This is a genomic window from Thioalkalivibrio sp. AKL17 (genome assembly GCF_000377885.1).
GTDB classification, from domain to species: domain Bacteria; phylum Pseudomonadota; class Gammaproteobacteria; order Ectothiorhodospirales; family Ectothiorhodospiraceae; genus Thioalkalivibrio; species Thioalkalivibrio halophilus.
Map to the genome: position 1 here is coordinate 168,401 of NZ_KB898768.1, position 113,042 is coordinate 281,442.

The window sequence follows — 113,042 nt, forward strand, 5'->3', positions numbered from 1 at the left end:
CCCGGGGGACCGGCCGGCCATCTGTCCGATGCCGAACTGCAACGCCTCGAGGGGGCCCTCACCGCGCACCCGGAACGTCCGGCCCTGATCGCCGTGCATCATCCGGTGGTACCGGTGGGCAGCCCGTGGATGGACGGCATGGGCCTGACCAATGCCGACGCGCTGTTCGCCGTGCTGGACCACCACCCGCAGGTGCGGGCCTGCGTGTTCGGCCACGCGCACCAGATGGTCGACACCTTTCATGGCGACGTCCGCCTGCTCGGCTGCCCCGCCACCTGCGTGCAGTTCCGCCCCGGGGCCACGGAATATCAGCTCGACGATGATCCGGACACCGGGCGCCCGGGTTACCGCGTGCTCGAACTCTATCCCGACGGCCGCCTGGACACGCGGGTCGAGCGGCTGCCTGCGCCGCCCGCCTGAGGGCCGCATGAGCGCGTCTTCGGTGCCGGAGGATACCCGCGCCGCCGCCCTGCAGGCCTGGCTGGCGCAGCGCCCCGGGTGCTTCGAGGGGCTGCAACTGCTGCGCGCGGATGCCAGCTTCCGCCGTTATTTCCGCGCGCGACGCGACGGTGAGCCGGTGGTCATCATGGATGCCCCGCCGGAACGCGAACCGGTGGCCCCGTTCCTGCGCATCGCCCGTCTGCTGGAGGCCCTGGGCCAGCGTCCGCCGCGCATCCATGACGAGGACCCGGACGCGGGGTTCCTGGTGCTGGAGGACCTCGGCGACCGCACGTTCACCCGGGCACTGGCCGAGGGCGAGGACGAGAAGGCCCTGTACCAGCGGGCCATCGACCGGCTGGCCGACCTGCACCGGGCCTGGCCACAGCGGCCTGCGGAGGCCACACCCGCGCTGCCCGCCTACGACACCCCGCGCCTGCTGGACGAGGCGCGCCTGTTTATCGACTGGTATGTCCCGGAACAACAGGGCCATCCGCCGACGGAGGCCGCCCGCGGCGCCTGGGAAACGGCCTGGACGCAGACCCTGGACGCCCTGCCGCACCTGGAGCCCACGCTGGTGCTGCGCGACTTTCACGTGGACAACCTGATGATCCCGCCGGAAGGCACGGGCTGCGCGCTGCTGGACTTCCAGGACGCGGTGCTCGGGAGCCCGGCCTACGACGTGGTGTCGCTGCTGGAGGATGCGCGGCGCGACGTTTCACCCGCGGTCGCGCGGGAGGCCCTCGCGCGCTACCTGCAGGCCACCGGGTGGCCCGATGAGGCCTTTCGGGTGCATTACCGGGTGCTCGGGGTCCAGCGCGCGATCAAGATCCTCGGCATCTTCACCCGCCTGCACCGGCGTGACGGCAAGCCCGACTACCGCCGCCACGAACCGCGCCTGCAGACGCTGGTGCGGCGCGGACTGGCGCACCCGGACCTGCAGCCCGTGGCGCAGTGGTTTCGGCGGCATCTCCCCGGCGATCCCGCGACTCCCGAACCCGCGCCGGAGGCACGCGCATGAAACGGGCCATGATCCTCGCCGCCGGGCGCGGCGAACGCATGCGCCCGCTGACCGACGAACGCCCCAAGCCCCTGCTGGAGGCCGGCGGCAAACCACTGATCGTCTGGACCCTGGAACGCCTGGCCCGCGCGGGGTTTGGCGAGGTCATCATCAACACCGCCCACCTGGGTGAGCAGATCCCCCGGCGGCTGGGCGACGGTTCGGCCTTCGGGCTGAAGATCCGCTATTCGCCGGAACCCGCCGGCCCCCTGGAAACCGCCGGCGGCATCCGCCAGGCCCTGCCCCTGCTGGGCCCCGAAGCCTTCCTGGTGATCAACGGCGACATCTGGTGCGATCACCCGCTCGTACCCCCTTCGCGGCTGCCCGGGGCCATCGAAGAACACGATGCCCCACTGGCCCATCTGGTGCTGGTGGACAACCCGCCGCAGCATCCCGACGGGGACTTCGCCCTGGGCGCAGACGGCCGCGTCACCACCGACACCGGCCCGGGTCGCCTGACCTTCAGCGGCATTGGCTGGTATCACCCGGCCCTGTTCGCGTCGCTGGAACCGGGCTGCCGCCCGCTGGGGCCGGTGCTGCGCGAGGCGATCGCGCAGCACCGGGTGAGCGGCGAACACTACACCGGAGACTGGCGGGACATCGGCACGCCGCAGCGCCTCGCGGCGCTGGACCGCGATCTCGCGACGACGGATCAGGGCTTGATGTAGGTGAACCCCTGACGCTGCAGGCGGTAGAGCTCAGTGATGCCGCTGCCCACGACCTCCTCGCGAATCACGTCGTGCAGGTCGCCACGCTCCAGCCCGCGGACCTCCATGGAACGCCGACTGACCAGGAACCTGAAGCCCTGCAACCGCAGGGTGTCGATGCGGATGGCGGTGGCGGTGTCCATGGACTCCGCCTCCAGCAGCCGCACCCCCTCGCCGTGCAGAACGATGCGCACGTCGGCCGCGTCGCGCTCCGACTCGGCCAGATGCTCCTTGAGGTAGCGCAGGACATTGGAGAAATGAGCCCGGTCAGCAGAATCCAGGTGGTAGACCACACGTGCGACCGGGGTATCGCCGTCACTTCCCGCCCCGGCTGCCGGGCCGGCCGACAGAAGGGCCGCAAGCAGCAGGAGCGGGCCTGCCCACCATGCGGAACGCCGGATCGGCGCAAGCGCTCGTGAAGGAATCACTCCACGCTCCCGCCACCCCGGCTCAGACCTTGATATAGATCCAGCCTTCCGCCTGGCGGCGGGCTGCCTCGGCCACGCCCGAGTCGATGCGCTCGGCCTGCGGCAGGATATCGATCCGCGGCTTGCCCTCCTCGCGCGCCAGACGCCCCAGGGTTTCGCTGCAGGCGGTGAAACGCAGACCGGAGTGTTCCCGGCTCAGTGTCGCCACGCGATCCGGGAACGGGGCCCGATCGGCACGCAGCATGTTCATGGCCTTGTTGTGCACCACCACCTGAACGTTGAGGTTCCGGCCATCGCGCGCGGCCTCGTCGAACATCGCCTCGATGTCGTCCAGCAGCTCTTCCATCGCGACCCGGTCGGCGTCATTGACATGCAGAAGGATCTGATCGGTCTCGCTGGCTGCATGGACCGGCTGCGGTGCGGCGGCTCCGCCCGCGGATTCGGCTTCCGCCATCTCCGTGAACAGGGCGCTGACGGTGTCGTCGAGCTCGGGCACCCCCTGGCCTTCGGACGCCGTCGCATGGGCTGCGGAGCCGGTCCCGGCCCCGTCCACGAACCAGCCGGCGTCACGGGTCACCTCGTAACCGGCCACCGAGCCCAGCACCAGGGCCACGACACCGGCGGCCACCGATGAGAACCAGCCGGTACGCCGGGGACCACCCCTCGGCGAGCGGAGCAATCCCGCACCACCGGAGCGGCCGCCGGCACCGCCGTGGTCATCCTCCCCGCTACGGTAATCCCGGGCCGGCGGTTCCACGTCCTCGTACGCCATCGCCACCAGCTCCTTGAGCTGGTGCATGTCACAGACCTCACGGCTCAGGTGCTCGCTGGAGGCGATCGCCTGCAGGGTCTGCAGCCGGTCCTCCGGAGAGAATTCGCCATCGACGAAGGCGTTGAGAATCTCTTCGCTCGGACGGTCCTGCGCCTTGAGTCGGTCTTCAGCCATTCTGGCTCCTTACTACCCTGAGTTGCGGCCCCTCTTCAGCGGGTTCCGCGGCGGATTCCGTCGCCGCAGCGTCCTGCGGGGCCTGCTGCTGTTCCAGCAGCTGCTTTTTCAGTTGTGCCCGGGCGCGGCTGAGGCGGCTCATCACGGTGCCGATCGGGACGTCCAGCACTTCGGAGACCTCGGCATAGGCAAAGCCCTCCAGATCGACCAGCGACACCACCTGCCGGTGATCGCTGCTGAGCCGGGCCATCGCCTGGTGCACGTCCGCCACCCGGCGGTTGCGCTCGGTCTGCTGCTCCGGGCAGTCCTCGCAGGCCAGCTCCATGTTGTCGACGTCCACCGTGTCCTTCTGCCGCCGTCCCCAGTCGCGGTAGCAGTTGGTCATGATGCGGAACACCCAGGACTTCAGGGCATTCTCGTCCTGCAACGACTTCAGCCGGGTGAGGGCCTTCATCATGGCCTCCTGCACCAGATCGTCGGCCAGCGCGGCGTCGTGACACCAGGCATAGGCCATGCGGTACATCTGCGGCCGCAGGTCGCAAACCTGCTGGCGCAGCCGCCTTTGCGCGAACCAGGTCGCCATTGTTCTGTCTCCTCACATCCTGCAGGCCGTCTGTGCGGCCCTGCTTGTTCTTGTACCCTGTAGGACGCGGTCCCCGGGGGCGCTATTCCCGGTCCCGGACCGGGTTGCCGCGCGCACGCGACACACTTCTGCAGTCAAGGATACGCAATGCCCTTCGATCCGCAACAGCTCGAGGCCTCGTTCGCCTTTGACCCGGACACCACAACGGACCTGCGCGAGCGCTGGGCGCAACTGATGACCGACGCGGTGTGGGCCGACCTCAAGACCGGCACCATCGGCGCGGTGCCACGCCTGCGCAAGCGCCTGCTGGAGCTGGGCGAGAACCTGCGCTCCCTGCTGTCCGATCGCGCCTGGATCCCGCACGAGCGCGAACGGGTAAAAGGGGCGATGGCCGCCAGCCTCAACCTGCGCGACAGCCTCAACCAGACCGACCGCGCCGCGAAACTGCTCAACGGCGGCGAGGACTTCGAGCGCTTCGAGGCCGACTACCTGGCCTTCCGCAAGGCGCTGCTGGCGTTCATCGAACACCACGAACAGCTCTGGGGAGACCTGCTGGAATCCCTCTACGACGACAGCCCGGACGCGGAAGAGGACTGATCAAGTGGGCGAGGAGATCGGGTCCGAGTGCTTCACCCCGGAGGATCGCGAGCGATTCCGTCAGGCCCTCGACCGCGAGACCGATCTGCTGCTCGCCTGGCTGGACACCCACCGCGATACCCCACGGGGCCCGACCACCCTGGGCTTCGAAATCGAGGCCTGGCTGTGCGACGCCGAGGGCCGGGCGCTGGCGGAGAACGATGCCTTCCTGGAGGCGATGGACAGCCCGCTGGTGTCACGCGAGCTGGCACGCTTCAACGTGGAACTGAACACCAGCGTGTTCACCGCCGGGCCCGGCAGTTTCACCGCGATCCTGCAGGAATTGCGCGACACGGTGAAGCGCGCGGCGCGAGCGGCGGCGCGCTTCGACGGGGGCGTACTGATGGCCGGCAGTCTGGCCACCCTGCCCCCGGAAGCGCTGGGACTGCACCACATGTCGCCCCAGGCACGCTTTCGTGCACTGAACGAAGCGGTGCTGGAGAACCGCGCCCGACGTCCGCTGCACGTCGACATCCGCGGCCGCGAACACCTTCAGCACGACCACGACGACGTGATGCTGGAGTCGCTCGCGACCTCCTTCCAGATACACATCGGCAGCGCCCCCGGCGAAGCGCATCGCAGCCTGAACGCCGCCATGGTGGCCAGCGCGCCGGTACTCGCGGCGGCGGGCAACACGCCCTATCTGTTCGGGCACGACCTGTGGGAGGAAAGCCGCATCCCCCTGTTCGAGCAGGCGGTGGAAAGCGGCGGCTTCGCCGACTCGGCCCGGGGGCCGATCCGTCGGGTGACCTTCGGCAGCGGCTATCTTCATGACTCGGTCGGCGAGCTGTTCCGCGAGAATCGGGATCATTTCCCGGTCATGCTGCCAGTCGACCTGCACCACCCGCCGGAGGATCTCGCCCATCTCGCGCTGCACAACGGCACCATCTGGCGCTGGAACCGGCCGATCGTCGGCACCGATGCCGGGGGCCGGCATCACCTGCGCGTGGAGTTTCGCTGCCTGCCCGCCGGCCCCTCGCTGATCGACATGCTGGCCAACGCCGCCTTCGCCCTGGGCCTGATCGAATGGCTGCGCGATGCCCCCGGGGACGGCACCGCCGGCACCCCGTTCGCCGAGGCCCGCGACAACTTCTATCATGCCGCCCGCGAAGGCCTGCACGCCCGGCTGCGCTGGGGCCATGCGGACCCGCTTCCGGCACCGCGCCTGATCCGGCACCAGCTGCTGCCACGGGCCGCCGAAGGCCTGGAGAACCTGGAGATCGACCCCGGCGAGCGCGACGCACTGCTGGGCATCATCGCCGCGCGCGTGGACAGTGGCCAGACCGGAAGCGCCTGGCAGCGTCGCTGGGTCGCGCAACACGGACGCGACTGGGCCGGACTCGTCCGCGCCTATCGCGGCTGGCAGAACACCGGCGCCCCGGTACATACCTGGGGCCTGTAACCCGAGATACCGAACCATGCCGCAAGACCGACCCGCGATCCGCGAATATTTCGAGCTGCCCGACGGCTTTCTCGACGCCACGCCACGCACCCTGAGCCAGATCGTGCCGGAGCCGGCTCTGATCCACCTGGCCGGCCGGCGCGAACCGGCCGTAGCCGTGGTGCTCCTGCTGCACGGCAATGAACCGGTGGGTCTGCATGCCATCCAGCAGCTGCTGCGCCACTACACCCACCGCGAGCTGCCGCGCGCGCTGACCCTGGTGATCGGCAACCCGCAGGCCGCCGCGCTGGACCAGCGTCACCTCGACCAGCAGCCGGACTTCAACCGGATCTGGCCGGGCACCGAACAACCGGGGTCACCCGAGGCGGAGGTCTTCGACCGACTGGTGACCCGGCTGCGCGAGCGGGGGCTGTTCGCGGCCATCGACCTGCACAACAACACCGGGCGCAATCCGCACTATGCCTGCATCAATCGCCCCGACCCGGCGTTCATGCAGCTCGCCGCCCTGTTCGGACGTACGGTGGTCTACTTCACCCGCCCGCGCGGCGTCGCCTCCATGGCCCTGGCGGAGCTGGCCCCGTCGGTCACCCTGGAATGCGGGCATCCGGACGATACCGCCGGGGTGCAGCACGCCTTCGAGATGGTGGATGCGGTGCTGCACCTGAGCGCCTTCCCCGGCCACCCGCCGGAGCGCGACGCGATCGACATCTACCACACGGTGGCGCGCGTGCGGCTGCGTCCGGGGATGCGGGCGAGCACCGGAACGGATGGGGACATCCGCCTGGAACCCGATCTGGACCGGCTCAACTTCCAGATGTTGCCGGCCGGTTCCTGTCTGGTGCGGCGCCGGCCGGAAGTGGACGACCCGCTGGTGGTTACCTCGGAGGACGGTGCCGAGGTGACCGGTCTGTATCTCGAAACCCGGGGGGAAGAAATTCGCCTGCGGCGCGACGCGATGCCATCGATGCTGACGCTCGACAGCCGGGTCATCACCCAGGACTGCCTGTGCTATCTGATGGAGCCCATGGACATGGAGGCGCTCGCCGCAACCGCCGGCTGAGGGAGCAGCGCCCGCGCGCGACAATCAGGCGTCGCGATCGATCCGCTCGACGATCTGGGCGGGGCGGTCACCCTTGCGGTAGTTCGAAAGATCCGCAGTGGTCTCGGCAAAGGCCTTTTCGCGGGCCTCTTCGGTCTCGTACCAGCGACAGGCCTCCCAGTCGGGACCCAGCAGATGCGGCATGCGGAAGGTCGCGTCCTCGGGCATGCGAATGCGAATACCGTAACGTTTCATGGTTCAGGCCTGCGCGGGTAGTGGAATCAGCGGCGCCAAGTGTAGCCATCCCCCGGAATCGCGGCAATATCGGCCCGTGCGCGGCCGCCCCAGCTTCAGAAACGTCCCGTCACCACCCGGTTGCGCCCCTCCTCCTTGGCCCGATAAAGGGCCTGGTCGGCCCGCAGCAGCAGACGCTGCCGCGTATCCCCCGGCTTCCAGGCCGTGACACCAAAGCTCAGAGTGACCGGCCCGATGCCCTCCCCCGGTCCGGTCTCACGATGCGCGAACGCCTCACGCAGTCGTTCGGCCAGGGCCGCTGCCTCGTGCAGATCGGTCTGCGGCAGCAACAGAACGAATTCCTCGCCGCCCCAGCGGGCCGCCCGATCGGGCCGGCGCAGCTGTGCCATCAGCTCCCGGGTCACCTCGATCAGCACGCGATCACCCGCCTCATGGCCATGGGTGTCGTTCACGGCCTTGAAATGATCGATATCGCAAAGGACCAGCGCAAAACTGTTGCCGTAGCGCTGGGCCCGCTCGATCTCCTCGTCCAGGAATGCCTCGAACTTCAGCCGGTTGTACAGCCCCGTGAGATGGTCATGCGTCGCCTGGCGTTCCAGCTCGCGGGCCTTGGCCGAGACCTCGTCCAGCGCCACCTCCAGCGCGCGGGTACGCTCCGCCACCCGCCCCTCCAGACGATCACGCTCCCGGCGCAACGGCGCCAGCCCCATGCGCTCGATGGAATACCACAGGATCAGTGCGAACAGCAGGACACCGAAGCCTCCCCACATCGTCAGGGAGACGCGCAGGTTGTCCACCGCAGAACGCACGTCGGGAGTCACCACCTCCATCCGCAGCAGGACGGACCGATCACGCCCGTACTCCACCCGCTCCTCGAGATGGAAGCGGGGCACCCCGGGCTCGGGCGACGGCCCGCCGTAGTCCAGCCAGGTGTAGTTGCCGTTCCCGCTCTCGACCACCAGTCGATGGACGTCAGGACGCCCCTCGGCATAATTACGGAGGAAACGCTCCAGCACGGAATAGTCGCCGCGCGCCAGGCTCTCCCGCGCGAACCCGCCGATCACTTCCAGCTCCGACTGCCCGGCTTTTCCAGCCTGCCGCTCCAGCAGCACCCTCTGCTCATTGAGCACCAGCATAAGCCCCATCAAAGTAAAGAGGCTCAGGACCAGCAGTAACACCAGAGGCAGGCGCCAGATTCGCAGCCGGTTGCGGAATCCGCGGCCGGGAACCTGCGGCGCGTTCACCGTGTCACCTCCAGCATTTCCCGCAGTCCGCGATATTCTTCCGCCGTGCCGGGGACGAACTCCGCCACATTGCCACCCAGCGCCGCGAACACCGCAGGGCCGTCCGCATGTCCGGACAGGCCGATCAGGATCGCGCTCCATTGCTCCCGGCGTTCGGCATCAAGCCCCCGACGGGCCACAAAGGGATGCCGTGGCACCGCGGGCGTGTACGCGAGCGCCCGCAGCCCGCGCCCTTCGAAACGTTCGAACATTTCCTCGCGCATGGCCGCCACGTCCGCATCACCGAGGAGCACAGCCGAGGCCGTATCGAAATGGTTGCCGAAGAACTGCTTCTGCCCGAGATCGTCCGCGGCCACGCCCGCCCGCTCCAGCAGGGCCATGGGCATGCGATACCCCATGGTCGAATCCACGTCGACAAAGGCTACCGAATGCCCCGCGACCTGCGCCAGGGTCTCGATTGCATGATCCTCACGCACCACCAGCACGCCACGGAAACTCGCCCCGCTGCCCAGCACCTCGCGCGCCAGCACCGGGTGTTCCCCGTGGGTTTCCCACAGGCGCACGAACCCCGCCGGCCCGATGTAGGCCAGATCGACATCCCCGTCCCCGACCGCCCGCACATGGGCACCATAGGAATTCGCCACATGCAGCTCGAAGGCCTCCCCGGTCTCGGCGGACAGGTGATCCACCAGCGGCCGGAACCGCTCCATCACTTCGGTGGTCGCGACGAAGGGATGTACGCCCAGCCGCCAGGGTGCGTCCTCTCCTGTCTCCGCCCCGGCGGCCGTGGCCAGTCCGAGCAAAAGAGGCAGGAGCCACCCGCGCCGCGGACGGACACGCCACCTCATTCCCGACCCCGTCTCACCGTCCCGCACGCACCCCTCCCCGCGTGGCAAACGCGCCAAAGATCATGCCGCAATCGCTTCCGCTCATTCTGCACGCCACCGGCTGTCCGTACCCTGACCCGGAGCAGCCCCTCGTCACCAACCCGGTTCGCCGAGCAATCCGGGGGGGGGGTTAGCGCCTCCCGTCCGGGCTTCCCGCCTTCCAGTCCAGGTAACCTCTGATCAATGTACACGTTCGCGTTGGCAGCCCGGGTTTTCTGACACCACCCGCGAGGGGTAACGCGGACCAACTCCAGCAGGAAAACTGACGGCCGAGTGGCAGACGCAAGTTCCGGGAGAGAGGACAGGAAAAGAAGGGGGAGGAGACGGCACAGTCCCTGCAGGCCCCCGCAAGCCACGGCGGGGACCAGGCAGGAGCCTGAATGTCGGAGCGGATGTGGGCACGGGGCTGGTGCATACCGTGAAGGGGACGGCGGCGAACGTCTCGGACGTGTCGCAGGTGCCGGACCTGCTCCACGGCGAGGAAGACAGCCTGCATGGCGATGCCGGCTACATCGGTGCGGAGAAGCGGCTGGATGGGCATCGCCCCGAGACCCACATCGCGCGCAAGCGTGGCACCGTGCGCGCAATGCCGGAAGGCCCGGCGCGCGAACGCGTGCGCGCCGCCGAACGGCACAAAACCTGCGGACTGCGGACGCTAAGCCACGGGCGATCAGGGTGCGACGAGTGCCAGGCGTCTCTGGAGCTCGGCGGCATTGTCGGAGGCAATCCTGCGAAACGTGGAGCTGACGCGGGTGTCATCCGCCACGGTTTGCCAGTAAGCGATGGCGGTGTGGCAGGCGGCGACCCACACGCCATGTTCACGGGGTAATGGCATGGCGGGATCGAATGTCACTCGCGGGAGTTCGCCCCCCGGAAGCGGCGCGTACGCCATCGGGAGCATATCGTAGACCGGGCACAGGATGAGCCGGCCTTCCTCCGGGCGAAAGGCGAGGTTGCCCGGGTGCATGTCGCTATTGGAGATCAGCCGGCCGAACCAGGTGATGTGACGGATGGCTGTAACAGCTTCCGCTGCCAGCAGACGCTTGTCGGCGAGCCCCTGGGCCAGGCTGTCCCATGCCGAAGGCGTATGGCCGAGCAAGACCGCGTTCACGGTCTCCAGCGTCACCACCGGGCTGCGGCCGAACAAGCCGTGGCGATCGAAGCGCTCGACTTCCAGAAACGTTCGGCCCTGATGCTGAAGGATGCGGCCGGGAGGGGTTTGCACGCCGGGGAGCGCGGAGGCCGCCTGGAGTGCCAAATGCTCCGCCACCAACAGATCGGACCAGCGCTGCACGGTCGTGGAATCATCGGCACCGGAGAATTTCACGATGACATGCGGCGTGTTGCTGTCCTGCAGATCCCGTAGGGCGGTGAACTTCGGGAATTCACCCGCAGCGCTGGAGCCCGCAAGGCCCAGCGAGACGGCCTCCTCCGCCGCCTTCACGTACATGCGTTCGATATCGTCCGCCTTGAGGATTGCAGGCGGGTCCAGGCGGGCCTTCTGCCAGACCTGGAACGCGGCATCGCCGACAATCAGGTTGCCCGGGAGATCGGACCCCACGCGACTCAGAACCCACAGGATATCGTCGTCACTCCAGGTATCGGGATTGGGCGACACCGCAAGGGTGTCCTGGAAGCGATGTGCCAGCTGGCGTCCGAGATAGCCCTGGGGGCGTATGTCGTACAGAGGATATGGCAGCCCGTCCCACCACCCATCGAGGGTCTGGTCATCATCCTCCAGAGGCCAATCCGAGCCATCGAAATCAGCATGACAGCCCTGCGGCTGGATGACCGAGAGTTCCGTGAGCTCGTGCGGCTGGCCGGCCTCGTCAATCGCACGGATGGGGAGGGGCGAGAGATCGCCTCGCAGGGCTTGGCGCAGAGCGTAGCGAGTGCGCCGGGCCCGGCCGGCGGACAGAACGGGCTCAGTCGTCTCCTGCAGCAGGCGGTGCAGGGTGGGAACCGACAGCCCCAGTTCGCGGGCAAGATCAGCCGCGCGCGCCGGGGCGAATTTCGCAAGCGCCAGGCCGAGCTGCTGGTGCGCCGCTTGTCGCTTGCTCCTCATCCGAACCCGCCCAATTGAAATGATTATTGAGAAGATACTAACTCATTAAGGGTTTGATATATATAGCTTAAAAAGCCCGCCGAAGCATGTACTGAAACAATCCCATGGCCGAAGCGAGCCCTGGCCAGGAGGGGTCCCGACCTGCCGCGTTAGATCAACGATCGGGCATGCCGAGAATGGCCGCGACCACCCGCTCCTCCGCAGAGCTTTGAAGCGGGAGGCTGGCAAACGCCTCCAGTACCTCGGGGCCAAGCTCCGACTCCGCCTCAATGAGCTCCTTGCGCAGATCCCGCAGGCGAAGGAACCCCCGGCGCTGCTGGGTCAGGCGGCGATACCAGTAGGGACGGATGAGCTCCAGCCAGCGATTGGCAAGCGCCTCCCAATCCGGTTCTCCGCCCGTCAGCGTTTCCGGCTTGCGCTCCAGTAGATTGCGCAGAGCGAGATAGGCGTCAAGGCGCGCTTGCTCCCTCTGGCGGGCGGCCTCCTCGCAAAATCCATTGAGGACCCTGGTCATCTCTTGCAGGGCGCGTTGCTTGCGCAGTGGTAACTGCGCCCGTTCGGCCTCCGGGAGGCGCTCGGAAAAATGTGCCAGCCATCTTGCGGCTGGCTCGTCCATTTCACCATTGGGCGGATCCGGCGCCAGTCGCTCGCGCAGCGCCGCCGCCACCTTGTCCAACGAGGTCGTTGCCTCGGCATCCGGGCCCGAGAAGAAGAACCAGCGCGGCGCCCGGTCCGCACTGCCGGCCAGACAGAAGAAGGCCCAGATGGCGTCGCTGGCCACTACGCTGACCCTTGAGAGCACCCGCACCGAGCGCTCCCGGTAATACTCGTAAATATCCGGTTCGACCAGGGCACCCGAACCTTCCACCAGCCCACGCACTGCGGCGAAGGCATCATGCGGTTCCGCTTCCTCGATCGAACGCGCCGTACGCTCGTATTCGCGGATCAGGGTGTCGGCATCAACGCTTTCCCGGGACTGCTGCTGCAGGTCTTCCGGCAACGGGAGATTGGTCCCGAGGAGTTCGGTCACCGCACCGACTCGATCCAGGAATCGAGCATCGGCATTGAGGGCGAACTCCTCGGCATCCCGGGGCCACCAGACTTCGACCTCGGCATGGGGGCTGTCGAGACGATCGACGCGTCCAGTTCGCTGTTCGGCCACGCGTATCACCGAGGGCATGTCGAGATGAACCAGCGCTGAGGCCGCCTGCAGATTCACCCCTTCGGACAGGCTGTCCGAACACAGCGCCACACCGGTCTGCTCGTCGCCACCCGGCCGAAACGCACGGAGTACCGCCTGGCGGCTTCGCTCATCGCTGCCCGTAGCCTGCCAGATCTCGACGCCCGGCAGCCGCTCTTCGAGCTGGACGCTCAAGGCCGCACGCGAAGATCGCAGGGCCGCCATGACCCGGTAGCGGACCAGCTTGTGAGCCCCGAGCAGCAGGTTGTCGCGATACTGGTCCTCGGTGAGTCCCTGCTGCCTTTGTACGGCGCTCAGTTCCAGGACCGCCGGAACCTGGACCACGCCGAAGAGCTGATCGAGAAGCTCCCGGATCCGACCGGCGCGTTCACGGTCGGCAGCCGGTTCGTTCAGGGAATAGCTGTACGAGCGGTGCTCCGGATAGCGGCAGGGCCGGCCCGTGTGATCCCGATAGGCCCCGGGCGCGCGATCAATCAGCGCATTGAACATGCGCTTGGTACGGCGAATGGTGAATGTCCGGATTTCATCGCGCAGCTGGGCGGCCTCGTCCTCGCCCAGACCGTGCCAGCGACCGGGACGATTGACCCGTTCCAGGGCCTTCAGCGTGCTCGACTGCAGGTTGTCGGCACCGAGCAGATCCGCAATCCGGACCAGGTCATCGACATTCCGGTTGATCGGCGTAGCGGTGAACAGCAGAACGTCATCGGCAAGGTGATTGGTAAACAGCCGCCGTGTCCTGCGCGAGCGGCGATTGTGGAAATTGTGGCACTCGTCCACGGCCAGCAGGCGCGCCCGCCTCAGGGCATCATCCAGCTGCCATGCCTTGCGGCTGCCGTGACTGAGAAGGCCAACCGAAAAGACATCCAGCGCGGTGTCGGCCCGGGAGGCCTCCCGCTCCCACTCCTCCACGACGGTCGAGGGTGCAATCATGACCGAGCGGGGCATCCCGCCCACCCCCTGGATCCGCGCCTGCTGCGCCCGCAGAAGATGCGCACCCATGCGCGTCTTGCCCGACCCCGTCGCATCCGCAATCAGCACCGCTCCCTGACGGTCCAGCAGATACAGCGCCTGTGCGATCCCTTGGCGCTGGGCCGGCCACAGCGCACGGAAAGCCTCGCGGTCGACCTGCTGCAGAAAACCCTTCGCCCAGTCACCCTCCAGCAGCTCCCCGCAGGCGCGGGCCAGCGCATCGCGCCACCCGACGACATGCAGCAGACGCTCGAGCAGCGCCAGCAACGCATCGGTGTAGTCCTCTCCAAACGACCAGAACTGTTCGGCCAGCGCCGCGACCTCGCGGTAACGCCTCGGTTCACCCGTTGCAGTGAACCGCGCATTCGCCTCGTGCTGACGTTCCAGCCCGTTCCGGCTGAAGTTGCTCGAGCCCAGCGTTACCGCCCCCGCCCCAAGATAGATCTTGGCGTGCAGTGGCCGCTGCGTGTCGGGCCAGTACCGCGCCTCGACGGCGCCCTCGCGGAGTCGCTCCCGAAAATGGATCAGCCGGGCCGACAGGCGCAGGGCGATTCCTCGATCCAGCCAGTACTGCTCGACTTCCTCGGGGAAGCTCGGCGCCTTCAGACTGCGGTGACCTCCCTCCCCCACACTCGGCTCGTTACCAAAGAGAACGCGAAGCGGACGAACCTCCCCCAGATCCCCCTCCAGACGAATAAGCTCCTCAAGCGCCCCGTAGCCCGTCACCACCAACGGCGAGTCCGCAGACACAAGGTCCGCAATCACCCGCTCGCGCACCGTCCGCCCGTCGACGTTCAGCGGGAAACGATCCGGCGGTGGCCAAACACCCTGCCCCTCGCGCGACTCTTCCGGGAAGTCGCTAAAGAGATCAGCGGTGCGCGCCGTATCCGGAAGGGGATGGCGAAACACAGTGACCCCGTTCTCGGCACCGAAGCGCGGAACAGGTCCTGATGAAAGGGGAGCTATCTCGGCGGTGGCCACGCACGATGGCGCGGCTGCACGAAACGGTGGGAGACCTTCAGCGAAGCCCCGGGCACCGAATGGGCACGGCGTGGGCACGAGGTGGGCACGGTGCCCAAACGAGAAAGGGGCTGCCGAGGCAACCCCTTGAATTGGTGGTGGCTACGCCCTGATTCGAACAGGGGACCCCATCATTATGAGTGATGTGCTCTAACCAGCTGAGCTACGTAGCCACGCGGGATGCGGATTTTCCCGGGGCAGGCCGGCGAAGTCAAGGCCCCGGAAGCGGGCCCGGCACCTCAGATCTGCAGCCGTTCGACCACCCGGCCATTGGCGAGGTGCTCTTCCAGGATCTCGTCGATGTCGCGCTCGTCCTGGTAGGTGTACCAGACCCCTTCGGGATACACCACGGCCACCGGACCCTCGTTGCAGCGATCCAGGCAGCCGGCGGTGTTCACCCGTACCTGCCCCTTGCCGTGGATGCCCATCTCCTTGGCCCGGTTCTTGGCATACGAGCGCATCTCGGTCGCCCCGTGATCCTCGCAGCAGTTGCCGTCTTCCCGGCAGTTGGTACAGAAGAAGATGTGCCGCTGGTAGTAGCCCATGCGATGCTCCCGGATCAAATCGGCTTCATCATACTGTGTCCGGCCGGTTCAGCGAAAACGCCAGACCAGGCTGACCTCGCTGATGGTGTCGGTGTTTTTCTTCCCAGGCTCGACATCGGTGTTGTGCTTGACGGTGAAGCTGGTCCGCAAAGCCATGCGGTCGGTCATGTCGGCGGTCAGGGCGAGGATGTTCTCGACCTCGGTGTTGTCCCGACCGCTGATGATCAGCAGCTCGTCGGTCAGACGCGCACTCTGGCTGATGTCCCAGCGCAGGTTGCCCCCGATCCGGCCGACCGCGTCGGTGTCGGACTCCCCGGATTCGGCCAGGCGTGCCTGGCGGGCGCCGACGCCGATCTCGCCATCCAGTCGCACGCGCTCGCGATCCACCAGACGCCGGCCGTAACCCACGGTCTGCGAGGCCTGATAGTCATAGCTGCTGAAACGGTCGCGTTCGTAACGCAGCGCGCCGAACACGTAATCGTGTTCCGCCAGACGCCGGTCAAGCTGGTACCCCGCGACGTAACGCTGCCCCGTGGTCTCGCGGTCTTCCTCGGTGAACAGCGCGTCGCCCCGCAGCCGGTTGCGCCACAACTCGGCGGTATGCTCGGCGCGGATCCGACCGCTGGCGGTGGCCGACTCGGTATTCCCGGTCGTCAGCGAGGCCCCGGCCTCCAGCGTGGTTTCCCATCCCTCCGCATCCCAGGCCTGAGCTTGCGAGACTGGTATGCTGACAAGCATGACGGAAGACAACAGTACGGCGGCGGAACGCGGTACACGCGACAACATGGGACCCTCCGGGTCAGCAAACGGGCCCGGGACCCTAGCAAAGCCGCTGGGGAGCTCCGACCTACCCCCGAAGTACACGGGGCTTTCGGCGGTGGATCAGTGCGTGCACTGCGGTCTGTGCCTGCCCCACTGCCCCACCTACGAACTGCACCGGCAGGAAGGCGACTCCCCGCGAGGTCGCCTGACCCTGATGCAGGGCCTGGCCCGCGGCGAGCTCGATCCGCAGTCACCCCGCCTGCGCAGCCATCTGGAAGGCTGTCTCGGCTGCCGCTCCTGCGAGGCCGTGTGCCCGGCCGGAGTCCCCTTCGGTGCCCTGATGGATCGCACCCGCGAAATCCTCCTTCAGGAATCGGACGAGCCGGAGGGCGCCCCGCTGCCCATGCCGCGCATGCTGCACGACCGCCTGCTGGGATCGCCCCGGCTGCGGCGACTCGCCGGCCTCGGGGCCCGGGCCGCCGCACGGCTGCCGCGCGCCGGGCTCCCGGGACTGGACGCCACCGTGCGCCGGGCCCTGGAACATGCGCGCCCCAGCCTCGCCCCGCCTCCGCGGCTGCGCGCCGACGGCCCGCCCGACGCGGTCGACGTGCTGCTGTTCACCGGCTGCATGGACGCCTTCTTCACCGGGCCCGACCTGGAAGCGGCCCTGACCGTCCTGCATGCGCTGGGTCTGAAGGTGGGCATCCCCTCCTCCCGGACCTGCTGCGGCGCCCTGGACCGACACGCCGGACGACCCGCGGCGGCCACGGAACTGGAGCGGCACAATCGCGAAGCCTTCGGTGCGGCCGAGGATGGCCCGCCGGTGATCGTCCTCGACAGCGGCTGCGAGGCGACCCTGCGCGAGGCCGCTGACAGCTTCCCCGGCGCCCGCGCGACCAGCCTCACGCGCTTCGTCGCCCGACACCTGGAGGAACACGGCCCGCCCCGTGAAGGCTGGCGCGAAGAGCCGGTGCGCGTCGCCCTGCATCGTCCCTGCACCCAGCGGAACGTCACCCGCGAGGGCGAGATCCTGCCGACGCTGCTGCGCGGCCTGCCCGGCGTGACCCTCACCGGGACCCCGTCCCTCCCCAACTGCTGTGGCGCGGGTGGCACCGCGATGCTCGCCTGGCCGGAACAGGCCGATGCCCTGGGGCAGCAAACCCTGCAGGCCCTGGGCACGGAGGCTCCTGACTGCATCGTCTCCGGCAACGTGGGCTGCCGGGTGCATCTGCGCGCGCTGCAGCCGCAATCGCCTGAAGACCCGCCGCTGCTCTCCCCGGCCCGTTTCCTTGCGGGGCGCCTCGCGGTAACCTGAGACAAAGCCCATACCCGAGCGCCCGCCATGCGCCGACTCTCCCCGCTGGATCATCTGATCACCCAGGCCGACGCCCTCGTCAAGGTCGTCTCCGGGCATGCCCGCTCCACCGGCCGCCCGTCGCCCGGTGGCGACGAACCCGGTCCGATGCTGGACGACCATGACCGTCAGGAAACCGGGCGCCTGATGCGGGTCAACCATGCCGGCGAGGTGGCCGCCCAGGGGCTCTATCAGGGGCAGATGCTCACCGCCCGTACCCCGGCGATCCGCGCGCAGCTGGATCAGGCGGCGCGCGAGGAAGGCGACCACCTGCACTGGTGCGCGCGGCGGGTTCACGAAATGGGCATGCACACCAGCCTGCTGACGCCCTTCTGGTACGTGAGTTCGCTGGGCGTGGGTGCGCTGGCCGGACTGTCCGGGGACCGCTACAGCCTGGGGTTTGTCGACGAGACCGAGCGCCAGGTGGAGCAGCACCTGGACCGGCACCTGGACCGCCTGCCGCCGTCCGACACGGTGTCGGCACGCATCCTCGAGCAGATGAAGCAGGAAGAGGTGGAACACGGGGCAAAGGCCATGGCGATGGGGGGCCGGACCCTGCCGTGGCCGGTGCGCAGCGTGCTGATGCCACTGACCTCGAAGATCATGACGCACACCGCCTACCGGATCTGAGCCCGGTTTCCCCGGGCCGGGCATCCCCGCGGCGCGTCAGCTTCCGCGGCTCATGTTCTTGCCGTAGAAGATCTCCATCATCTCGTGCTTGAGCAGCTTGGCGATGCGCTTGGCTTCCTTCGCCGAGTAGTCGTCCTTGCCCAGCCCGAACAGGTAATTGTCCAGGTCGAAGTCCTTCAGCACCATCTTGGTGTGGAACAGGTATTCCTGGTACACGTTCACGTCCACCATCTGGTACTTGTCCTTGGTGTCACGCGACAGGAAATCCTGGATGGAGTTGATCTTGTGATCGATGAAGTGCTTCTTGCCGCGCACGTCCCGGGTAAAGCCGCGCACCCGGTAGTCCATGATCACGATGTCCGACTCGAAGCTGTGGATCAGGTAGTTCAGCGCGCGCAGCGGTGAAATGCGCCCGCAGGTGGACACGTCGATATCCGCGCGGAAGGTCGCGATCCCGCCCTCCGGATGGGCCTCCGGATAGGTATGCACGGTGATGTGGCTCTTGTCGAGGTGACCGACCACGGTCTCCGGCAGCGGTCCCGGACCCTCGGTGTAACCGATCTGCTCGGTGGCCACCGGCTCCTCGGAGATCAGCATGGTCACCGACGCGCCCTGCGGGTCGTAGTCCTGGCGCGAGATGTCGAGGATGTTGGCACCGATCAGGTGCGCCACGTCCGTCAGGATCTGCGTCAGACGCTGGGCGTTGTAGGCCTCGTCGATGTAGGCGATGTACTCGTCGCGATGACGATCGCCCGACGCATAGCAGATGTCATAGATATTGAAGCTCAGGCTCTTGGTCAGGTTGTTGAAGCCGTGGAGCTTGATCTGCTTCTTGTGACGCGACATGGCGTACCCTCTTGCCCGGGCCGTAAGGAGCGGCGAATTGTAGAGACATCACGCGGCGAGTCAACGGCTTGCACCCGCCAGCGGCTCAGCGCGGAGCCGGCCCTTCCACGATCTCGAAATCATGGGTCACGCGGGCCGACGCCCCCAGCATCATCGACGCCGAACAGTATTTCTCGGCGGAGAGCTGTACCGCCCGTGCGACGTGCTTTTCCGACAGATCGTTCCCGTACACCCGGAAATGCACATGGATGTCGGTGAAGACCTTCGGCACCTCGTCGGCGCGGGTGCCGTCGATGTCCACCTGACAGTCGAGCACATCCTGCCGCGACTTCTTCAGCATCGCCACCACGTCGAAACTGGTGCAGCCGCCCAGCCCCAGCAGCAGCATCTCCATCGGACGCGCCCCCAGGTTGCGTCCGCCGGCGTCCGGCGCGCCGTCCATCACCACCGCGTGGCCGCTGTCCGTCTCGCCGACGAAAGCCACGCCGTCCAGCCATTTCACTCGTACTTGCATGTCCCGTCCTGCCCGATGTTTTTGTGAACCCGTCGAAGCAGAATCGTCACCGAACCACCCGCCGGGTGCATTACACTCTCGTGGACTACACTTTAACGTGTTCTCCCGATCGAACCGGTAATCATGAGCAAGCCTTCCCCAGCCCAAACAGCCATGCCCAACCATTCTCCGGCGATGGAACGCCTGCTGGAACACTGCCAGCGCCGCCACTATCCGCGCCGGACCACCGTGATCCAGGCGGGCACGGTACCGGACACGCTGTACTACGTACTCGGCGGCTCGGTCTCTGTCCTGGGCGAGAACAACGGCCACGAACTGGTGCTGGCCTATCTCAACCGGGGCGAATTCTTCGGCGAGCTCGGGCTGTTCGAGGATGATCCGCGCAGCGCCACGGTCGTCACCCGCGAGGACACCGACACCGCGGAGATCCCCTACACCCGCTTCCGCGAGCTGGCGATGCGCGACCCCGAGATCCTGATGCTGCTGACCCGACAGATCGCGGCCCGGCTGCGCCAGACCTCGCGCAAGGTCATGGACCTCGCCTTCGTCGATGTCACCGGCCGCATCGCGCACACCCTGCTCGACCTCGCTCAGCAGCCCGACGCGATGACCCACCCCGACGGCATGCAGCTGCGCATCACCCGCCAGGAACTGGCGCGCATCGTTGGCTGCTCGCGCGAGATGGCCGGCCGCGTGCTCAAGGAACTGGAAGAACGCGGCCTGATCAGCGCGCACGGCAAGACCATCGTGGTCTACGGCACGCGCTGATCCCGCGGCCCCGGCTCAGCCCTCGCCGCGGAACAGCCGCCCGAGGGCCGCGCCCGGATCCTCCTCGCGCATGAAGGCCTCGCCCACGAGGAACGCATTCACGCCCGCATCGCGCATCCGCTGCACGTCCTCGACGCTGTGGATACCGCTCTCGGTCACCAGCAGCACGTCCTCCGGCAGCCGGTCGAGCAGCTCCAGGGTGGTCTCCAGACGCGTCTCGAAACTGCGCAGGTCGCGGTTGTTGATGCCGATCAGGTCCGCGCCCAGGCGCACCGCGCGCTCCAGCTCCTCGGCGTCGTGCACCTCCACCAGCGGATCCATGCCCAGCTCGCGGGTGAGAAAGATCAGTTCGCCCAGGTTGGTGTCATCCAGCACCGCCGCAATCAGCAGCACCGCATCGGCCCCCAGCACCCGCGCCTCGTAGACCTGATACAGGTCGATCACGAAGTCCTTGCGCAGAATCGGCAGCTCGCAGGCCACGTGCGCCGCACGCAGGTCACCGTCGCGGCCCTTGAAGAAGCTCACGTCCGTCAGCACCGACAGGCAGGTGGCCCCGTGCTCGGCATACGAGCGGGCAAAGGCATCCGGGTTGAAGTTCGGACTGATCTGCCCCTTGCTGGGGCTGGCCTTCTTGATCTCGGCGATCACCGCGGCGCGCCCGGCGTCGATGTCCGCCTGCAGCGCGGCGCGAAAACCGCGCGGCTCCTCCGCCGACGTCAGCCAGCCACGCAGTTCGCGCAAGGGCTGCACATCGGAGCGCTCGATCAGTTCCTCACGCTTGCGTTCGAGGATCCGCTCGAGGATATCGGGGGTGTCGTCACTCATGTTTCAACTCTCCTTTTGTGCCAGCCGCGTGGAGACGGCCTGCAGCTGTTCCAGTCGTTGGCGGGCGGCGCCGCTGTCGATCACCTCGGCGGCCCGGCGTACGCCCGCCTCCAGGCTGGGCGCGCCGCCGCCCACGAAGATCGCCGCGCCGGCATTGAGCAGGACGATGTCGCGCGCGGGTCCCGGCGTACCCGCCAGCACGTCGCGCAGCATGGCCGCCGAGGCCGCCACGTCCTCCACCCGCACGGTGTCCAGGGCGGCCGTGGTCAGGCCGACATCCTCCGGCCGCAGGGTATATTCCGTAATCTCGCCGTCGCGCAGTTCCGCCACCCGGGTCGGCGCGCCGATGCTGATCTCGTCCAGCCCGTCCTCGGCGTTCACCACCATCACGTGTTCGGAACCCAGGCCCTTCAGGGCCTCCGCCAGGGGCCGCAGCCAGTCCGCGGAGAACACCCCCAGCACCTGGTTGGGCGCACCGGCCGGATTGGTCAGCGGCCCCAGCACGTTGAACAGCGTGCGCACGCCGAGCTCCCGGCGCGGCCCGATCGCATGGCGCATCGCCCCGTGATGGGCCGGGGCGAACAGGAAGCCGACCCCGACCTCTTGGATGCAGGTCGCCACCGCGTCGGGACCCAGCTCCAGGTTTACGCCCAGGGTTTCCAGCACATCGGCGGAGCCCGAACGCGAGGACACCGAACGGTTGCCGTGCTTGGCCACCCGCACCCCGGCGGCCGCGGCCACCAGTGCCGAGGCGGTGGAGATGTTGAAGGTTCCGGAGGCATCGCCACCGGTGCCGCAGGTATCCACCAGGCCGGCGCGCGGGACATCCACCCGCGTCGCCAGCTCCCGCATCACGCCGGCGGCGGCGCGGATCTCGTCGATGGTCTCGCCCTTCATCCGCAGGGCGATCAGCAGGCCGCCGATCTGGGCATCGGTGGCCTCGCCACCCATCACCGCGCGCATCACGGCGGTCATCTCGTCGGCGTCCAGGTCCTGGCGTTCAACCAGCTTCGCAATGGCTTGGGGCAGGGTCACGTTCGTTCTCCGGCTGCTGGGCGGTCAGGGATCAACGGGGGCACAGTTTAGGGAAACGCGCGGCTTTACGCAGGTCGAACGGCCGCCGGGGCGCGCGGCACGTCGCGCGGACCGCCGCCCAGCCACCAGATCAGCGCCCCGACCGACCACACCACCAGAGCCCCCGCCACCAGGTGGCGCGGATCATCATCCAGATGGTCGACCAGGAACAGCGTCAGCAATGCACTGATGCCCAGCTGCACGAAGGCCTGCATGGCCGAGGCCATGCCGCGTGCCCCGGGGTAGCAGTCCAGCGCCAGCAGGGTCAGCGACGGCATGGCCGTGGCCAGGGCGAAACTGTACAGCGCGAACGGCCCGGTGATCGACACCACCGGCCCGTCCAGCCAGGCACCGCCGCCGATCAGCACCAGGGCCGTTCCGCTCAGACCCAGCCCGATGCTCACGGCCGCCTGCGGCGTCAGGCGCGCGGCCGTGCGCCCGGCCACGAACGCCCCCAGCAGCAGCCCCGCCACCAGCGGCAGGAACAGCCACCAGAAATCGCGTTCGTCCCCGCCCAGATGCTCGTAGATCAGCGTGGGCGAGGCCGCGATGAAGATGAACATCGCCCCGAACATCGCCGCGTGCACCCCCACCGGCCGCAGGAATCGCGGGTTGCGCAGGGTCCGCAGATAACCCTGCACGATCGCCGGCGGCCGGCTGCGCACCCGCCCGACCGGGGGCAGCGTCTCCGGCAGGAACGCCCGCGCCGCCAGCAACAGCACGCCGCCATACAGCGCGAGAAAGGCAAACACCGAGCGCCAGCCAAAGCCGGCCTGCAGCCAGCCCCCGATGATGGGTGCGGCGGCCGGCCCGATGGAGAACACCATGGTCACCAGGGCAAAGACCCGGCGCGCATCGGTGGGGTCGAAACGGTCGCGCACCAGCGCCCGTCCGACCACCACCCCGGTGGCCGCCGCCAGGCCCTGCAGGATGCGCAGGGTCACCACCTGCCAGTAGGCGGTGGCCACCACCAGCAGCGCGGAGATCAGCAGATAGGCGAACAGCGCCCACAGCACCACCGGACGGCGCCCGAAGGCGTCCGACAGCGGACCGGTGACCAGCGTGGACAGGGCAAACGCCACCAGGTAGGCGGACAGAGTGGCCTGCATGGCCGCGGAGTCCACCGCCAGGGATTCCGCCATCGCCGGAAACGACGGCAGATAGGTATCCAGTGAGAACGGCGCCAGCATCACCAGCGGCGCCACCAGCAGCGCATAGCGCAGCCGGAGACGGCGATCGGCGCGGTTCACGCCGGCTGTGGCAGGCGGCGCAGGAAGTTGTCCAGCAGCTCGTGGCCCTGACGGGTGAGGATGGACTCCGGGTGGAACTGCACGCCTTCCACGTCCAGTTCACGGTGACGCAGTCCCATGATCTCGTCACGCGTGCCGTCGGCGTGTTCCGTCCACGCGGTGACCTCGAGGCAGTCCGGCACCGAGCCGGCATCCACCACCAGCGAGTGATAGCGGGTGGCCTCCAGCGGGTTCTCCAGCCCCGCGAACACGCCCTGACCGGTGTGATGCACCGGCGAGGTCTTGCCGTGCATGATCTCGCGCGCACGCACCACGGCCCCCCCGAAGGCCTGCCCGATGGCCTGATGGCCGAGGCACACGCCGAGGATCGGGATCTCGCCGGCGAAGCGCTCGATCACCGCCAGCGACACCCCGGCCTCGTTGGGCGTACAGGGGCCCGGCGAGATGACGATCCCGGCGGGGTCCAGTGTGGCGATGTCCTCCGGGGTGATGCGGTCGTTGCGATGCACGGCCACCTCCGCCCCCAGCTCGCCCAGATACTGCACGAGGTTGTAGGTGAAGGAATCATAGTTGTCGAGCATCAGGATCATGTCGGGCTCCCGGATGGCCTGGACGGCGGGTTGCGGACAAGCGTAGCGCGGCGCGAGGAACGAAGCCCGGAAACCCGGGGAACAGGGGGGGGCCACCCGCGCCGGCGGCGAAATCAGCGGCGGTGGCGGCGCGGTCCCAGCCCGCCCAGCGCGGTTTCCGCCGCGCGCACCACGGCACGGCCCTTGTTCAGGGTTTCCTGCCACTCGTTCTCGGGCACCGAGTCGTGCACCACCCCGGCCCCCGCCTGGATGTGCAGCTCGCCTTCGTGCAGCACCGCCGTGCGGATGGCGATCGCGGTGTCCATGTTGCCGGACCAGGAGAGATACCCCACCGCACCGGAGTACGGCCCGCGCTTGACCGGCTCCAGCTCGTCGATGATCTCCAGCGCGCGGATCTTGGGCGCGCCGCTGACCGTGCCGGCGGGGAAGGTCGCCCGCAGCACGTCCATCGCCGACAGCCCGGGCGCCAGCTCACCCTCCACGTTCGAGACAATGTGCATCACGTGCGAGTAGCGCTCCACCGCCATGGTCTCGGTGACCCGGACCGAGCCCACACGGCTGACCCGGCCGGCATCATTGCGCCCCAGGTCGATCAGCATCAGATGTTCGGCACGCTCCTTGGGATCGGCCAGCAATTCGGCCTCCAGCGCGCGGTCCTCGTCCGGATCGCGCCCGCGCGGCCGGGTCCCGGCGATCGGGCGCACGGTCACGCGTTCGTCCTCCAGGCGCACCAGGATCTCCGGCGACGCGCCGACCACGTGGTGATCGCCCAGGTCCAGGTAATACATGTAGGGCGACGGGTTCAGTTCGCGCAGGGCGCGGTAGAGATCCAGCGGCGGCGCGGAAAACGGCACGCTCATGCGCTGCGCCAGCACCACCTGCATCACGTCGCCGTCGAGGATGTACTGCTGCGCCTTCTCCACCGCCGCCTGGAAGCCCTCGGCCGACCAGCCGGGAACGTATTCCGGCACCGCGTGCGGATGCGGCGGATCGTCCGGCGGAACCAGCGGCTCGCCCAGACGGGTCTCGAGTTCGTCCAGGCGCTCGGACGCCACCGCCTGCCCGTCCGGCCGGGACGCATCGGCGTGCACGACCAGATACGCGCGACTGGACAGGTTGTCGTAGACCACGACTTCCTCGGAGACCAGCAGCAGGATGTCCGGCAGGCCCAGTTCGTCGGGCTTGTCCGGGCCGTCCAGGCGCGGCTCGATCAGGCGGACGGTCTCGAAACCGAAGTAGCCGACCAGCCCGCCGGTGAAGCGCGGCAGGCCCGGCAGATCAGCGACACGGAAACGCGCCTGATAGGCCTCGATCCAGGCCAGCGGGTCGGCCACGGTCTCGCGTTCGACCACCTCGCCGTCGGTCTCCACCGTGATCTCGTGGCCGTGCACCCGCACCAGGGTGCGGGCCGGCAGGCCCACGAACGAATAGCGCCCCCAGCGCTCGCCGCCCTGCACCGATTCGAACAGATACGAATACGGCCGGTTGGCCAGCTTGAGGAAGATCGACAGCGGGGTCTCGAGGTCGGCCAGGACCTCGCGCACCAGCGGGATGCGGTTGTGGCCTTCGCGGGCCAGCTCGTCGAACTGTTCGGGCGTCATGGCGGACATTTCCTGGCAACGGGTCGGATGAAGGACGGCGGTTCAGAGGCCGTCGCGCCATCGTCCGGTTGCGGGGAAGCAGGCGTCCATGACCGGCCTCATGCCGCCCGTGCCGGCAGTCGCGCAGGGAGCTCGTCCAGACGGTCCAGCACCGCGTCCGGATTCTGGTCGCGGATGTCGTCCCCGTGATTGTAGCCGTAGGTCATGCAGACGATCTGGAAACCCGCCGCGCGCGCCGCCTTCACGTCGCTCTTCGAATCCCCGACCATCAGGGAATCCTCCGGCTTCACGCCCAGCTCGCGTGCGGCATGCCACAGGGGCTCCGGGTCCGGTTTTTTCTTCTCCAGGTCGTCGCCGGCGACCACGATCTCGAAGTCGTCGAGGATGCCCTTCTCCGCCAGCAACGGGCGGGTGAAGCAGCCCGCCTTGTTGGTCACACAGCCCAGGCGGTAACCCTCGGCCTTCAACCGGTCCAGGCCCTCGCGCACGCCGGGATACAGCGGGCTGCGCCCGGCGGTATTCTCCTGGTAGATCCGCATGAACACCGGCAGGGCCCGCTGGTACAGCTCCGGGTCGGGCTCGCCGTCGAGATCGTTGACCAGCGCGCGCTGAACCAGCCGTTCGACGCCGTTGCCCACCCAGTTGCGCACCGCGGCCTCGCCGCGCTCGGGCAGGCCGAGCTCGCGCATCATCGCGTCCACGCTCCAGGCCAGATCGGGCACGCTGTCGATCAGCGTGCCGTCCAGGTCGATCAGGATCATGGCGGGACGTTTCAGGCTCACGGGACCCTCAGGCGCCGGCCAGTTCGTCACGCATCTTCTTGAGGATGCTGTCGTAGCGGTTCGGATCGGAATCCTCGCCCGCGCCGAAGATCGCCGAGCCGGCGACGAAGGTGTCCGCGCCGGCCGCCTTCACCTCGCGGATGTTGTCGGCCTTCACGCCGCCGTCGATCTCCAGGCGGATGTCACGGCCGGAGGCGTCGATGCGCTGGCGCGCCTCGCGCAGCTTGTCCAGCGTGCCGGGGATGAACTTCTGCCCGCCGAAACCGGGGTTCACCGACATCAGCAGGATCATGTCGACCTTGTCCATCACGTAATCCAGATGCGACAGCGGGGTCGCCGGGTTGAACACCAGCCCGGCCTTGCAGCCCTCGCTCTTGATCAGCTGCAGGGTGCGGTCGATGTGGTCGGAGGCTTCCGGATGGAAGGTGATGTAGCTGGCACCGGCCTGGGCGAAATCCGGGATGATGCGGTCCACCGGCTTGACCATCAGGTGCACGTCGATCGGCGCCTGGATGCCGTGCTTGCGCAGGGCCTCGCAGACCAGCGGACCGATGGTCAGGTTGGGGACGTAGTGGTTGTCCATCACGTCGAAGTGGACGATGTCGGCGCCCGAGTTGAGGACGTTCTCGACTTCCTCGCCCAGCCGGGCGAAATCGGCGGACAGGATGGACGGAGCAATCAGGTCGGGTTGTGCCATGCGGTGCCTCGCGAAGGTTAAATCGGGAAGGAGACCGGCGCGTGCCGGCTCTTCTGAACCGCAAAACTTTACCCGAAGGCGCGGCCCCGGGCAAAAATCCGGGACCGCGCAGCGGGGCCGACGAGCGTCGCCCCCGGGGCAACCCGCGCCTTATTCGGCGAACTCGGTCTCGATGAAGGCCGCCACGTTGGCGATGTCCGCGTCACTCAGCGACTGCGCGTGGGGGCGCATCAGCGCGGTGTTGTCGCCCACCTGCTCGCCGGCGCGGTAGCGTTCGAGCTTGTCGGTCACCCAAGCGGCGTCCTGACCCTTCAGGGCCGGGAAGATCGCCTGACCACGTCCGTCGGCCTGGTGGCAGCTGGCACACACGGCCTGATACATGGACTGCCCGGCCTTGATGTCGGCCGCCTGCGCCGGGAGGGTAAAGGCGAGGGCCAGACCGGCCCCGGTCATCAGCGCGAATGCGTTCTTCATTGTTGTTGTCTCCTGCTGGATCCTTCGGGTTTTGTGCACAGGGTCTCAGCCGCTGCGTGGAAGGAACATTAGCAGGCACTTCCTGAACGGTTCATTAAACAAATGCTGATTTGATCGGGGCAGGTCAGCGTCCGTGGAGATAGCGCTCGTCCGACCAGGTGGCCAGCCAGCCCGGGCGCAGGACCACCAGGGCCGTGACCACGATGCCGTTGACCACCGACTCGGGCAGGATCAGCAGGGGGAGATAGCGCACGTAGTCGCGATAGACCTCGTGCCAGGCCAGTTCGGTGAACAGGCCGTACACCGCCGCGGTACCCAGCACCGCGACCACTGCCGACAGCGCCCCTCCGAGGAAGGCGACCCCGTAGAGATAGATGAACATGTGCGGCGGCAGGCGGGTTTCGGTCAGGCGCAGCAGCCCCCAGGTCACCGCCACCGGCAGAATGCCGGCCAGCAGCACGGTCAGGGGCACGGTCGACATCGGCAGCACGCCGAACAGTCCGAGCACGCCCACCACCAGAAACGCCAGCAGGATCGCCAGCTGCCAGCCGAACACCAGGGTCACCGCGGTCATGCCCATCAGGTGGAGGGCCAGACCGTCCACGGTCTGCGCGCGCAGGGTCCAGATGACCAGCAGCGCGATGAATGCGCCGGCGAACAGCTGCGCGCGACCGGGAAAGAAAAAGGCCTCCCAGGGCATGCGACGCAGCATCAAGACCAGCCCCGCCCCGGTCAGGAGGGCCACCAGCACCTGGAGCGCGACGGGCAGATCGGCCGCACCCTCGGCCACGGGTCAGCCCTCCTCGCGGCGCGCCAGGGCGACGGTGTAGTCGCGCCCCTGCTTGAGCTTGTCGTAATTGCCGAACACCTCGCGAAACCCCTTCTCGATGAAGCGTCGCAGCCCGGTAATGGTCACGACATACAACCGCCCTCCGGGGTTCATCTGCTCGTGCGCATCCAGCAGCCAGGTATAGAGCAGCTCGCGCCCGACCTTGGCCGGGAGATTGGAGGCGACGACATCGAAGCGACGGTCGCGGATATGCGAGAAGCCGTTGCTCAGCAGGCATTCGACGTTGGTAAGCCCGTTACGCTCGGCATTCGCGCGGGCGTATTCCACCGCCATGAAGTTGGTGTCCACCAGGGTACAGGCCCCGGGCGCGGCCTTGTGGGCCATCACCAGGCCGATCGGACCATAGCCGCAGCCGAGATCGAGGCAGTGATCACCGGATCCAATCTCGGCGTGCCGCAGCAACAGCCGGGTCCCGTCGTCGATCCGCCGCGGCGAGAACAGGCCCCAGGTGGTCCGCAGGCGCAGCGGCACGCCTTCCAGGGTCTCCTCGATCTCGAGGTCCTGTTTCAGTTCGGCCTGACGCGCGCGACGCGCGGCGGCATCGGGAAAATCGTTCCGACTCATTGCAATGGTTCTCCGGCGAGGCCCCGCCACAGGGATTCGGCGACGTCGGCCACTGCGTCGGCGTCGTCCTCGCCCGGCAGGCCCACCACGTTCACATGCCCCATCTTGCGCCCCGGACGGGCCTCGGCCTTGCCGTACAGATGCAGCCGGGCCCGCGACTCGCCGAGCACGCCGGTCCAGTCCGGCGCAGTGGCTGCCGGCCACAGGTCCCCCAGCAGGTTGACCATGGCCACCGGCGCGGTCGCCCGGGCCGGAGCCAGCGCCAGGCCACAGACCGCACGCAGCTGCTGTTCGAACTGCGACACGCTGCAGGCATCCAGGGTGTAATGGCCGGAATTGTGGGGCCGCGGGGCGATCTCGTTGACCAGCAGCTCGCCGCCGGCGGTCACGAAGAATTCCACCGCCAGCACCCCGCAGTAATCCAGATGATCGGCCACCCGCAGCGCGACGTCACGGGCCTGCTGCTCCAGTGCGGCGGACAGACGCGCCGGGACCCGGGTCAGGTGCAGGACGCCGTGGCGATGATGGTTCTCGGCCACCGGGAACACCTCGCTGTGCCCGTCGGGCGCGCGCGCCACGATCACCGAAACCTCGCGCGCCAGCTCGACCTGCTCTTCCAGCACGCAATCCACCCCGCCCAGCCCGGCATGGGCCGCGGCCAGGTGGTCCGGATCCTCGAGACGGGCCTGCCCCTTGCCGTCATAGCCCAGACGAGCGGTCTTGAGCACCGCCGGGAAGCGCGGCTCGCCGGCCCCGGTGGCCGGGGGCTGCGGATCACGACCGGCCAGCACCGGTCGCCACGGCGCCACCGCGATCCCTGCCTCGGCGAGGAAGCGCTTCTCCGCCAGCCGGTCCTGAGCGATGGTCAGCGCGCGTGGCCCGGGGCGCAGACAGCCGCGCGCCGCCACGCGTTCCAGCGACGCGGCGGGGATGTTCTCGAACTCGGCGGTGACCACCGCGCAGGCATCGGCCAGCTGATCCAGCGCCGCGTGATCGTCGAATGCGGCGACGCGGTGCCAGTCCGCGACCGCTCCGGCGGGGCTGCGCGGGTCCGGGTCCATCACCATCACGGCGTAGCCCGAACGGCGCGCGGCCAGCACGAAATAGCGGCCCAGCTGGCCGCCGCCCAGCAGGCCGAGGGTGGCGGGCGGAGCAATCATGGACGGTTCACGCCGGATCCGGCGGCAGGCTCTGACCGAGAACGGCGTCGCGCTGTTCGGCGCGGAAGGCGTCCAGCCGCGCCGCGAGATCGGGGTCGCCGGTGGCCAGCATCGCGGCCGCGAACAGCGCGGCATTGGCGGCACCCGATTCGCCGATGGCGAAGGTGGCCACCGGGATCCCGCGCGGCATCTGCACGATGGACAGCAGCGAGTCCTCGCCCTGCAGGTGACGCGAGGCCACGGGCACGCCCAGCACCGGCACCGGCGTCTTGGCGGCCAGCATGCCCGGCAGGTGCGCGGCGCCGCCGGCGCCCGCGATGATCGCGGACAGACCCCGCTCGCGCGCCTGTTCGGCATACTCGAACAGCAGATCCGGCGTGCGATGCGCGGACACCACGCGGGTCTCGTGGGGAATCTCCAGGCGCGCCAGCAGTTCGGCCGCACGCTCCATGGTTCCCCAGTCCGAGGTGCTGCCCATGACCACGCCCACGCGCGGCGGTGTTGCGGTGTCGGTGATATTCATCCGCGCAACCATAGCGGGAGCGCCGTGCGGCGACAAGCCGGCCGGCGCTCTTCGGCGGCGCGTTCCCTGTGTCGCCACAGCCGCTACAATACGCGGATGGACGATACCCTTCTTGAAAGTGACATCCCCGACCTGGAATGCGTCCACCGCGGCAAGGTGCGCGACCTGTACCGGGTGGACGACGACCACTGGCTGATGGTGACCACCGACCGGCTGTCGGCATTCGACGTGATCCTGCCTACCCCGGTGCCGGACAAGGGACGGGTGCTGACCGCGATCACCGTGTACTGGATGCAGCGCATCGAACGCGAGCTGGGCATCCCCAATCAGCTGACCGATATACCGCTGGCCGAGGTAGTGCCGGACCCCGCGGTGCGCGCGCCGCTCGAGGGGCGCAGCCTCGTGGTCCGGCGACTGGAGGCCCTGCCGGTGGAAGCGGTGGTGCGCGGCTACCTGATCGGCTCCGGCTGGAAGGACTATCAGGCCACGGGTGCGGTCTGTGGTCTCCCGCTGCCACCGGGGCTGGAACTGGCCGGGGCACTGCCGGAGCCATTGTTCACGCCCAGCACCAAGGCGGCGGTCGGGGATCACGACGAGAACGTCGACTTCGACCATGTCGCCGCGGCCATCGGCGAGGAACGCGCCCGCGAAGTCCGCGACGCAAGCATCGCGATCTACAAGCTGGCGCGCGAGCACGCCGTCGCGCGCGGAATCATCATTGCCGACACCAAATTCGAATTCGGACTCGACCGCGAAGGCCGCCTGCATCTGATCGACGAGGTCCTGACACCCGACTCCTCGCGCTTCTGGCCGGCGGACGAATACACCCCGGGCCGCAGCCCCGCGTCGTTCGACAAGCAGTACGTGCGTGACTATCTCGAAACCCTGGACTGGGACAAGACGGCCCCGGGCCCGGCGCTGCCCGCGGAGATCGCCGAGCAGACGGCGGCGCGCTATCGCGAGGCGCTGGAACGTCTGACCGGGTCGCCGCTCGACCGGCCATGAACCCCGCGGGCCTGTTCGTCAGCGCCACCGACACCGGCGTGGGCAAGACCTTCGTCGGCTGCGCTCTGCTGCGGGCCTGGCGCACAGCAGGGCTGAACCCTGTCCCGTGCAAGCCGGCGGAATCCGGCTGCGAGACAGGGTCGGACGGCCTGTATCCCGCTGATGGCGTGGCCCTCACTGCAGCCGCGGGGCTGCCCCCGGCGGCAGTGGCACGGGTGACCCCCTGGCGGTTCCCCGATGCCCTCGCCCCGGACCAGGCAGCGCGCAACATCGGTCGCCCGCTGTACCTCGCGGACCTGGTCGACGCCTGCGAGGCACAACGGGAAGAAGCGGAGGGGCCGCTGCTGGTGGAAGGCGCCGGCGGCTTCTATTCGCCGCTGGCCGAAGAAGCGCTGAACGCCGACCTGGCGGTGGCGCTCGGTCTGCCGGTGCTGCTGGTGGCGGAAGACCGCCTCGGGACGCTGAACACCTGCCTGCTGACGCTGGACGCCCTGGAGCGGCGCGGGCTCGTGCTGGCGGGGATCGTGCTCAACCGGCGGCGGCCCGACACCGATCCACGACTGGACAACGCATCCGCCCTGCAACGGCGCACGCACGCGCCGGTGATCGAACTGGCCGAGGGGATTACCTCGGACCGCGCCGGTCAGAGGGTCTCGACCTCCATCGCATCGGGCCTGATTCCGCCTTCGGCCGGATCGGCCTCCGGCCGCTGATCCTCACCGCCCCGCGCCGGGGCCTCGTCGGCTTCGTCGCGGCGGAGCTCGAGCAGGGCATCCCGCAAGGCCTGGGTGCCGGGGTGATCCACGCGACGGCTCTCGAGGATGTGCACCGGCCGCAGATCCTCGCGGTAGTAGGCCTCGTTGAAGTCTTCGCGGACGGTCAGGCGCGAGCCTTCGAAACTCATCCCCAGATACGCCCCGCGCGCCCGCGCGTAAGAAATGAAATCCGCATTGACGGAAGCGCTGCGCCCGGCGCCCACCGGGCCCGCGGCGACTTCGGCATCACCTCCCAGGCGCATGGACGAGGCGAACAGCGAATCGCGGGCATCGGGCCGCCGTGCGACCATCACCACCTCGGCGGCGTCCCCGCCGATCTGCACGCCGAAGCTGACGGATCCCAGAGAATAGAAACCCACTGGACTGTAGTCGCCCTCGTCTTCGTCCCAGGCCAGGGCCACGCCCAGCCCGCCGGATCCGCCAATGAAGAACCCCCCACGGATCACGCGCGGGAAGATCACCACCGCATGCGCTTCCCGCAGGTCGGCACGCAGTGCGGGGTAGTCGGGGTGCCCGGCCATGCGGGTGAGGGTGTCCTTGGCGCGGTCGACGATGTCCTGCGGATCGACGTCCCGCGCGAACGGATTGGCGCTGGCCGGCGGCGCCAGGGAAAGGATCAGGGCAAGGGCGAGGAGCAGGACTGCGAAATGCCGCATCGGGACCTCCGGGGAGGGGCCGTTGTTCGGAACAGGGTGGCAATGATCGCACAAAAAAAGGGGGCCGAAGCCCCCTTTTTCGTGCATCCGTGCGCGGATCGCGAGATCAGTTGATCTTCGGATCCAGATCGCCGTTGTTGTAGCGGGCGACCATGTCGTCCAGCGACATCGGCTTGATCTTGGACGCCATCCCGGCGCAGCCGAAGGCTTCGAAGCGCTGCTTGCAGACGTCCTTCATGCCGGCGGTCGAGGCCTTCAGGAACTTGCGCGGGTCGAATTCCTTCGGGTTCTCGGCCAGGAACTTGCGCACCGCGCCGGTGGAGGCCATGCGCAGGTCGGTGTCGATGTTGACCTTGCGCACGCCGTGCTTGATGCCTTCCTGGATCTCCTTGACCGGGACACCATAGGTCTCGCCCATGTCACCGCCGTACTGGTTGATGATCTTCAGCCATTCTTCCGGTACCGAGGAGGAGCCGTGCATCACCAGGTGGGTGTCCGGGATGCGGGCGTGGATCTCCTTGACCCGCTCGATGGCCAGGATGTCACCGGTCGGCGGACGGGTGAACTTGTAGGCGCCGTGCGAGGTGCCGATGGCGATGGCCAGGGCGTCGCACTTGGTCTTCTTGACGAAGTCCGCGGCCTCGTCCGGGTCGGTCAGCAGCTGGTCGTGGGACAGCGTGCCTTCGGCGCCGGAACCGTCTTCCTCCCCGGCCTGGCCGGTTTCCAGGGAGCCCAGGCAGCCCAGCTCGCCTTCCACGGACACACCGCCGGAATGGGCCATCTCGGCGACCTTGGCGGTCACGTCGACGTTGTAGTCGTAGGTCGACGGGGTCTTCATGTCGGGCATCAGGGAGCCGTCCATCATCACCGAGGTGAAGCCCGACTGGATGGAACGCAGGCACACCGCCGGCTCGGAGCCGTGGTCCTGGTGCAGCGCGATCGGGATGTCCGGATACTGCTCGGCGGCCGCTTCGATCATGCGGCGCAGGAAGGGCTCCCCGGCGTACTTCCGCGCACCGGCGGACGCCTGAATGATCACGGGGGAGTCCACTTCCTTCGCGGCCTCCATGATCGAATGGATCTGTTCCATGTTGTTGGCGTTGTAGGCCGGCATGCCGTAGCCATGCTCGGCGGCATGGTCCAGCAGCTGGCGAAGCGAGATCAGTGCCATGGTTCCTCCTTACGGGATTCGCACTTCAGGTTGGGAACTGGACGTCCGGGTGACGGTCGCCGTCAGGCGACTTCGCCGGCCCGGACGATTTTCATTGCGTTGGTGCCGCCATGGGCACCCTGCAGGTCGCCCTTGGTGATTATGACCAGCTGGCCATCCTGCACGACCCCCTCGGCCTTGAGCAAGTTGACCGCTTCGCGGTTCAGGCTCTCATGGCTCTCCGGCAGCGAGTCGACATACACCGGGTAAACACCGCGGTACAGGCTCATGCGCCGGCTGGTGTCCATGCGCCGGGTCAGCGCGTAGATCGGGATCCCGGAACTGATCCGCGACATCCACAGCGCGGTGGCGCCGGACTCCGTAAGGGCCGCGATTGCCTGCACGTCCAGGTGGTTGGCGGTATACATGGTGGCCATCGCGATCGCCTCGTCCACCCGACCGAAGGTCGAGTCCATTCGGTGGTCGGACTGCCGCGCGGCACGCTGGCGCTCGGCGGCTTCGCAGATCCGGTCCATGCTGGAGACCACCCGTCCGGGATAGCGTCCGGTGGCGGTCTCGCCCGATAGCATCACCGCGTCGGTGCCGTCCAGCACCGCGTTGGCCACGTCGAAGACCTCCGCCCGCGTGGGGATCGGGTTCTGGATCATGGTCTCCATCATCTGGGTCGCGGTGATGACCAGACGGTTGAGGGCGCGCGCCCGCGAGATCAGGGTCTTCTGCACCCCGGGCAATTCGGCATCGCCGATCTCCACGCCGAGATCCCCGCGCGCGATCATGATCACCTCGGTCGCCGAGATGATCTCGTCGATCACGTCCAGGGCCTCGGAACGCTCGATCTTGGCGCAGATCCCGGCCTCCCAGCCGGCCTCCTTCAGGAGGCCGCGGGCAAGGTGGATGTCCTGCGCCGAGCGCGGAAAGGACACGGCCAGGTAGTCCACCTCCAGCTCGGCCGCCAGGCGGATGTCCTCGCGGTCCTTGTCGGTGATCGCCGGGGCGGACAGGCCTCCCCCCTGGCGATTGATGCCCTTGTTGTTGGACAGCTCGCCGCCGACCACGACCTCGGTTTCGACCCGGCTGGCCGCGACCGCGCTCACCTTGAGCACGATGCGACCGTCATCCAGCAGCAGGATGTCATCCGGGCGCACGTCCTTCGGCAGGTCGGTGTAGGTCAGGCCGACCTGGGTGTCGTCACCGTCGTCGCGGCCCAGACCCGCGTCCAGCGCGAACGGTGCGCCTTCTTCCAGGTGCACCTTGCCAGTGGCGAAGCGCTCGATGCGGATCTTGGGCCCCTGAAGATCGCCCAGGACACCGACCACGCGATGGGCGCGCTCGGCGGCCGCGCGCAGTCGCTGCACGCGGGCACGGTGGTCATCCGGATCCCCGTGCGAGAAGTTGACGCGCACGACATCGACGCCGGCCTGGATGATGGCATCCATGGCTTCGTCGCTGTCGGTCGCGGGGCCAAGGGTGGCTACGATCTTGGTGCGTCTCACGCGGGGCTCTCCGATGTTGGATGACGTAGCATTCAAGGCCGTTCAGCCCTTCGCCCGCTCCTCGAGCATCGCCACGGCCGGCAGCGTCTTGCCTTCCAGGAACTCGAGGAAGGCACCGCCGCCGGTGGAGATGTAGCTGATGCGCTCGGAGAGATCGTATTTGTCGATTGCCGCCAGTGTGTCGCCGCCGCCGGCAATGGAGAACGCATCGCTTTCCGCGATCGCCTCGCCCAGGGCCCGGGTGCCCGCGGCGAACTGGTCGAACTCGAACACGCCCACCGGGCCGTTCCACACGATGGTGCCGGCATTACGCAGGGCTTCCGCGTAGGTGGAAGCGGTGTCCGGACCCACGTCGAAGATCATGTCGTCGGCGCCGATCGCGTCCACCGACTTGGTCTCCGCCGGCGTGCTGTCGGAAAACTCCTTGCCCACGGTGACGTCGGTCGGCACCGGGATCTCGCCGCCCTTGGCGCGCGCGGCTTCCATCAGCCGCTTCGATTCGTCGACCAGATCGGCCTCGTACAGCGAGTTGCCGACATCATGGCCCTGGGCCGCGATGAAGGTGTTGGCGATGCCGCCACCCACGATCAGCTGGTCCACGACCTTGGACAGAGATTCCAGCACGGTCAGCTTGGTCGAGACCTTGGACCCGCCGACGATTGCGACGAGCGGGCGCTTCGGGTTGTCCAGCGCCTTGCTCAGGGCTTCCAGTTCGCGGGCCAGCAGCGGACCGGCGCAGGCCTGCGGCGCGAACTTGCCGGCCCCGTGGGTGGAGGCCTGGGCGCGGTGAGCAGTACCGAAGGCGTCCATCACGTAGACGTCGCACAGCGCGGCGTACTTCTTCGCCAGCGCCTCGTCATCCTTCTTTTCGCCCTTGTTGAAACGGACGTTTTCCAGCATCACCACCTCGCCGGGCTGGATCTCCACCCCGTCGAGATAATCCCGCACCAGACGCACTTCGCGGCCGAGAAGCTGCCCCATGTGCTCGGCGACCGGGGCCAGGGAATCCTCCTCGGAGAATTCGCCCTCGGTGGGCCGGCCCAGGTGCGACATCAGCATCACGCCGGCGCCGCCTTCCAGGGCCTTCTGCACGGTCTCGAGACTCGCGCGGATACGCGCATCGGACGTGACCTTGCCGTCCTTGACGGGGACGTTCAGGTCCTGGCGCACGAGCACGCGGCGACCCTGCAGATCGAGATCGGTCATCTTGGTGACGGACATGGAATACCTCGCGGAAAAGGTTGGAACGAATAAAGTCTTCGGTGCAGCCCCCCCTGGCGGGGAGGCTGCGCCCAAGACTCTGGCGGGATGCCGCCGGGAGCGGCGCGCGCCCCAGCGGACTCCCCTCAGGTCTTACCTGGCGACGTGCTCCACCATGCGGAGCATGTTGCAGGTGTAGCCGTACTCGTTGTCGTACCAGGCCACGACCTTCACGAACGTCGGGTCCAGCTGGATGCCGGCGCCGGCATCGAACACCGACGGGGCGGTGTAGCCGCGGAAGTCGGTGGAGACCACCAGGTCTTCGGTGTAGCCCAGCACGCCCTTCAGCTCGCCCTCGGAGGCCTTCTTCATGGCCTCGCAGACGGCCTTGTAGTCGGCTTCGCCGTTGAGCTCGGCGGTCAGGTCCACCACCGACACGTCGGAGGTCGGCACGCGGAAGGCCATGCCGGTCAGCTTGCCGTTCAGCTCGGTCAGCACCTTGCCCACGGCCTTGGCGGCACCGGTGGAGGACGGGATGATGTTCTCCAGGATGCCGCGGCCACCGCGCCAGTCCTTCATGGACGGGCCGTCGACGGTCTTCTGCGTGGCGGTGGCGGCGTGCACGGTGGTCATCAGGCCGCGCTTGATGCCCCAGTTGTCGTGCAGGACCTTGGCCACCGGCGCCAGGGCGTTGGTGGTGCAGGAAGCGGCGGAAACCATGTTCTGGCCGCTGTAGTCGCCGTGGTTGACGCCGTAGACGAACATCGGGGTGTCGTCCTTGGACGGGGCGGACATCACGACCTTCTTCGCCCCGGCGTCCAGGTGCTTCTGCGCGGTGTCGGCGGTCAGGAACAGGCCGGTGGACTCGATCACCACGTCGGCGCCGATGTCGCCCCACTTCAGGGCGGACGGATCCTTCTCCGCGGTCAGGCGGATGCGGTTGCCGTTCACGACCAGGTCATTGCCCTCGACGCTGATGTCGCCTTCGAAGCGGCCGTGGACCGAATCGTAGCGCAGCATGTAGGCCAGGTATTCCGGATCCAGCAGGTCATTGATGCCGACCACCTGCAGGTTGGGGAAGTCCTGGGCGATGGCGCGGAAGGCCATGCGCCCGATGCGGCCGAAACCGTTGATACCAACCTTGATAGCCATGGGAGTCTCCTCTTTTCAGCTCTTATTGAAAATCGTCGGGGCTCAGCCGTTCAGCACGTCGCGGGCGATCTGCGCGACATTCTCCGGCTTGAAGCCGAAGTAATCGAACAGCGCACCGCCCGGGGCGGATTCGCCGAAGCAGTCCATGCCGAACACCGCGCCGTCCATGCCGGTGAACTTGTACCAGCCCGCGGTGGCGCCGGCCTCCACGGCCACGCGCTTGCGCACGGCGGACGGCAGCACGGATTCGCGGTAGGCCGGATCCTGCTGTTCGAACAGTTCCACGCAGGGCATGGACACGACGCGCGCCTTCTTGCCCTCGCCGGCCAGCGTCTCGGCCGCCTGCACGGCCAGCTCGACCTCGGAACCGGTCGCGATGAAGATCAGATCCGGGGTGCCGTCGCAGTCCTTCAGCACGTAGCCACCGCGCGCGATGTTGGCGAGCTGTTCGCCGTCGCGCTCCATGTGCGGCAGGCCCTGGCGCGACAGGATGAACGCGGACGGGCCGTCGGTGCGCTCGATGCCGGCCTTCCAGGCGACAGCCGTCTCGACCGCGTCACAGGGGCGCCACACGTTCAGGTTGGGGATCAGGCGCAGGCTCGGGGTCTGCTCGATCGGCTGGTGGGTCGGGCCGTCCTCGCCAAGGCCGATGGAATCATGCGTCAGCACGTACATCACGCGCTGCTTCATCAGCGCGGACATGCGGATGCCGTTACGCGCATAGTCCGAGAAGATCAGGAAGGTCCCGCCGTACGGGATGAACCCGCCGTGCAGCGCGATCCCGTTCATGATCGCGGCCATGCCGAACTCGCGCACGCCGTAGTACACGTAGTTGCCCGCGGCGTCTTCCTTGCTGACGCCCTTCGAGCCGCTGTACATGGTCAGGTTGGAGCCGGCCAGGTCGGCGGAGCCGCCCAGCAGTTCCGGCAGGGCCGGGGCGTAGCCACCGATGGTGGCCTGCGACGCCTTGCGCGAGGCGACCTTCTCGGCCTTCTCTACGGTCTGCTTGATGAAGGCATTGGCCTTCTCGCTCCAGTCGGCGGGCAGATCACCGGCCATGCGACGCTCGAACTCGGCCGCCAGCTCCGGATGCGCCTGCTTGTAGGCGGCGAAACGCTCGTTCCATTCGGCTTCGGCCCTGGCCCCCTTGTCCTTCGCGTTCCAGCCGGCGTAGATGTCGTCCGGGATCTCGAACGGGCCGTGTTCCCAGCCCAGTTCCTTGCGGGTCAGCGCGACTTCGTCGTCGCCCAGCGCGGCGCCATGGCACTCTTCCTTGCCGGACTTGTTCGGGGAACCGAAGCCGATCACGGTGCGGCAGCAGACCAGGGTCGGCTTGCCGGTTTCCTTGCGGGCCTGCTCGATCGCGGCCTTGACCGCATCGGCGTCATGGCCGTCCACGTCGCGCACCACGTGCCAGCCATAGGCCTCGAAACGGGACGGGGTGTCGTCGGTGAACCAGCCTTCGACCTCGCCGTCGATGGAGATGCCGTTGTCATCCCAGAACGCGACCAGCTTGCCCAGGCCCAGGGTGCCGGCCAGCGCGCAGGCCTCGTGCGAGACGCCTTCCATCAGGCAGCCGTCACCGAGGAACACATAGGTATTGTGGTCGACAATCTCGTGCCCGGGCTGGTTGAAATGCGCGGCCATCATCTTCTCGGCCAGCGCCATACCCACGGCATTGGAGACACCCTGGCCCAGCGGGCCGGTGGTGGTCTCGACCCCGGCAGTGTAGCCGTACTCCGGATGGCCGGGGGTCTGCGAATGCAGCTGACGGAACTGCTTGAGCTCGTCCATCGGCAGGTCGTAGCCGGTCAGATGCAGCAGCGAGTACACCAGCATCGAGCCGTGCCCGTTGGACATCACGAAACGGTCGCGGTCGGCCCAGTCCGGGTTCGCCGGGTTGTGCTGCATGTAGTCGTTCCACAGCACCTCGGCGATGTCCGCCATCCCCATCGGGGCCCCCGGGTGACCGGAATTGGCCTTCTGGACCGCGTCCATGGAAAGGGCGCGGATGGCATTGGCAAGCTCTCTACGGGTGGGCATGCGGGTCTCCTGCTCAAGTGATGAAAGATTCTGGCCGGGGCGGGAGCCGGTCTGACGGCTCCGGCGCTGCAGCATCAAGGCGCGCCGGGCGGACCGGACATGGGACGGACGAGGCCGCACAACCCCAGCAACGGCGGAGCATTTTGGCCACTTTCAAGCAGCGGGGCAAGTCGCGCCCTCGCGCGCCTCGGCGGCCGTCACACGGCATTGGGCGGGAGGCCTTCACGAAGGCTTCACCCGGGGGGGCTTAGAAATTCCCGGCGAGTCGCGTTACACTAGCGGTCGTTTTGCGCAAAACTAAATCGAAACGACAGAAAAGGAACGCTTAATGTCCAACTACATCTTCACCTCGGAATCGGTCTCTGCGGGTCACCCCGACAAGATGGCCGACCTGGTCTCCGACACCATCGTCGACGCCATCATCGAGCAGGATCCGCACGCCCGCATCGCGTGTGAAACCGCCACCAAGACCGGCATGGTGATGCTGCTGGGCGAGATCACCACCGGCGCGCAGATCGATTACGAGCGCCTGGTGCGCGAGACCGTCTGCGAGATCGGCTACGACGATTCCCACAAGGGCTTCGACGGCAACACCTGCGCCGTGCTGAACGTGCTGGGCGAGCAGTCCCAGGACATCGCCATGGGCGTGGACCGCGACGTCTCCGACCGCGCCACCCAGGGCGCCGGTGACCAGGGCCTGATGTTCGGCTACGCCGCGCGCGAAACCGATACCCTGATGCCCGCCCCGATCTTCTACGCCCACAAGATGGTGCGCATCCAGTCCGAGCTGATGAAGAGCGGCAAACTGCCGTGGCTGCGCCCGGACGCCAAGAGCCAGGTCTCCCTGCGCTATGAAGACGGCAAGCCGGCCGGCCTGGACGCGGTCGTGCTGTCCACCCAGCACAGCCCGGAGATCTCCCAGAAGGACCTGCAGGAAGCCATCTATGAAGAGATCTTCAAGAAGGTCCTGCCGGCCGAGTGGCTCAGCCAGGTCTCCGATGACCAGATCCACATCAACCCGACCGGCAAGTTCGAAATCGGCGGCCCGGTGGGCGACGCCGGTCTGACCGGTCGCAAGATCATCGTCGACACCTACGGCGGCATGGCCCGCCACGGTGGCGGTGCGTTCTCCGGCAAGGACCCGTCCAAGGTGGACCGCTCCGCTGCTTACGCCGGCCGCTACGTGGCCAAGAACGTCGTCGCCGCCGGCCTGGCCGACAAGTGCGAGATCCAGGTCTCCTACGCCATCGGCGTGGCCGACCCGACCTCGATCACCATCGACACCTTCGGCACCGGCAAGATCGACGACCGTCGCATCGAGACGCTGGTCCGTGACATCTTCGACCTGCGTCCGTGGGGCCTGGTCCAGATGATGGATCTGCTGCGTCCGATCTACAAGGCGACCGCCGCCTACGGGCACTTCGGCCGCGAAGACGTCGACCTCCCCTGGGAGCGCACCGACAAGGCCGAGGAACTCAAGAAGGCCGCCGGACTCTAAGAGAGTCCATATTACGTAAGCGAAACACCCATCCGGCTGAGGAGCGCTGCAGCGGTTCCACCGTCAGGCTCAGCCGGATGTTCCCTGAAGTACACGGCGCTCATCCAGACCAACGGAGAAGTAACACCATGAATGCTGTGATGGATGCCAAGAAAACCGGCGATTACGTCGTCAAGGACATCAACCAGGCCGAGTTCGGCCGCAAGGAAATCGCGATCGCCGAGACCGAAATGCCCGGTCTGATGCAGACTCGCGAAGAGTACGCGGCCTCCCAGCCGCTGAAGGGCGCCAAGATCGCCGGCTCCCTGCACATGACCATCCAGACCGCCGTGCTGATCCAGACCCTGGAAGCGCTGGGTGCCGAGGTCCGCTGGGCCTCCTGCAACATCTACTCCACGCAGGACCACGCTGCCGCGGCCATCGCCGACAACGGCACGCCGGTCTTCGCCGTGAAGGGTGAGACCCTGGAAGAGTACTGGGACTACTGCCACCGCATCTTCGAATTCGACGGCGGTGCCAACATGATCCTGGACGACGGTGGCGACGCGACCCTGCTGCTGCACATCGGCGCCAAGGCCGAGAAAGACCCCTCCGTGCTGGAAAACCCCGAGCACGAAGAGGAAGTGGCCCTGTTCGCCAAGATCAAGGAACGCCTGGCCGAGCAGCCCACCTGGTACTCGGACATGCTGTCCAAGATCCACGGCGTGACCGAAGAGACCACCACCGGCGTGCACCGTCTGTACCAGATGGCGAAGACCGGCGAGCTGGCCTTCCCCGCCATCAACGTCAACGACTCGGTCACCAAGTCCAAGTTCGACAACCTGTACGGCTGCCGCGAGTCCACCGTGGACTCCATCAAGCGCGCCACCGACGTGATGATCGCGGGCAAGATCTCCGTGGTCGCCGGCTACGGTGACGTCGGCAAGGGTGCCGCCCAGTCGCTGCGTGGTCTCGGCTCCACCGTGTGGGTCACCGAGATCGACCCGATCTGCGCCCTGCAGGCCGCGATGGAAGGCTTCCGCGTCGTCACCATGGACGAAGCCGCCGACAAGGCCGACATCTTCATCACCGCCACGGGCAACAAGGACGTGATCACCGAAGATCACATGACCCGGATGAAGGACCAGGCCATCGTCTGCAACATCGGCCACTTCGACTCCGAGATCGACGTCGCCTCGATGCGCAAGTACGAGTGGGACAACATCAAGCCGCAGGTTGACCACATCATCCTGCCGAACGGCAACCGCATCCTGATGCTGGCCGAAGGCCGTCTGGTGAACCTGGGCTGCGGCACGGGCCACCCGTCCTTCGTGATGTCCAACTCGTTCACCAACCAGACGCTGGCGCAGATCGAGCTCTGGAACAAGGGCTCGGAGTACGACAAGCAGGTCTACATCCTGCCGAAGCATCTGGACGAGAAGGTCGCGAACCTGCACCTGAAGAAGCTGGGCGCGAACCTGACGCGCCTGACCGACGACCAGGCCAAGTACCTGGGCATGTCGGTGGATGGTCCGTTCAAGCCGGAACACTACCGCTACTGATCGGCCAGCCTCACATTAGTCAACTGACTGTGTGACAGCCCGGGCGGGCCGCATACTCGTGCGGTCCGCCTTCTTTTTGTCTGGAGGACAAGCAATGAGCAATCAGGAACGCGTCTTCAGCGTTGAATTCTTCCCGCCCAAGGACGAGGCCGGCGCCGACCGTCTGGCCAAGGCCCGCAAACGTCTGGGCGCCCTCAAGCCCGAGTTCTACTCGGTGACCTTCGGCGCCGGCGGTTCGACCCGCGACCGCACTCTCGAGACGGTCAAGGACATCATCAACAACGACGGCATCCCGGCGGCCCCGCACGTCTCCTGCATTTCGTCCACCAAGGACGAACTGCGCGACCTGCTGAACGCCTATCGGGACATTGGTGTGGACCGCATCGTGGCCCTGCGTGGCGACCTGCCGTCCGGTACCAAGCATTCCGGTGGCGATTTCCGCTACGCATCGGAGCTGGTGGAGTTCGTGCGTGCCGAATTCGGTAACCAGTTCAAGATCGAGGTGGCGGCCTATCCGGAGTTCCATCCGCAGGCCCCCAGCGCCGAGAAGGATCTGGACAACTTCAAGACCAAGGTGGATGCCGGCGCCGACACCGCCATCACCCAGTATTTCTACAACGTCGACGCCTATGTCGCGTTCATGGAACGGGTGCAAGCGATGGGGATCACCATCCCGATCATTCCGGGAATCATGCCGATCACCAACTACACCCAGATCGTGCGCTTCTCCGAGATGTGCGGTGCCGAAATCCCGCGCTACATCCGCAAGCGGATGGAGGCGTATGGCGACGACAAGGACTCGATCCGCAAGTTCGGCATCGAGCAGGCCACCCGCCTGACCGACGATCTGCTGGAAAAGGGCGCCCCCGGCATCCACTTCTATTCGATGAACCAGGCCGGCCCGACCGAACAGATCTGGAAAGACCTGGACCTCGACAGCCGTCGCTGACCATGCGCTGCCCCCGTCTGCTGATCGAGAACGCCGATCTGGCGGCGGGGCTGCGTTTGCCGGCCCCGGAGGATCGACTGCATTACGCCACCCGGGTTCTCCGGCTGAAGGACGGCGCCGCGTGCCGTCTGTTTGACGGCCGCGGCAATGAATTCGACGCCCGCCTGGAGACCGCCGGTCGCCGGGCGGGCGTTTTTCATCTGGGGGAACGCGCCGCCGAACCGACCACCCCGCGCTTCCCGATCACCCTTCTCCAGGGCATCGCGCGTGGCGATCACATGGATCTTGCGCTGCAGAAGGCCGTGGAACTGGGCGTTTCGCGTATCCGGCCGGTTCTGTGCGAGCGCAGCCGTTCGGCTGGTGGTCACAAGGGCCTGGACCGGCGCCAGAGTCACTGGCAGGGCGTCATTGCGGCGGCTGCGGAGCAGTGCGGACGGAACGAACTGCCGGTGCTGGAGTCCGTCGGCCAGCCGGACGCAGTGCTGCGACGGGACGGTCCCGGTTCCACCGCCAGCCTCGCATTGCTCGCGGATGAAACCGGCGCGCCACTGTCGCGGATCGTGGAATCCCGCCAGTCCGTGGCGACGGAGAACGCCAGCGTCTTCGTGGGCCCGGAAGGCGGCCTGACCGATGCCGAGCGCACCCTCGCTCGCGACCACGGGTTCCACCCTGTACGCACCGGCCCGCGAACGCTGCGCACCGAGACGGCCGCCATCGCGATTCTGACGCTGGTGCAATGGCGCTTCGGTGACCTGGAGCCACCCGGCGAGTAGCCTCAGTCTGCCGGAGCCGGGCGTGTTTCCGAAGTCCCGGACGAGCGGGCGGTCCTGCCCGTACCGGGAAGCTCCCGGAGCCGGGCCTCGACGGTATCCAGGCGCAGCAGGTGCGTGGTCACGCCCGATGCCTTGACCCGCCACGACCACGGTGTGGTCTCCACCCCTTCCAGAGCGAAGATGTTCTGCGGCGTGACACGCACCGGGTGCGGTGTCCCCCTGACCTCCAGCGCGTAGTACGGGAGGGACTCCGGCTCGTCCGCGCCCTGCAGAACGAGAAGACGGGTGAACCGGCGATGATCCTCGCCGGTGTCGCGCGCCGGATCCAGCAGATGATTCACGTTGATCACCGGAATCTGCAGTTCCTTCCAGAGCAGGGGGGCCGCAAGCCATGGCCGTTCGGCCGAAACCGCGTCTTCCTCCAGGCTCGAACCCGGCCGGGTGGTGACCTCCAGCAAGGCGCTGCGCGGCAGCAGGATTGAGCCCGCCTCCAGCTGCACGATCACTGCTTCAACGCGACCTTCGCTCTCGCTCATCGTTCTCCTCCGCCCCCGACAGGCCTCATGCCGGAGTGCCCTCCAGCTGATGCTCGATCTCGCTGAGCAGGTCGTTCTCGAGGTACGGCTTGCCGAGATAACCGTTCACACCCAGCCGCATGGCTCGCTCGCGGTGCTTGGAACCGCTGCGCGAGGTGATCATGATGATGGGCACCGCGTGAAATTCCGGATGCTCCCGCACGTGGGCAGCGAATTCGAACCCGTCCATACGCGGCATCTCCACGTCCAGCAGGATCAGATGCGGCCGGCGCTCGTCCAGGAGCGTCACCGCATCGAGGCCGTCGCGCGCGGTCACTACCTCGTAGCCCCTGCGGGTCAACAGACGCGCGGTCACCTTGCGAATGGTGATCGAGTCGTCGACCACCATGATGCGCGTCGCGGCGCTTTCGGGCTCGACGGCCTCGGCCTCGGCGGCGGTCGCCACGGTTGCGAACCGCATAAGCATGCTCAGATCCAGGATCAGCATCACCGAGCCGTCACCCTGCAGCGTGGCCCCGGCCACACCGGGGATCCGGCTCAGCACCGGACCGACCGACTTGACCACCACCTCCTGGCTGCCCGCCAGGCCATCCACGCGCAGCGCGACCTTCTGCTCGTCCGCACGTACCAGCAGCAGCGGGAAAGGCTCCTCCGGCAGCGGGTGAACCCCGGCCTGGGTCTCGATGCCAAGGATCTCGCCCAGTGAATGCAGCGCGTATTCCTGGCCCACATAGCTGTAGGTCGGCGCCGCGCCGGAGTCGTCGATCTCCTCGCGCCGCGCGCGTACCACGCCCTCCACCGAGGCCATCGGAACCGCAAAGGTCTCCTCCCCGACCTGCACCAATAACGACTGGCTGATCGCCAGCGTGAACGGGAGCCGCAAAGTAAACCGCGATCCGGAACCCGGGATGGAATCGATGTCCAGCGTTCCGCCGAGCTGCTTGACCTCCGCGTTGACCACATCCATGCCCACACCGCGCCCGGCCACATGGTTCACCGAGGCGGCGGTCGAGAATCCGGACTGCAGGATCAGCTGCAGGGCCTGATTGTCGCTCAGTTCCGCCTCCGGCGTGATGACTCCGCGGTCGATGGCCTTGGCCCGCACGACCTCGGCATCGATGCCGCCACCATCATCGGCAACCTCCATCCGGATCTCGCTGCCGGCCTGCTCCAGGCTTACCGTGATGTGGCCTTCCCGCGGCTTTCCACGTTCTTCCCGTTCGTCGGGCGTTTCGATGCCGTGCGCCACCGCATTGCGCAGCAAGTGTTCCAGCGGGGCCACCAGGCGCTCCAGCAGGGCACGGTCGAGCTCGGAATCCTGGCCGACGAAATCCACCCGGACCTCGCGCTGCATGTCGTCGGCCGCCGCGCGCACCACGCGCCGCAGGCGTGGCGCCATGCGCGCGAACCGGACCATGCGCTGCCGCATCAACTGGTCCTGCAGCTCGGTACCCACGCGTTTTTCCTGCACCAGCACGCCGCCGGCGGTCCGGAGCTCGTCGTCCACCTCCTGCTTCAGGCTGTCGAGGTCGCTCACACTCTCCGCCAGCGCGCGCGAAAGTTGCTGAATCCCGGAGTAGCGATCCATCTCCAGCGGATCGAAATCCACCTGCTCCTCGCCGGTTTCCTGTTCCACCCGGAACAGCACCTGCGCCTCGGTTTCGATCTCGAGCTTGCGCAGCTGTTCGCGCACCCGCGTGATGGTCCGGTCCAGCTCCTCGACCTGGTTTTCTACCCGACCCACCGTCTGCTCGAAACGCCGGTGGAAGGTCGCCAGTTCGCCGGCATTGTTGACCAGGCTGTCGAGCACTTCGGCGTCCATCCGCACCTGGTCCTGCAGCTTGCGGCTACCCGTTTCGGCATCTGCGGCCCGGGTTGCGGCCTCCCCGTCCGCCGGCGCCTCGCTCGGCTCGGCTTCGGCGGTCTCCTCCCCGGTCTGCTCCGCGCCGTCACCATCGGCTTCTTCTTCCAGCGTCCAGCGCCTCAGGACCGCCAGTTCTCGGCTTTCGTTTTCATCCGTCTGCCACGGTCCGACGCCGCGTTCGACCAGACCCTGAACTTCCACCAGGGCCTTCTCCGCCGCGTCGAAGAACGACGGACGGGGATCCTGGCCCGCTTCGGTCTCGATCCCCAGGGTGGTTTCCAGAGCGTGGGCAATCGCGCCCACCACCGTGAACCCCGCCATCCGGGCGCTTCCCTTCAGGGTGTGCACCTCGCGCTGGAAGGCTTCCTGGTCCGGGCCGGGCCGGCCGCCGGCCTCGCGCCAGGCCGCCAGGGTATGGAACGCCTGCTCGAGAATGTCATGGGCCTCCTCGATGAAGACCTCGCCGAACTCCGGATCAATCTCGTCTTCCGCCGGGTGGGAGGCCGCATCGACGGGCTCCGGCTCCGGCTCCGGCTCCGGCTCCGGCTCCGGCTCCGGCTCCGGCTCCGGCTCCGGCTCCGGCTCTGGCTCTGGCTCTGGCTCTGGCTCTGGCTCTGGCTCTGGCTCTGGCTCCGGCTCTGGCTCCGGCTCCGGCTCCGGCTCCGGCTCTGGCTCCGGCTCCGGCTCCGGCTCCGGCTCCGGCTCCGGCTCCGGCTCTGGCTCCGGCTCCGGCTCTGGCTCCGGCTCCGGCTCCGGCTCCGGCTCCGGCTCCGGCTCCGGCTCCGGCTCTGGCTCTGGCTCTGGCTCTGGCTCTGGCTCTGGCTCTGGCTCTGGCTCCGGCTCTGGCTCCGGCTCTGGCTCCGGCTCCGGCTCCGGTTCGAGCTCGGTCTCCGGTTTGAGGTCGCCCGTAACCTCGGCGAGCGCCTCGGCTTCCAGCCCCCCGGACGGCCGATTCCAGCGGTCCTGGGCTTCGGCGAACAGGCCCTCGACCTCGTTCACCCATTCCGGCGGCGTCTCGAGCCGAGCTACCGGAGGTGGCACCGGCGATTCGACCACCGCACCAAGGTGGTCGGCCACTCGACGCAGCAGCTCAATGCCCTGCGGGCCCAGCGGTTCCTCCATCTCGCGATGCAGGTGCACCAGGTTTTCGAACGGACGACACACCGAATGCGCGGTCGAGACGCCCGCGGTGCGCGCGCTGCCGTGCAGGGTATGCAGGGCCCGCTCCAGCGCATAGCTCGGCGGGCGCGGCGGGCCAGCCTCCGCTTCCTCCAGCCACGACCGAACCGTGTCCAGATGACTGAGGGCCTCGGCCGAGAAGACCTCCCACAGCTGCGGGTCGATCGCCGACTCCTCCGCCGGTGCCTCGTCCTCGTCCGCCGGGACGTCAAGTACATGACCTTCTTCCTGGTCCGTCGCCGCCCATTCCTTGCCAGAGCCCGGCTCCGGGGCGGATGCATCGCCCTCCGGGAGCGGAGACTCGAGTTCGATCAGCGAGTCGTGCTCGAGCCCGCCTTCGAGCTCGGGCTCGGGCTCGGGCTCGGGCTCGGGCTCGGGCTCGTCGGGAGCATCCAGGGCATCCATGCTGCGCGCCAGGGCCGCAAGATCGTCCTCGGCGCCTGCCGGAGGGGCCGCCGGGGCCGGCTCTGCGTCCGTAGCGGTCGCGGCGGGCTCGCCGGCGGCCAGGGCGTCCAGGCGCAGTACAATATCGAGGACCGGCGTTTCCGGTCCCTTCTGGTCACGCACCTCCGCCACCAGTCCGGGGAGCACCGACACCGCATCGCCCACGGCGGAGAGCGTGTCTCCATCCGCCTGATCGGTGCCTTCGAGCAGCCGGTTGAGGAAGGATTCCACCACCCAGGCGAACTCGCCAAGCCGCAACGCTCCCGCGAGGCGGCCGGAGCCCTTCAGCGTGTGGAAGGAACGACGCACGATGGAAAGCGTATCCATGTCGCCCGGTGCCGAACGCCAGATCGGGTACTGCTCGTCCAGGCTCTGGATTTCTTCCTCGGCCTCTTCCAGGAAGATGTCGAGGATCTCCCCGTCCGCCTCCGGCCCGAGTACCTGCTCCTGGAGGACGGCCTCGTCGAACGTCAGGCCACCGGGGCGTTCCGCGAGCGAGAGACCGACCGGCGCCTCCTCCCGCGCGGCGGGCATCTCGAGAGCTGGCTCGGGTTCGGGCTCGGGCTCGGGCTCGGGCTCGGGCTCGGGCTCGGGCTCGGGCTCGCCGGCAGGTTCCTCGCTCGCCCCCTCTTCAGCCAGCTCGGAACTGAATAATGCGGCTTCGGCATCCGGTTCCGACCGCGGCGCCGGCACAATGGCCTCTTCCGGGAGTTCGGGATCCGGTACGGCATCTCCTGCGGCCAGTTCCGGCGCGCTGTCCGACGCCTCTGGAACATCGAGTTCCGGTATCGGGGCCGGCTCCCCGTCAGCCGACTCCGGCCGTTCGGGCTCGGCGGGTTCCGCCATGGGGGATTCCCGAACCGGGGCGGTGTCGTCGGATGCCCTCAGGCGTTGCAGGGCACTGCGACCGCGTTCATGGACACTGTCGAGTTCGCGCCAGGGCTGGCCGGAGGATTCCAGCGCGACCTCGATCGAACTGAGCACCTCCGCCAGTGCATCCACGGCATCCGGTGCCAGATCCGCCGCGGTCATCCCCTCGCGGTCATCGAGGAAACGCAGCAGCGGATCAATAAGCGAATGCAGGCTGCGGAACCCCCCCATGGAAAGCGCGCCGCGTGTGCGATGCAGGGCATCACGCGCCTCGTCGAGGCTGCTGGCACGGGCGTCGCCCGACAGAAAACCCATGAGGTTTTCCCGAACCCGGCGCACCTCCACCAGCGATTCGCGGTACAGCGCCTCCGCCAGCTTCCGGTCGTAGGCCGCCTCGCCGCTGGCGGTCTCGCGTTCGCCTTCCAGGCCGGATTCGACGATGGACTCCAGCGCGAGCAGATGCTGGGCCAGCTCCATCTCCAGACGTTCGTCGTGGTGGGCCAGACGCGTGGGTTCCAGACATTCGTCCAGGGCCCGGGTGTGATGCTCGCCCTGTTCCAGCCCCAGCATGCGCATGGTGGCACCGATCCGCCGAACCTGTTCGCGCAATGGTTCGAGATCGCCCGCCTCGCGGGTCGCGGAACGAATCAGCACGTCCAGGCGTTCGCGGACCTCTCCGAGATCATCCTCCAGGGCCGCACGCAGCTTGTCGAAGACTTCGCGCCCCAGACCGCTGGATGCGTCCTCGTCCCGGGCATTCAGGTCATCGAGGTGAAAGACCTCGCGCACCGCGCGCGTCTGTTCGGTATCTGCCTCGGCCCGTGCCACGTGGAACAGGAGGGTCTTGATGGTGTCGACGGGGGCTTCGTAATCGAGGTCGTCGGCCTGGCCACCCTCACGCAGCTGATTGGACAGCGCATTGAGGTAGCGGCCCAGTTCGCGATCGACCCGCCCCACCAGACGCCGGATGTCGTTGTTGAGCTCGACCCCGCCGCGCGCCAGCCCCTCCAGCAGGGCACCGGCCACCCAGAACAGACGCCGGAAATCACCGGCCGGGACCGCCCGCACGACCTCGCGCGAGACCTCGTGCAACCGCTCCGCGGCCGACGCCGCATCCACGCCCTTCACCAGTCCCAGCAGATCCCGCTGAAAACTGCGCCGGGCCTGCTGCAGGGTCCGCAGGCGTTCGGCCGGCGACAGCCCTTCTTCCGGCTCACCCATGCGCGAATCATCGACGTCGTCGAAGTCGGGCATCAGTTCGGCGACGTCCATCAGCATGCTCGCTCCACGAACGCTGCGGAGTTCGTTGAGCAGCGGGAGCAGCACCATCGGAGACGGCAGGTCGGCGGCATCGCCGTGTTCGAGGTAGTCGGGGAGCTGCAGAGCGGCGCGCAACAATGCCTCGGTGGTCGCGGCCGATGCGGACTCGCCGCTGCGCAGATGCTCCAGCACTGCGAGCATCTCGTCGCACACCTTCACGACGCTTTCGACCTGCACCATCACGAGCGTCCCGCGAATCTGCCGGACACGCTCGTGGGCCCGGTCCAGCGATTCCACGCTGGTCGGGTCGTCGGAGTATTGGCGCAGGGCTTCCTGGACTTCGCCGAACAGCGCGTCCAGCTCGTCCCGTACCCAGTTCAGTGCACTGGCAACCATTGCGTGGCCCGGCCGTTAACCCTGCGTTCCGGAACGACCTGCGCCGTCCTGATCCGAAGCCGGCAGTTTGAAGTCCGCAACCGAGGACTGCAGTTGCTGCGACAGCTGGGCCAGGTCGTCGATGGAGGCCGCCGTGGTGTGCGTGCTTTCGGTGGTTTCAGTGGTGATCTCACGGATCTGCGCCATGATGGACGTGACGTTCTTCGCCATTTCCGCCTGCTGATGGGCCGAGGAGGAAATGCCGTCGATCAGGCCGGCGAGATCGTTGGAAACCTGCTCGATCTCGGACAGGGCCTCACCCGCCGCCTGGGCCATCTCGGCCCCGGACACCACGTTGGCCGTACTCTGTTCCATCGAGCTGACGGCCTCGCTGGTATCGGCCTGGATCGCCTTGACCAGCCCTTCGATCTGGCGCGTCGCACTACTGGAACGTTCTGCCAGACGCTGGACCTCATCCGCCACCACGGCAAATCCGCGTCCGGCCTCGCCGGCCGCAGAGGCCTGGATCGCTGCGTTCAGGGCCAGCACGTTGGTCTGTTCGGCGATATCGTTGATCAGGCCGATGATGTCGCCGATTTCCTGCGAGGATTCGCCGAGGCGCTTGATCCGTTTCGCCGTCTCCTGGATCTGTTCGCGGATCGAATCCATGCCCTCGATGGAACGGCGCACGGTGGCCGCCCCGCGCGAGGCAATATCCACGGAATTTCGTGCCACCCCCGCGGACTGCCCCGCGTCCGAGGCCACCTTGTCGACCGACTGCGCCATCTCGTCGATCGCGTCGTTCGCCTGCTGGATCTCCTGGGTCTGCTGCTCGGCCTTTTCGGCCAGCCCCAGTACCTGGGCGCGGCTGTTCGCGGCCGAGTCATTGATATCGTCCGCCACACTATTGATGGTGGCGACCAGCGTACGCAGGTTCTCGATCGCGAAGTTCATCGAGTCCGCGATCGCGCCGGTGAAGTCCTCGGTCACCGTCGCGTTGACCGTGAGGTCCCCGTCGGCGAGGTTCATCATTTCATCGAGCAGACGCAGGATGGCCTGCTGGTTACGCTCGTTCTGCGCCTCGGTTTCCGCCAGTTCGCGACGGGTGTCGCGATACAGGAACAGGCCCAGCGCAAGCAGGAACACCAGTGACAGGAGACCGAAGGCGAAACCGGCCAGGGCAATGAAGCCGGCCTGGTCCGCCCTTTCCGTCAGAGCGGTCTCCAGATCGCCCGTCGCCTCCAGCATGTCACCGGAGCCGGCTTCCACGTCCGCCGCCGCGGCGTTCACCTCGAAGACCCGAGAAGACGTTTCGAGCACGCCCTCGACCGCCTCGCTGAAGGCGATAAACAGGGTTCCGATCTCGTCGAGCATGGCCTGGGTTTCGGCATCATCCACGGCCTCGATGCCCAGCGGCGCGAAGCCTTCGATCAGTCCGTCCAGCACCCGCCCGAACAGGGTGGCGTCCCGTTCAAAACGTTCGATCGCGGTCGCGGCACGGGCACCGCCCTGCAGCACCTCGTTCAGACTGTTGCCGATCCGCTGGATCAGCATGGTCTGGCGCGCGGCCACGTAGATCTGGTCGGGGTCCTCGCCAATCTCCGACATGCGCCGCACCACGCTGTCGGACAGCCGGGCCAGCTCGGGGGAGAACTCGTTCACGGCTTCGGAGAATTCGGTGACTTCCTCGATGGCATCACGGCCATGGAGGATCGTGTTCACGTTGTCGCGATAACCGCTCCACTCGCCCTGAACCTGTTCCAGGTCGGCTTGCAGGTCGTCCGGCAGCGGCCCCAGGCCTTCGCCACCGTCGCGCAGTTCCTCGAGGTTGCGGTCAAACGCATCGCGGAGTTCGCCGATCTGTTCGAAGGCGCGCTCGGAACCGGCCGCGGCCTCCAGCGAGCCGGTGGCCAGCCGCTGGGACAGCAGACGCATGTCGTTCGCCAGCGCGATCCGGTCGCGGTACTGGCTCTGCTCGTATTCGTGCAGGGTGAACGCGACGCCCGTCCCGATCAGAGAGACTACCAGCAGCCCCCCGAGCAGGAGGTTGCGCATACGACGACTCAATCCCATAAAGCGTTGACTCCCTGTGACAGTGATGCCGCCCCGTCAGGAGGCGACCGCCTGCTGTTGACCTTCGGCCGGTTCCGCCGTCTCGAGCCCCGCGAACCGCCCGGTATCGTTCAGTAGCCGATTGAGATCCAGCACGGGGTGGAGCCGGTGGCCCAGATCGAATCCCCCCGTAACAAACGGACGCGCCGCCTCGGGCACGTCCACTTCCAGGCGCCGCTGATGCGGGGCACAGTTACGCATGCCCTCTACCCGACTCACCAGCAGCCCGGCCATGCCCTGCCCCTGCGGGGCCACCACGATGCGCTGGCGCGAGCTGTCACCGGCGAGGGGTTCGCCCAGCAGCAGCCGCCCCAGGTCGAACACCGGCAGTACCAGGCCGCGCAGATTGCCGACCCCCAGCACCATGGGGTCGGCCAGCGGGACATGGGTCAGGGACATGGGATCGGTCACTTCCGAAATCGCTTCCATGTCCACAAGGAAGCGAAACTCGCCCACGGCCAGAAGCACGCCGCGCCAGCCGGATGAAGAATCGCGCTGATACTCCCGGTTCACCCGCCGGCTCTCGCGATCCAGGCTCGCGAGCAGCGCAAACGGAGTGGAAATATCGACCTTCATGCCGAGAGGTATTTCTCGATCGTCTGCAGCAGGGTGTCCTCGGTGACCGGCTTGGTGATGTAGTCCCGCGCCCCCTGGCGCATGGCCCAGACGCGGTCGGTCGCCTGATCCTTGGTACTGACCACCACCACGGGAACATTGGCGGTCTCTTCCTGCTTGGAGAGCTCTCGCGTGGCCTGAAAGCCGTTCAGACCGGGCATCACGACGTCCATCAGGACCAGGTCGGGCACCTGGGCCCGCGCGGTCTCGACACCTTCCTCCCCGCTGGCCGCCGTGGATACCGAATACCCGTTCTTCTCGAGCATCGTGCGCAGGACATGGATCTCGGTCGGGGAGTCGTCAATGATCAGGATACGGGCCATGGCGTTATTCTTTCCTGGGTTGGTGCGCGCGATTTACTCGCGATGAATTCATTCCGGGGCACCCTGGTGCGCGTACTTGCGCATCGCGTCCAGGAGATCGTCCCGGGTGAAGGGCTTGGTGAGATAATCTTCCGACCCCACGACGCGCCCCTTGGCCTTGTCGAACACGCTGTCCTTGCTCGACAGCATGATGACGGGGGTCTCCCTGAACTGCTTGTTGTTCTTGATCAGGGCGCAGGTCTGATACCCGTCCAGACGGGGCATCATGACGTCGATGAAGATGATGTCGGGGCGGGAATCCGCCACCCTCGAGAGGGCCTCGAAGCCGTCCACGGCGGTTTCCACCGCGGCACCGTGCTTCTGCAGCAAGGATTCGGCGGTGCGCCGGATCGTCTTGCTGTCGTCGATCACCATGACCTTCACTCCCTGAAACTCGGTGGCCGAGTCGGCTTCCGCTGGCGCGTCAGACACCTTATCCCCCCTAAGGCTATATGCAGGACCGAATCTAACGAAGTCCCGCGGGATACACAAACATCGAGCGGTAATATTGCCCCGCGTGGCATAATCGTCTGACACGGATCACGAAAAGGCCCGTTATCGTGCCCCAGAAGATCGCCATCATCATGGACCCCGTCACGGGGATCAAGCCGGCCAAGGATACGACCTTCGCCATGATGCTCGCCGCACGGGCCCGGGATCACGCCGTGGACTATCTCGAAATGAACGATCTGTGGGTCGAAAACGGCCGCGCCATGGGCCGCAGCCGGCCAATCGAGGTTCGGGACCGTTCCGAAGCCTTCCACGAACTGGGCACGGAAACCACCGGCCCGCTGGATCGCTTCGATGTCATTCTGATGCGCAAGGACCCGCCGGCGGACGCCGAATACGTCTACTCCACCTACACGCTCGAGCTCGCGGAACATGCGGGGGTTTGCGTATCGAACCGGCCGCAGGGGCTGCGCGACATCAACGAGAAGGCGTTCACGGCGCTGTTCCCGGACTGCACCCCGCCGACGCTGATCACCCGCGACCGCGCCCGTATCCGCGCATTCCTCGAGCAACACGGCGATATCGTGGTCAAACCGATGGACGGCATGGGCGGGAGTTCGATCTTTCGCGTCCGCGAGGGCGATCCGAACACCTCGGTGATCCTCGAGACCATGACCCGGTTCGATCGGCGCACGGTCATCGCGCAGCGCTTTCTGCCGGAGTTCACGGCCGGCGACAAGCGCATCATCATGATCCACGGCGAACCCTTCGAGCATGCCCTGGCACGGATTCCGGCACCCGGTGAATCGCGCGCCAACCTGGCGGCCGGGGGACGGGGAGAAGCCGTGCCACTGACCGCGCGCGACCGCGAGATCTGCGAACGCGTCGGGCCGGAGCTGCGACGGCGCGGCATCCACTTCGCCGGACTGGACGTCATCGGGGAATCCCTGACCGAGATCAACGTCACCTCCCCGACCGGCGTCCGCGAGCTGGATGCAGCCTGCGATGCGGACCTCGCCGGCCGCTACATCGATTTCGTGACGGGGGAAACCGCATGAATCCGCGCCGCACCTTGTTTTTTCCCGTCCTCGCAGCACTGACCGCGATGCTGCTGGTGGCCTGCGAACGCACGCCGGAAACCGAGCACCTGCAGTTCCGGGCCTTCGGCACCCTGGTCGAGGTCGCGGTCGCCCCGGCCGGGGAATATGACCTCGCCGAGATCGAACGCGAGCTGCAGGCGGAGCTCGACATCCTGCATGCCTCCTGGCACGCTTGGGAAGAAGGTTCGCTCGGGCGCACCAACCAGCTGCTGCCGCTGCAACGCGAATTCAGCGCCCCGCCGTCGGTGCTGCCGCTGATCGAGCAGGGCCGCGCGGTGGAGGAGGCCACCGACGGGCTGTTCAATCCCGCCATGGGACAACTGGTCGCCGCCTGGGGCTTTCACCGGGACGAGCCCGCCGGCCCGCCCCCGGATGCCGACACGCTGGCCGACCTGCTGGAGGACCCGCCGTCGATGGGAGACATCGAACGCAACGGGGTCCGCCTGACCGGACACCACCCGGACCTGCAGCTGGACTTCGGCGGACTGGCCAAGGGCGCCGCCGTGGAGCGCGCGCGTGACCTGCTGGCCGATCTGGGCGTGGAGGCGGCCATCGTCAACGCCGGCGGCGACCTGATGACGCTGGGCCGGCCCGCCGGCCGCGACTGGCGCATCGGTATCCGCCACCCGGACGGGGGCACCCTCGGCGGCATCGAACTGGGCGGAGGCGAGGGCCTGTTCACCTCCGGGGACTATGAGCGCGGTTACGAACACGATGGCGAACGCATCCACCACGTGATCGACCCGCGAACCGGCCGCCCGACCGAGGGCGTGCGCTCCGCGACCGTGCTGCATGGTGACGGCGGCCTGGCCGATGCGGCCGCCACCACCCTGATGATCGCCGGTCCCGAACACTGGCCGGAATACGCCGCCCGGCTCGGGATTGACCACGCCCTGGTGGTCCTGGCGGACGGCCGCATCGAGGCCACGCCGGCGATGGCCGCGCGCGTCGAGCTCGGGGAGCCCCACCCCGAGCCGGAGGTCCGCGAACGGCCGGAGGCCGGCACCACACCGTGAGGATTCCGGGCCTGCGCTGGGGGGACGCGGTCATCGCCGCAACCGGGGCCGGACTGGTCGTGACCGCCTTCATCCTCGCCTGGAACCCCGACGCGGGGAGCGAGGGCCGCAGCCTGGTCATTACCCAGGCCGGCGAGCCCGCGCGCCGGGAGCCCCTGGAAGGCCCGCGCGAACTGCGCCTGCAAGGCCCCGCCGGGACCACCCGGGTGGACATCGAGACCGGGCGCGCCCGCTGTGCGGAATCCCCGGGCACACAGAACATCTGCGAGGGGGCCGGCTGGCTCTCCACCCGCGGCGACATGGCCATCAGCCTGCCCAACCGCCTGACCCTCCGGGTAGAGGGCGCCGAACCCGCCTGGGACAGCATCCACTACTGACCGTGAACGCCGACCGCTCCGCCTCCCGCCGCGATCAGCAGATCGCTGCCCTCGCCGCCATCGCGATCGGCATTCAGATCCTCGAGGCCGCGATCCCCGGTCCCATCCCGGGGGTCAAGCCGGGCCTGGCGAATATCGTGACCCTCGTCACACTGCTCACCCTCGGCTGGCGCGCCGCAGTCGCCGTCACCCTGCTGCGGGTGGTCGGCAGCAGCCTGCTGCTGGGCACCCTGCTCAGCCCCGCCTTCTGGCTGTCGCTGACCGGCGCCCTGGCCGCGCTGGCCGCACTGGCCCTGCTGGCACCCTTCGCCCCGCGGCATGTCGGCGCCACGGGGCTGGCCATCGCGGCCGCCATGGCGCATGTCACCGGGCAGTTCCTGCTCGCATGGCTGGTGATCATCCCGCACCCGGGCCTGCCACTGCTCCTGCCACCCCTGTGGCTGACCGCGCTGATCGCCGGCGCCACCACCGGTATACTGACCGCCCACGTACTTTCCGATCCCCGGATCCAGCGCCATATCCGCCATGCCCGCCCCCCAGGACCAGCCTGAGCGCCCGGTGCCGACGCCCCCGTCGGAACACGCCGCCGCGCGTCCGAACCATCTCGCCACGATGGTCTTCCTGGCCGTGCTGGCCCACGGGCTCGTGATCCTGGGCATCGGCTTCACCGTGGAGCTGCCCGACCCCAGCCCGCGCGAGCCGCTGGACATTACCCGGGTTGCGGATCCCGAGGCCGCCGCGCCGCCCCCCGAGGAAGTCGAGCGCATCGCCGAAATCGACCAGGAGGCGAGCGCCGAAGACCCCGAAGACCAGGAAGCCACCGCTCCCGAGGCCGCAGACGAAGGCACCGGCGAACCCGGCCCCGAAGGCGTGGAGGCCCCGCTGCCGGAACCCGGTCCGCTGGTGGCGCAACCGTCGCCCCCCGAACCCGAACCGCAGCCGGAGATGCCCGAAGCCGAGGAATCGCCGGAACCGGCCCCGCCCGAGGTCGCCGAACCGGAACCGATCGAGACCCCCGAGGCCGAGCCGCGCCCGGATGCCGCCACCCTGATGAACCGCGGACTGGAGAGCGCCCGCGCGGCCCCGGCGGAGGAACGCCAGAGCTTCGCCGCACGCGGCCAGCGCACCCGCTATCTCGACAGCCTGTCGGCGCGCAGCGCACCGGAGGCGGCCTATCTCCAGGCCTGGATCGACAAGGTCGAACGCGTCGGCAACCTCAACTACCCGGACGAGGCCCGGCGTCAGGGGCTTTCCGGCAGCCTGGTCCTGTCCGTGCGCCTGAACCCCGAAGGTGAACTGATCGATATCCAGGTCGCCCGCAGCTCCGGCGAGCCCGTGCTCGACGAGGCCGCCATCCGCATCGTGGAACTGGGCGCCCCCTACGCCCCGTTCACCGAGGCCATGCGCGAGGAATACAACGAACTGGTCATCACCCGCACCTGGGCCTTCCGCCGCGACGAAGTCCGGCAGGTGCGCTGAGACCCGGCCGCCTCAGCGCTCGTTGAGACTCTCGCGGGCCGCCCGCAGCAGCGGCGTCAGGAAATACTCGATGATGCGCCGCTTGCCGATTTTCACCTCCACGGTGGCCATCATGCCGGGGGAAATGCGCACGGGCTCGTCCTGCACGAGGACCGTGTCCCGATCCAGGCGGACCCGCACCACGTAGACCAGCCCCTGTTGTTCGTCCTGGACCGCATCCTGCGAGACCTCGAGCACCTCGCCCTCGACCGTGCCGTAACGGGTGTACGGAAAGGTCTGCAGCTTCACCTCGGCCGTCTGGCCCGGCCGCACGAAGCCGATGTCCTTGTTGGGGAGGGTCGCCTCCACCATCACCTCGGCATCCTCCGGCACCACGGTCATCAACGGCCGGGCCGGCTCCACCACGCCACCCACCGTGTGGACCGCCAGCTGTTCCACCGTGCCGGTCACCGGCGCACGCAGGCGCATCAGTTCGTCACGCCGCCGCGCCTTGATCAGCTCCTGTTCCAGGGACTCCGCCTCGGAACGCGCCTGATGGAGGATGTCCAGGGCTTCTCGCCGGCTCTCTGCTCGCAGGGTACGGCGCTGCTCGCGCGCCTCGTGCAGCGCAGCCTCCGCCTCCGAGCGCCGTGCCCGCTCCGCGTCCAGGGCGTTCGCCGCCTCGATGCTCTGCTGTTCCAGTTCCAGCTGCTCGTGGCGGGCCGCCATGCCCGCGTCCGATAGCTGCAACAGATCATCGCTGCGCCCGCGGATGATCGGCAGGGTCTGTTCCAGCCCGGCCACCATCGCGCCCGCCGCAGCGATCTCCTCCTGCCTGCGCGCGATCTCCGCATCCAGCTGCTGCATGCGGGCACGGTAGTGATGCACATGGCCGCGCAACACCCGCTGCTCCACCAGCAGAACATCCTCCGGCGCGGGGAAATCCGGCTGCAGCACCGGCCGCTCGGTATCGCCGTCCAGGGCCGCCAGGAACGCCTCCGAACGCGCGGCGGTCAGGCGGGCGGACAGCAGTTCCCGGCTCAGGCGCGTCACATCCGCGGTCGAAAGGGTCGAGTCGAGCTCGATCAGGACATCGCCGGCCTCGACGCGCTGCCCGTCCCGTACCCGGATGGCCCTGACGCTGGCCGTCTCCGTGGCCTGTACCGTCTGGGTACGCCCGTCCGGCACCACCTTGCCTTCGGCCACCGCAACGATGTCCATGCGCCCCAGGGTGGCCCATACCACGGTCAGCACCGCCAGCAGCAGGATGAGACCGATGATGACGCGCGGCAGCGGGTGCACCGGCGTCTCCTGGAGCGAAAGGGCCGCCGGGAGGAACTCCTGCTCGTGCGGCACTCGTCGCGGCGGGTCCATCTCCCGCCGGCGCCCCCAGGCGATGGCGAAGGCCCGCCGATAGCGCCCCTTGAGGTCCTGCCATGCGCTGCGCCGCATCCCCATGGCGCCCTCCCTCAGGTCTGCTGCAGGCGCAACAGGCCCGCATAAATGCCGTCGCCACGCTCGGCCAGGCTGTCGTGGGTCCCGGATTCGACGATCTGGCCGTGGTCCATGACGATGATGCGGTCGGCCCGGCGTACGGCGCTGAGCCGATGGGCAATGATGATGACCGTACGACCACGGGCGATCTGCGCCATGTTCTGCTGGATGACGCGCTCCGACTCGTAGTCGAGGGCGCTGGTCGCCTCGTCGAAGATCAGGATGCGCGGGTCGTTCATCAGGGCGCGGGCAATGGCGATGCGCTGGCGCTGACCGCCGGAAAGCGTGCCACCGTGCTCGCCGACGACGGTGTCGTAGCCCTCGGGGGTTTCCAGGATGAAGTCGTGGGCCCCGGCCTGGCGCGCGGCCGCCATCACCTGTTCCAGCGGTGCCCCCGGGCTGGCCAGGGCGATGTTCTCGCGGATACTGCGGTTGAAGAGCATGTTCTCCTGCTGCACCACGCCGATCTGGCGGCGCAGCGAAGCGATCTCGGCCACCGCCAGGTCGGTGCCATCCACCAGCACCCGCCCGCGCTCGGGCACATACATCCGGCCGATCAGCTTCGCCAGGGTGCTCTTGCCCGATCCGGAGCGGCCGACCACGCCCAGCACCTGACCGGGCGGGATCTCCAGGCTGACCCCGCGCAGCACCTCGGGACCGTCGGGCCGGTAGCGGAAATGCACCTGGTCAAAGTCGATTCGCCCGTCCAGACGGGGCAGGCTGCTGCGGTTGGCGGACGAGGATTCCGTGGGTGCATTGAGGATGTCGCCAAGCCGCTGCATGGAGATCCCGACCTGCTGGAAGTCGGTCCACATGTTGGCCAGACGCATGATCGGCTGGGCGACACGCGCGGCCAGCATGTTGAAGGCAATCAGCTGGCCGACGGTCAGGTCGCCCTCGATCACCAGCCGTGCCCCCAGCCACAGCGTGCCCACCGTCACCAGCTTTCCCACAAGCGAAATCAGCTCGCGGGCGACGGTCGACAGCTGGGTGGTCCGCAGACCGGCGGAGACATAGCCGGCCAGCTGCTCGTCCCACTTCTTCGTGGTCTGCGGCTCCACCGCCATCGACTTGAGGGTGTCGATACCGTTGATGCTCTCGACCAGGAAGGCCTGGTTCTCGGCGCCGCGGTTGAACTTCTCGTGCAGCCGCGCACGCAGCGGCGGTGTGATGAACAGCGAGATCATCACGTACAGGGGCAACGATGCGATGACGATCAGCGTCAGCCAGCCGCTGTAGAAGAACATCACGGCGATGAACACCACCGAGAAAAACAGATCGAGCACCAGGGTCAGGGCATTGCCGGTCAGGAACTCGCGGATGTTTTCCAGTTCGCGAACCCGCGCCACCGAATCGCCCACCCGCCGGGACTGGAAATACCCCATGGGCAGATTGATGAGGTGGCGGAACAGGCTCGCACCCAGTTCGACGTCGATCCGGCTGGCCGTATGTGCCAGCACATAGCTGCGCAGCCCGGACAGCACCACCTCGAAGACCATCACCGCGAGCAGGCCGATGGCCAGCACGTCCAGGGTCGTCAGGCTGCGATGCACCAGGACCTTGTCCATCACCACCTGGAAAAACAGTGGCGTGACCAGGGCGAAGATCTGCAGGAAAAACGACGCCAGAAGCACCTCGCCCAGCAGGCGCCGGTGCTTCACCAGCGCGGGCACGAACCAGGTGAAATCGAACTTCCCCAGTTCCGCGGTGAGCGAGGCGCGGGACGTGAACAGGATCAGCTTCCCGGACCACAGCTCCGCCAGGTCTTCCCGCGAGATTCGCTGGGCCGGACCCTTGCCGGGATGCTGGATGAGCGCACCCTGGTCACTGACGCGGGCCAGCACGAAGAAGCGGCCGTCCTTCGCCAGGGCCACCGCCGGGAGCGGTGTCTGCTCCAGACGGGAAGGTTTCGTGCGGACGCGCTTCGCCTTGAGCCCCAGCCGCCGCGCCCCGAGCAGGATGCGGTCGGCGTCGAAAGGCTCGCCATCGGCGGCGAACTCGTGCCGCAGCTGTTCCGGATTGGCCGGCACCCCGTGGTACTGGGCCAGCATGACCAGGGCGAGAAGCCCCGTATCGACAGGCCCGCTCTCCCCCGTGGAGCCCGTCGCCTCCCTGCCTTGTGAATCCATGACTATCCGTGCGACGCATCACCGGAATCCCGTCCGGCGATCTGCAATGGAGGGGCCGCCCGGGCAGGCCCGGACGGCCGTTCGGGCGGCTTACTGCCAGGCTGCGGCCACCACCGGATCGAGCGTGTCCCGATAGTCCTTCGGGAGGCCGGTCTCGTCCGCCCCGGGCGGATCGAACGCGGCCATCGCCTGTACCAGGTTGTTGACCTCGGCAGCGGTCAGCACCTCGCCGGACGACAGCTCCACCCGGTCCAGCGGCTCGCCGTGGCGGCCGAACCAGTCATCCACGGTGATGCGGTCATCGGTGCCGATCACCTCGATCGACAGGTCACGGCGATCCTGGCTGAACCAGAGCTGGTCCGCCGCGATCTCCTCGCCCAGCAGCAGGACGTCCTCGCCCGGGTCGCGGGCGTTCTCCACGATGCGGTCGTGGCCGTCGCCGCGCTCGAAGTAATAGGTGTCGCTGCCCTCGCCCCCGTACAGAACATTGCTGCCGCGACCGCCGTGGATGAAGTTGTCGCCGCCTTCGCCGCGCAGGGTATTGTCGCCGTCGTTGCCGATCAGGGTATTGTCCAGCTCGTTGCCCCGGCCCCAGTAGTCGCCGTCTCCGGTCAGCGTGAGATTCTCGACGTGGTCGGGCAGGCGAAAGTGGGTCTCCGCCTTCACCGTATCCGTGCCGCCATTCTCCTGAGCGATCACCTTGGTGCCCGGGTTGCTGACCACATAGGTGTTGTCCCCGTCACCGCCATACAGGAAGTTGGCGGAGCGCCCGCCCCCGATCAGCACGTTGTCCCCGCTCACGCCATACAGGTGACTGGGGCGCTCGGTGCCGATGATGATGTTGTCCTCTTCGTTGCCGCGCCCCACCCGGGCGTCGCCGACCAGCGTCAGGTTCTCCACGTTGTCCGGCAGGGTGTAGTCGAACGGGCTGATCACCGTGTCCGTGCCCTGGTTCGGCTTCTCGATGACCACGTCGTCCTCGCTGTTGAGGATGTAGGTGTTGTCACCGCGCCCGCCGGCCATCACGTTCGCGCCGGCCACGCCATTGAGCACGTTGTCGCCATTGTTGCCTTCGATGTAGTTGTCCAGCTCGTTTCCGGTGCCGTCGATGTCGGCCGAGCCGGTGAGGATCAGATCCTCGACGTTGTCGGGCAGGGCGTAGGTGACCGAGGAGCGGATGGTGTCGTGGCCCTCGCCGGGCTGCTCGATCACCACGTCGTCTTCGCTGTTGACCACGTAGATGTCGTCGCCCGCGCCGCCGATCATAATGTTGGCACCGGCGCGGCCGTCGATGTAATTGTCGCCCTCCACGCCATTCAGCACGTTGTCGCCGGTATTGCCGATGATCACGTTGTCCAGCGTGTTGCCCGTGCCCTCGAGATCGTCGCTGCCCATCAGCGTCAGGTTGTTCACGTTCTCCGGCAGGACATAGTCGATGTACGAGTGCACAGTGTCGTTGCCCTCGCCGGGCTGTTCGATCACCACGTCCTCGTCGCTGCGCACCACGTAGGTATCTTCGCCGGTGCCACCGATCATGATGTTGGCGCCGCCGCGGCCGTCGATGTAGTTGTTGCCCGCCACGCCGTGCAGCACGTTGTCGCCGGTGTTGCCGATGAGCTCGTTGTTCAGCTCGTTGCCCGTGCCATCAAGATCCTCGCTGCCCTGCAGGTGCAGGTTCTCCACGTTATCCGGCAGGACGTAATCGATGTGGGACTCGACGGTGTCGTTGCCTTCGCCGGGCTGCTCGATCACCACGTCGTCGGTGCTGTGCACCACGTAGGTGTTGTTGCCGCGCCCGCCGATCATGGTGTTGGCGCCGGCCACCCCGTCGAGCCGGTTGTTGCCGGAGTTCCCGATCAGGACATTGTCCAGCTCGTTGCCGGTGGCACTGATGCCGCTGCGGCCCAGCAGCGTCAGGCTGTGGAGGTTGTCGGACAGGGTGAACGACACATGCGACTGCACGGTGTTGGTGCCATCCCCCGATTCCGCGATCACCTGGTCATCCCGATGCCGCACCACGAACAGGTTGTCGCCTTCGCCACCCACCAGTACGTCGGCATCCCGGCCGCCGTGCAGCCAGTTGTCGCCGGCGCCGCCGGTCAGGGTGTTCTCGCCCTCGTTGCCCACCAGGATCGCGTTCTCCTCCCCGCCGGTCAGCTCGTCACCCTCAGTCGAGCCGAGCTGTAACAGGGACAGGTCGAAGCTGTGGCCGTCCGCGAAGCGCAGGGTATTGATACGGTGGCGTTCGGCATCGGCACTGCCGAACCAGTTCTCGATGGTGATGCTGTCGCGACCGTTGCTGTGCGCCAGCACCAGCGAACTGCCCTCGGCGCGGATGTCCAGATCGCCGGCGCGGATCTCCGGGCCGAACTCCAGCACGCTGTGCCCCTCGTCGCCGTGCATCTCGATGATGGTGTTGTGGCCCTGGCCCACATCGAAACGGTAGGTGTTGTCGCCACCACCGCCGTAGAGGATGTCGTTGCCCGAACCGGCCTGTAGCACGTCGTCGCCATCACCACCCAGCAGCCAGTCGCCGCCGGAACCGGCGGTAAGCTCCGCCCCGTCGTTGCCCCCAAACACGATCTCGGAGGCGGCCGTACCTTCGCCATCGGCGCGCACCCCGTCCCAGCCGAAGTCGGCCAGGGCATCCTGCACCGCCGGATCATCACCGGCCTGCGCGAGCCAGTCGCGCAGCAGGCCATGGCTGTCGAAGCCCATGGGCGAGAGCTGTTCGCCGGTGGCACGCTGCAGTTCCAGAAGATCCGCCACGCCACGGGCCGGGTCGGCATCGAACTGCTGGTTCAGGGCCTCCGTGGTGCCCGCAAAGTCGATGCGGATGCCATCTTCATCGAAGACCAGGTCCATGCCTTCGAGATAGGGCGCCAGATGCGTCTGGCGCATCATTTGCCCGTACATGGTCGTCTGCAGGATGTCGAAGCCGGCGCGCAGCTCACCCGAAGCCATAATCCTCGGGTCGGGGCTGCCGTGCTGGCGGAAATCCCGCCCCAGAAACGCCTCCAGCGTCGCAACCTTGCGCCCGTCGATATGACGGCCCCGGCTCTCCGGGTCCACGTCACTGACGCCCGCCCACTCGTACAGCAGGTTCTCCATGCGCGCTTCGCGCGCCTTCACGTCCGTCTCGGCAATGAAGGCCTCGACCTGCTCGCGGAGCTGGCCGCTGTCGTCCCGCACCAGTGCCTGATGCAGGTCATGCACCTCGCCGTAGCCCATCAGATCCGGCAGCACGGCGATGTCTTCCGGCACGTCCAGGCGCTCGCGTGCCTCGGTGTGGGCGGTGTCCTGGATGAACCAGACGTCCGTGGCCTCGCCTTCGCGGCCGTCGGCCCACTCGAACCGCCCGATCTGGCGGTGCTCGTTGCCGTGTTCGTCCACGTAGGTGGAGTCCGAGTAGCCCAGGTCGATCGAGCCGATACCGACCTGGTCGAGGGTCAGCAGTTCACCGTCGTCGACCTCGCCGTTGCCGTTGGCGTCCTGCCACAGCCGCAGGTCATCCCAGGCCTCGTCGCCCGGGTCGATGCGGCCGTTGCCGTTGGTGTCGTGGATGGCCAGCGCCTCGAACCCGTTCATGGCCGTCACGCCATCCTCGATCTCGCTGGCATTGCCGAACAGCTCGCTGCCGGTCTCAATCTCCTCGTTCCCGGTCAGATCCATCGCCAGCAGCGCATCCTCGGGCCCCACCCAGCCGGTGGCCTGCGCAAAGCCGTCGCCGTTGTGATCGAACTGCACCCCGGCGTCCAGACCCAGCGTGGAAATGCCGTTGCTGTCCAGGTCCAGGATGATCGGGGAGGCGTGGGACTCGCCGCGGTTGAAGTAGTCTCGTACATCGCCAATCAGGTCACCAACCCAGAAGTCCCAGGCGGAATCCAAAACCCCGGCCGGCCCTCCCAGCTCCTCTAGAACGTCCGTCGCTGAGGTTCGCAACTCTTCATACACTGAACCGCCATATTTATCTCCCAACCACGCGCCCGCAGCTGCAAACCCAGCGACCATCATTGCTTTCGGCAAAACGGGGAGACTCACAGCCGTCCCCAGCAAGGCCGCAGATTTAGCCCCTGCCAAGCTCAGAAGCACCGAACTTGTGTTCTTTGAGGCTTCTTCCCAATCCGCCTGCGCAACCGCACTAATCACTTGCCCAGCATCAATTACATTACCGGCCGGGCCCAGCACACCACTCACTCGCCCACTAATTTCAAGATGCGTGCTTCTCATCCACGCTTCGTCGGATTGATGAGCCCGCTGATCCGCCCACTCCCGCACCTGGTCACTTGCGGAATACCATACAGCAGCTCGCTGCATGTCACCCATCGCATCAGCCCTTTGAGCCAAAGCACGGGATTCATCCGAAATCCGGCGATATTCCCCTTCATAGTAATCTGCCAGTTTCGACAGGCGCTCTGACTCACTGAGTGTCGAGTCCGACGCTTCAGACAAGAATGCCGAAAATCCAGCCATGGATGCCGAGTCCAATGACTTCATGTAATCATCGACATCCCCAATAAACCCCTGAGCATTCTTTTTCTCTTCCATGAAGATTACTCCTTTAACAAACCAACAACGAAACGCACGACTCGATCAATATATAAAAAGATCACGAAACACGGAGAGACCTCATCCGCTAAAAAGCGACCTAAGACGAGCCCGACGAACGGTAGACCCCCAAAAAAAACAAATCCCGGATAGCAACGTATACCAAAGAAATAAAAACAGCAGAAGCATAGGTAACCACGACACTCCAGACGGAAAACCAAAACTCTGATGCATAAGAGAGCTTGGAAAGCCGGCCAAACAACCCTGAGAGCTCTGGTCCCGAGGGATAGACCCCGGAGAGAAGCAGGAAAGCCGCCGCCCCAAAAGCCGGGATCATTAACACGCCTTTCCAGACGAGGCCGGGGACTTTCCGCAGGTGCACCCTTAGTGACACCACTGTCCATACTACAAACGCGGGAACAAGGAGCAACTGGACCGAGTAAACCAGCTGTGCGACCTCCGGAAACTTGGACCAGAGACCAAACCTCTCCACTCCAGAAAAGTGCACCTCCATAAAGCCCACGAATTCACGAACAGATGGCATCGAGCTCAGTACATTCCGGGGTAGCAGATAGGACGCACTCAGGACCAGCGCGAAGTAACCCCCAAGGACCACTGTGGCCTCGAAGTCCTTGCTACCCGCCTGTTCATCACGCGCGATATCCGGAGGGCTCCCCTCCGGGGGGCTCCCCTTCGAGAGTCGGAAGCTCTTCATTTCTTGCTTGCCGTCAGGCGTATAAGGGTGCCTGGACACAAAGTGCCAGGCCATAAGAAGTGGCACGATGACATAGCCAAGGAGTATCAGACCAGGACTGGGTGGGTTGATAACACCCAGGCCAGCGGTCACTATCCCCACCCCCGTCAGCGCCGGGGGCGCTGCCAACACCAGGACCGCGTAAATCACTCGAGTGCGAAATGACGCCCGGCGGGGGTCCGAGAGGATCCCGACGGCCATCAGGATCACGATCACATACGGAATCAGGAGCGCCATCACGGGCTCCCCGGGCTTTGAGAGGAAATCGCCAGCCATGGCAAATCTACGGCCAGGTGACAACGCAACCGAAGCCAGCCCACCGACACACCGATGCGCCTGGCGGGGCAACGCGCCGACGATATCGGAGCACAATGCGGCATTAACCGAAGCGGTGCTGCAGAGAGGACGACGATCCGTGAGGAGTCCATGGTTTATCCCTTTCCATGTTTGAAGAATTCGTAATCGGGGCCGTCAGGCTGCCTGGTCAATAAGCATATTGTGCGGGTGTTCACACTCCACCGGACGTCTGCCAGGGCTAAGGGGGCGCAGCGCCTTCGGGTTGCTCGGTCGCCCGGTACGTCGCATGCGGGCCCGATGCAGGTCATGCACCTCGCCATAGCCCTTCAGGTCGGGCAGGGTGGCGATGTCTTCCGGTACGTCCAGGCGCTCGCGCGCCTCGGTGTGGGCGGTGTCCTGGATGAACCACACGTCCGTGGCCTCGCCCTCGCGGCCGTCGGCCCATTCGAACCGGCCGATCTGGCGGTGCTCGTTGCCGTGCTCGTCCACGTAGGTGGAGTCCGAGTAGCCCAGATCGATGGAGCCGATGCCGACTTCGTCGAGGGTCAGCAGTTCACCATCATCCACCTCGCCGTTGCCGTTGGCGTCCTGCCACAGGCGCAGGTCATCCCAGGCCTCGTCGCCCGGGTCGATGCCGCCGTTGCCGTTGGTGTCGTGGATCGCCAGCGCCTCGAAGCCGTTCATGGCCGTCACGCCTTCCTCGATCTCGCTGGCATTGCCAAACAGCTCGCTCCCGGTCTCGATCTCCTCGTTCCCGGTCAGATCCATCGCCAGCAGCGCATCCTCCGGCCCCACCCAGCCGGTGGCCTGCGCAAACCCGTCGCCGTTGTGATCGAACTGCACCCCGGCCTCCAGGCCCAGCGTCGAGATGCCGTTGCCGTCCAGGTCCAGGATGATGGGGGAGGCGTGGGACTCGCCACGGTTGAAAAAGTCGCGCACGTCATCGATGAAGTCATCGGTCCAGTAGTCCCAGGCTGACTCCACTACACCCGCCGGGCCTCCCATTGCTTCGAAGAAGTCCGTGAGATCTTCCGTGGCACCGGTACCGAGGCGGTCGGCCCATTCGAATATGTCGGCCGCCTGGTCCACCGCTTCGCCGCGAAATTCCACAAACCATTCACGAGCTTGCTCCTGATGTTGGTTCGCCCATTCCAGCCCATCCGTTGCCAGGGCAACCAACTCATCCCCGGTTTTCGACAACCAATCCGCAGCCGACGTACCAAAATCATCCAGCCATTCGAACCCATCGGTCGTCACTCCGACGACCCCCTGGTAGCCTTCACCATACCAGTCCACAACCTCTCCGGCCTGCTCCTTCAGGTAAAGGCCAAGCGGTGTTCCCAGGGCAATACTCAGGCCCGCAGAGACCCGCTCATAGTGATCATGGGCCCAAAACCCGGCTGTCTGCGTGATTGGATTCCACGCCACAGAGTCCAGGAAAAAGGGATTCAAAGGTGGTGTCCCACTCGGGGTAAGAATGGAGGGAACCGCGTCTACCTCGGCAAGACGATCCACCGCCCACATACTACACTGCTCCCCATCCCCGTAGGCGACCAGCGAATACTCTGGTGGGTCATGCTTCTGAGCATGGATATTGTCCATCAGGTCATAATATTGGTCTTCCGAGAGCCAGATCGGCCCACTCCTACGAGTATAACTCTTCGCTTCATCTTCTTTCTTGACACGCCCCGGCCCCAACAAAACATTGGAGAAATCCGAGCCGTCCTCCGGGTGCAATCCCCACGCCTCCTCGGTTCCGTCCGCATGCCTGATTTGTAACCAGGTATGAAGCGTGTTGTGCTCAGTCTTTATACCTGTTCGAATCTCGACTTCGTACCCACTCATTGCTCACCTCCGATGTGAAACTCTAGCATTGGCTTAAATCTGGAAGGGAAAAGACCCAGGAATCTTGAATTCCTCCATTCCAGGTGATTCTCCTGGTAGACTACGATCCGGCACCCATCGACGGCCTCTCGCTCTGCGCGAAACTCAAGACACATCGCAATCAAATCGAGAAACGCTTGGTCGGGGATTTCTCGCCCGTTATATAGTCGAAGGGAAAAGAAGTTGTCGCGATATGCTCTAAAAATATAGGCATCCTCCTCTGCAGGTACGTCCCGCGCTTTCAAGCCACCATCCTCGTCGATGAACGATTCCGCCGCGTCCAGCCCATGCGAGCGGAGGATTGCGTTCGACTCAATGGACACATCCGCCCCAAATTCGGCCGGAAGGCGACCGGTACCCGCGGATACACTCTCCACCGTCCACAGGAACACAAAGAGCAGGGAGATGACCTTCAAGGTACCGGAGGCAGTCGCATAGACTGCGGACTTCGGCGGTAACGGGCTGAATGTCCGGGCTTCGTCGACTGCAGGCCCGCTCATAATTCGCGACCGGCATCCGGCATCAGGAAGAAAACGATCAGAACCACCCATGGCGACAGGTACCATGCGAGCATCACCGGCCCCTGCGCCATCAACGCACCTTCGGGCCGCCCCTGAAAGATCAGGGCCGCGAGGAAGATGCCGACGTTGGGCACCAGAACAATCGGAAGCAGCGCAAGAACGATCCATTTGAACTTTCTCCATCTTCGAACCTGGCGGGAAAACGCAATGATCACGGCGGGCGCGAGAAGGATGACGGCCATAACGCCAATAAGGATCAGATACCCGTAGATCATGCGCGATGCTTTCCATGTCCGGATTGACTGAAAGCGCATGTGCGCATATCAAGCGGTACCAACATCTTTCGCATCCGCATGCGTGGCGGCAGGTGCCGCCAGCGGGCACACATGCGCAAGTCCGAGGGGAGACCAGGTTCGGAACAATCAAGTGCGGGCGTCATACTCATTTCCTCCTTGAACGAAGACGGTCATTGGCTACGGGGAATCCTGCCCGCGAAATTGCATCACCAGCTCATCGAGCTCACGGTCAATCTCTCTCCAGTCGGGAAGGTATTCGAGGGAGAAGAGATACTCGAGCACGATGCCATGACTGAATGCGCTCTTTGCCCTGCAGGTGGGGAAGGGGACATTCTCGGGATCCGAGCAATAGATAACGGATGCTTCGGATTCATCGCGGGGAAGGAAACGGACACCAGCGCCCCGCAGCCCGGGGTCGGGCGGACCCGGATGGGGATGGCGGCGAAGGAAATGCCACGCCAGGGCCAGCGGCACGACGACGAAAGCCAGCAGAACCACGGCGACGAACGCGGCTTCGCCATACCGTGACTCCACAAGCCTGGCCACGCCGGTCATCAGCGCCGGAGGCACAGCCAGCACCGCGGCGGCGTAGAAGACCCGGGTGCGAATCGAGGCCCGCCGGCGTTCCGAGAGGATGCCGACCGCCGCCAGGAAGGCGATCGCGTAGGGAATCAGCCAGCCCATGGGGAGCCCCCGGGCTCACGGCCGTGCGCACGCGAGGTTGCCGCTGGAGCCGGCGGGCGAATAGCACCGCGCGACGCCCCCTTCGCCGATGGAAAATCCAGTGAAGTCGGCGCGGACCAGCAAGGCGCTACCAGCTTCGGTGTTGAACCGGAGACTGCATCGTTCCGTGACGAGTCCATGGTCAATCCCTTTCCATGTTCAGGGGTTAAGCATCGTCGGCGTCAGTTTGTCCTGTCAACAGCGGGTCGTGGCGGATCGCGGAATCCGGTGATTGATCGCAGACCGGCACAAGCCGATACTGGAACCCATGGATACCGCAAGCTCAGGCACTCTGGAATCGAGCCTGCGCGATCAGTTCCTGATCGCCATGCCATCCCTCAACGACGGGCTGTTCAGCCACGCCGTGGCCTACGTGTGCGAACACGACGCGGAGGGCGCGCTGGGGCTGGTGATCAACCAGCCAACGGAACTCACGCTGCGCGACCTGCTGCAGCATGTGGAGCTGGAGCCGGCCGACGATCTGCCGGAGCTGCCGGTGTTCCGCGGCGGGCCGGTACAGCCGGAGCACGGTTTCGTGCTGCATTCTTCGGAACAGCAGTGGCGCGGGACGCAGCCGCTCACCGATCAGGTCAGCCTGACCACGTCGCGTGACATCCTCGAGGCGATCAATGCCGGCAACGGCCCGGCGCGGGTGCTCATCACCCTCGGACATGCCGGCTGGGGGCCGGGGCAGCTGGAGAGCGAGCTGGGCGAAAACGCCTGGCTGACCGCCCCTTCGGATACGGGGATCCTGTTCGAGACGCCGCCGGCGGAACGCTGGACGCGCGCGGCCGAACTCATCGGCATCGACGTCAACCTGATCAGCTCGGCCTCCGGGCACGCCTGAACACGTGGCCTTTCTGGCGTTCGACTACGGGCGCCGCCGCATCGGCGTGGCGGTGGGCGAGCCGCTGACCGGTTCGGCGCGCGGTCTGGTCACGCTGGCCGGCGGGTCGCCGCCGCCGTGGCCCCGCATCGACGCGCTGGTCACGGAATGGCGCCCGGAGGGGTTCGTGGTCGGCTGGCCCACCCAGGCGGACGGCCAGGCGACCCCGCTGGGCCCGGCCATCCGCGAATTCGGCGCGGCGCTCGAAGCGCGCTTCGGCAAGCCGGTATACTGGTCGGATGAGCGCCTGAGCTCGCACCTGGCCCGCGACCGCAGCCGGTCGGGCCGCAACGACCCGGGGCTGGATGCCCATGCCGCGGCCGTCATCCTCGAAGGCTGGTTTCTGGAGAATGCCCATGACGCCTGAAGTCCCCACCCTGCTCGACGACATGGCCGCGCGGACCCGCGAGCTCCTCGAAGCCCGAGGGATCGAGGCCCCGATCGTGGTCGGCATCCATTCCGGCGGTGTGTGGATCGCCGAACATCTGCGCGAGCGCCTGGGCATCCAGCGTCCGCTGGGCAAGCTGGACATCAGCTTCTACCGCGACGATTTCTCGCGCATCGGCATGCATCCGCAGGTGCGCCCCTCGGAACTCCCGGAGGACCTGGACGGCGAACACGTGCTGCTGGTGGACGATGTCCTGTACACCGGCCGCACCATCCGCGCCGCCCTGAATGAGCTCTTCGACTGGGGCCGCCCGGCCTCGGTCTCGCTGGTCGTCCTGGTCGAGCGTGACGGCCGTGAACTGCCGGTGTGTGCCGCGGTGGCCGGGGCCCACATGGAGCTGGGCCTGGCCGAGCAGATCAAGCTGCGCGGTCCCGAACCGCTGAGCCTCGAACGCGTGGCGGTGGAGCCCCCGGAGGGCGCTGACGGATGACGGAGCTGCCCGCCGCGCACACCAGCCGCCTGCCCCAGCCCGGTCCGCTCCCCAACCGCCTGCAGCTGACCGACGAGGGGCAGCTGCGGCACATGCTCACGATCGAAGGGCTGAACCGCACGCTGCTGACGGAGATCCTGGATACCGCCGAATCGTTCGCCAACATGAACGAGAAGGCGGTGAAGAAGGTCCCGCTGCTGCGCGGCAAGACCATCGTGAACCTGTTCTTCGAGGCCAGCACGCGCACGCGCACCACCTTCGAGCTGGCCGCCAAACGGCTGTCGGCCGACGTGCTCAATATCAATGTCAGCACCTCGTCGGCAGTGAAGGGTGAGAGCCTGCTGGACACCCTGCGCAACCTCGAGGCGATGAACGTGGACATGTTCGTGGTGCGCCACGAGGAGAGCGGGACCGCGCATTTCATCGCCCGGCATGCGGCACCGGGGATCAGCGTGCTCAATGCCGGTGACGGGCGCCACGCCCATCCCACCCAGGCCCTGCTGGACATGTTCACCATCCGGCGGCACAAGGGCGATTTCACCAAACTGAAGGTCGCGATCGTCGGCGACATCCTGCACTCGCGGGTGGCGCGCTCGCAGATCCACGCCCTCAACATCCTGCAGACCGGCGAGGTGCGGGTGGTCGCCCCGCGCTCCCTGCTGCCGGCGGATGTCGAGCAGCTGGGCGTGCATGTGCACCATGATCTGGACAGCGGGCTGCAGGACGTGGACGTGGTCATCATGCTGCGCCTGCAGCGCGAACGCATGGAGCACGCCCATCTGCCCTCCGAGCACGAGTATTTCCAGCGCTTCGGCCTCACCGCCCGACGCCTGCAACTGGCCTCGCCCACCTGTCTGGTGATGCACCCCGGCCCCGCCAACCGCGGCGTGGAGATTGAATCCGCGGTCGCCGACGGCCCCCACTCGGTGATCCTGGAACAGGTGACCTACGGGATCTCGGTGCGCATGGCCGTGATGTCCATGGTGATGGGAGCCCACCAGTCATGAGCGTGGTGATCGAGAACGTCCGCATCCTCGACCCCGCAGACGGTTTTGATGCGGTGGGCGACCTGTGCGTCCAGGGCGAGGAGATCCTGGCCCGTGGCAGCATCCCGGAGGGCTTCGAGCCGCGCCGGCGCATCGACGGCAAGGGCCTGTGGGTGTTTCCCGGACTGGTCGATCTGGCCGCGCGCACCCGCGAACCGGGCGAGGAGCACAAGGCGACCATCGCCTCGGAGGCCCGCGCCGCGGCGCGCGGCGGTGTCACCACCCTGGTCATGCCGCCGGATACCCATCCGCCGGTGGACTCGCCGGCGGTGATCGAGCTGATCACCCGCCGCGCGCGCGAGGCCTGTGGCGTGCGGGTGTACGCCCTGGGCGCCCTGACCCACGGACTGGAAGGCCAGCAGCTGGCGGAGATGGCCGCGCTGATGCGCGCCGGTGCTCCGGGGGTCAGCAACGGGCAGCGCCCGCTCGCCAGCCTCCTGATCCTGCGCCGCGCGCTGGAATACGCCAGCACCTTCGATCTGACCACCGTGCTGTCGGCCCAGGATCCGGCCCTGACCGGCTCCGGCTGCGTGCACGAGGGCCCGGTGTCCACCCGCCTCGGACTCTCGGGCATCCCCGAGGCCGCGGAGACCGCCGCGCTCGGCGCGATCCTGGCGCTGGTGGAACAGACCGGGGCGCGGGTGCATGTCGCGCGGCTGTCCACGCGGCGGGGCGCGGAGATGATTGCCAAGGCGCGCAGCGACGGCCTCCCGGTCACCGCGGACGTGGCCGCTCACCAGCTGTTCCTCACCGAGGTTGACGTGGCCGAGTTCAATCCCGACTGCCACGTCATTCCGCCGCTGAGAAGCCAGCGCGATCGCGACGGGCTGCGTGCGGCCGTGGCCGACGGCAGCATTGCAGCCATCTGTTCCGACCACCAGCCGCACGAGGCCGACAGCAAGCTGGGGCCCTTCGCCGACACCCTTCCCGGCATCGCCGCGCTGGAAACCCTGCTGCCCCTGACCCTGCGCCTGGTCGAAGACGGACTGCTGAGTCTCGAACAGGCCCTGTCGCGGATCACGAACGGCCCCGCGGAGGTTCTGGGACTGGAACATGGCCGCCTGGCGCCCGGCTCGCGGGCGGATTTCGTGCTGTTCGACCCGGGTGCCCTCCATGACATCCGGCGGGAGCACTGGCTCAGCGCCGGGCACAACACCCCGTTTTTCGACTGGACGTTCGGCGGCGAGGTCCGCGAGACCTGGGTCGCCGGACGCCCCACCTGGAGCCGCCCCGGCGAGGACGACGCATGAATCCGCAGCACCCGCCGCATCGCGGCACCCTGTTCGAGGAGGCCGCGCGCATCCTGTCCCACGAGGATGCCGGAAGTGGTCAGTGGATCCTGCGGGTGGAGGCCCCGGAGTGTGCACGGCGCGCGCAGCCCGGGCAGTTCGCCCACATCCAGTGCTCGCCACGCCTGCCGATGCGGCGGCCGCTGTCGATCCAGCGGGTCAACCCCGATGCCGGCTGGGTGGAATTCCTGTACAAGACGGTGGGCGACGGCACCCGGGCGCTGGCGGAACAGCCGGTGGGCCGCAGCCTGCAGGTGCTGGGACCGATCGGCCGGCCGTTCACGCTGCCCCCGGAGCGGCCGCGGCGCCTGCTGCTGGGTGGCGGCGTCGGCATCCCGCCGATGATCTTCCTCGCCGACCGCCTGCGCCAGCAGGGCGAGGCGGGCACAACCCGTGCGATCCTGGGGTCCGAGGTCCCGTTCCCGTTCCGCCCGCGGCCATCGCAAGTGCTGTGGCCGGGGCTGCCGGACGGCGCCATCGGCACGCTGCCGCTGCTGGAAGACTGGGGGATCTCGTGTCGCCTCACCTCGAAGGCCGGAATTCCGGGGGCGTTCGACGGCTTCGTCACCGACCTCGCGCGCGCCTGGCTGGACGGACTGGACCCCGCCGAACGCAGGGAGGTGGAGATCTTTGCCTGCGGGCCGCACCCGATGCTGGAGGCCTGCGCGGAGCTGGCCGCGGAATTCGACCTGCCCTGCCAGGTGTCGCTGGAGGAATTCATGGCCTGCGCGGTGGGCGGCTGTGCCGGCTGCACCGTGCCGGTGCGCACCGGGGAAAGCGTGGCGATGAAACGCGTCTGCGTCGACGGCCCGGTGTTCGCGGCCGCCGACGTCTTCCCCGAACCGGCCCCGTAAGCTTCCTCCCCGGCTCGGATCGGGGCCGGAGAGGACAACGGGGCCCGCGACAGACTATTCGGGCGGCTTGAGCTCTTCCTCGCCACCTTCCTCGGCGGCCCCCACGCCCCCGCCGAAGTTGAGCTTCCACTCGAGGTTGGCGCGCGAATCGGCCTTGCTCAGGGCCTCGTTCAGCATCACGTTGCCCGACTTGAAGAGCTTGACGATCGCCTGGTCGAAGGTCTGCATGCCGACCGAGGCCGACTTCGCCATGATCTCCTTGATTTCGCCGATCTCCTCCTTGTGAATCAGCTCGGAGATGTACGGCGTATTCACCAGCACCTCCAGTGCCGCCACCCGCGAGCCATCCTTCTTCTGTAGCAGGCGCTGGCCGATAATCGCGCGCAGGTTCAGGGACAGGTCCGACAGGATCTGCGAACGGTGATCCTCGGGGAACAGATTGATGATGCGGTCCAGTGCCTGCGAGGCATTGGTCGCATGCAGGGTGGACAGCACCAGGTGCCCGGTATCGGCGTAATTCAGGGCCGCCCGCATGGTCTCGCGATTGCGGATCTCCCCGACCATGATCACGTCCGGGGCCTCGCGCATGCCCTCCTGCAGGGCGTGTTCGTAACTGGGCGTGTCGATTCCGACCTCGCGCTGGCCGATGATCGCCCGCTTGTGCTGGAACAGGAATTCGATCGGATCCTCGACGGTCAGGATATGCCCGGTATCGATGGTCAGGCGATGGTCGATCATCGCCGCCAGCGTGGTCGACTTCCCGGTACCCGTCGAGCCGACCACCAGCACCAGGCCGTCGCGGTAGGTCATGAACTCCTTCAGCACCTCCGGCAGCCCCAGCTGGTCGATGGTGGGCACGGAGCTGCTGATAAAGCGGATGACCATCGCCACTTCGCCGCGCTGGCGATAGACGTTCACGCGGAAGCGGCCCAGCCCCTCGCGGGTGAGGCCGAAATTGACCGCGGTCTCTTCGTCGAAGATCCGCTCCTGATGGTCGTTCATCATCTCGCGGGCAATGCCCTCGGTCTGCCCCTGGGCCAGTGCCCGCCGCGCGATGGGCTGCAGCACGCCATCTACCTTGATGGACGCCGGCGCCCCGGTGAGAAAAAACAGGTCCGAGGCCGATTTCTGCGCCATCAGCTTGAGATAGGGCTCGATCTGGAGCTGGCGCTTCGCGGGTTCACCGGCGGCCGTACCGTCGGAACCGGTGTTCTGTGCTTCAGCGGACACGGAATTCCTCCGGATCGTCTTCCACCGCAATGCCCTCGCCGGTGTCGGCCACCGCCGGGGCACCATCGCGCCGTGCGCGCTCGCTGTCGAGCTTGATGCGCAGGCGCAGGTCGTTCACCGAATCGGCGTTGCGCAGGGCCTCGTCGTAACTGATCTCGCCGCTCTCGTAGAGATCGAACAGCGCCTGGTCGAAGGTCTGCATGCCCTGCTCGCGCGAGCGCGAGATCAGCTCCTTCATGTCGTGCACCGCACCCTTGAGCATCAGATCCGCCATCAGGGGAGTGTTGATCAGGATCTCCACCGCCGGCACACGCCCCTGGTCATCCTCGCGGCGCACCAGGCGCTGCGAGACCACCGCCTTGAGGTTCAGCGAAAGGTCCATCAGCAGCTGCTCGCGCCGATCTTCGGGAAAGAAGTTGATGATGCGGTCCAGCGCCTGGTTGGTGCTGTTCGCATGCAGCGTGGACAGGCACAGGTGCCCGGTCTCGGCGAAGGCGACCGCGTAATCCATGGTCTCGCGGTCGCGGATCTCGCCGATCAGGATCACGTCCGGCGCCTGGCGCAGCGTGTTCTTGAGCGCGATCTGGTAGTCGTGGGTGTCCACACCGACCTCGCGCTGGGTCACGATGCTCTTGCTGTGCTGATGCACGAATTCGATCGGATCCTCGATGGTCACGATGTGGTCCGAGGCAGACCGGTTGCGGTGACCGATCATCGCGGCCAGCGAGGTGGATTTGCCCGAGCCGGTCCCCCCGACAAAGATCACCAGGCCACGCTTTTCCATGGTGATCTCTTCCAGCTGCGGCGGCATGCGGATGTCCTCGAAGCGCGGGATCTCCGAATTGATCACGCGCATCACCATGCCGCTGCTCCCGCGCTGGGTGAAGACGTTCACGCGGAAGCGCGCAATGCTCGCCAGGCCGACCGCGAAGTTGCACTCCTGATTGCGCTCGAATTCAGCCGACTGCTTGTCGTTCATCATCGCCCGCACCAGCGCCTGGGTGTGCGAGGGCGTGAGTTTCTGCTCGGTCAGCGGGACCACCTTCCCGTCAATCTTGGCGGCCGGCGGCATCCCCACGGTAATGAACAGGTCCGACCCGCCCCGGTCCACCAGGGCCTTCATCAGGTCGTGCATGTACTTGATCGCCTTGTCACGATCCATGGGCATCCTCCGATTGGCGTGGCCGCCCCGCCGGGCGACCACGGCGATGGCTCGGTTTTACAGGGCGTCGGGGTTCACGGCCTTGCGGCGGGCATCCTCACGGCTGACCAGCCCCTGGGCCAGCATGTCCTTCAGGCACTGGTCGAGGGTCTGCATGCCGGTTCCGGCGCTGGTCTGGATGGTGGAATACATCTGCGCGATCTTGTTCTCGCGGATCAGGTTCCGGATGGCCGGCGTCCCCAGCATGATCTCGTGACCCGCAACGCGCCCGCCGCCGATCTTTTTCATCAGGGTCTGCGAGATCACCGCACGCATGGATTCCGACAGCATCGCGCGCACCATGTCCTTTTCCGCAGCCGGGAAGACGTCGATGATGCGGTCGATGGTCTTGGGCGCCGAACTGGTGTGCAGCGTGCCGAACACCAGGTGCCCGGTCTCGGCCGCGGTCAGCGCCAGACGGATGGTCTCCAGGTCGCGCAGCTCGCCGACCAGGATGGTGTCGGGGTCCTCGCGCAGGGCCGAGCGCAGGGCCTCGGAGAAACCGTGGGTATCGCGGTGCACCTCGCGCTGGTTCATCAGCGACTTCTTCGACTCGTGCACGAATTCGATCGGGTCCTCGATGGTGAGGATGTGCCCGTAGTCGTTCTCGTTGCGGTGGTTGACCATCGCCGCCAGCGTGGTGGACTTACCCGAACCGGTGGGGCCGGTCACCAGCACCAGCCCGCGCGGGTAGTTGGCGATGTCCTCGAAGATCTTCGGCGTGGCCAGGTCTTCCAGGGTCAGGACCTTGGAGGGGATGGTCCGGAACACCGCCGCCGCGCCGCGGTCCTGATTGAAGGCGTTGACACGGAAGCGCGCCAGCCCCGAAACCTCGAACGAGAAGTCCGTCTCCAGGAACTCTTCGTAGTCCTTGCGCTGACGGTCGTTCATGATGTCGTAGATCAGGCCCTGCACTTCCTTGTGCTCCATCACCGGGACATTCACCCGGCGCATGTCGCCATCGATGCGCACCATCGGCGGCATGCCCGCGGAGATGTGCAGGTCCGAGGCCCCGTTCTTGACCGAAAACGCCAGCAGCTGCGTGATATCCATTCAATCCCCCGTTGTTCCGGGCCGCCGCGCGCTCCGTCCGTGGCGACCGTGGATGGCGCCGATAAAGACACCACTTCTGATCATGTCTTCAGGACTATATCATAGGCCAATGAGCACGCCAGAAGCCGCCCTCGAACGAGTTCACGCCCGCATCACGCAGGCCTGCCACCGTGCCGGCCGTCCGCGGGATTCCGTCCGCCTGCTGGCGGTCTCCAAGACCCGCGATGTCGCGGAAATCCGGGCCCTGCACCGCCTCGGCCAGACCGCTTTCGGGGAGAACTACGTGCAGGGGCTCATCGACAAGCACGACGCCCTGGAGGCACCCCCGGAACCGGCCGGGATCGAATGGCACTTCATCGGCCCGCTGCAGAGCAACAAGACCCGCGCGGTGGCCGAACGCGCGGCCTGGGTCCACACCCTGGAACGCGAGAAGATCGCGCGACGCCTGAGCGAGCAGCGCCCCGAACACCTCGGTCCACTGCAGGTCTGCATCCAGGTCAATGTCTCCGGCGAACCGCAGAAGGCCGGCGTGGAACCGGACGCCCTGCCGGCGCTGGCGGACGCGATCGCCGCCCTGCCGCACCTGCATCTGCGCGGCCTGATGACCCTGCCGGCGGCCGAAACCGACCCGGAACGCCAGCGCATCCCGTTCGCCCGCCTGCGCGAATTGCGCGACGACCTCTGCCGTCGCGGCCACGAACTCGATACCCTGTCCATGGGGATGTCGGGCGACCTCGAAGCCGCCATCCTTGAAGGTGCGTCGCTGGTGCGCATCGGTACCGACCTGTTCGGCCCGCGTCCCGCCTGAATCCACCCCTTCTGCACCGGAGTCCGCATGCCCCAGCATTCCCGCGAAGTCGCCTTCATCGGCGCCGGCAACATGGGCGAGGCCCTGATCCAGGGGCTGGTCGACAGCGGACGCGCCGCCGACCGCCTGGCCCTCGCCGACACCCGCCCGGAACGCGTCGAAGCCCTGCAAGGCCGCTTCCCCGGCCTGGGCGCCGGCAGCCCGGAAGAACTCGCCGGCGACACCGGCATCCTGGTCCTGGCGGTCAAGCCGCAGACCCTGCCCGAGGTCGCACCGACGCTGCGCGACGCAGTGGCCAGCGGCGACCCGCTGGTGGTCTCCGTGGCCGCCGGGGTCACCACTGCCCGGCTGGGCGAATGGCTGGGACCGCAGGCGCGCATCGTACGGGCCATGCCCAACACGCCCGCGCTGGTGGGCGCCGGTGTCACCGGCCTGTTCGCCGGGCCCGGCGTGGGCGAGGAAGACCGCCGGGCCGCAACGGCCCTGATGGAGGCCGTCGGCCGCGCCCTGTGGGTGGAAGACGAAGAACTGATGCACGCCGTGACCGCGACTTCCGGCAGCGGTCCGGCCTATGTCTTCCTGATCATCGAGGCCATGCAGGCCGCCGCCGAGGAGCTGGGGCTGCCGCCGGAGACGGCGCGCGAACTGACCCTGGGCACCCTGGCCGGCGCCACCCGGCTGGCGGCCAACAGCCCCGAGGATGCCGCGGAGCTGCGCCGGCGCGTCACCTCGCCCGGCGGCACCACCGAACAGGCCCTCAACGCGCTCGAGCAGGGCGATCTGCGCGGCCTGCTGCGGCGCGCCATGCAGGCGGCGGCGGCACGCAGCGAGGAACTCGGCCGCGGCTAGGGAAACACTGATCATATCCCTTGGCTTCCCGACAACCCTGGAGGAAAATACGCGTCTTCATTCGCGCCGCGCAGACCGCCAGGAGCCAGCATGAACCCCGGAGCCATGACCACCGGCCAGGAGATCCTTAACTTCCTCATCGGCGTTGCCTTCGGCATTGCCATCATCCTGCTGATGCTGCGGGTCATCTTCGGGCTGGTGCGGGCCGACTACCGCAACCCGATCTCGCAGACCATCCTGATGCTGACCACGCCGCCGCTGAACCTGCTGCGGCCGATCATCCCCTCCATCGGGCGCGTCGACACGGCAGCCATCGTGCTGATGGTCGTCCTCAAATTCCTGGAACTGTGGCTGCGCGTTGCCGTACTGGGCATGGAAGCCGACCCGGTGATTCTGCTGCTGGTGGCCATACGCGAACTCCTGATCACTGCGATCTGGGTATTCATCATCGCCCTGATCGTCGAGGTCGTGATGAGCTGGGTGCAGGCCGGCGGCGGGGGCGGCTATAACCCCATCGCGCGGCTGGCGGCCGACGTGAACCGCCCGATCCTGGGCCCGCTGCGGCGCATGCTCCCGTCCACCGGGGCCATCGACTTCTCGCCGATGATCGCCCTGGTCGGACTGTATATCCTGACCATCATCGTGCGCGGCATCTTCTGAGATCCGGCTGCGCAAATCACGTCAGACGGACTAGACTGGAATCAGGGGCGGAACCCGCCGCCCGGCTCCGGTATGGATCCCGGGGCATGGTTCAAGCGAATGAGGAGTCCGATATGACAAGAGTGCAGCGTGTTCTCGGTGGCGTCGTCTCGATCGTGGCCGCCCTCGCCCTCGGCAGTTCGGTGGCGAACGCGAACGAGACCGGGTTCGACGATCACGTGGTCTATTACAACGTCATCAACACCACCTTCCTGTCGCCCGAAGTCGCGCGTGCCTATGACGTCCGTCGCAGCAGCAACCGTGCAATGATCAACGTCACCGTCATGGAACGCACCGATGACGGTCTGCAGGCCGTCTCCGCCGATGTCAGCGGCAACGCGGTCAACATGAATCAGCAGTCGCGCAGCCTGCGCTTTCGCGAGATCGAGGACGGCGACGCGATCTACCACCTCTCGGAAATGACGGTGCGCGCGGGCGAAGAAATGACCTTCAATCTGGAGATCACGCCCGCGGGGTCGGACGAGGTCCTGCCGATCGAGTTCGAGCAGAAGTTCTACGTCGACTGAAGTCCGTGCCCGGGGCGGGGCTGCACCCGCCGCTCCGGGCCGTTCTAGACCAGCAGAACCACCAGCATCCCGACCCCGTACAGGGCGATGGCCGCTCCCGCGACCCGGCGCACCCAGGGCCGACGCACGAAACCCGCCAGCTTCGCCGCGAACACCCCCATCAGCAGCAGGTTGGGCAGCGTCCCCAGCGCGAACGCCGCCATCAGCGCCGCACCCTCCAGCGCGCCGCCGGCGCTCAGCGACCAGGCCAGCACGCTGTAGACCAGACCGCAGGGCAGCCAGCCCCACAATCCGCCAACCACCAGCGCCTGCCCCGGATTGCGCACCGGCAGAAAGCGCCGGCCCAGCGGCTCGATGCGCCGCCACAGCACGCCGCCCACCTGCTCCAGGCGCGCCAGCACCGGCCACCACCCGGCGATGTAGAGTCCCAGCAGGATCAGGAAGATCGCGGCCACCACCTGCAGGATGGTCTGCCCCGCGGGCAGCCCCCCGAGCAGCGTGGCACCCAGCCACCCCGCCAGCGCCCCGGCGATGACATAGCTGGTCATGCGGCCGATGTTGTAACCCAGCAGCAGCGGCCACACCGGGCCACGGCGCCCGGCATGCCCCATGGAAATGGCCCCCACGATGCCGCCGCACATCCCGAGGCAGTGCACACCGCCGAGGATGCCCACCGCGGCGGCCGCCAGCAGCGTACCCGGATCAGCCATGATGTCGTGCGACCGTCATTCCCGGCCGCCCTGTTCTTCCGGTGCCTCGCCGCGCTCCTCCAGCACCGCCAGCTTGGTGCGGATGAACGTGGCATGCGGCACGTACAGCAGGTCCGCCAGCCGCCGGATCACCGCCTCCTGGCGCTTGTGCAGTTCGTCGTTGGCCAGCGCCGAGCGCCACAGGCCTTTCATGATCGCCGCCTTCTGATCGGCATCGAAGGCAGCGTTCACCTCGCGCACCACCGGATGCAGGGAGACCAGCGCATCGCTCTTTTCCCGTGCGATGTCCAGCAGGGCATCGGCCGCCTCGTCGTCCAGTCCGAACATCTCGACCAGGTTGGCGCGCACGGTCTCCAGCTCCGCATCCACCAGCTGGAAGTCGGCCCGGCACACCTCCATCATCAGCGCGGCCGCGGCGCGCTGCAGGCGCTCCTGTTCGTCGCCGGTCTCGCTGTCACTGCGTTCGGCGCGCATCAGCTGCTGCCAGCGCGCCCGCAACTGCTCAATCATCGTCTGTCTGCTCCCGGTGAAGTCCCATCAATGAGGCCACGACCATGCCCCCGGGTTCCGCGGCTCCCACCCCGTCCCCGTCCCGGTCTCTGGCGACGTTCCCGCGCGGCGCATAATTTGTAGCCATGAACCCGGAACCCGACCTGCTCCTGCTCTCCGGCGGTGTCGAAAGCGCCGCCCTGCTGCGCCGGTGGTGCGCCGAAAACCGCCCCGTCATCGCCACCTGGGCCGACTATGGCCAGCGCAATGCCGCGCGTGAGCGGGCCGCGGTCCTCGCCCTGGCCGAAGCCGAGGGCGTGCGCCTGGAAACCGTGGAAACCGGGGCCCTGCGCGAGGCGTTCACCCGGCGTTCCGACTGGGTCGGGCATGTCCCGCTGCCGCAGCGCAATCTGCTGATCCTGGCGCTCGCGGTCAATCTGGCCCAGCACCACGGTGCCGGACGCATCCTGCTCGCGCTCAACCGCGAGGACGCCGGGCACGGTCCGGGCAGCCGCGCGGCCTTCCTGCAGGACTTCGGCTCGCTGGCCGCCCGGCTGGTTCCCGGCCTGTCGGTGGCCGCCCCGCTGCAGGAACTCGGCAAGGCCGATATCATCCGCCGGGGCGGACAGGACGGAGTGCCATGGCGCCTGACCTGGAGCTGCCTGCTGGGTCAGGAACGCCATTGCGGCCGCTGCCCCCAGTGCCACGCCCGCCAGGCCGCCTTCGCCGCGGCCGACGTCCCCGACCCGACCGACTATCGCGAGCCACCCGGACCACGGACACCATGACCGAAGAAACCCCGCGCCACATCCTCGAACGCCTGGAAATCGCCATCCTGACCGGCGAAACCCTGCAGCTGCACTGGGCCGGGCCCGATGCCGGGCCCGATGCCGGCCGCGCCTGGATGGGTCGGGTTACCCCGCACGAGGTCACCGCGGACGACCACGGGCATCACTGGCTGGAAGGCACCTGCGAGGGCGAGACCGTACACATCCGTCTGGACCGGATCCGCAACATGCCCACGCCGGTCAAGTGAGCCCGTCCAGCAGATCCGAAAGGTCCTCCAGCAGCGCCCACTCGTCGCTGTTCATCGGGGCACCGCGCTCGTCCGGATAGCGCATCCCGCGCAGCTGGCCAATACCCGCCTCGCGCGCGCTGGCCAGGGCATGCAGGTTGTCATCCACCAACAGGGTCCGGGCCGGATCGTGCGGAGCGACAGCCTGCAGCCGCTCCCAGAAGACCGTCTCCTCCTTGGCACAGAACAGCTCGTGGGCAGAGACGATACGGTCGAGATGGTCCCCGATCCCGGTCAGGCGGTGCTTGAAGGCATACACCTCCGGATGGGCGTTGGTCACCAGCACCCGTTCCCGCCCGCTGGCGGCGATCCGGTCCAGGACCTCGACGGCGTGCGGCTTGATGGCCACGTGATGGGCAAGCTCGCGCTTGAGCGCGAGCACGTCGAGACCGGTGAAATGCGTCCAGTGGTCGACGCAGTACCACTCCAGCCGCCCGCGCACCCGCTGCATCTCGTCTTCCAGCCGCCGGCGCGCGCATTCCGGGTCATCGGGCTGGCAGCGCATGTATTCCTGCGGGATCAGCTCCCCCCAGAACCGGTTGTCGAAGTGCAGGTCCAGCAGCGTGCCGTCCATGTCGAACAGCACGGTATCCACCCGCGACCAGTCCACCGGCGCGGCGGGCGTCTCGGGATTTTTCGCGCGGGTCTGCGAGTCCATGAGATGTGGGGAAGCAACGACGGGATTGACGATGCACAGAATAACCGAAACACGAATGGCACGCGGACCCGGCGCGATTGCGACGGGGCTGATCCTGGCCCTGGGCGGCGCCCTGGCGACGGCACCCGCCATGGCCATGGACCCGGATGACCCGGACTACGACCCGCTGGAGGACGACAGCCTGTGGGAGGACGGTCCCCCGGGCCCCGGTCAGGTGGACCCCGAGGACGCCCAGACCACCAGCCCCGAACTGCGGATCTACGCCGAGCCGCCGGCAGAGCGCGACACACCGCTGCATCACCACGACAACCACCTGACCCTCGACGAAGACAGCCTGAACGACGGATGGGTGCGGCTGCGCCAGTGCCACAGTGGCCTGGCCGAGATCAGCCGCATGTCCATCGTGTACAATGAGCCGAACATCCGGGGCCTGCGAGTGGCCAGCGCCGACGAGGTCGAAGATGCCTGGGCCGAGGACGACCGGGTCGTCGTCATCGGCGTCACCGAGGCCTCGGAGCTGTGTGTCGAAGCCGAGATGCGGGTGGTCGAGAGCCGGGGCAACGGCGAGTACGTACTGGAGAACGGGCCGTTCATGCGCCGCTTCCTGGACGGCTACTTCCCCATGCGCGTGACGCTCACGCTGTCCTGGGGCGATCTGGACCTGACGCTGGAAGACACGGCCCCCGAACGACAGCCCGGCGTGGACGTCCGGGGTTTCGAGCACGGCATGATCCTGGATACCACCTTCGAAGGCGAGCTGGAGACCCGGATCCGACTGAGCCGCGACGAGTGACCCGCGTCCGGGGAGCAGCCTGTCTGCCCCCGGACGCCCCGACCGATGGACCCGCAATGAGCCGCGACAAGCCCGCCGTCCACGAACGCCGCACGGTGGCCCGAAGCCGCCTGTTCGAAGTGGAGGAGCTGGACCTGGAATTCAGCAACGGGGCCCATGCCTGTTTCGAGCGCCTGGTCAGCCGCGGCAACGGGGCCGTGATCATCGCCCCGGTACGCGACGATGGCCATGTCCTCCTGATCCGCGAATACGCCGCCGGCACCCACCGCTACGAACTCGGCCTCCCCAAGGGGCGCATGGAGCGCGGGGAGGAGATCATCGCCGCGGCCAACCGCGAGATCATGGAGGAGGTCGGTTATGCCGGGCGCCGCCTGACGGCGATGGGCAGCCTGACCGTGGCCCCCGGCTACATGAGCCATCAGACCCATCTGGTCCTGGCCGAGGACCTCTACGAGCAGCGCGCCGAGGGTGACGAACCCGAGGCCATCGAGGTGGTGCCCTGGCCCCTGGATGCCCTGGAGGAACTGGTGCAGCGCGAAGACTGCACCGAGGCCCGCTCCATCGCCGCGCTGTACATGATCCGGGAACACCTGAGGAGCCGCCCGTGACCGAAACCGCATCCGTTGCCGTGCCCGAAGGCGCGGCCCTGTCCGCCCTGCTCAACGAGGTCGGCACCGTGGCCGAGGACGCCGGCCGCGCGATCCTCGAGATCTACGAGACCCGCTTTGCCGTCACCGAGAAGGACGACCGCTCGCCGCTCACCGAGGCCGATCTGGCCGCCCATCGCGTGATCAGCGACGGCCTGCGCGAGATCGCCCCGCAGTGGCCGGTGCTGTCGGAGGAAGGCCAGGACATCCCGTTCGCCACCCGTCAGGACTGGGACACCTACTGGCTGATCGACCCGCTGGACGGCACCCGCGAATTCGTGAAGCGCAGCGGCGAGTTCACCGTCAACATCGCCCTGATCCACAACCACGAACCGGTGCTGGGCGTGGTCTGGTGCCCGGTGCTGCAGCGCCTGTATGCCGGGCAGATCGACGGCGAAGCCTTCCGTCGCGACGGCGACGGGCCGCGCACACCCATCCGCGTGACCGCGCCGCGCACCCGGGAGGAGGCGGTTCGCGTGGCCGGCAGCCGGTCGCACGGCGCCGAGCGACTGAACGCGGTGCTGGAACGCATCGGACCGCACGAGCTGGTGAGCCTCGGCAGCTCCATGAAGCTGTGCCTGGTGGCGGAAGGCAGCGCCGACATCTACCCGCGTCTGGGACCGACCTCGGAATGGGATACCGCCGCCGCCCACGCGGTGGTGCGCGCGGCCGGCGGCCGCGTCACCGATCTGGAAGGCAACGAGTTGCGCTACAACACCCGCGAGAGCCTGCTCAACCCGGAATTCCTGGTCTGCAATGGCGACCCGGCCGACTGGCTCGCCCGCCTCGGACTGCCGGACGCCGCCTGACTCAGCGCGGCAGCTCCAGCAGGTCGCGCACCCGGGTAGCGATCTCCTCGACCGAGCGTTCGGTAACGTCCAGCTGCGGGAGCTCCCAGACTTCGAGAAAGGTTGCGATCGCCCGGGTCTCGGCCCGGCACTGCTCCAGGCTGGCGTAGCGGCTGCCCGGGCGCCGCGCCTCGCGGATCTGTGCCAGCCGCTGCGGGTGAATGGTCAGGCCGACCATGCGCCCTTCCAGCCCGCGCAGGGGCTGCGGCATGTGCGGCGTGCCGCCGTGGTCCAGATCCTCCGGCACCAGGGGGTAATTGGCCGAAAACAGTCCGTAGTTCATCGCCAGATACAGACTGGTGGGGGTCTTGCCGGAGCGCGAGGCTCCCAGCAGCACCACGTCGGCCACCGCGAGATCGGTACTGGCCAGGCCGTCGTCATGCGCCAGGGTGTAGTTCAGGGCGTCGATCCGGCGGTCGTAGCGTTCGGCATCGCCGCGCCCGTGGGCACGCCCCGCCACCGCCTCGGCCTGGGCCCCAAGGATCGCCTCCAGGCGTCCCAGGTGTTCCCCGAGCACGTCGATCACCGGCACCGGGCAATGCTCCAGCTGCGCCCGCAGCTGGCCATCGGCCAGGGTCGCCACCACCAGCGCCGGCTGCGGCCCCTCCCCGATGCGCGCGAACGCTGACGACAGCCGCCCCGGCGACTGCACGAAAGGCAGCCGGTGCCAGTCCGGCGCAAGCGCCGGGAACTGGGTGAACAGTGACCGCGCCAGGGTTTCCGCGGTGATCCCCGTGCCGTCGGACACGAGGTACACCTGCGGGCAGCGCGGCTCCTCCGGTTCGCCGCCCGCCATGGACGTCACCCCCGGCCGCCCGCCTGGCGCAGCTGCGCCAGACTCTTCCAGGTGGAGATCAGGGCATCCGGGTTCAGCGACAGCGAATCGATACCCTGTTCCATCAGCCAGCCGGCCAGCTCGGGATAGTCCGAGGGCGCCTGCCCGCAGATCCCCACGTACTTGTTTTGCCGGCGCGCCGCCTGAATGGCCATCGCCAGCAACTGTTTCACCGCCTCGTCACGCTCGTCAAAGGACTCCGCCACCAGCCCCGAGTCGCGATCGACCCCCAGAGTCAGCTGAGTCAGATCGTTGGAACCGATGGAAAACCCGTCGAAGCGCTCGAGGAAGTCATCCGCAAGCAGGGCGTTGGACGGGATCTCGCACATCATCACGACCCTGAGCCCGTTCTCGCCGCGCTTCAGGCCTTCCTCCTCCAGCACCTGCAGAACATCGTCGGCCTCCTTCAGGGTGCGCACGAAGGGAACCATGATCTGCACGTTGTCCAGGCCCATCTCGTCGCGCACGCGGCGCAGGGCCTCGCACTCCATGGCAAACGCCGGACGGAAACTGGAGGCGCGATAGCGCGAAGCGCCACGGAACCCCAGCATCGGGTTTTCTTCCTCCGGCTCGTAACCGCCCCCGCCGATCAGGTGGGCATATTCATTGGACTTGAAGTCCGACAGCCGCACGATCACCGGTTCCGGCGCGAAGGCCGCCGCCAGCGTCGCAATCCCCTCGGACAGCTTGCGCACGAAGAACTCGCGGGGGCCATCGTCAAAGCCGTGCAGACGTTCGGCGATCCGCTCGCGCACCGCCGGCTCCAGGCGCTGCGGATCCTCGGCGTAGTCCAGCAGCGCCAGCGGATGCACGCCGATGGTGCCGTTGATGATGAACTCCAGCCGCGCCAGACCGATGCCCGCGTGCGGCAGCTGCGAGAAGGCGTAGGCGCGCCCGGGGTTGGCGACGTTGAGCATCAGCTTGAGCGGGAGCTCCGGCAACTGTTCCGGAGAGGCCTTCTCCACCTCGAAGGAGATATGCCCCGGATACACGTGGCCGTCGTCCCCCTCGGCGCAGGACACCGTGGCCTCGAAGCCGTCGCTCAGCTTCTCGGTGGCATCGCCGCAGCCGACCACCGCCGGCACGCCCATCTCGCGCGCGATGATCGCCGCGTGGCAGGTGCGCCCGCCGCGGTTGGTCACGATGGCCGCGGAGCGCTTCATGATCGGCTCCCAGTCGGGATCGGTCATGTCCGCGACCAGGATGTCGCCCTCCTCCATGCGGTGCATCTCGTCGGGCGACTCCAGCACCCGCACCACGCCGCTGCCGATGCGCGAACCGATCGCCCGTCCGGTCACCAGTGGCTCGACATCGTGCGCACCCAGCTTGTAGGTCTCGCCGCCGCCTATCTCCACGCGGCTCTCCACCGTCTCCGGGCGCGCCTGCACGATGAACAGCTCGCCGGTCTCCCCGTCCTGCGCCCACTCGATGTCCATCGGCCGGCCGTAGTGCTGCTCGATTGCCACCGCGAAGCGACCCAGCTGCTCGGCGTCGCCATCCGACAGGCAGAAACGCCGGCGCAGCTCCTCCGGGGTATCCTCGGTCTGCGTGCCGTCCTCGGTCAGCACCATACGGATCGCCTTGGTGCCCAGCGTGCGCCCGATCACCGCGCGCTTGCCGGCGGCCAGCGCCGGCTTGTACACCTGGTATTCGTCGGGGTTCACCGAGCCCTGCACCACGGTCTCGCCCAGGCCCCAGGCGCCGGTGATGAACACCGCGTCGCGGAAACCGGTTTCGGTATCCAGGGTAAAGATGACCCCGGAGGCGCCGATGTCCGAGCGCACCATGCGCTGCACCCCGGCGGACAGCGCGACCTCGTCGTGGGCAAAGCCGTTGTGCACGCGATAGGCGATGGCGCGATCGTTGTACAGACTGGCGAAGCACTCGCGCACCCGCTGCAGCAGGGCCTCGATGCCGCGCACGTTGAGGAAGGTCTCCTGCTGGCCGGCAAACGAGGCCTCGGGCAGGTCCTCGGCGGTGGCCGACGAGCGCACCGCCACCGGCACATCCTCGCCCAGCTTCGCGTAATGCTCGCGGATGGCGTCCTCCAGCTCCGTGGGCAGCGGGGCGGCCTCGATCCAGCCGCGCACCTCTCGCCCGGCGGCCCGAAGCGCCTCGATATCGTTGATGTCCAGCCCGGCCAGTCGGTCCTTGATACGGGCATCCAGTCCGTCACGCGCCAGGAATGTGCGAAACGCCGACGCGGTAGTGGCAAAACCGCCCGGCACCCGCACCCCGGCGGCCCCCAGCTGCCCCAGCAGCTCGCCCAGCGAGGCGTTCTTGCCACCGGTCTCGGCAACGTCATTCATGGTCAGGTCGGCGAGGTCGATCACCCAGCTCATGGCCGGCTCCTTGTCATGTGAATCGTGTCAGGGCGCATCGTCCGGGCATGCAATATCATCCATGGCTTCATCCCGAGCCATCGTCGACTGTATGCGCCCGACCGTCAGTGTACCCAAATCGGCCGCGGTTTTTGTGGCCCTGCTCACGGCCGTGGCGCACGCCCCCTCGATCGCGGGAACGCCTTCCTCCCTGACCATTCTCGGCACCGTGGAAGACGCCACTATCCTCGAAGAGGACATCACCCTGGAGGGACGCCTGGATACCGGCGCCACTTCCTCCTCTCTCAACGCGCTACAGCAGGAGACATTCGAGCGCGATGACGCGGAATGGATCCGCTTCGAGATCATCGATCCGCACAACGAAGACGCCCGCATCACCCTGGAGCGCCCCATCGAACGCAGCGCCCGCATCCGCCAGCATAGTGGCGAACTCGACGAACGGCACGTCGTGCGCCTCGAACTGTGCCTCGGCGACCGGAAGATCGAAGCCGACACCACCCTGGTGGACCGCACCGAACTCACCTACCAGCTGCTGGTGGGCCGCAGCCACATGGCCGGGCACATCCTGGTGGACTCCGGCAACGAACACCTGCTGCCACCGGACTGCCCGGCGGACGAAGACAGCAGTGACGCCGACGAATGAAACGGTTCCATCTGCCCCTGCTGATCCTGCTCCTGCTGGGGGCGGGCCTCGGCATCTTTCTCTACAAGGCCACCCTGCTCGACATGCCCCTGCAGCCGGGTGCGACGGCCGACACCTGGGTGGTGGAATCGCGCATCCGCTTCCAGCCAACCGGCGGGGCGGCCGAGGTCCGGCTGCGCATCCCCGAACGGCTCCCGAACTTCGCCCGGCTGGACGAGAACTTCATCTCCCGAGGGTACGGCCTGACCACGTCGCACGGCACGGATGACCGCGTCACGCAGTGGACCTCGCGCGACCCGCGCGGAGAGCAGACGCTCTATTACCGCACCACGCTCTATCGCGACGCCAGCGCCGGCCCGCATGCAGAGTACCCCGGACCGGTGGCGCCCCGCGAATGGGACGAACCCTTCGATTCGGCCGCCGAGGCCCTGATCCAGAGCGTGCGCGAACGCTCCTCCGGCATCCAGAGCTTTGCCACGGTGCTGGTCCGGGACCTGGGAAGCGCGGGAGCGGACGGCAACGCGTCGCTGTTCGTGATGGATGACGGCGACCGCGAACTGCGCACGCAGACCCTGATCGACCTGCTCTCCGTCGCCCGCATCCCCGCCCGCGCGGTCACGGTCATCCCGCTGCGCGACGGGCATCGCAATATCGAGCCGGAGACCTGGCTGGAGGTGCACAACACCGAGCGCTGGGTTCCGGTGCATCCGCTGAACGGCAACATCGACTACCCCGACGACGTCGTGGTCTGGAGCCATGGCGACGCGCCGATCCTCGAGGTCCGTAACGGCACCGGAGAAGAACTGCGCTTCGCGGTGACCCGCAGCGTGCAGGACGCACTGGGCACCGCTCAGCGCCTGGGGGAGACCCTGGACACCCGCATCCTCGATTTCTCGCCACTGGAACTTCCGCTGGGCACGCAGAACACCTATCGCGTGCTGCTGATGGTCCCGCTTGGGGCCATGATCATCGTGCTGCTGCGCAACGTGATCGGCATCCAGACCTTCGGCACGTTCATGCCGGTGCTGATCGCCCTGTCCTTTCGCGAGACCCAGCTGCTGGCCGGGGTCATCCTGTTCACCCTGATCGTCTCGCTCGGGCTGGCGGTACGTTTCTACCTGGAACACCTGCGGCTCCTGCTGGTACCCCGCCTGGCCGCCGTGGTCAGCGTGGTCATCATGCTGATGCTGGGGCTGTCCATCCTGGCCCACCACCTGGGGCTGGAGCGTGCCCTGGCCCTGTCGCTGTTCCCGATGGTGATCCTGGCCATGACCATCGAGCGCATGTCGGTGGTATGGGAAGAACACGGCCCGGCCGATGCCATCTCCCAGGGGGTCGGCAGCCTGATCGTGGCTGCGGCGGCCTATGGCCTGATGGCCAGTCGCCAGCTCGAACACCTGCTGTTCGTGTTCCCCGAACTCCTGCTGGTCATCCTCGCCGTGACCCTGCTGCTCGGGCGTTACACCGGCTACCGCCTGACCGAGCTGGCCCGCTTCGGGAAGATGCAGGACGCCCTGAGGAAACCCGACTGATGGCCGGCTGGTGGCCCCGTTTCGTGCGCCCGTCGACCCTGCGCCGGCAGGGCATCCTCGGCATGAATGCGCGCAACGGCCTGTACATCGCCGAATACAACGCACGGCGCCACTATCCGCGCGTGGACGACAAGCGGATGACCAAGCAGCTGGCCAGCGCCGCGGGCCTGGCCGTGCCGGAGCTCATCGGTGTCATTCACGGTCACCACCAGCTGCGCGGCCTGGAACGGCAACTGCGCGAATATGCGAACGGCTTTGTCATCAAACCGGCCCATGGCGCGGCCGGCGACGGGATCATGGTGATCTCCGGCTGGCGCGGTGAGCGGCTCCGCCGGGCCGGCGGGCGCATGCTCGAGATCAGCGAGCTGCAGGACCATGTGTCCGGGATCCTGTCCGGGATGTACAGCCTCGGCGGGCGTCCGGACGTGGCACTGATCGAGGAACGCGTGGAGTTCTCCGAGATCTTCGCCGAGGTGACCCATACCGGTGTTCCGGATATCCGCACGGTGGTCTATCGCGGCTATCCTGTCATGGCCATGCTGCGCCTGCCGACGCAGGAATCGGACGGCAAGGCCAACCTCCACCAGGGGGCGGTGGGCACCGGCATCGACCTCGCAAGCGGACATACCCTGGGTGGCGTGCAGCACAACCAGCCCGTATGGGCCCACCCGGACACCGAAGCCAGCCTGGTGGACCTGGCGATCCCGGGATGGGACAAACTCATGGAACTCGCCGCGGGCTGCTACGAACTCAGCGGTCTGGGCTATCTGGGCGTCGACGTGGTCATCGACCGCCGCCACGGCCCGCTGATTCTGGAGCTCAACGCGCGGCCGGGGCTGGCGATCCAGATCGCCAATGGCGAAGGCCTCCGCCCGCGCCTGCGCGCGGTCGACGAACACATTCGCAAGACCGCCGAAGAACCCCAGGCGGCGCGTGCGGCCTGGGCCGCCGCCCGTTTCGGCTGCCGCCCCGCCGGCTTCGGCGCCGTACCGCACAAACGCCACGCCGACTGACGCTGCCCCCGCCTCGTGCGGGCAGACGCTGCGTGGCAGAATTGGCGGCCCTGTCTCCCGACCGCCGCCCGATCTTTGGCGGGCAACACGCCATGGACCCCGAGAACACGCATTCCGCCTTCTTCGAACACGCCCCGGTCGGCATGGCCGTCGTGGACGCCGACGGGTGTCTGCGCGCCGCCAACCGGCGCCTGTCCGGGCTGCTGGCTCGGGAAGCGGACGTCCTCGTCGGGCAGACGCTGACGGAGTGGGTGGCCTCCGCCGAGGCCGACCGGGTGGCGGCCGCGATCCATTCGCTCATTTACGGCGAGACCGGCGAGTGGCGCGACGAATGCCGCCTGCTCCCCCGGCAGGGCCCGCCGCTGTGGGTCGAGCTGGCGCTGAGCCGCCTGCCCGACGCCGATGATGGCGCGACGCGTCTGGCCCTGACCGCCACCGACATCGACGCGCGCAAGGCCAGCGAGGCCGAGCGCGACGAACTCGAACATTTCTACCAGCAGACGTTCACCAACAATGTCGCAGTCAAGCTGCTGATCGACCCGGACGACGGCCGCATCGTCGACGCCAATCCCGCCGCCGAGACCTTCTACGGCTGGTCGATCGAAGAGCTGAAAAAACGCCCCATCCAGGCGATCAACACCCTCTCCGCCGAGGAGGTTCGGACCGAGATGGAACGGGCCGCTGAGGAGGAGCGGCTGTACTTCCGCTTTCGCCACCGCGTCGCGAGCGGTGAGATCCGCGACGTGGAGGTCTATTCCGGCCCGGTGTGGCTGCGCGGCAAGCGCTATCTGCACTCCATCATCCACGATGCCACCGACACCCGCCGCTACCTGCGGGAGCTGGAACGCTACAAGGCGATCTTCGACACCCTGCCGGTCGGGGTCTACCGCAACCTGCCGGGCCACACGGGGCAGTTCGACTACGTCAACCCGGCCATGGCGCGGATCTTCGGCGCCGGCTCCATAGCGGAACTCCTGAGCCGTTCCACCGCCGAGCTATATACCGACCCGGAGGAACGCCGCCGCTTCAGCGACGACCTCCTCGCCCGGGGCGAGGTGCATCGTCGCGAACTGGACCTGCGGACCCTGGACGGCCGTGCGATCCGGTGTGCGATCACGGCACGCGCCCACGAGACCGAACAGGGCACCGTGTTCGACGGCGTGGTGGAAGATGTCACCGAACGCCACCAGGCCGAACGCCAGCGCGAAGACCTCCTGCAAATCCTGGAAGCCGCGCCCGATTTCATCGGCATGGCCGACCCCGATGGCCGCATCCTGTACCAGAACCCTTCGTTCAACCGTGCCATGGGGTTCGCAGACTCGGCCGAGGCGAGCCTCCACGATGTCGGCGGTCTCCATCCCGAGTGGGCCCGGCGCCGCCTGCAGGAAGAGGCCCTGCCCGAGGCACGCCACAACGGCATATGGCAGGGGGAGATGGCCATTCTGGCCGGCGACGGCCGCGAGCTGCCGGTGTCACAGACCGTGGTCGCGCATTTCGACGAAACCGGCGCGGTGCGCCGCTATTCGACCATCATCCGCGACATCTCCGAGCGCGTGGCCACCGAGAACGTCCTGCGCCAGCGCGAGGCGGAGCTCAACGAGGCGCAGCGGATCGCGCGCATGGGCAACTGGATCTCCGATTTCCGCACGAACGAGATCCGCTGGTCGGAAGAGGTCCACCGCATCTTCGGCCGTCATCCGGAAGGCGGGCCGGTGACCCACGAGACTTTTATGGATTCGGTCCATCCCCATGACCGCCCGGCAGTACAGGCCGCCCTGGAGGCCTCGTTCGCCGGCGAGCCCTACGACATCGCACACCGCGTGGTCCGGCCGGATGGCGGGATCCGCACGGTGCGCGAGCGCGGCTACACCGAATTCGACAACGCCGGCCAGCCGGCACGCATGCTGGGTACGGTGCAGGACATCACCGAACAACGCCAGCTGGAGGAGAGCCTGCGACGGCTGGTGGCGATCCTCGACAGCACCCCGGACGTGGTGTCGATGCACGGCCCCGACGGATCGATGCTCTACCTCAATGCCGCCGGCCGGCGGCTGATGGGTCTGCCGGAGCCCGAGCTCGCCGACCACTGGGACCCCGAGACCGGCTGGAATCGCGCCGGGCTGCCGCGCGAGATGGACACCGTGGAAGGCACCATCGAGCGCGTGCATCCGCCCTGGGCGCTGGAGCGCGTGCGCGAAGAGGCCCTGCCGGCGGCGATGGAACACGGTCAGTGGCAGGGCGAGACCGCACTGCTGGACGCCGAGGGCCGCGAACGACCGGCGTCGCAGGTATTGCTGATCCATCGCGACACGGATGGAGCGATCGCCCAGACCTCGACCATCATCCGCGACATCTCCGAACGCAAGCGCATCGAGCGGGAACTGGAGCGTTCCAATGCCGAGCTGGAGCAGTTCGCGTACGCAGTCTCGCACGACCTGCAGGAACCGCTGCGTATCATCAACAGCTACCTCGGGCTGCTGAAGCGACGCCATGCCGACGCCCTGGACGACAAGGCGCGGCGCTACATCGACACCACCATGGAGGCCGCCGGCCGCATGCGGCAGATGATCCAGGACCTGCTGGAATATTCCCGTGTCCAGCGCATGGGCGAAGCCTTCGCACCGGTGGACCTGGCGCGCGCACTGGACGACGCCTGCGGCAACCTGCACACGGCGATCCAGGACAGCGGGGCCCGCATTTCCCGCGATCCGCTGCCCACGGTACAGGGCGACGCCGGGCAGCTGATGCGGCTGTTCCAGAACCTGCTATCGAATGCGATCAAGTACGGGCCACCCGATGCAGTCCCCGAGATTCACGTGGGCTGTGACGAACGGGGCGACGAATGGGAGATCCGCGTAATCGACAACGGGATCGGCATCGACCCGGAACAGAGCGAGCGTATCTTCCAGGTATTCCAGCGCCTGCACGGCCGCGCCGAATACCCGGGCACCGGGGCCGGACTGGCACTGGCGCGGCGCATTACCGAACGCCACGGCGGCCGGATCCGGGCCGAGTCGGACGGCGAGGGCCACGGCACGACGTTCCGCCTCACCCTCCCGCGGCAGCCTGCGGATGCGACCTCTGCCAGCTGAACTCCTGCGCCGAGGGGCGGGGCTATCGTCTCGACCACGCGCCAAGCGCTAGACTAAGATCTATTCCAGACTTGTCACCGCGGAACCGCAACCCGATGAACCCCGTCACCATTCTCCTGGCCGAAGACTCGCCCGAAGACGTCGAGCTGCTGCGCGAGGCCTTCGAGCACCACCGTTTCGCGGCGGAGTTGCACCCGGTGAGCGACGGGGTGGAGGCCATGGCCTATCTGCGCGGCGAGGGCGAACATGCCGGCGCGCCACAGGCCGACATGATGCTGCTGGACCTCAACATGCCGCGCATGGACGGACGCGAGGTACTGGCCGCGGTGAAGAACGACCCGAAGCTGCAGAGCCTGCCGGTAGTGATCCTCACCACCTCGAACGCCCCCGAGGACGTGACCCGGTCGTATGAGCACCGCGCCAGCGCCTTCCTGACCAAGCCCCCGGATTTTGACGCATTCCTGGAGCTCACTCGACGGCTGGGCGAGTTCTGGCTGCATGCCGCCACCCTGCCCTCGCGCGCGGGCGCAAGCGGACACTCGGTGCCATGAGCGAGTACCGACTGCTGCTGATCGAGGATAACCCCGCCGACGCCGAGCTGGTCGAGGATCTGCTGGACGACTGCGCCGAGCGGGGCTACGTGGTGGAACGGGCCGGCCGCCTGCGCGAGGCCCTGGGGCTTCTGGAAGAGCGTCCCTTCGACATCGCCCTGCTCGACCTGGGACTGCCCGACTCACAGGGCCTGGATACCCTGCGCCTGCTGGTGGAGTCCGCGGGCGGCATCCCGGTGGTGGTCATGACCGGCCACCAGGACCGGGGTACCGGGACCGGGGCAATTCGCCTGGGGGCCCAGGACTTCCTGCCCAAGGAAGAACTGCACCCGGCCCTGCTGGCGCGCGCCCTGCACTACGCGATGGAACGCTACCGCAGCCAGCGCGAGGTGCGCCTGATGGCGACCGCCTTCGACAGTGCCCAGGCCATCGTGGTGACCGATCCTCAGGGCCGGATCCTGCGCGCGAACCATGCCTTCACACGCATCACCGGCTATGCCGAGGACGAGGTCCTCGGCAAGAATCCGCGCGTGCTGCAGTCCGGCCGCCAGGATCTGGAGTTCTACCACCGGCTGTGGACCGAACTACTGGAAAACGACCACTGGGAGGGCGAGATCTGGAACCGCCGCCGCGACGGCAGCGTTTACCCGCAATGGGAAAGCATCAGCGCCGTGCGCAATGAAGCCGGCCAGCTCGAATACTTTGTCGCCGTGTTCCACGACATCTCGGAGCAGAAGCGCCTGGAAGCGGAACTGGAACACGAGGCCACCACCGACCGCCTGACCGGGCTGTACAACCGCCAGCGGTTCGATGCCGAGCTGGACCGGGCACTGGCCCGGACCGAGCGTTACGCCAGCGAGGCGGGTGCCATCCTGTTCGACATCGACCACTTCAAGCGCCTCAACGACACCCACGGGCACGACATCGGGGATCGCGTACTGGTCGAGCTGTCCCGTCGTGTCGCCCACTCGCTTCGGCGCGCGGATTTCCTTGCGCGCTGGGGTGGCGAGGAATTCGTGGTGCTACTTCCGGAGACCGACGCCGAGGGCGCCCGGTACATGGCGGAACGCCTGCGCCGCGAGATCGCCGCGACGCCGTTCGAAGATGCCGGGCCGGTGACCATCAGCCTCGGCGTCACGAGCCTGCACCGCGACGACGACCCCGACACCCTGCTCAAGCGCCTGGACAACGCCCTTTACGATGCCAAGCACGCCGGACGCAACTGCACGGCCTACCACCATCGCGCCCCGGGGGAAGACGCCGACGCCGAGGCCCCGCCGCTGTCGCTGTTGCAGTAAACGGTCCGGGCCGTGTTCGCCCCCGCGCGTGCATATGGATTAAGCTTGGCGGCATGACCACGGCCACTCGCCAGCACACCATCGACGACACCGCGATCCAGCAGGCCCTGGACGAGGCCGAGCGGGTCTGCACCCGGCGCGGCGCGCGCCTGACCGAGCAGCGCCGCCGCATCCTCGAACAGATCCTGCGCACCGACGGCGTGATCAAGGCCTACGACCTGATCCACGCGCTGTCGTCCGAGGACCGCAGCATCAAGCCGCCGACGGTCTACCGTACCCTCGCCTTCCTGCTGGAACAGGGCCTGATCCACCGCATCGAGAGCCTTAACGGCTTCGTCGCCTGCAGCCACCCCGGGGAACGCCACGAATCCGCGCTGATGATCTGCGACGGCTGCGGCCGGATCATCGAATTTCACACCCCGGACACCGCCAGCCATGCCCTGGAGGCCGCCGCGGCCGAGACCGGCTTCGCCATCGAGACCCGCACCGTGGAACTCCACGGCCTGTGCCGCGACTGTCAGTCGAGCTGACCCGGCTCCGCGGGGTCCTCTCCGGGACACCGGACCGTCACGCCGAACAGCCGGGCGGCCTGCACCAGCGCGCGATCCAGCGTCACCAGCTCCGCCCCGCAGATCTCGGCAGCCGCCAGGTGCAGGGCGTCCAGCGTGCGCAGCGATGAACGCCGCGTGAGCAGCCAGTGGCAGGCGCGTTCGAACACCTCCGGATCCAGCGAAACCCGGACGAAACGACCTGCCCGCAGGTCCTCGAGGAATGCCGACTCGATCCGGTTCGCCTGAGCTTCGGACAACTCGTCCATGCGCACCCAGCGGGCCAGGGCCGAAGCCACCTCCACCCGTGTCAGATGACTGACCAGCACCGGGCGTGTGCTCGCCTGCAACATCTGCTGAACCGGGCGGCTGGCGGCTTCTTCACGATAGTACGGCAGGACCGCGCTGGTATCGAAATAGAGCATCAGAACCGCTCTTCGTCGCGGCCCGCGCGAACCGCCTCCGCCCCTCCTTCACCACAGGGCGGCAGCTCCGCACGCAGGCCACTGCGATCCGGAAACCCCGGGAACGGGCTCGAAGGCCGCACCAGCCTTGCGACCGGCCGCCCCTGACGCTGGATCACCACCTCTTCCCCGGCCTCGACGCGATCCAGAACCCAGGCAAGCCGCTCGCGAGCCTCGCGGGCGCTGACCGTTTCCATCTGCCGTCTCCTGCTCATCGTTTGTGTACACAACTAATATACACAAGGAACCGGACCGAATCATGCCCGTTCGCGGACGTGTACCCGCGGCGGCATTTGCCTACACTGGACCTTGATGTCTGACGCTCATGCCAGTCCCGAGTTGCGGGCGTTCGAGCCCGTGCTGCGCGCGGATACCCGGGCCGTGGTGCTGGGCAGTTTCCCCGGGGTCGCCTCGCTGGAGGCGGCGGCCTATTACGCCCATCCGCGCAACCAGTTCTGGCCGATCATGGCGCGCATCTTCGGACCGCCGTTCCCGGAACTGCCCTGGCCGGAGCGCTACACCCGGCTGCTCGACTGCGGGGTCGGGCTGTGGGACATCTACGGCGCCTGCGCACGCGAGGGCAGTCTGGACAGCGCCATCCGCAACCCGCAGCCCAACGACCTCGGCCGGCTGACACGCGAGGCCCCGGGACTGCGGCTGATCGTCCACAACGGCGCCGAAAGCGCCCGCCGCATCGGCGAGACCCGTGCCCTGGGCGTCAGAGCGGTGCGCCTGCCCTCCACCAGCCCGGCCAATGCCCGCCTCGATCTCGAGGCCAAGCTCGAACGCTGGGCCGAGGCCTTCCGCCAGGCCGGGCTGGGCGCCCCGACGCCCTGAACCCGCGCGACCCGCCGCCCCATCGGGTCGATGAACCGCGCCATTGGAATCGGCCACGTTGACACCCAAACGCGGATGCATATAATTCTCACTTAGATACGCGATTGTTGTCGGACTCTGGCGTGTCGCCGGGACCGGGGCCTCGTCGCTCCCCTGTCTCTCCAACCTCCGCTACGCTTGGCCGCCCGCTGTAACGGGCGGCTCCTTTTCTCGTTTTCCCCGGCATTGCCCCCACCGGGGCGACGGCCCCTTGTATGACCCTATTGTTACATTATATCGTTCTTACGCTATTTCGTTACGCTATAACGCATGAATAGCGATGTACGGAGGCAACCAGTTTCCACAAGGGGAGAAAAGACATGCTGAACGCGCGACACCATCGCAACGCCCTGACGGGCCTGACCGTTCTGGCCTGCGCCACGCCGGCCCTGGCCGCCGCCCAGGCCCCGGACGACTCGGGTTCGCACTGGGGCATGGATATCTCGCTGATCCTGGAAGGGGTCTACTACAACGAGATGAGCGAAGGGGTTCACGAGCCCGCCGGCTTCGACGACGGGCATGACCATGGCCACGGCCATGATCACGACCACGACCATTCCTTCGACGACGGCTTCAACCTCGGCCACAACGAACTGGTGTTCGAGGCCGACCTGGGCGGCCTGCTGGACGGCACCCTGATGATCGGCTTCGACGAGGACGACATCGAGATCGAAGAGGCCTACCTGACCACCCGCGCCCTGCCGGCCGGCCTGCAGCTGAAAGCGGGCAAGTTCCTGTCGGACATCGGCTACATCAACAGCCGCCACGTCCACGACTGGGATTTCGTCGACCGCCCGCTGGTGAACGAATACCTGTTCGGCGACCACGGCATCCAGGAGACCGGCGTACAGGCCACCTGGGTCGCGCCGACCGAGACCTATACCCAGCTGGGCGTGGAACTGCTGCAGGGCGACGGGACCTTCGCCCGCTACGAGGGCGACATCGGAACATATGAAGTTCCCAACACCGGGGACGAGATCAATTCCGATCTTTCCGACACCTCGGGCCCCCGCCTGCTGACGGCCTTCGCCAGGGTCGGCCCGGACCTGGGCCCGGATCACGCGGCACAGTTCGGCGTCTCCGGGGGCTACGCCAACACCTGGCAGAAGGCCACCGAACACAGTTCGGGGCTGGAGGAATGGGACGGTGACGCCTGGTTCGCGGGCCTGGACGCGGTCTACAAGTACGACTCCGGCCGCGCCTACGGCCACGGCGACTGGCGTGTACAGGGCGAATATTTCTACCGCGTGATCGATGTCGACTACCAGCGGCGCGAGGACAACACGACCATCGCCGGTAACGCCGAAGGCAGCGGCAAGGCGAAGCAGGACGGCATCTATGTGCAGGGTGTGTACGGCTTCGCCCCGCGCTGGGAAGCGGGTCTGCGGACCGAGGCCGTGGGCCTGACCAATGACGGGCTGCCCACCAACGAGGGCGACGACCGCGACTTCTCGGTACCCGGCTTCGACACCTCGTACCGCCATTCGGCCCAGGTCACCTTCCGTCCGGTGGAGCCGGTGTTCCTGCGCGCGCAGCTCACGCAGAACGACTTCGTCGACGATCATGGCGACCGCGATCGCGGCCTCGAATTCATGTTCCAGGTGAACGTGGCGCTGGGCGCCCACGGCGCGCACCGCTTCTGATCGCACCGCCCGGGGCCTGCCTGGCGGCGGATCCCGGCACCCCGTTACGGAGCGCGAGGCCCCGCCACGGGCCTCGCGCAAAACCTGCATTTTTCAAGGAGTACCCATGAAAAACCGCAAGACCCCGCAGCAACGTCCGGCCATCGGGCTCTCCGCCCTGACCGGCGCCGCACTCGCCACCGCCCTGTTCCTGCCCGCGCAGGCCTCTGCGGACGAGCTCAACGTGGTCGCCACGACCTCCAGCCTGGGAGCACTTGCGCGTGAAATCGGCGGCGACGAAACCAGCGTACGTGTCCTGGCGGCGCCCGACCGCGACGCCCATTATCTGGATGCCCGGCCCAGTTTCATGGCCGCCCTGCGCAACGCCGATCTGCTGCTGGAACTGGGCGCCGGCCTGGAGGAAGGCTGGCTGCCGGCCGCCACCCGTGGCGCGTCCAACCCGGCCATCAACGAGGGCCAGCGCGGGCATTTCTACGCCGCCGGCAAGGTCGATCTGCGCCGCTCCATCACCCAGGACGGGCCCAACATGGGCCACGTCCATGAAGAGGGCAATCCGCATTTCAATGTCGATCCCCTGCGCATGGCGGAAGTCGGCCTGGCCCTGGGCGAGCGGCTCGCGGAGCTCGACTCCGCCAATGCGGACGTCTATCGCGAACGCGCGGAAGAGACCGCGCAGCGGCTGCGCGAGCATGCCGAGCATCTCGCCAGTGAACTGGCCCCCGACCAGAACATCGTGGTCTATCACGAAGACCTCGACTATCTCGAGGAATGGCTGCCCGCCACGGTCGTCGGCTACCTCGAACCGGCACCGGGTATCCCGCCCACCGGTCGCCACCTGCAGAGCCTGGTCGGCGAGCTGGAAGACATGGACGGTCACGTGCTGTACGCCGAGTTCCAGCCGCCGCGCGGGGCCGAGTTCCTCGAGCGCGAACTCGGCTGGGACAGCCACGCCGTACCGCTGGATCCGCCCCAGGACGCCGGCCTGGACGGCTACCTCGAGCTGATGGAAACCTGGGCATCCACCTTCCGCACCCGCTAGGCTGCGCGGATGTCCGACTCCCCCGTCATCGAGGCCCGGGCCGCGCGCCCGGGCTTTGACCGCCCCGTCCTCGGGCCGCTCAGTCTTGCGGTCCCGGGCGGGGCACGCTGGGCGCTCACCGGCCCCAACGGGTCCGGCAAGTCGCTGTTGCTCAAGTGCCTGACGGGGCAGGCGCGGGTGCACGGGGGGCGGCTGACCACCGCCCCCGGCACCCGCATCAGCCTGCTGGCTCAGGATCATCCGCGCCCGTACCCGTGGCCCCTGTCCGGACACGACTGGTTCCGGGCCATGGGTACGCGCGTGCCCGAACACCCTCGCATCCGGGCGCTGCTGCGCCGGCGTCTGGATCAACTCAGCGGCGGCCAGTGGCAGCTCCTGCGCCTGGCCTCCGTACTGGCGCCCGTTGAGGCCGCCGACCGCGACACCGGCCGCCCCCACCTGGTGCTGCTGGACGAGCCCGCCAACCACCTGGATGCCGAGGTCCGCGCCGACGCGGTGGAACTGATCACCGCCCTGCCCGCGAGCGCCACTCTGGTCATGACCAGCCACGACGACGAACTGCTGGGCACCCTCGGCGTCGAACGCCACCCCCTGCAGGACTACCTCGACGCCCATGACTGACCTGCTTCTGACGCCTTTCGTGGCGGGATTCCTGATCACGCTGGTGCTGGCGCTGGCGGGCAGTGGCCTGTTCCTGCGCGGCTCGGTCTGGCAGGCGCTGGCGCTGGGTCAGTGGGCCGCCGCCGGTGGCGTGCTGGCCTCGGTCCTGCACTGGCCGGTGCTGCCGGTCGCGCTGGCCCTGGGGGCCGGGGTGATGGCCCTGCTGCAGCGGGTCCGCGATGCCGAACGCCTGCCGCTGGCGCTGTTCCTGGGCGGGCTGGCCGCGGTCACCCTGCTGGCCGCCAATTTCTCGCAGGCAAGCATCGCGGCGGCCGCCTGGGCCGAGGGACAGCTGTATTTCGCCGGCCCGGGCGAGCTGATCGCGGTGGTCGTCGCCGGGGTGGCCAGCGCGGTGCTGTGGCCGTGGCTGCGCCGGGTCTGGCTGCACGCCCAGCTCGCCCCGGACGTCTCCGCCGCACCGGCACCGCCGGCGATCGCGCGCTGGCTGGAGATCGCATGGCTGGTTGCCGTGATCGTCCTCGGGAGCATGGTGCTGGGCATGCCCGCGGCGCTGGCCACCCTGCTGCTGCCGGCCTGGGGAGCGGCCTTTCTGGCCCGCGGCCTGACCGGCGCGCTGCTGTGGACCCAGAGCCTGGCGATCGCGGGCTTCCTCGTCGCCTGGACCATCAGCCTGCCACTGGACCAGCCCTTCGCCCCGGTACTGGTGGTCGTGCTCCTGCTGCTCGCGCTGCTGGCGCGGGCGGGCGCGGCCCTGCGGCGCGCTGCCTGATTCTCCGGACCTCTGCAATAAAGGAAACACCATGAGTGAAAAGCCGCAGAGCTCGGGTACGAGCTCGCCAATCTTTCAGGCCATCGAGCAGATGCAGGGATCGCTGCCCTGGGGCAGCTTTCTCGATGCCGGGACCGGCCGCAAGTCCATCGAGTGGATCACCGCGCTCGACACCGAACGCTGGACCGCCATCACCGCCTCGCAGAACATGGCGCGCACGGTACAGGAGGCGGCGGGCGACCGGCTCCGGCCACAAGACCGCGTGCTGGTGGGCAACTGGCACTCCGAACACCTGCTGTACGGCGAGCGCTTCGACACCGTCCTGCTGGACTACTTCATCGGTGCCATCGAGGGCTTCTCTCCCTACTGGCAGGAGCAGGCCCTGCACCGTATCCGTCCGCATGTCGGCCAGCGGCTGTACATCATCGGCGTGGAGCCCTACGTGCCCAGCGAACCCGACACCGAGGCCGGACGCCTGGTGCGCGAGATCGGCCGCGTCCGCGATGCCTGCCTGCTGCTGAGCGGCAGCATGCCGTACCGCGAGTATCCCTCGCCCTGGGTGCTTCGCCAGCTGGGCCAGGCGGGCTTCCGGGTGATGGAGACGCGTTACTTCCCGATCCGCTACCGCGAACGCTTCGTGAACGGGCAGCTCGACCTCGCGCTGCGCCAGCTGGATCATTTCACCGATCCGGACACCGCCGAGTCCATGCGTGGCTACATCGAGCAGCTGCGCGCCCGCGCCCTGCCGATCGCCCGACAGAAGGAAGGACTCAAGTACGGCGCCGACTATCTGATCTCGGCGGAGCCCATGGCCGACCGTCACCGCAGCTTCGAGGACCCGCTGCAACGTTTCTATCGTCAGGCCGGGGAACAGGACGGAGAACGGGCATAGCCCCGCTGCCCGGCCTCAGGCCCCGCGCGGCGGCCGCTCGACCCGCGCCACCGCATCGTGCGCATGCAGGCTCTCCTCGTGGCGCACGTGGATGCGGTAACCGCGCGCCCCGAACGGGGCCTCCAGGGCCTCGTCGAGTCGCCGCGCGGCATCCTCGCAGAACATCGGGTTGCCGCCGTTGGCCACCGCAAACGCCTGCTCGTCGGCGCGCTTGACCGCGGTCTGCAGCGCGGTGCCCAGCGCCTGCTCGACCCGATCGACCAGAAAGCGGAACGGAAAGGTCTCGGCATCCGGCCGCACGCCCACCTCCACCCACGCCCGGCTGCGCTGGCTGTGCGGTGTCGCCATGATGCCCGCCTCGCTGCCCAGCCATTCACGCAGCCGGTCCGGATCCGGCGGCGCCGTCCCGAAGTCCTGATCATAGCGTTCCTGGATCGCCTGGCGGGCGAGTGCCGCCGAACAGGGACAGGTCGAGGAATACCCGATCTCGATCCCGAGGCGGATCTGCGTACCGCGGTCGTCCTTTTCCGTATCCACGCGAAACGGATACGCCTTCCAGCCCGCCAGGGGGCTGACCATGGCCGGCCGTTCCAGCAGCGCCTCGCCCTCCAGCGAGAGCGCGGCGCGCCCCGAAAGCCCCTCGTGCGACTCGAGGAACGCATCCAGCACGTGGCCCAGCCGCGCGCAGTCCAGTTCGCGGTGGATCAGCATACGCAGGGCCAGATACAGCCGCGACATGTGGATGCCGCGGGCCTCCGGATCGTCGAGACTGACCCCGGCATCGGCGTGCGCGGCGACCGGCTGCCCGGCCACCTGGAGGGGCAGTGCGATGCGCTCCATGCCCACCCAGTCGAGGGTCGAGGCGCGGCGCGATGTCCCGGTCGCCACGTCCGGCAGGTCGGTGCTCCGGTGGTCGCTGGCTGAATCCATCGTATCTCCCGCAAGGGTTCGGGTCACCGGCGCGGGGCCGTTGTGACCGTGTGTCAGTAACGTTATAGTGTAACGCCATGAGCGAGACGATCCATAACATCCCCCGCACCGAAGAGGAGCTCCTCGCGATGCCCGAGGAGGCTTACATGAACCCGCAGCAGCTCGAGTTCTTCCGCGCACGCCTGCAGGCCATGCGCGAACAGGTCCTCGACGATATCGAGCAGGTGCGCACCGATCTGCGCCAGAGCAGTCAGGCCGCGGACGAACTGGACCGGGCCAGCGAAGAGGAAAACCGCCAGCTCGAACTGCGGATTCGGGGACGCGAGAACCGGCTGCTGAAGAAGATCGACGAGGCCCTCTATCGCATCGAGACCGGCGATTACGGTTTCTGCGAGCAGACCGGGGACCCCATCGGCCTGCCCCGACTCCTGGCCCGCCCCACCGCCACGCTGAGCGTGGAGGCCAAGGAGCGCATGGAAGCGACCGAGCACCTGTTCCATGAGTGACATCCAACACAATCCCCGGGAGCCTGCCATGACCGAACGTCTGCCCGTTACCGTCCTCTCCGGATTCCTCGGCGCCGGCAAGACCACCGTCCTCAACCACCTGCTGCACAATCAGGAGGGGCTCAAGATCGCCGTGATCGTCAACGACATGAGCGAGATCAACATCGACGGCGCGCTGGTGCGAGGCGACCACGTCGACCACGGTGATCAGGGCGGCGTGTCGCGCACCGACGCTCGCACCGTGGAGATGAGCAACGGATGCATCTGCTGCACCCTGCGCGACGACCTCCTCGTGGAGGTACGCCGCCTGGCCGAATCCGGCCAGTACGATTACCTGCTGATCGAGTCCACGGGCATCTCCGAGCCGATGCCGGTGGCCAGCACCTTCGCCTTCCGCGACGAGAACGACGCGTCGCTGGATGACGTGGCGCGTCTGGACACCATGGTCACGGTGGTGGACACCGCCTCCCTGCTGCAGGACTACGCCTCCCCCGATGACCTCGCTGACCGCGGCGAGTCGCTGGGCGAGGATGACGAACGCACCGTCGTGGACCTGCTGGTCGACCAGATCGAGTTCGCCGACGTCATCCTGCTGAACAAGATCGACCGCGCCACCGACGAGCAGCGCCGCCAGGCGCATCGGGTCGTACGGGCCCTGAACCGCGAGGCCCGGGTGCTGGAAATCACGCACGGGCGCACGGACCCGCGCGAACTGCTCGGCACCGGACGCTTCGACTTCGACCGTGCCGCACAGGCCCCCGGCTGGGCGCGGGAGCTGATGGGTGACCACACCCCCGAAACCGAGGAGTACGGGATCCACAGTTTCGTCTACCGGGCGACCCGTCCGTTCCACCCCGGGCGTTTCTTCGACCTGCTCCATCAGGAATGGCCCGGCGTGATCCGCAGCAAGGGCTGGTTCTGGCTGGCGTCGCGACCGGACTGGGTGGGCACGCTGTCGCAGGCCGGCGGCGCGCTGACCCATCACGCCGCCGGCTTGTGGTGGGCCTCGGTGCCCCCGGAACGCCGGCCAGTGGACGCCGACTGGTGGCAGGACCACGTCGCGCCGCACTGGGACGAACGCTACGGCGACCGCCGCCAGGAGATCGTGGTGATCGGCATCGACATGGATCCCGACTCCATTCGCCAGCGCCTGGACGCCTGCCTGCTGGACGACCGGGAACTGGCTGCCGGCGCCGAAGCCTGGGCCGACTATCGCGACCCGTTCCCCGAGTGGCGGCTGCAGAACGGCGCGGAAGAGACCGAAGAAGAAACCGAGGTGATCTCGTGAGCACCCGTCCCCGCACCCGCGCGACCGCAGCGTCCCGGCATCGTTTCATTGACCGGGCCGCCGAGCTGCATGGGATTCGGCGCGAGGACGTCAACGCCCTGATCTGGCGTCGTCCGGAAACGGATGAGCTGCGGCTTCAGGCACAGACCCTGGCGGAGCAGAGCCCCGGACTGAAACTCGACCTCCTGGGCCGGCCGGACCAGATCCGCACCGGCCTGCTGGAGGCAGCGGGAACGCGGCCGTTCGACATCCATCACCTGGCCCTCGACATCGAAAACCTGGCCCGCAACTTCGCGGTGGTCACCCGGCGCGTGATCCTGCGCGCCCAGCTGGAAGTGCTGGAGGCCCGGCCCTGCCCGCTGTTCCACGTGGACCAGCTGGAGCTGCGCATGCTGTGCAGCTACACCGGCCCCGGCACCGAATACGTGGACGACCGCCACGTCGACCGCAGCCGCCTGGGCTGCGGCGACAACGACGGCGTCCTCGCCGGCCATGCCCCCCTGCGGATCGCCCGCGGGCACGCGATCCTGATGAAGGGCGAACGCTTTCCCGGCGGCGCCGGACAGGCCGCGGTGCACCGTTCCCCGCAGCCGGCCGCGGGCGACCCGCGGCTCGTCCTGCGCCTGGACGCCTGAAGGAAACGCCGGGCCCCGGAAGACTGCTGCAAACGGCCGCTGGGAAAACCCGCTATCCGGTGCGTACACTCTACCCGGAGGAATCAGCGGGAATTGGAACAGCACCATGAACACGGACGAATTCGAGATCTTCCCCTGGGGCGGTGAATTCCTGACCCATATCCCCGAGGTGGACCACCAGCACCATTACCTGGTGGACCTCATCAACCGCCTGGCGCGCACGGTGCTGGAGGGCACCGACGAGGCCACGGCCGACGGGATCGTCGCAGAACTGCGGGACTACGCGCGTTACCACTTCGAGACCGAGGAAGGTATCTGGGCACGGGCCTTCCGCGACGACGAATGGTTCGCCCGCCACTGTCAGGCCCACGCGGGGTTCATCGACGAACTGGACCGCATCGCCGCCCTGGAAGGCCCCGAGGAGTACCGCCTGCAGCCCCTGCTGGAGTTCCTGGTCCGCTGGCTGACCCTGCACATCCTGCGCAGCGACAAGCAGATGGCCGCCGCCATCAACGCACTGGAAGCCGGGGTCGGGGTGGCCGAGGCGCGCGAACGGGCCGCGCGGCATTTCCGCGAACAGTCATCGGCGAGTCTGGAATCCCTCCTCAACACCTACGTACATATCGAGCGCCAGGTCTCGCAGTTCGCCAGGCATCTCGCCTCGCGCGGGCAGGAAGAGGCCGAGAACCGCTTTCGCACCCTGTTCGACTGCTTCATCCACCCCCTGCTGATCCTGGATGCCGAAGACGGCAGCGTGCTCGAGGCCAACCCCTCTGCCTGCACATTGACCGGCCATACGGAAAGCGAGCTGAAGGAACGCAGCATCGCCGATCTCCACCCGGACGACGAACGCGAGCGGGTCGCCGCACTCCTGACGGCACCGCCCGAGGCCCCCGCCGGGAACGACAGCCCGCCGCTGTACAGCCGGGTCCGCAGTGCCACGGGCCGGGATGTCCCGGTCCGCATCACCCGGGGCGGCGAGATCCGCGACCATGGCCGCAGCCTGCGGATCGCCTTCTACGAGGACATGACCCGTGAGCTGGAACACCGCCGGGAACTGGAATGGCTTTCGGTCAACGACCCGCTGACCGGCCTCCCCAACCGCGCCGGGATCATGCAGGCGCTGGAGGAAGCCACTACGGAGCACGACGAAACCGCGCTGGCCCTGGTCTCCATCGACGTGGACAACTTTCGAGCCCTCAACGAGCGCCTGGGGATGGCTGCGGGCGACCGGGTGCTCGCCGAGCTGAGCCGCCGCTGGCGCGACCGCCTGAACGGCGACGCCCTGCTGGGGCGCCGCGGCGGGGACGAATTCATCCTCGTGCTGCGCAGCACCGAGACCATCGAACGCCTCGAGGACGTAATGCGGAGGGTGATCGAGGCCGGGCATCACCTGCCGGTCACCGACAAGGGCGCCGGCGGGGCCAGCGAAAACGTCTCCGTCAGTGCCGGGATCTCGATCCGCCCTGCGCGCAGCGGCCTCGACCCGGAGACCGTATTGCGCCAGGCGGACCATGCACTGTACGAAGCAAAGTTGCGTGGTATCCGCGCCTGGGAATATTTCGACCACGGACAGTATCAGCGGGTCGCCAGCCGACACCGCACCATCAATGCATTCCGCCGGGCGATGCAGAATGGCGAACTGAGCGTGGAATACCAGCCCAAGGTGAACATGCGTACCGGTGCGGTGCTCGGCGCGGAGGCGCTGGTGCGCTGGCGACACCCGGACCGCGGCCTGCTGGCGCCGGCGGAGTTCCTGCCGACCATCGAGAACGACCCGGTCTCCATCGATCTCGGCGAATACATGCTGGAGGAGGCCATGCGCCAGATGGAGGCCTGGCGCCGGAACGGGCACCATCTTCCGGTCAGCGTCAACATCGGTGCCCTGCAGCTCGAGAACGCCGACCTGGCACAACGTCTGGAAAACATCCTGGATCGCCATCCGGAGATCCCGCGGGCCGATCTCGAGATCGAGGTGCTGGAAAGCACCGCCTTCGACAACGCCGCGGCGGCGGAGGCGAACATGCGTGCGGTCCGCGAACTGGGCGTGTCCATGAGCATCGACGACTTCGGCACCGGCTACTCGTCGCTGACCTACATCAAGCGCGTGCCCGCCAACGCGCTGAAGATGGACCGCAGCTACGTCCGCGACATGCTGGAGGACGCCGATGACCGGGCCATCATCGAGGCGGTGGTGGGCCTGGCCCGGGCGTTCGACCGCCTGGTCCTGGCCGAGGGCGTGGAAACGGTCGAACAGGGGCGCATCCTGATCGGCATGGGCTGCGAGAACGGCCAGGGCTACGCCATCGCCCGCCCGCTGCCCCCGGACGCGCTGGAGGGCTGGCTGGAACACTGGACGCCCCCGCCGGAGTGGTCCGCCGTACCCGCCCCCGCCTGAGCCCGGGCACCGTCGCTGTATTCGCCGGCAGGCAGGGGTTATCCTGCCCGACGTGAACCATGCACGGAAAGAGCCGATGCCGCCCCGCGCGTCCGAGCCCCCCCGCCCCGAGGACTCCCCTCGCCTCAGCGTTCTGCTGATCGAGGACAACATGGATGATGCGGCCCTGGTGCGGGATCTGCTTGCCATCCCGAACGGGACCACGCGGTTCGACACCACACACTGCCGCCGGCTGCAGGAGGCCCGGGAGCACCTGGCACGCGACGCCGCCGCATTCGACGCGATCCTGCTGGACCTGAACCTGCCCGATTCGGCCCCGGACGAGACCCTGCAGCGGGTGCTGTCGACGACCCGCGAGATCCCCGTGGTGGTCCTCACCGGCGACGACCATGCGGCCACCGGGGCGCACGCCATCGAGGCGGGGGCCGAGGACTTCCTCAGCAAGAACCGGCTGGGTGAAGACCTGCTCCAGCGCAGCCTGGTCTACGCCGTGACCCGCCACCGCGCGCGCCGCGAACTGGCACAGCAGGAGGCGCTTTACCGCAGCCTGGTGGAGGACCATCCGTACCTGGTCACCCGCTACCTCCCGGACACCACGCTGCTGCATGCCAACCGCAGCATGCTTGAGCACCTGGGCCGCACATCGGAAGAACTGCTGGGCCAGCGCTGGCTGGACTGGACCCCGGAGGCGGACGCCGGGCGGGTCCGCGCGCACCTGGAAAGCTTTACGCCGGAGCGTCCCGTGGGACATTTCGAGAACACCCTGCCGCGGGCCGACGGGGAGCTGCGCACCATCATGTGGAGCAACCGGGCGTTCTTCAACGCGGACGGCCGGATCACCGCGTTTCAGGGTGTGGGGGTCGACGTGACCGAGCAGCGCGAGGCCGAGCGCGGCCGTGAACGCCTGATCCAGATCCTCGAGGCCACCCCGGATTTCGTGTCCATGGCGGACGCCGAGGGCAACATCCTGTACGTCA

107 protein-coding genes, 1 tRNA gene, 2 pseudogenes and 1 riboswitch (2 of these 111 running past the window's edge) are annotated in these 113,042 nt (G+C 67.4%); of the genes and pseudogenes, 54 read left to right on the forward strand and 56 right to left on the reverse strand.

Annotated elements, in window-relative coordinates; all coding sequences use genetic code 11:
- The 3 genes in view from D577_RS0110925 to murU are tightly spaced (at most 7 nt apart) and all read left to right on the forward strand, a layout consistent with a single transcriptional unit that may run on beyond the window.
- Nucleotides 1-420 carry the 3' portion of a metallophosphoesterase gene (locus D577_RS0110925; protein WP_018947511.1) on the forward strand. Its footprint begins 366 nt before the window's first position, so 420 of the gene's 786 nt are visible here — the last part of the coding sequence; its start codon lies off the left edge, out of view; its stop codon occupies nt 418-420.
- Between the two features lie 7 nt (nt 421-427).
- The gene (locus tag D577_RS0110930) at nt 428-1,459 is read left to right on the forward strand and encodes an aminoglycoside phosphotransferase family protein (RefSeq protein WP_018947512.1); all 1,032 of its coding nucleotides are present in this window, start codon (nt 428-430) and stop codon (nt 1,457-1,459) included.
- Complete coding sequence (murU, locus tag D577_RS0110935; protein ID WP_018947513.1) at nt 1,456-2,166, forward strand: N-acetylmuramate alpha-1-phosphate uridylyltransferase MurU; 711 nt, start codon at nt 1,456-1,458, stop codon at nt 2,164-2,166. The genes D577_RS0110930 and murU overlap by 4 nt, the downstream gene beginning before the upstream one ends.
- On the opposite strand, the gene D577_RS0110940 is transcribed toward murU, so the two are convergent.
- Genes D577_RS0110940 through D577_RS0110950 form a run of 3 tightly spaced genes read right to left on the reverse strand, consistent with a single transcriptional unit; the run spans nt 2,151 to nt 4,162 of the window.
- Nucleotides 2,151-2,633, reverse strand: coding sequence for a DsrE family protein (locus D577_RS0110940; protein WP_244263450.1), 483 nt, complete (start codon nt 2,631-2,633; stop codon nt 2,151-2,153). The two genes, murU and D577_RS0110940, sit on opposite strands and share 16 nt — an antisense overlap.
- Before the next feature lie 22 nt (nt 2,634-2,655).
- Entirely contained in the window at nt 2,656-3,579 is a 924-nt protein-coding gene (locus D577_RS0110945) for a hypothetical protein (RefSeq protein WP_018947515.1), read from the reverse strand.
- Nucleotides 3,572-4,162, reverse strand: a complete 591-nt coding sequence (locus D577_RS0110950) for an RNA polymerase sigma factor (RefSeq protein ID WP_018947516.1) — start codon at nt 4,160-4,162, stop codon at nt 3,572-3,574. Before D577_RS0110950 ends, D577_RS0110945 begins: the two co-directional genes overlap by 8 nt.
- 147 nt (nt 4,163-4,309) lie before the next feature.
- On the opposite strand from D577_RS0110950, the gene D577_RS0110955 reads away from it, so the two are divergent.
- The 3 genes from D577_RS0110955 to D577_RS0110965 are packed head-to-tail and all read left to right on the forward strand — an operon-like array spanning nt 4,310 to nt 7,260.
- On the forward strand, nt 4,310-4,759 hold the full coding sequence (locus tag D577_RS0110955) for a hypothetical protein (protein ID WP_018947517.1): 450 nt from the start codon (nt 4,310-4,312) through the stop codon (nt 4,757-4,759).
- A gap of 4 nt (nt 4,760-4,763) precedes the next feature.
- The gene (locus D577_RS0110960) at nt 4,764-6,200 is read left to right on the forward strand and encodes a hypothetical protein (protein WP_018947518.1); all 1,437 of its coding nucleotides are present in this window, start codon (nt 4,764-4,766) and stop codon (nt 6,198-6,200) included.
- A gap of 16 nt (nt 6,201-6,216) precedes the next feature.
- A complete protein-coding gene (locus tag D577_RS0110965) occupies nt 6,217-7,260 on the forward strand; it encodes a M14 family metallopeptidase (protein ID WP_018947519.1) in 1,044 nt (347 codons plus the stop codon).
- A 24-nt stretch (nt 7,261-7,284) separates the two neighbouring features.
- On the opposite strand, the gene D577_RS0110970 is transcribed toward D577_RS0110965, so the two are convergent.
- From D577_RS0110970 to phnD, 3 genes are all read right to left on the reverse strand, one after another.
- Entirely contained in the window at nt 7,285-7,494 is a 210-nt protein-coding gene (locus D577_RS0110970; RefSeq protein ID WP_026289022.1) for a hypothetical protein, read from the reverse strand.
- A 95-nt stretch (nt 7,495-7,589) separates the two neighbouring features.
- Nucleotides 7,590-8,738 carry a diguanylate cyclase gene (locus D577_RS13820; protein ID WP_018947521.1) on the reverse strand — a complete coding sequence of 383 codons (1,149 nt, stop codon included), beginning with the start codon at nt 8,736-8,738 and terminating at the stop codon, nt 7,590-7,592.
- Nucleotides 8,735-9,586, reverse strand: coding sequence for a phosphate/phosphite/phosphonate ABC transporter substrate-binding protein (gene phnD / locus D577_RS0110980; protein ID WP_081618828.1), 852 nt, complete (start codon nt 9,584-9,586; stop codon nt 8,735-8,737). Before phnD ends, D577_RS13820 begins: the two co-directional genes overlap by 4 nt.
- A gap of 388 nt (nt 9,587-9,974) precedes the next feature.
- Between phnD and D577_RS14530 the strand changes: the two are divergent.
- Nucleotides 9,975-10,262 (forward strand): annotated as a pseudogene (locus D577_RS14530) (transposase); the annotation flags it as partial.
- Between the two features lie 33 nt (nt 10,263-10,295).
- Here D577_RS14530 and yjjJ read toward each other — a convergent pair.
- From yjjJ to D577_RS0111005, 5 genes are all read right to left on the reverse strand, one after another.
- The gene (yjjJ, locus tag D577_RS13660; protein ID WP_018947523.1) at nt 10,296-11,690 is read right to left on the reverse strand and encodes a type II toxin-antitoxin system HipA family toxin YjjJ; all 1,395 of its coding nucleotides are present in this window, start codon (nt 11,688-11,690) and stop codon (nt 10,296-10,298) included.
- Nucleotides 11,691-11,844: 154 nt separating this feature from the next.
- Entirely contained in the window at nt 11,845-14,769 is a 2,925-nt protein-coding gene (locus tag D577_RS0110990; RefSeq protein WP_038036283.1) for an SNF2-related protein, read from the reverse strand.
- A 207-nt stretch (nt 14,770-14,976) separates the two neighbouring features.
- Nucleotides 14,977-15,053, reverse strand: a tRNA-Met gene (locus D577_RS0110995).
- A gap of 66 nt (nt 15,054-15,119) precedes the next feature.
- The gene (locus D577_RS0111000; protein WP_018947525.1) at nt 15,120-15,425 is read right to left on the reverse strand and encodes a ferredoxin; all 306 of its coding nucleotides are present in this window, start codon (nt 15,423-15,425) and stop codon (nt 15,120-15,122) included.
- 48 nt (nt 15,426-15,473) lie between these two features.
- Nucleotides 15,474-16,211 carry a YdiY family protein gene (locus D577_RS0111005; protein ID WP_018947526.1) on the reverse strand — a complete coding sequence of 246 codons (738 nt, stop codon included), beginning with the start codon at nt 16,209-16,211 and terminating at the stop codon, nt 15,474-15,476.
- A 103-nt stretch (nt 16,212-16,314) separates the two neighbouring features.
- Here D577_RS0111005 and D577_RS0111010 point away from each other — a divergent pair, with 103 nt between their 5' ends.
- The gene (locus D577_RS0111010; RefSeq protein WP_018947527.1) at nt 16,315-17,502 is read left to right on the forward strand and encodes a (Fe-S)-binding protein; all 1,188 of its coding nucleotides are present in this window, start codon (nt 16,315-16,317) and stop codon (nt 17,500-17,502) included.
- 27 nt (nt 17,503-17,529) lie between these two features.
- Complete coding sequence (gene coq7 / locus D577_RS0111015) at nt 17,530-18,171, forward strand: 2-polyprenyl-3-methyl-6-methoxy-1,4-benzoquinone monooxygenase (protein ID WP_018947528.1); 642 nt, start codon at nt 17,530-17,532, stop codon at nt 18,169-18,171.
- A gap of 36 nt (nt 18,172-18,207) precedes the next feature.
- Here coq7 and speD read toward each other — a convergent pair whose 3' ends face one another.
- Nucleotides 18,208-19,017, reverse strand: coding sequence for an adenosylmethionine decarboxylase (gene speD, locus D577_RS0111020; RefSeq protein ID WP_018869719.1), 810 nt, complete (start codon nt 19,015-19,017; stop codon nt 18,208-18,210).
- 85 nt (nt 19,018-19,102) lie between these two features.
- Nucleotides 19,103-19,531 carry an OsmC family protein gene (locus D577_RS0111025; RefSeq protein ID WP_018937151.1) on the reverse strand — a complete coding sequence of 143 codons (429 nt, stop codon included), beginning with the start codon at nt 19,529-19,531 and terminating at the stop codon, nt 19,103-19,105.
- 153 nt (nt 19,532-19,684) lie between these two features.
- Between D577_RS0111025 and crp the strand changes: the two genes are divergently transcribed.
- Nucleotides 19,685-20,299: a cAMP-activated global transcriptional regulator CRP gene (crp, locus tag D577_RS0111030; protein ID WP_018947530.1), complete on the forward strand. Its 615-nt coding sequence runs from the start codon at nt 19,685-19,687 to the stop codon at nt 20,297-20,299.
- A gap of 15 nt (nt 20,300-20,314) precedes the next feature.
- On the opposite strand, the gene trpC is transcribed toward crp, so the two are convergent.
- From trpC to purE, 12 genes are all read right to left on the reverse strand, one after another.
- Nucleotides 20,315-21,124, reverse strand: a complete 810-nt coding sequence (gene trpC / locus D577_RS0111035) for an indole-3-glycerol phosphate synthase TrpC (protein ID WP_018947531.1) — start codon at nt 21,122-21,124, stop codon at nt 20,315-20,317.
- A 3-nt stretch (nt 21,125-21,127) separates the two neighbouring features.
- Complete coding sequence (gene trpD, locus D577_RS0111040) at nt 21,128-22,159, reverse strand: anthranilate phosphoribosyltransferase (RefSeq protein ID WP_018947532.1); 1,032 nt, start codon at nt 22,157-22,159, stop codon at nt 21,128-21,130.
- A 65-nt stretch (nt 22,160-22,224) separates the two neighbouring features.
- A complete protein-coding gene (locus D577_RS0111045) occupies nt 22,225-23,448 on the reverse strand; it encodes a multidrug effflux MFS transporter (RefSeq protein WP_018947533.1) in 1,224 nt (407 codons plus the stop codon).
- Nucleotides 23,445-24,038: an aminodeoxychorismate/anthranilate synthase component II gene (locus tag D577_RS0111050; RefSeq protein ID WP_018947534.1), complete on the reverse strand. Its 594-nt coding sequence runs from the start codon at nt 24,036-24,038 to the stop codon at nt 23,445-23,447. Before D577_RS0111050 ends, D577_RS0111045 begins: the two co-directional genes overlap by 4 nt.
- 113 nt (nt 24,039-24,151) lie before the next feature.
- Complete coding sequence (trpE, locus tag D577_RS0111055; RefSeq protein WP_018947535.1) at nt 24,152-25,639, reverse strand: anthranilate synthase component I; 1,488 nt, start codon at nt 25,637-25,639, stop codon at nt 24,152-24,154.
- 98 nt (nt 25,640-25,737) lie between these two features.
- Nucleotides 25,738-26,421 (reverse strand): phosphoglycolate phosphatase, encoded by a 684-nt coding sequence (locus D577_RS0111060; RefSeq protein ID WP_026289027.1) that lies wholly within the window; start codon nt 26,419-26,421, stop codon nt 25,738-25,740.
- A 7-nt stretch (nt 26,422-26,428) separates the two neighbouring features.
- Nucleotides 26,429-27,118, reverse strand: coding sequence for a ribulose-phosphate 3-epimerase (gene rpe, locus D577_RS0111065; protein ID WP_018947537.1), 690 nt, complete (start codon nt 27,116-27,118; stop codon nt 26,429-26,431).
- Nucleotides 27,119-27,268: 150 nt separating this feature from the next.
- Complete coding sequence (locus tag D577_RS0111070) at nt 27,269-27,592, reverse strand: c-type cytochrome (RefSeq protein ID WP_018947538.1); 324 nt, start codon at nt 27,590-27,592, stop codon at nt 27,269-27,271.
- A 124-nt stretch (nt 27,593-27,716) separates the two neighbouring features.
- On the reverse strand, nt 27,717-28,382 hold the full coding sequence (locus tag D577_RS0111075; protein ID WP_018947539.1) for an energy-coupling factor ABC transporter permease: 666 nt from the start codon (nt 28,380-28,382) through the stop codon (nt 27,717-27,719).
- A 3-nt stretch (nt 28,383-28,385) separates the two neighbouring features.
- Nucleotides 28,386-29,006 carry a class I SAM-dependent methyltransferase gene (locus tag D577_RS0111080; protein ID WP_018947540.1) on the reverse strand — a complete coding sequence of 207 codons (621 nt, stop codon included), beginning with the start codon at nt 29,004-29,006 and terminating at the stop codon, nt 28,386-28,388.
- Nucleotides 29,003-30,166 carry a 5-(carboxyamino)imidazole ribonucleotide synthase gene (locus D577_RS0111085; protein WP_018947541.1) on the reverse strand — a complete coding sequence of 388 codons (1,164 nt, stop codon included), beginning with the start codon at nt 30,164-30,166 and terminating at the stop codon, nt 29,003-29,005. Before D577_RS0111085 ends, D577_RS0111080 begins: the two co-directional genes overlap by 4 nt.
- A gap of 7 nt (nt 30,167-30,173) precedes the next feature.
- Nucleotides 30,174-30,689, reverse strand: a complete 516-nt coding sequence (gene purE / locus D577_RS0111090; protein WP_019022698.1) for a 5-(carboxyamino)imidazole ribonucleotide mutase — start codon at nt 30,687-30,689, stop codon at nt 30,174-30,176.
- A gap of 96 nt (nt 30,690-30,785) precedes the next feature.
- On the opposite strand from purE, the gene D577_RS0111095 reads away from it, so the two are divergent.
- Both D577_RS0111095 and bioD read left to right on the forward strand, forming a co-directional pair.
- Entirely contained in the window at nt 30,786-31,694 is a 909-nt protein-coding gene (locus D577_RS0111095; RefSeq protein WP_018947543.1) for a phosphoribosylaminoimidazolesuccinocarboxamide synthase, read from the forward strand.
- Nucleotides 31,691-32,407 (forward strand): dethiobiotin synthase, encoded by a 717-nt coding sequence (bioD, locus tag D577_RS0111100; RefSeq protein WP_018947544.1) that lies wholly within the window; start codon nt 31,691-31,693, stop codon nt 32,405-32,407. The genes D577_RS0111095 and bioD overlap by 4 nt, the downstream gene beginning before the upstream one ends.
- On the opposite strand, the gene D577_RS0111105 is transcribed toward bioD, so the two are convergent.
- From D577_RS0111105 to tkt, 6 genes are all read right to left on the reverse strand, one after another.
- Nucleotides 32,338-33,126: a lipid-binding SYLF domain-containing protein gene (locus D577_RS0111105; protein ID WP_018947545.1), complete on the reverse strand. Its 789-nt coding sequence runs from the start codon at nt 33,124-33,126 to the stop codon at nt 32,338-32,340. The two genes, bioD and D577_RS0111105, sit on opposite strands and share 70 nt — an antisense overlap.
- A 106-nt stretch (nt 33,127-33,232) precedes the next feature.
- On the reverse strand, nt 33,233-34,297 hold the full coding sequence (fba, locus tag D577_RS0111110) for a class II fructose-bisphosphate aldolase (protein ID WP_018947546.1): 1,065 nt from the start codon (nt 34,295-34,297) through the stop codon (nt 33,233-33,235).
- A 62-nt stretch (nt 34,298-34,359) separates the two neighbouring features.
- Complete coding sequence (gene pyk, locus D577_RS0111115) at nt 34,360-35,790, reverse strand: pyruvate kinase (protein ID WP_018947547.1); 1,431 nt, start codon at nt 35,788-35,790, stop codon at nt 34,360-34,362.
- 42 nt (nt 35,791-35,832) lie between these two features.
- Nucleotides 35,833-37,011, reverse strand: coding sequence for a phosphoglycerate kinase (locus tag D577_RS0111120; RefSeq protein WP_018947548.1), 1,179 nt, complete (start codon nt 37,009-37,011; stop codon nt 35,833-35,835).
- A gap of 132 nt (nt 37,012-37,143) precedes the next feature.
- Nucleotides 37,144-38,142, reverse strand: a complete 999-nt coding sequence (gap, locus tag D577_RS0111125) for a type I glyceraldehyde-3-phosphate dehydrogenase (RefSeq protein ID WP_018947549.1) — start codon at nt 38,140-38,142, stop codon at nt 37,144-37,146.
- 42 nt (nt 38,143-38,184) lie between these two features.
- Nucleotides 38,185-40,185, reverse strand: coding sequence for a transketolase (tkt, locus tag D577_RS0111130; RefSeq protein WP_018947550.1), 2,001 nt, complete (start codon nt 40,183-40,185; stop codon nt 38,185-38,187).
- A 328-nt stretch (nt 40,186-40,513) separates the two neighbouring features.
- On the opposite strand from tkt, the gene metK reads away from it, so the two are divergent.
- From metK to D577_RS0111150, 4 genes are all read left to right on the forward strand, one after another.
- Nucleotides 40,514-41,683, forward strand: coding sequence for a methionine adenosyltransferase (gene metK, locus D577_RS0111135; protein WP_018947551.1), 1,170 nt, complete (start codon nt 40,514-40,516; stop codon nt 41,681-41,683).
- A 32-nt stretch (nt 41,684-41,715) separates the two neighbouring features.
- Nucleotides 41,716-41,792, forward strand: a riboswitch (S-adenosyl-L-homocysteine riboswitch).
- A gap of 19 nt (nt 41,793-41,811) precedes the next feature.
- Entirely contained in the window at nt 41,812-43,224 is a 1,413-nt protein-coding gene (gene ahcY / locus D577_RS0111140; protein WP_026289028.1) for an adenosylhomocysteinase, read from the forward strand.
- Between the two features lie 94 nt (nt 43,225-43,318).
- Complete coding sequence (gene metF, locus D577_RS0111145; protein WP_018947553.1) at nt 43,319-44,173, forward strand: methylenetetrahydrofolate reductase [NAD(P)H]; 855 nt, start codon at nt 43,319-43,321, stop codon at nt 44,171-44,173.
- A gap of 2 nt (nt 44,174-44,175) precedes the next feature.
- Complete coding sequence (locus D577_RS0111150) at nt 44,176-44,946, forward strand: 16S rRNA (uracil(1498)-N(3))-methyltransferase (protein ID WP_018947554.1); 771 nt, start codon at nt 44,176-44,178, stop codon at nt 44,944-44,946.
- A gap of 2 nt (nt 44,947-44,948) precedes the next feature.
- Here D577_RS0111150 and D577_RS0111155 read toward each other — a convergent pair whose 3' ends face one another.
- The 6 genes and pseudogenes from D577_RS0111155 to D577_RS0111180 all read right to left on the reverse strand — a co-directional run bounded on the left by D577_RS0111155 (nt 44,949) and on the right by D577_RS0111180 (nt 54,995).
- Nucleotides 44,949-45,482 carry a hypothetical protein gene (locus D577_RS0111155; RefSeq protein ID WP_018947555.1) on the reverse strand — a complete coding sequence of 178 codons (534 nt, stop codon included), beginning with the start codon at nt 45,480-45,482 and terminating at the stop codon, nt 44,949-44,951.
- 25 nt (nt 45,483-45,507) lie between these two features.
- A complete protein-coding gene (locus tag D577_RS0111160; RefSeq protein ID WP_026289029.1) occupies nt 45,508-51,495 on the reverse strand; it encodes an Hpt domain-containing protein in 5,988 nt (1,995 codons plus the stop codon).
- A gap of 60 nt (nt 51,496-51,555) precedes the next feature.
- Nucleotides 51,556-53,529, reverse strand: a pseudogene (locus D577_RS0111165) (methyl-accepting chemotaxis protein); the annotation flags it as partial.
- Between the two features lie 54 nt (nt 53,530-53,583).
- A complete protein-coding gene (locus D577_RS0111170; protein ID WP_018947557.1) occupies nt 53,584-54,162 on the reverse strand; it encodes a chemotaxis protein CheW in 579 nt (192 codons plus the stop codon).
- Nucleotides 54,159-54,524, reverse strand: coding sequence for a PleD family two-component system response regulator (locus D577_RS0111175; RefSeq protein WP_018947558.1), 366 nt, complete (start codon nt 54,522-54,524; stop codon nt 54,159-54,161). The genes D577_RS0111170 and D577_RS0111175 overlap by 4 nt, the downstream gene beginning before the upstream one ends.
- A gap of 48 nt (nt 54,525-54,572) precedes the next feature.
- On the reverse strand, nt 54,573-54,995 hold the full coding sequence (locus D577_RS0111180; RefSeq protein ID WP_026289030.1) for a PleD family two-component system response regulator: 423 nt from the start codon (nt 54,993-54,995) through the stop codon (nt 54,573-54,575).
- 128 nt (nt 54,996-55,123) lie between these two features.
- Between D577_RS0111180 and gshB the strand changes: the two genes are divergently transcribed.
- Genes gshB through D577_RS0111205 form a run of 5 tightly spaced genes read left to right on the forward strand, consistent with a single transcriptional unit; the run spans nt 55,124 to nt 58,985 of the window.
- A complete protein-coding gene (gshB, locus tag D577_RS0111185; RefSeq protein ID WP_018947560.1) occupies nt 55,124-56,071 on the forward strand; it encodes a glutathione synthase in 948 nt (315 codons plus the stop codon).
- A complete protein-coding gene (locus D577_RS0111190; protein ID WP_018947561.1) occupies nt 56,068-57,129 on the forward strand; it encodes an FAD:protein FMN transferase in 1,062 nt (353 codons plus the stop codon). Before gshB ends, D577_RS0111190 begins: the two co-directional genes overlap by 4 nt.
- On the forward strand, nt 57,126-57,506 hold the full coding sequence (locus tag D577_RS0111195; protein WP_018947562.1) for a NusG domain II-containing protein: 381 nt from the start codon (nt 57,126-57,128) through the stop codon (nt 57,504-57,506). Before D577_RS0111190 ends, D577_RS0111195 begins: the two co-directional genes overlap by 4 nt.
- Before the next feature lie 2 nt (nt 57,507-57,508).
- Nucleotides 57,509-58,057, forward strand: coding sequence for a Gx transporter family protein (locus tag D577_RS0111200; RefSeq protein WP_018947563.1), 549 nt, complete (start codon nt 57,509-57,511; stop codon nt 58,055-58,057).
- Entirely contained in the window at nt 58,032-58,985 is a 954-nt protein-coding gene (locus D577_RS0111205) for an energy transducer TonB (RefSeq protein ID WP_018947564.1), read from the forward strand. The genes D577_RS0111200 and D577_RS0111205 overlap by 26 nt, the downstream gene beginning before the upstream one ends.
- A gap of 12 nt (nt 58,986-58,997) precedes the next feature.
- Here D577_RS0111205 and D577_RS0111210 read toward each other — a convergent pair whose 3' ends face one another.
- The 8 genes from D577_RS0111210 to D577_RS0111245 form a co-directional block, all read right to left on the reverse strand.
- Nucleotides 58,998-60,422, reverse strand: a complete 1,425-nt coding sequence (locus D577_RS0111210; RefSeq protein WP_018947565.1) for an HlyD family type I secretion periplasmic adaptor subunit — start codon at nt 60,420-60,422, stop codon at nt 58,998-59,000.
- 11 nt (nt 60,423-60,433) lie between these two features.
- Nucleotides 60,434-62,587 carry a type I secretion system permease/ATPase gene (locus D577_RS0111215; RefSeq protein WP_026289031.1) on the reverse strand — a complete coding sequence of 718 codons (2,154 nt, stop codon included), beginning with the start codon at nt 62,585-62,587 and terminating at the stop codon, nt 60,434-60,436.
- A gap of 90 nt (nt 62,588-62,677) precedes the next feature.
- A complete protein-coding gene (locus tag D577_RS0111220; RefSeq protein WP_018947567.1) occupies nt 62,678-66,475 on the reverse strand; it encodes a calcium-binding protein in 3,798 nt (1,265 codons plus the stop codon).
- Nucleotides 66,476-67,235: 760 nt separating this feature from the next.
- Complete coding sequence (locus tag D577_RS0111225; RefSeq protein ID WP_244263451.1) at nt 67,236-68,165, reverse strand: hypothetical protein; 930 nt, start codon at nt 68,163-68,165, stop codon at nt 67,236-67,238.
- 195 nt (nt 68,166-68,360) lie between these two features.
- A complete protein-coding gene (locus tag D577_RS14440) occupies nt 68,361-70,031 on the reverse strand; it encodes a hypothetical protein (RefSeq protein WP_244263452.1) in 1,671 nt (556 codons plus the stop codon).
- The gene (locus D577_RS0111235) at nt 70,028-70,570 is read right to left on the reverse strand and encodes a hypothetical protein (protein WP_018947570.1); all 543 of its coding nucleotides are present in this window, start codon (nt 70,568-70,570) and stop codon (nt 70,028-70,030) included. Before D577_RS0111235 ends, D577_RS14440 begins: the two co-directional genes overlap by 4 nt.
- Complete coding sequence (locus tag D577_RS0111240; protein ID WP_018947571.1) at nt 70,567-70,866, reverse strand: hypothetical protein; 300 nt, start codon at nt 70,864-70,866, stop codon at nt 70,567-70,569. The genes D577_RS0111235 and D577_RS0111240 overlap by 4 nt, the downstream gene beginning before the upstream one ends.
- A 198-nt stretch (nt 70,867-71,064) precedes the next feature.
- The gene (locus tag D577_RS0111245; protein WP_018947572.1) at nt 71,065-71,571 is read right to left on the reverse strand and encodes a hypothetical protein; all 507 of its coding nucleotides are present in this window, start codon (nt 71,569-71,571) and stop codon (nt 71,065-71,067) included.
- A 307-nt stretch (nt 71,572-71,878) separates the two neighbouring features.
- Between D577_RS0111245 and D577_RS0111250 the strand changes: the two genes are divergently transcribed.
- The 6 genes from D577_RS0111250 to D577_RS0111275 are packed head-to-tail and all read left to right on the forward strand — an operon-like array spanning nt 71,879 to nt 76,563.
- Nucleotides 71,879-72,457: a YqgE/AlgH family protein gene (locus D577_RS0111250; RefSeq protein WP_026289032.1), complete on the forward strand. Its 579-nt coding sequence runs from the start codon at nt 71,879-71,881 to the stop codon at nt 72,455-72,457.
- Between the two features lie 4 nt (nt 72,458-72,461).
- The gene (gene ruvX / locus D577_RS0111255) at nt 72,462-72,863 is read left to right on the forward strand and encodes a Holliday junction resolvase RuvX (RefSeq protein WP_018869680.1); all 402 of its coding nucleotides are present in this window, start codon (nt 72,462-72,464) and stop codon (nt 72,861-72,863) included.
- On the forward strand, nt 72,853-73,374 hold the full coding sequence (gene pyrR / locus D577_RS0111260) for a bifunctional pyr operon transcriptional regulator/uracil phosphoribosyltransferase PyrR (protein WP_018947574.1): 522 nt from the start codon (nt 72,853-72,855) through the stop codon (nt 73,372-73,374). The genes ruvX and pyrR overlap by 11 nt, the downstream gene beginning before the upstream one ends.
- Complete coding sequence (locus D577_RS0111265) at nt 73,371-74,381, forward strand: aspartate carbamoyltransferase catalytic subunit (RefSeq protein ID WP_018869678.1); 1,011 nt, start codon at nt 73,371-73,373, stop codon at nt 74,379-74,381. The genes pyrR and D577_RS0111265 overlap by 4 nt, the downstream gene beginning before the upstream one ends.
- Complete coding sequence (locus tag D577_RS0111270) at nt 74,378-75,670, forward strand: dihydroorotase (protein WP_018947575.1); 1,293 nt, start codon at nt 74,378-74,380, stop codon at nt 75,668-75,670. Before D577_RS0111265 ends, D577_RS0111270 begins: the two co-directional genes overlap by 4 nt.
- Nucleotides 75,667-76,563: a dihydroorotate dehydrogenase electron transfer subunit gene (locus tag D577_RS0111275; RefSeq protein WP_018947576.1), complete on the forward strand. Its 897-nt coding sequence runs from the start codon at nt 75,667-75,669 to the stop codon at nt 76,561-76,563. Before D577_RS0111270 ends, D577_RS0111275 begins: the two co-directional genes overlap by 4 nt.
- Nucleotides 76,564-76,617: 54 nt before the next feature.
- Here the strand turns inward: D577_RS0111275 and D577_RS0111280 are convergent, their stop codons facing one another.
- The 3 genes from D577_RS0111280 to D577_RS0111290 all read right to left on the reverse strand — a co-directional run bounded on the left by D577_RS0111280 (nt 76,618) and on the right by D577_RS0111290 (nt 80,047).
- Complete coding sequence (locus tag D577_RS0111280) at nt 76,618-77,721, reverse strand: PilT/PilU family type 4a pilus ATPase (RefSeq protein WP_026289033.1); 1,104 nt, start codon at nt 77,719-77,721, stop codon at nt 76,618-76,620.
- 61 nt (nt 77,722-77,782) lie between these two features.
- Nucleotides 77,783-78,955: a PilT/PilU family type 4a pilus ATPase gene (locus D577_RS0111285; RefSeq protein ID WP_018947578.1), complete on the reverse strand. Its 1,173-nt coding sequence runs from the start codon at nt 78,953-78,955 to the stop codon at nt 77,783-77,785.
- A gap of 57 nt (nt 78,956-79,012) precedes the next feature.
- The gene (locus D577_RS0111290) at nt 79,013-80,047 is read right to left on the reverse strand and encodes a type IV pilus twitching motility protein PilT (protein ID WP_018947579.1); all 1,035 of its coding nucleotides are present in this window, start codon (nt 80,045-80,047) and stop codon (nt 79,013-79,015) included.
- 109 nt (nt 80,048-80,156) lie between these two features.
- Here D577_RS0111290 and D577_RS0111295 point away from each other — a divergent pair, with 109 nt between their 5' ends.
- The 4 genes from D577_RS0111295 (at nt 80,157) to D577_RS0111310 (ending at nt 82,930) form a co-directional block, all read left to right on the forward strand.
- Nucleotides 80,157-80,855, forward strand: coding sequence for a YggS family pyridoxal phosphate-dependent enzyme (locus D577_RS0111295; RefSeq protein WP_018947580.1), 699 nt, complete (start codon nt 80,157-80,159; stop codon nt 80,853-80,855).
- A 27-nt stretch (nt 80,856-80,882) separates the two neighbouring features.
- Entirely contained in the window at nt 80,883-81,704 is an 822-nt protein-coding gene (gene proC, locus D577_RS0111300) for a pyrroline-5-carboxylate reductase (RefSeq protein ID WP_018947581.1), read from the forward strand.
- A gap of 90 nt (nt 81,705-81,794) precedes the next feature.
- Nucleotides 81,795-82,364 carry a YggT family protein gene (locus D577_RS0111305; RefSeq protein ID WP_018947582.1) on the forward strand — a complete coding sequence of 190 codons (570 nt, stop codon included), beginning with the start codon at nt 81,795-81,797 and terminating at the stop codon, nt 82,362-82,364.
- Between the two features lie 113 nt (nt 82,365-82,477).
- Nucleotides 82,478-82,930: a DUF4426 domain-containing protein gene (locus tag D577_RS0111310; RefSeq protein ID WP_026279470.1), complete on the forward strand. Its 453-nt coding sequence runs from the start codon at nt 82,478-82,480 to the stop codon at nt 82,928-82,930.
- Nucleotides 82,931-82,974: 44 nt separating this feature from the next.
- Here the strand turns inward: D577_RS0111310 and D577_RS0111315 are convergent, their stop codons facing one another.
- Both D577_RS0111315 and D577_RS0111320 read right to left on the reverse strand, forming a co-directional pair.
- Nucleotides 82,975-83,640, reverse strand: a complete 666-nt coding sequence (locus D577_RS0111315) for a sulfite exporter TauE/SafE family protein (RefSeq protein WP_018947583.1) — start codon at nt 83,638-83,640, stop codon at nt 82,975-82,977.
- Nucleotides 83,641-83,655: 15 nt separating this feature from the next.
- The gene (locus D577_RS0111320) at nt 83,656-84,150 is read right to left on the reverse strand and encodes a TerB family tellurite resistance protein (protein WP_018947584.1); all 495 of its coding nucleotides are present in this window, start codon (nt 84,148-84,150) and stop codon (nt 83,656-83,658) included.
- 125 nt (nt 84,151-84,275) lie between these two features.
- Here D577_RS0111320 and D577_RS0111325 point away from each other — a divergent pair, with 125 nt between their 5' ends.
- Both D577_RS0111325 and D577_RS0111330 read left to right on the forward strand, forming a co-directional pair.
- Complete coding sequence (locus D577_RS0111325) at nt 84,276-84,917, forward strand: 7-cyano-7-deazaguanine synthase (protein WP_018947585.1); 642 nt, start codon at nt 84,276-84,278, stop codon at nt 84,915-84,917.
- Nucleotides 84,914-85,165, forward strand: coding sequence for a hypothetical protein (locus tag D577_RS0111330; RefSeq protein ID WP_018947586.1), 252 nt, complete (start codon nt 84,914-84,916; stop codon nt 85,163-85,165). The genes D577_RS0111325 and D577_RS0111330 overlap by 4 nt, the downstream gene beginning before the upstream one ends.
- Here the strand turns inward: D577_RS0111330 and D577_RS0111335 are convergent.
- Entirely contained in the window at nt 85,158-85,862 is a 705-nt protein-coding gene (locus tag D577_RS0111335; protein WP_018947587.1) for an HAD family hydrolase, read from the reverse strand. The genes D577_RS0111330 and D577_RS0111335 overlap by 8 nt on opposite strands.
- Before the next feature lie 31 nt (nt 85,863-85,893).
- Between D577_RS0111335 and D577_RS0111340 the strand changes: the two genes are divergently transcribed.
- From D577_RS0111340 to cysQ, 3 genes are read left to right on the forward strand one after another with little or no spacing between them, the layout of a single operon-like run.
- Nucleotides 85,894-86,655, forward strand: a complete 762-nt coding sequence (locus D577_RS0111340; RefSeq protein ID WP_026289035.1) for a hypothetical protein — start codon at nt 85,894-85,896, stop codon at nt 86,653-86,655.
- A 56-nt stretch (nt 86,656-86,711) separates the two neighbouring features.
- Nucleotides 86,712-87,263, forward strand: coding sequence for an ADP compounds hydrolase NudE (gene nudE / locus D577_RS0111345; RefSeq protein WP_018947589.1), 552 nt, complete (start codon nt 86,712-86,714; stop codon nt 87,261-87,263).
- A complete protein-coding gene (gene cysQ, locus D577_RS0111350; RefSeq protein ID WP_018947590.1) occupies nt 87,260-88,111 on the forward strand; it encodes a 3'(2'),5'-bisphosphate nucleotidase CysQ in 852 nt (283 codons plus the stop codon). Before nudE ends, cysQ begins: the two co-directional genes overlap by 4 nt.
- A gap of 1 nt (nt 88,112) precedes the next feature.
- Here cysQ and ppsR read toward each other — a convergent pair whose 3' ends face one another.
- Entirely contained in the window at nt 88,113-88,946 is an 834-nt protein-coding gene (gene ppsR / locus D577_RS0111355; RefSeq protein ID WP_018947591.1) for a pyruvate, phosphate dikinase/phosphoenolpyruvate synthase regulator, read from the reverse strand.
- Nucleotides 88,947-88,951: 5 nt separating this feature from the next.
- Nucleotides 88,952-91,327 (reverse strand): phosphoenolpyruvate synthase, encoded by a 2,376-nt coding sequence (gene ppsA / locus D577_RS0111360; protein ID WP_018947592.1) that lies wholly within the window; start codon nt 91,325-91,327, stop codon nt 88,952-88,954.
- A gap of 91 nt (nt 91,328-91,418) precedes the next feature.
- On the opposite strand from ppsA, the gene D577_RS0111365 reads away from it, so the two are divergent.
- From D577_RS0111365 to D577_RS0111395, 7 genes are all read left to right on the forward strand, one after another.
- Complete coding sequence (locus D577_RS0111365) at nt 91,419-91,970, forward strand: ATP-dependent zinc protease (RefSeq protein ID WP_018947593.1); 552 nt, start codon at nt 91,419-91,421, stop codon at nt 91,968-91,970.
- The gene (locus tag D577_RS0111370) at nt 91,967-93,502 is read left to right on the forward strand and encodes an inactive transglutaminase family protein (RefSeq protein WP_018947594.1); all 1,536 of its coding nucleotides are present in this window, start codon (nt 91,967-91,969) and stop codon (nt 93,500-93,502) included. The genes D577_RS0111365 and D577_RS0111370 overlap by 4 nt, the downstream gene beginning before the upstream one ends.
- Complete coding sequence (locus D577_RS0111375; protein WP_018947595.1) at nt 93,502-94,515, forward strand: alpha-L-glutamate ligase-like protein; 1,014 nt, start codon at nt 93,502-93,504, stop codon at nt 94,513-94,515. Before D577_RS0111370 ends, D577_RS0111375 begins: the two co-directional genes overlap by 1 nt.
- A gap of 32 nt (nt 94,516-94,547) precedes the next feature.
- Nucleotides 94,548-97,607, forward strand: a complete 3,060-nt coding sequence (locus tag D577_RS0111380) for a PAS domain S-box protein (protein WP_244263453.1) — start codon at nt 94,548-94,550, stop codon at nt 97,605-97,607.
- A 95-nt stretch (nt 97,608-97,702) separates the two neighbouring features.
- The gene (locus D577_RS0111385; RefSeq protein ID WP_018947597.1) at nt 97,703-98,158 is read left to right on the forward strand and encodes a response regulator; all 456 of its coding nucleotides are present in this window, start codon (nt 97,703-97,705) and stop codon (nt 98,156-98,158) included.
- On the forward strand, nt 98,155-99,456 hold the full coding sequence (locus tag D577_RS0111390; RefSeq protein WP_018947598.1) for a diguanylate cyclase: 1,302 nt from the start codon (nt 98,155-98,157) through the stop codon (nt 99,454-99,456). Before D577_RS0111385 ends, D577_RS0111390 begins: the two co-directional genes overlap by 4 nt.
- A 53-nt stretch (nt 99,457-99,509) precedes the next feature.
- Nucleotides 99,510-99,986 (forward strand): Fur family transcriptional regulator, encoded by a 477-nt coding sequence (locus D577_RS0111395; protein ID WP_018947599.1) that lies wholly within the window; start codon nt 99,510-99,512, stop codon nt 99,984-99,986.
- Here D577_RS0111395 and D577_RS0111400 read toward each other — a convergent pair.
- Nucleotides 99,974-100,429, reverse strand: a complete 456-nt coding sequence (locus D577_RS0111400) for a type II toxin-antitoxin system VapC family toxin (protein ID WP_018947600.1) — start codon at nt 100,427-100,429, stop codon at nt 99,974-99,976. The two genes, D577_RS0111395 and D577_RS0111400, sit on opposite strands and share 13 nt — an antisense overlap.
- Nucleotides 100,429-100,665, reverse strand: a complete 237-nt coding sequence (locus D577_RS0111405) for a type II toxin-antitoxin system Phd/YefM family antitoxin (protein WP_018947601.1) — start codon at nt 100,663-100,665, stop codon at nt 100,429-100,431. Before D577_RS0111405 ends, D577_RS0111400 begins: the two co-directional genes overlap by 1 nt.
- A 115-nt stretch (nt 100,666-100,780) precedes the next feature.
- Between D577_RS0111405 and D577_RS0111410 the strand changes: the two genes are divergently transcribed.
- From D577_RS0111410 to D577_RS0111435, 6 genes are all read left to right on the forward strand, one after another.
- Nucleotides 100,781-101,305: a DNA-deoxyinosine glycosylase gene (locus tag D577_RS0111410; RefSeq protein WP_026289037.1), complete on the forward strand. Its 525-nt coding sequence runs from the start codon at nt 100,781-100,783 to the stop codon at nt 101,303-101,305.
- A gap of 359 nt (nt 101,306-101,664) precedes the next feature.
- A complete protein-coding gene (locus D577_RS0111415; RefSeq protein WP_018947603.1) occupies nt 101,665-102,987 on the forward strand; it encodes a hypothetical protein in 1,323 nt (440 codons plus the stop codon).
- Between the two features lie 106 nt (nt 102,988-103,093).
- A complete protein-coding gene (locus tag D577_RS0111420; RefSeq protein ID WP_018947604.1) occupies nt 103,094-104,026 on the forward strand; it encodes a metal ABC transporter substrate-binding protein in 933 nt (310 codons plus the stop codon).
- Between the two features lie 9 nt (nt 104,027-104,035).
- Nucleotides 104,036-104,647, forward strand: a complete 612-nt coding sequence (locus D577_RS0111425; RefSeq protein WP_018947605.1) for an ABC transporter ATP-binding protein — start codon at nt 104,036-104,038, stop codon at nt 104,645-104,647.
- Nucleotides 104,640-105,416, forward strand: coding sequence for a hypothetical protein (locus D577_RS0111430; RefSeq protein WP_018947606.1), 777 nt, complete (start codon nt 104,640-104,642; stop codon nt 105,414-105,416). Before D577_RS0111425 ends, D577_RS0111430 begins: the two co-directional genes overlap by 8 nt.
- 31 nt (nt 105,417-105,447) lie before the next feature.
- Nucleotides 105,448-106,308, forward strand: a complete 861-nt coding sequence (locus tag D577_RS0111435; protein WP_018947607.1) for a class I SAM-dependent methyltransferase — start codon at nt 105,448-105,450, stop codon at nt 106,306-106,308.
- A gap of 15 nt (nt 106,309-106,323) precedes the next feature.
- Here D577_RS0111435 and folE2 read toward each other — a convergent pair whose 3' ends face one another.
- Nucleotides 106,324-107,238, reverse strand: a complete 915-nt coding sequence (folE2, locus tag D577_RS0111440) for a GTP cyclohydrolase FolE2 (RefSeq protein WP_018947608.1) — start codon at nt 107,236-107,238, stop codon at nt 106,324-106,326.
- 77 nt (nt 107,239-107,315) lie between these two features.
- Here folE2 and dksA point away from each other — a divergent pair, with 77 nt between their 5' ends.
- The 5 genes from dksA to D577_RS0111465 all read left to right on the forward strand — a co-directional run.
- Entirely contained in the window at nt 107,316-107,744 is a 429-nt protein-coding gene (gene dksA / locus D577_RS0111445; protein WP_024329619.1) for an RNA polymerase-binding protein DksA, read from the forward strand.
- 28 nt (nt 107,745-107,772) lie between these two features.
- Nucleotides 107,773-109,032 (forward strand): zinc metallochaperone GTPase ZigA, encoded by a 1,260-nt coding sequence (gene zigA, locus D577_RS0111450; RefSeq protein WP_018947610.1) that lies wholly within the window; start codon nt 107,773-107,775, stop codon nt 109,030-109,032.
- Nucleotides 109,029-109,667, forward strand: coding sequence for a DUF1826 domain-containing protein (locus D577_RS0111455; RefSeq protein ID WP_018947611.1), 639 nt, complete (start codon nt 109,029-109,031; stop codon nt 109,665-109,667). Before zigA ends, D577_RS0111455 begins: the two co-directional genes overlap by 4 nt.
- Nucleotides 109,668-109,773: 106 nt before the next feature.
- A complete protein-coding gene (locus tag D577_RS0111460) occupies nt 109,774-112,065 on the forward strand; it encodes an EAL domain-containing protein (RefSeq protein WP_018947612.1) in 2,292 nt (763 codons plus the stop codon).
- Nucleotides 112,066-112,141: 76 nt separating this feature from the next.
- Nucleotides 112,142-113,042: the beginning of a PAS domain S-box protein gene (locus D577_RS0111465; protein WP_018947613.1), read on the forward strand. The gene runs 2,051 nt beyond the window's last position; the window shows 901 of its 2,952 coding nt (coding positions 1-901); the start codon lies at nt 112,142-112,144; its stop codon lies off the right edge, out of view.

Bases quoted from the DNA above. Each gene is read 5' to 3' on its own strand.
- D577_RS0110930 (WP_018947512.1), top strand. From the start codon at position 428: ATGAGCGCGTCTTCGGTGCCGGAGGATACCCGCGCCGCCGCCCTGCAG.
- murU (WP_018947513.1), top strand. From the start codon at position 1,456: ATGAAACGGGCCATGATCCTCGCCGCCGGGCGCGGCGAACGCATGCGC.
- D577_RS0110945 (WP_018947515.1), bottom strand. From the start codon at position 3,579: ATGGCTGAAGACCGACTCAAGGCGCAGGACCGTCCGAGCGAAGAGATT.
- D577_RS0110950 (WP_018947516.1), bottom strand. From the start codon at position 4,162: ATGGCGACCTGGTTCGCGCAAAGGCGGCTGCGCCAGCAGGTTTGCGAC.
- D577_RS0110955 (WP_018947517.1), top strand. From the start codon at position 4,310: ATGCCCTTCGATCCGCAACAGCTCGAGGCCTCGTTCGCCTTTGACCCG.
- D577_RS0110965 (WP_018947519.1), top strand. From the start codon at position 6,217: ATGCCGCAAGACCGACCCGCGATCCGCGAATATTTCGAGCTGCCCGAC.
- D577_RS0110970 (WP_026289022.1), bottom strand. From the start codon at position 7,494: ATGAAACGTTACGGTATTCGCATTCGCATGCCCGAGGACGCGACCTTC.
- phnD (WP_081618828.1), bottom strand. From the start codon at position 9,586: ATGAGGTGGCGTGTCCGTCCGCGGCGCGGGTGGCTCCTGCCTCTTTTG.
- yjjJ (WP_018947523.1), bottom strand. From the start codon at position 11,690: ATGAGGAGCAAGCGACAAGCGGCGCACCAGCAGCTCGGCCTGGCGCTT.
- D577_RS0111000 (WP_018947525.1), bottom strand. From the start codon at position 15,425: ATGGGCTACTACCAGCGGCACATCTTCTTCTGTACCAACTGCCGGGAA.
- D577_RS0111005 (WP_018947526.1), bottom strand. From the start codon at position 16,211: ATGTTGTCGCGTGTACCGCGTTCCGCCGCCGTACTGTTGTCTTCCGTC.
- coq7 (WP_018947528.1), top strand. From the start codon at position 17,530: ATGCGCCGACTCTCCCCGCTGGATCATCTGATCACCCAGGCCGACGCC.
- speD (WP_018869719.1), bottom strand. From the start codon at position 19,017: ATGTCGCGTCACAAGAAGCAGATCAAGCTCCACGGCTTCAACAACCTG.
- D577_RS0111025 (WP_018937151.1), bottom strand. From the start codon at position 19,531: ATGCAAGTACGAGTGAAATGGCTGGACGGCGTGGCTTTCGTCGGCGAG.
- crp (WP_018947530.1), top strand. From the start codon at position 19,685: ATGCCCAACCATTCTCCGGCGATGGAACGCCTGCTGGAACACTGCCAG.
- trpC (WP_018947531.1), bottom strand. From the start codon at position 21,124: ATGAGTGACGACACCCCCGATATCCTCGAGCGGATCCTCGAACGCAAG.
- D577_RS0111050 (WP_018947534.1), bottom strand. From the start codon at position 24,038: ATGATCCTGATGCTCGACAACTATGATTCCTTCACCTACAACCTCGTG.
- trpE (WP_018947535.1), bottom strand. From the start codon at position 25,639: ATGACGCCCGAACAGTTCGACGAGCTGGCCCGCGAAGGCCACAACCGC.
- rpe (WP_018947537.1), bottom strand. From the start codon at position 27,118: ATGGCACAACCCGACCTGATTGCTCCGTCCATCCTGTCCGCCGATTTC.
- D577_RS0111070 (WP_018947538.1), bottom strand. From the start codon at position 27,592: ATGAAGAACGCATTCGCGCTGATGACCGGGGCCGGTCTGGCCCTCGCC.
- D577_RS0111080 (WP_018947540.1), bottom strand. From the start codon at position 29,006: ATGAGTCGGAACGATTTTCCCGATGCCGCCGCGCGTCGCGCGCGTCAG.
- D577_RS0111085 (WP_018947541.1), bottom strand. From the start codon at position 30,166: ATGATTGCTCCGCCCGCCACCCTCGGCCTGCTGGGCGGCGGCCAGCTG.
- purE (WP_019022698.1), bottom strand. From the start codon at position 30,689: ATGAATATCACCGACACCGCAACACCGCCGCGCGTGGGCGTGGTCATG.
- D577_RS0111095 (WP_018947543.1), top strand. From the start codon at position 30,786: ATGGACGATACCCTTCTTGAAAGTGACATCCCCGACCTGGAATGCGTC.
- bioD (WP_018947544.1), top strand. From the start codon at position 31,691: ATGAACCCCGCGGGCCTGTTCGTCAGCGCCACCGACACCGGCGTGGGC.
- D577_RS0111105 (WP_018947545.1), bottom strand. From the start codon at position 33,126: ATGCGGCATTTCGCAGTCCTGCTCCTCGCCCTTGCCCTGATCCTTTCC.
- fba (WP_018947546.1), bottom strand. From the start codon at position 34,297: ATGGCACTGATCTCGCTTCGCCAGCTGCTGGACCATGCCGCCGAGCAT.
- D577_RS0111120 (WP_018947548.1), bottom strand. From the start codon at position 37,011: ATGTCCGTCACCAAGATGACCGATCTCGATCTGCAGGGTCGCCGCGTG.
- gap (WP_018947549.1), bottom strand. From the start codon at position 38,142: ATGGCTATCAAGGTTGGTATCAACGGTTTCGGCCGCATCGGGCGCATG.
- tkt (WP_018947550.1), bottom strand. From the start codon at position 40,185: ATGCCCACCCGTAGAGAGCTTGCCAATGCCATCCGCGCCCTTTCCATG.
- metK (WP_018947551.1), top strand. From the start codon at position 40,514: ATGTCCAACTACATCTTCACCTCGGAATCGGTCTCTGCGGGTCACCCC.
- ahcY (WP_026289028.1), top strand. From the start codon at position 41,812: ATGAATGCTGTGATGGATGCCAAGAAAACCGGCGATTACGTCGTCAAG.
- metF (WP_018947553.1), top strand. From the start codon at position 43,319: ATGAGCAATCAGGAACGCGTCTTCAGCGTTGAATTCTTCCCGCCCAAG.
- D577_RS0111150 (WP_018947554.1), top strand. From the start codon at position 44,176: ATGCGCTGCCCCCGTCTGCTGATCGAGAACGCCGATCTGGCGGCGGGG.
- D577_RS0111155 (WP_018947555.1), bottom strand. From the start codon at position 45,482: ATGAGCGAGAGCGAAGGTCGCGTTGAAGCAGTGATCGTGCAGCTGGAG.
- D577_RS0111160 (WP_026289029.1), bottom strand. From the start codon at position 51,495: ATGGTTGCCAGTGCACTGAACTGGGTACGGGACGAGCTGGACGCGCTG.
- D577_RS0111170 (WP_018947557.1), bottom strand. From the start codon at position 54,162: ATGAAGGTCGATATTTCCACTCCGTTTGCGCTGCTCGCGAGCCTGGAT.
- D577_RS0111175 (WP_018947558.1), bottom strand. From the start codon at position 54,524: ATGGCCCGTATCCTGATCATTGACGACTCCCCGACCGAGATCCATGTC.
- D577_RS0111190 (WP_018947561.1), top strand. From the start codon at position 56,068: ATGAATCCGCGCCGCACCTTGTTTTTTCCCGTCCTCGCAGCACTGACC.
- D577_RS0111205 (WP_018947564.1), top strand. From the start codon at position 58,032: ATGCCCGCCCCCCAGGACCAGCCTGAGCGCCCGGTGCCGACGCCCCCG.
- D577_RS0111210 (WP_018947565.1), bottom strand. From the start codon at position 60,422: ATGGGGATGCGGCGCAGCGCATGGCAGGACCTCAAGGGGCGCTATCGG.
- D577_RS0111215 (WP_026289031.1), bottom strand. From the start codon at position 62,587: ATGGATTCACAAGGCAGGGAGGCGACGGGCTCCACGGGGGAGAGCGGG.
- D577_RS0111225 (WP_244263451.1), bottom strand. From the start codon at position 68,165: ATGGCTGGCGATTTCCTCTCAAAGCCCGGGGAGCCCGTGATGGCGCTC.
- D577_RS14440 (WP_244263452.1), bottom strand. From the start codon at position 70,031: ATGAGTGGGTACGAAGTCGAGATTCGAACAGGTATAAAGACTGAGCAC.
- D577_RS0111235 (WP_018947570.1), bottom strand. From the start codon at position 70,570: ATGAGCGGGCCTGCAGTCGACGAAGCCCGGACATTCAGCCCGTTACCG.
- D577_RS0111240 (WP_018947571.1), bottom strand. From the start codon at position 70,866: ATGATCTACGGGTATCTGATCCTTATTGGCGTTATGGCCGTCATCCTT.
- D577_RS0111245 (WP_018947572.1), bottom strand. From the start codon at position 71,571: ATGGGCTGGCTGATTCCCTACGCGATCGCCTTCCTGGCGGCGGTCGGC.
- D577_RS0111250 (WP_026289032.1), top strand. From the start codon at position 71,879: ATGGATACCGCAAGCTCAGGCACTCTGGAATCGAGCCTGCGCGATCAG.
- pyrR (WP_018947574.1), top strand. From the start codon at position 72,853: ATGACGCCTGAAGTCCCCACCCTGCTCGACGACATGGCCGCGCGGACC.
- D577_RS0111265 (WP_018869678.1), top strand. From the start codon at position 73,371: ATGACGGAGCTGCCCGCCGCGCACACCAGCCGCCTGCCCCAGCCCGGT.
- D577_RS0111270 (WP_018947575.1), top strand. From the start codon at position 74,378: ATGAGCGTGGTGATCGAGAACGTCCGCATCCTCGACCCCGCAGACGGT.
- D577_RS0111275 (WP_018947576.1), top strand. From the start codon at position 75,667: ATGAATCCGCAGCACCCGCCGCATCGCGGCACCCTGTTCGAGGAGGCC.
- D577_RS0111285 (WP_018947578.1), bottom strand. From the start codon at position 78,955: ATGGATCGTGACAAGGCGATCAAGTACATGCACGACCTGATGAAGGCC.
- D577_RS0111290 (WP_018947579.1), bottom strand. From the start codon at position 80,047: ATGGATATCACGCAGCTGCTGGCGTTTTCGGTCAAGAACGGGGCCTCG.
- D577_RS0111295 (WP_018947580.1), top strand. From the start codon at position 80,157: ATGAGCACGCCAGAAGCCGCCCTCGAACGAGTTCACGCCCGCATCACG.
- proC (WP_018947581.1), top strand. From the start codon at position 80,883: ATGCCCCAGCATTCCCGCGAAGTCGCCTTCATCGGCGCCGGCAACATG.
- D577_RS0111305 (WP_018947582.1), top strand. From the start codon at position 81,795: ATGAACCCCGGAGCCATGACCACCGGCCAGGAGATCCTTAACTTCCTC.
- D577_RS0111310 (WP_026279470.1), top strand. From the start codon at position 82,478: ATGACAAGAGTGCAGCGTGTTCTCGGTGGCGTCGTCTCGATCGTGGCC.
- D577_RS0111315 (WP_018947583.1), bottom strand. From the start codon at position 83,640: ATGGCTGATCCGGGTACGCTGCTGGCGGCCGCCGCGGTGGGCATCCTC.
- D577_RS0111320 (WP_018947584.1), bottom strand. From the start codon at position 84,150: ATGATTGAGCAGTTGCGGGCGCGCTGGCAGCAGCTGATGCGCGCCGAA.
- D577_RS0111325 (WP_018947585.1), top strand. From the start codon at position 84,276: ATGAACCCGGAACCCGACCTGCTCCTGCTCTCCGGCGGTGTCGAAAGC.
- D577_RS0111330 (WP_018947586.1), top strand. From the start codon at position 84,914: ATGACCGAAGAAACCCCGCGCCACATCCTCGAACGCCTGGAAATCGCC.
- D577_RS0111335 (WP_018947587.1), bottom strand. From the start codon at position 85,862: ATGGACTCGCAGACCCGCGCGAAAAATCCCGAGACGCCCGCCGCGCCG.
- D577_RS0111340 (WP_026289035.1), top strand. From the start codon at position 85,894: ATGCACAGAATAACCGAAACACGAATGGCACGCGGACCCGGCGCGATT.
- nudE (WP_018947589.1), top strand. From the start codon at position 86,712: ATGAGCCGCGACAAGCCCGCCGTCCACGAACGCCGCACGGTGGCCCGA.
- ppsR (WP_018947591.1), bottom strand. From the start codon at position 88,946: ATGGCGGGCGGCGAACCGGAGGAGCCGCGCTGCCCGCAGGTGTACCTC.
- ppsA (WP_018947592.1), bottom strand. From the start codon at position 91,327: ATGAGCTGGGTGATCGACCTCGCCGACCTGACCATGAATGACGTTGCC.
- D577_RS0111365 (WP_018947593.1), top strand. From the start codon at position 91,419: ATGCGCCCGACCGTCAGTGTACCCAAATCGGCCGCGGTTTTTGTGGCC.
- D577_RS0111370 (WP_018947594.1), top strand. From the start codon at position 91,967: ATGAAACGGTTCCATCTGCCCCTGCTGATCCTGCTCCTGCTGGGGGCG.
- D577_RS0111375 (WP_018947595.1), top strand. From the start codon at position 93,502: ATGGCCGGCTGGTGGCCCCGTTTCGTGCGCCCGTCGACCCTGCGCCGG.
- D577_RS0111385 (WP_018947597.1), top strand. From the start codon at position 97,703: ATGAACCCCGTCACCATTCTCCTGGCCGAAGACTCGCCCGAAGACGTC.
- D577_RS0111390 (WP_018947598.1), top strand. From the start codon at position 98,155: ATGAGCGAGTACCGACTGCTGCTGATCGAGGATAACCCCGCCGACGCC.
- D577_RS0111395 (WP_018947599.1), top strand. From the start codon at position 99,510: ATGACCACGGCCACTCGCCAGCACACCATCGACGACACCGCGATCCAG.
- D577_RS0111400 (WP_018947600.1), bottom strand. From the start codon at position 100,429: ATGCTCTATTTCGATACCAGCGCGGTCCTGCCGTACTATCGTGAAGAA.
- D577_RS0111405 (WP_018947601.1), bottom strand. From the start codon at position 100,665: ATGGAAACGGTCAGCGCCCGCGAGGCTCGCGAGCGGCTTGCCTGGGTT.
- D577_RS0111410 (WP_026289037.1), top strand. From the start codon at position 100,781: ATGTCTGACGCTCATGCCAGTCCCGAGTTGCGGGCGTTCGAGCCCGTG.
- D577_RS0111415 (WP_018947603.1), top strand. From the start codon at position 101,665: ATGCTGAACGCGCGACACCATCGCAACGCCCTGACGGGCCTGACCGTT.
- D577_RS0111420 (WP_018947604.1), top strand. From the start codon at position 103,094: ATGAAAAACCGCAAGACCCCGCAGCAACGTCCGGCCATCGGGCTCTCC.
- D577_RS0111425 (WP_018947605.1), top strand. From the start codon at position 104,036: ATGTCCGACTCCCCCGTCATCGAGGCCCGGGCCGCGCGCCCGGGCTTT.
- D577_RS0111430 (WP_018947606.1), top strand. From the start codon at position 104,640: ATGACTGACCTGCTTCTGACGCCTTTCGTGGCGGGATTCCTGATCACG.
- D577_RS0111435 (WP_018947607.1), top strand. From the start codon at position 105,448: ATGAGTGAAAAGCCGCAGAGCTCGGGTACGAGCTCGCCAATCTTTCAG.
- folE2 (WP_018947608.1), bottom strand. From the start codon at position 107,238: ATGGATTCAGCCAGCGACCACCGGAGCACCGACCTGCCGGACGTGGCG.
- dksA (WP_024329619.1), top strand. From the start codon at position 107,316: ATGAGCGAGACGATCCATAACATCCCCCGCACCGAAGAGGAGCTCCTC.
- zigA (WP_018947610.1), top strand. From the start codon at position 107,773: ATGACCGAACGTCTGCCCGTTACCGTCCTCTCCGGATTCCTCGGCGCC.
- D577_RS0111460 (WP_018947612.1), top strand. From the start codon at position 109,774: ATGAACACGGACGAATTCGAGATCTTCCCCTGGGGCGGTGAATTCCTG.